Source organism: Kluyvera intermedia (genome assembly GCF_021440345.1).
GTDB classification, from domain to species: domain Bacteria; phylum Pseudomonadota; class Gammaproteobacteria; order Enterobacterales; family Enterobacteriaceae; genus Kluyvera; species Kluyvera intermedia_A.
Genome location: NZ_JAKCNS010000019.1, coordinates 57,672 through 159,375 on the forward strand (window position 1 = coordinate 57,672; position 101,704 = coordinate 159,375).

Consider the following 101,704-nt stretch of genomic DNA (forward strand, 5'->3'; position numbering starts at 1 on the left):
TACGGCTCGTCCACCATGCTGGTGTACACCACCGGCTGCGGCGTACACGCCTTTACCTACGACCCTTCTTTGGGCGTGTTCTGCCTGTGCCAGGAGCGTATGCGCTTCCCGGAACGCGGCACCACGTATTCCATCAACGAAGGCAACTACATCAAATTCCCGAACGGCGTGAAGAAGTACATCAAGTTCTGCCAGGAAGAAGATAAGTCCACGCAGCGCCCGTACACCTCTCGCTATATCGGTTCTCTGGTTGCCGACTTCCACCGCAACCTGCTGAAGGGCGGCATTTACTTGTACCCAAGCACCGCCAGCCACCCGGATGGCAAGCTGCGTCTGCTGTATGAGTGCAACCCGATGGCGTTCCTTGCGGAACAGGCCGGCGGTAAAGCCAGCGATGGCAAAGAGCGTATTCTGGATATTCAGCCGGAAACGCTGCACCAGCGTCGCTCGTTCTTCGTCGGTAACGACCACATGGTTGAAGACGTTGAGCGTTTGATTCGCGAGTTCCCGGACGCCTAAGCATTCGGTTCGAGGTTTCCCCTCACCCTAACCCTCTCCCCAGCGGGGAGAGGGAACCGATCGAGTCGGTTGTGGGGTTGTTTTCCCCCTCGCCCCTTTGGGGAGAGGGGCAAACCGATTACGACACCTGCAGACGGAACGAGGCCATTGCCGACGTAAGCGCCTGCGACTGTTCTTCCAGCGAACGGGTTGCCGCCGACGACTGCTGTACCAGCGCCGCGTTCTGCTGCGCCGTTTCATCCATCTGGCTGACTGCGATATTCACCTGTTCGATTCCGCGACTCTGCTCCTGAGAGGCGCTGGCAATCTCGCGCATCAGTTTGGTCATTCGCATGACTTCAGTGGCAATCTCATCCATCGTTTCCCCGGCCTGCTGCGCCAGGTCGCTGCCTTCACTCACGTGATTCTGCGACGCGGAAATCAGCTGGCGGATCTCTTTCGCCGCATCGGCGCTGCGGCTGGCCAGATTACGCACTTCCCCCGCGACCACGGCAAAACCGCGCCCCTGCTCGCCCGCGCGGGCGGCTTCAACCGAGGCGTTGAGCGCCAGAATGTTGGTCTGGAAGGCAATACCGTCGATCACCCCAAGGATGTCGGCAATACGGTTGGAACTTCCGGCGATATCCTGCATTTTTTCAATCACGTAGCAGACCATTTCGCTACCGCGATCGGCAGTATCAGAAACGTCTTTCGCCAGCTTGTGCGCCTGATCGGCGTTGTCAGCGTTTTGCTTCACGGTCGCGGTCAGCTCTTCCATACTGGCGGCCGTTTGCTCAAGCGACGTGGCCGTCGATTCGGTGCGCTGCGCCAGGTGGTTGTTACCCGCCGTCAGCTCGCGGCTGCCGATATCAATCTGTGAACTGGCATCGCGCACCCGCATCACCGAGTTCATCATCGACTCACGCATCCCGGCAATCGCCCCGTTGAGACGTTTAATCTCCGCGCTATTGGCCTTCAGCGGTGAATCCGTTAAATCACCGAAGGCAACCTGTTCCAGTTGAGCAATTGCCGCGTCCAGCGGTTTTAGCAGCAGGTGACGCAGCTGGAGCCAGCCCAGCGCCATGACACCGGCGGTCAGTAGAATGGCGATAGCCATCAGAACCAGTACTTTGTTTTTCGTGGCGTGTACCGCGGCAACTTCCACCTGGCCGCGGGATTCCCCCCAGTTCTGAAAATCAAGAATGGCATTATCAAACTGGCGAGATACCGGGATCATGGTCTTTTCCAGCAGATCGTAATAACCATCGACGTTTTGCCCCTCGAGCGCCGCCAGCATCGGTTTGATCCCCTGCGTGTTGTACAGCTCGTAGCTTTTCGCCACGTTGGCCATCAGTTTGGCGCCGTCAGTATCGTCCATCGACGACTGGCTAACGGTAGCAATAATTTTTTGCGCCTGCGCCACTTCCCCACTCAGCAGTTTGACCGCTTTCGCGGCGTCATCCAGCATGCCTATCTCCATCAGTCTCACCGCCTGGCTCGCCTCATTGCGCGCGCGCAGCAGCAGCGTATAGCCTTCGTTGAGCTGGGTCATTTGGTCACTTTGCAGATGGTCAATACGTTGCAACGAGGCGGAGCTTTGGGTGAGAGCATAAATACCGATGCCGCTGACCAGAATCAGCAGCAGGGTCATCACGGCAAGCAGGGACAGCAGGCCGGTACGGATAGAAAGCGTTCTTAGCATCATAGTTTTGTCCGGTAGCAGGGGTACGTTTGGCGTAAAAGAAAAGTATCGGCTGCCACCGGAAAAACTTTAGCGTATCAGTATGTTAGTTCTTTGTTACTTCAGCATTGACGCGGGTTACCGCCGCATTCTGCCGGTTCTCCCACAGCACCGTCAGCCCGCGCTGAAGGGCGATAAAAATAAACAGCAGGATGCCGATAGCGATCTTGGTCCACCAGGAACTGAGCGTGCCGTCAAAGTTGATGTAGGTTTGAATCAGCCCCTGAATGCCGACGCCGAACAGCGTCCCCAGCACCGTACCGACGCCGCCGCTGAGCAGCGTGCCGCCAATCACCACCGAGGCGATAGCATCCAGTTCCACCCCCACGCCTGCCAGCGCATAGCCCGCCTGGGTATAAATGGAGAAGACAATACCAGCGAGCGTCGCCAGCCCGGTCGACAGCATGTAGATGCGCACAATGGTGCTGCGGGTCGGGATGCCCATCAGATTTGCCGAAGTCGCGCTGCCACCGATAGCGTAAACCTGGTTGCCAAAGCGGGTGCGGTGAGCGAGAAAAATCCCCAGAATCACCACCAGCAGCATCAGCAGCCCCATAGCGCTGAGGCGTCCGCCGCCGGGGATAGTCCACGCCAGCCCGGAGAAGGTGTCGTACAGCGGATGATCGATAGGAATGGACTCTTCAGAGACCAGATAGCTGACGCCGCGCAGGAAAAACATCCCCGCCAGAGTGATGATAAACGCCGGGATCTTCAGCGCATCAATCAGCCAGCCCATAAAAGCGCCAAAGGCGCAGCCCATGACCAACACCAGCGGAAAAGCCACCAGCGGCGACAATCCCCAGAAGCCAATGGCTTTCGCCAGAAATACACCGGTGAAGGCGATCACCGAGCCGACCGACAGATCGATCCCGCCGGAGAGGATCACAAAGGTCATCCCCACCGCGACAATCCCCAAAAAGGCGTTATCGGTGAGGATATTGCAGATAACCCGCGTGGAGGCGAAACCCGGGAATTGCGTCAGGCAGTAGAGGTAGCCGAGGACAAATACGCCGAGGGTGATCATCAGCGGTAAGTTACGTTTTATCATGGCCCCGTATCCTTTTCAGAATCTGAATAAAGCGCGGCGACTGGACAATCAGCACGCACATCACCACCACCGCTTTTACCACCTGGTTGAGCTCCGGCTGAAAACCGGAGAGCAAAATACCGGTATTCATGCCCTGAATAATCAGCGCGCCGACCACCGACAGCAGCAGGTTAAAACGCCCGCCCATCAGTGAACCACCGCCGATAACCACCGCCAGAATGGCGTCCAGCTCCAGCCACAGCCCGGCGTTATTGGCGTCGGCACCGCGAATATCCGCGGCCACAATGATGCCAGCAATCGCCGCGCAGACACCGCTCAATACATAGGCCAGCATCACCACGATACGGGTATTCACCCCGGCATTTTTTGCCGCGCGAATGTTAATGCCCACCGCTTCAATAAACATGCCGAGCGCCGTTTTTCGAGCAACCACCCAAAAGATAACGAGGGTGACTAACGCAATAATAACCGGCGTTGGAAACAGCAACATTTTACCGCTGCCGAGCCAGGCCAACGCCGGCGAATCGAAGGTGACAATCTGCCCAGAGGTGATGAGCTGCGCGACGCCGCGTCCGGCCACCATCAGAATAAGCGTCGCCACAAAGGGCTGAATTTTCAGAATGGCCACCAGAATACCGTTCCACAGCCCGGCCAGAACGCCGGAACCCAGCGCCGCCAGCAGCACTATCGGCAGGCTGTGCCCGGCGACGGTCATTGAGGCGGCGGTCGCCCCGGCTATCGCCATCACCGCGCCCACCGAAAGATCGATTCCTCCGGTGGCGATAACCAACGTCATGCCGATAGCCAACAGGGCGACAGGAGCTGCACGGTTAAGAATATCGATAGGACTGCCGAACAGACGGCCATCCTGAAGGGTTATCTGGAAAAAGTGCGGCGCCACCAGGCTATCGACCAGCAGCACCAGAATAAGGGCCGCGATTTGCGGCATGCCCGGCGGCCAGCGAAAGCGGCGACCGGACGGTTCAGTTTGCCCAACGGATCGAGGCATCACGGTTAACTCCTTAGGCCGCAATAGCGTTCATGATGGCGGGAACGGAAAGTTCAGCCAGGGGGATCTCGGCGATCTGCTGGCGATCGCGCATGATGATCACCCGGTCGGCGTAGCCCACCAGCTCTTCAAGTTCAGACGAGATCACCAGCAACGCCAGGCCGTCGGCGCACAGGGTTTCAATCAGGCGGATAATTTCCGCATGCGCCCCGACGTCAATCCCGCGCGTTGGCTCATCGAGGATCAGGAACTGCGGGCGCGTCAGCAGCCAGCGGGACAGCAGCACCTTCTGCTGGTTGCCACCGGAGAGAAATTCCACCGGTTGCTCGGCGCTGGGGGTGCGGATCCCCAACTGGCGGATAAAACGCTCGGCAATGTCGTTTTGCTCTTTGCGCGGGATCGGCCGCAGCCACCCACGCTGAGCCTGCAGCGCCAGAATGATATTTTCCCGTACCGAGGCGGCGGCAATAATGCCGTCGGTTTTACGATCTTCGGGGCAAAAACCGATCCCCAGGCAAGAGGCCTGGTGCGGCGATCGCAGAGTTTGCGGCTTGCCCTTGATCGTCGCCTGGCCGCTGTCAGCGGGACGAATACCGAAGATCACCTCGGCGGTTTCGGTGCGTCCCGATCCCAACAATCCGGCAAGCCCGACGATTTCACCAGGGCGGACCTGAAGATCGAACGGCGCAATGGTGCCTTTTTTGCCGTAGCCTTCAAACGAGGCCACCGGTTTATCACTGAGCAACGTACGCCCGGCGCGCTGCAACGCCTGGTGCTCCAGCTCACGACCCAGCATCATTTTGACCAGCTCAATCTGCGGCAGCTCGCGGGTTTCCCGGCAGCCAACAAAGCTGCCGTTACGCAGGACGGTGATACGATCGCTCACCGTGTAGACCTGATCGAGGAAGTGGGTGACGAAGATCAGGCTAACCCCCTGATCGCGAAGCTGACGCATCAAGGTGAACAGCATCTCCACCTCTTTGGTGTCGAGGCTGGCGGTCGGTTCATCTAAGATCAACACCTTGGCGGAGAGATCGATGGCCCGGCAGATAGCCACAATCTGCTGCATCGCCACCGAAAAACGGTTGAGCGGTTCGCGTACGTCAAGTGAAAAGCCATAAGAAGCCATCAGCTCCGTGGCGCGTTTCTCCATCTCTTTGCGTCGCAGCAGGCCAAAACGTTTGGGCTCGCGGCCAATAAACAGGTTGTCCGCCACCGACATATTCGGCAGCAGGTTCACTTCCTGATACACCGTGCCGATGCCTAACTGCTGGGCGTGGGCGGTATTTTTCGGATTGATTTGCTGGCCTTCCAGCCAGATGGTGCCACGGTTCGCGTGGTAGACGCCGGTCAGCGCTTTAATCAGCGTCGATTTCCCAGCGCCGTTTTCGCCCAGCAGCGCCATGATTTCCCCGCGCCGCAGGCTGAAATTGACGTTATCCAGCGCCTTTACGCCGGGGAAATACTGGCAAAGCCCCTCGGTGCGGAGGATCTCCTGGTCGGTTTCAGTGGTCATTGTGCGCTCCCCCTCACCCTAGCCCTTTCCCCGCGGGGGAGAGGGGATATATTGTGCCAACAGCCCGCTCGGAATCTGACGCCCTGCACCGCTCTGCTCCCCCTCCCTTTCAGGGAGAGAAAAACCATGGTGCTAAGGCAAGCTCTGAACCCAACCCCTTGCACCGCTCTGCTCCCCCTCCCTTTCAGGGAGAGGGTTGGGGTGAGGGTGTCGGCGGCTTAGTAGCCCATATTTTTCTTCTTCTCTAACTCTTCTTTCGCCGTATCCGGCAGGTAGAGGGTGGACTTGGTCAACGTCACTTTCTCCGGCATGGTGCCGTCTTTCTTGAATTTCTCCAGCGCATCAAACGCCGGGCCGGCCATATTTGGCGTCAGTTCTACGCTGGCGTTGGCTTCACCGGCAATCATTGCTTTGTAGATGTCCGGTACGCCGTCAATCGAACCGGTCAGGATATCTTTACCCGGCTTGAGCCCCGCTTCTTTGATTGCCTGAATCGCGCCGATCACCATGTCGTCGTTGTGGGCGTAAACCATGCAGATGTTTTTGCCGTTGTTCTCGGCTTTGATAAAGCTCTCCATGACCTCTTTACCTTTACTGCGCGTAAAGTCACCGGACTGGGAGCGGATAATCTTGATGTTCGAGGCTTTAGAGATAGCCTCGGCAAAACCTTTTTTACGGTCAATCGCCACGCTCGCACCAACCGTACCCTGCAGTTCAACCACGTTACATGGCTTGCCGTCTGCGGTTTTAATCAACCATTCGCCAATCAGCTGGCCTTCCAGCACGTTGTTGGCGGTGACGGTGGTCATATAGAGCGACGGATCTTTCACATCGATGGAACGGTCGAGCAGGAACACCGGGATTTTGGCCTCTTTGGCTTCTTTCAGTACCGGTTCCCAGCCCGTTGCCACAACCGGGGCGATAAAGATTGCATCAACACCCTGAGCGATAAACGAACGTACCGCTTTGAGCTGGTTTTCCTGTTTTTGTTGCCCGTCGGCAATTTTCAGGGTGATACCGCGTTTTTCCGCTTCCTGCTTCGCGACGTTGGTTTCCGCCGCGCGCCAGCCGGATTCAGAGCCTACTTGTGAAAAACCCACCGTTAAAGGGGCAGCCATGACCATAGACGACATGGCTGCGGAAACTGCTGTGACAAGAAGTAAGCGCTTCCACATAGAGATATCCTCGTAGGGTTATTGTTGGTTAGATATTCATCTGCGGAAAAACTATAGACAATGGGATATGTAACGGAATGAGTTACATCACACTTCATAAAAGTAAATTATTTGTTAACCACCGACACATCGAAGAGTTCAAGAGGGAGAAGGCGTCACGCACCCATTGAGCGCTATTGGTTTTGTCGAAAAAAAACGCGAGTCAGCGTCATTTTTTGCCGTGATGTAAACGCTTCCATGATTTTATTCAGTATGCAGCTATGTTTATGGATTTTTCTGTCATAAGAAGCGGCTGAAAAAGGCGGGGTCATGGGGATGAGACGCAAAACAGGCCAAGACTTTCGCGGCGAGTTGGCTATAATACCGAGCACTAGTTTGCCATACATTCTAAAGGAAACAGACATGAGCTTACTCAACGTCCCTGCGGGTAAAGATCTGCCGGAAGATATCTACGTTGTCATTGAAATCCCAGCTAACGCAGATCCTATCAAATACGAAGTCGACAAAGAGAGCGGTGCACTGTTCGTTGACCGTTTCATGTCCACTGCGATGTTCTATCCGTGCAACTACGGTTACATCAACCACACCCTGTCTCTGGACGGTGATCCGGTTGACGTTCTGGTCCCAACTCCATACCCACTGGAGCCAGGTTCAGTCATTCGCTGCCGTCCAGTTGGCGTGCTGAAAATGACCGACGAATCCGGTGAAGATGCGAAACTGGTTGCGGTACCGCACACCAAGCTGAGCAAAGAATACGATCACATCAAAGATGTGAACGACCTGCCAGACCTGCTGAAAGCGCAGATCACCCACTTCTTCGAGCACTACAAAGACCTCGAAGCAGGTAAATGGGTTAAAGTTGACGGTTGGGAAAACGCTGAAGCGGCTAAAGCTGAAATCGTTGCTTCCTTCGAGCGCGCGAAGAAATAAGATTTCTTTTCCTGCTTTAAAAACACCGCCTTCGGGCGGTGTTTTTATTTGTGGGACCGCATCGCTTCACGCCGACTGAACATCGACGAGACACAAAAAAACAACGCCACCCGAAGGTGGCGTTGTCATATTCAATACTGGTCTTTGTCCAACCAGTTGCCGCTTTCTATCAGCGTGAATCCCTCAATCGGGCGCTGATAAACGTACATCCAGGCACTACCGTAAGGCGTCTGGATAAGATGGCGTGCGTATTCGCCCGCCTTGGTGCGCAGCGCATCCAGTTCGGCCAGCGTCGACGCGTCGATCCGATAGACTTCACCGTGTACTGTGCCAACGCCTGGCACCGCGCCTGGATAGTGGCCCAGACTGTACAGTTGATAATCGGAAACGCTGTGATCGCCCAGCCACTGAGCGTTAGTCATCCAGTGGCTGTTGCCTTGTTTGCGCCGTAAACTGCCGTACACAAATATTCGCATTGCTAAAACTCAAACTGATAGAGCAAATCGAGCGCCTGGTCTACGCCAGACACCGCTTCCAGATACAGCTTAGGCATCAGGCGATAGCGTAACGTGAGCGTCGCTAAAGAGTCAAAGATCCCAACGCCATATTTCACCTGCAGACCCGGCAATACGTAACCGCTGACCACCACCTGGGAGGAATCACCCACCCCTTGCGTGTCTAAAGCCAGATTACTTACGCCAAACGTCTCGCCGATTTTACCCACAACTTGACCACTTTGTGCAACCCCCATCCCAATAAGCATAGACGTCATTGCCGCACTGTCGCTCTGACCGCTGTCCAGACCCTGTCCACGAACGAGGTAGGAGAGCGCTTCCTGCTGCGACATCGCCGGGTCAGAGAAGACTTCTGCCTTCGGCTGATCGGCGGTACCGGTGACGCGAACGCCGGCGATAACGTCATTTTCTGTCGACTCTGGGTTACGAATAGCCTCGATGTTGAGTAACGGCTGATCCGGTGGGCCGGAGAACAGCAGCTCGCCCTTACGGACGATCAGATCCTGGCCGTAGGCGTGGAAACGCCCTTCCGGAATGTTGATCTGCCCGTTAAGCCCCAGCCCCTGTTTATCCTGCGCCACTTTCAGATCGCCGGTCAGACGCGCTTTCAGGCCAAAAGCATCCAGACGCACGTTGTTGCCCACGTGGATCATCAGGTTGCTGTTGATCGGAATTGACGCCGATTTAGTCTCTTCCGGCTGCAGCTGGTTGTTGAGCATCACTTCATCGCTAGAGACGCCTACCGCGCTCTCTGGCACCTCTTTCACCACGATGCGCGCCCAAGGTACATCAACGCTGCCGTCTAGCGTGAACAGGCTTGGCGTGGCGTTAAACTCGACATCCGGTGATACATCGAGACGAACCATTGGCGGCACGGTGATACGCACCCGGCTGCCTTTAGCCGCAATTCGCGCCCGCCAGTTCTCAATCTGCCGCCAGTCTGCATCGCCGTTGAGGCTAATCTGCCCCTGCTGGGTGCGGATCTCCCCTTGCAGCGTGGAGCTGGCGCCGTTGAAGTTCATGGTTATCTGGCTTGGCTGCATATCAAACGGCATAAAGTTACCGTCAACGTCGATACCGTTCAGCTGCAGTTGACCAAACATCAGCGGGTTTTGCACATCGCCGCCCAAGCGAAGATTGGCGTTCAGCTTACCGTCGGCTTTTTCCCCACGAGAGAAGATCGGGTTAATCATCGCCAACGAGAAGTTGCGAATATTGACGTTGCCGCCAAGATTACGCCGCCCTTGTGGATCGCTAACCTGCACCTGACCGTCAAGCTGGCCGTTATTGGTCAGGCGGATAAGCCAGCCCAGTTCCGCGCGATTGTTATGCAGGTCGGCGTTGAGGTTCAGCGTATCGAACGCCACCGGTAACGGCGCGTTGTTAACTATCTGCGTCACCTTCACGTTACGACCAGAGAGCGTCACTTTGCCCTGTGGAAGACCCTCTTTGGTGGTGTCCCAGGTGACATCCGCATTACCGCTAAATACGCCGCTGGCCTGAGTTTCTTCCGGCATAAACGGCTTGAGCATCGCCAGGTCGAAACGGTTAAGATTGACGATGGCATGTCCTGCGGCACCCGCATCAATGGTCTGCGGCACGCACAGTTCCGCATTCGGGTTGATCCAGCAATGCGGCCCGATACTGATTTTCTGTTCAAGGTTACGATAGTCCAGCGCAATATCGCGATTAACCGACCACGGCCCAACCGGCGTCTGGAAGCGCGTATTGCTCAACGCCCCTTTCCAGCGTTCCTCTTTGCGATCAAAACTGCCCGACAGCGCTAGCTGGCCGGAAACCGGCTCACCCTGAACCTGCAATTGCAGGGAGTGCTGTTTTTCATTGCCCTTCGCCGCCAGATGCACCAGCCCAATGTTGACGTCCGGCTGCACGATACGCTCAACGCGCACGTCAAGATTACCGGCAATCTGGTCGGTGGATTTAACATCGCCATCCACCCGCACCTGGCCAATCGACAGTTCCTGCCAGCGCAGACCACGTGCGGTGATATCCGCCAGCAGCTGCGGTGCATCCACGGTACCGCGAATTTTCACCAGACCTTTCGCCGTGCCGCCAAGGCCCGGCAGCATGTTATCGAGCTTCGGCGCATCAATGTTGGCATCGAGGTTAAGATCTTTAACCCCCAGCTCACCTTTAATGTCGGCGATGTTATTGCCCAGCGCCACGTGCAGGCCAGGGATGGTCCATTGCAGGTAGCTGTTACCACTCGCGGAGCCATCAACCAGCACTTTGTTCTGCTTGACGTTACCGGTGATTTTCATCTCCGGCACGCTCATCTGCCAGGTGCCGCCGTACAGGCTACCGTTGGTTTTAATCAGCCCTTCCAGCTTCGACGGCCATTCTGGTGCCAGCTTCCCGGTGTTGATCCCGTGCAGTGCCAGCTCGCCGCGCCAGCTTATCGCCTGCTGCCAGTCGAGCAGCGCTTTGAACTCGGTGGTGCCGTCCAGCGCTGCAATCGCCAGCTTATCGAGACTAACCTGTCGCTCGTTGCCTTTGGCATCAAGGGTAATTTTCGCCGGCGGTACGCCCTGCCCCTTCACCGCCGTGGCGAATGACAGGGTGTAGTCGGTCATTTTGCCGCCCAGCTTCAGCTTGAGGTCATCGGCCTGGAACTGCTTCTCACCGGTAAACGGCCAGTACAGCTGCTTGCTGTTGATCTCCACGTTAAACGGCAGGCCGGCTTCTGCCAGCTGCGCCTGCGCCCGCAGGCTCATATCCACCTGACCGGAGAGATTTACCCCCACTTCCAGCTGTTTACGCACCGCACCGCCGACCTTCAGCTTCACTTTCTCGCCCTTTAGCGGGTCGATATTCAGCGTGCTGTTAAGGGTCATATCTACCGGCCAGTCGTTGATAAGCTGCGCCGTCCCGCTGGCGTTGACCGTGCCCTGGCTGGAGTCGATATCCAGCGCGTCGAGCTTCATATTGCCGTCAATACTGCTCACCTTGAGCAACATTTTGTACACCGTCAGATCGGTATCGCCGGTAATACGCAGTTGTTCGCCGCTAAAGGATTCGATATTGAGGTTCAGCGGCAGATGGACATCGGTCATCTCCGGCAGCACCGGTTTGGAGAACAGCTCGGTCATGGTTTCGCCAAGCGGTTTCTCCTGCGGCTGCGGGTTGTCAATTTTCGGTTCAACCACCTCTTTTTGCGCGACGTCGGCCACTTTCGGCAGCGCGATAAGCAGCCCCTGCAGCGAGGTTGGCGTCAGGGTCAGGTTTTTCTCCTGCCACGTCAGGCCACTGGTGAAATCCATCACCGACACCGTGGTGTCATCAATCTTGATATTGATGTTATTGAGTGCCACCCGGCTCAGGGTGATAGGGTACGGCGTCGACAGATTTAGCGGCCCCGTATCTTCTTCTTCCACCGGCGCGGCAGGCGGCATTTTACTGCTGTCGATTGCCACGTTGATGTCGCGCAGCGCCACATCATTCACGCACACGCTGCTGTGCCACAGGCAGCTCAGGTTAACCGCCAGGTGGAATTCACCCGCATCAACCGCTACGCCCGGTTGGGTATAGCGTACTTTTTTTAACGTCAGGTCGCGCCAGCCGCCGGTCACCTGGCCGATTTCCAGCCCCGGAACCCAACGGTTAGCCGCGTTAAACAGCAGATGTAAACCCGTCGTGGTGCAGACAAGGAAGCCAACGGCCCCCACCAGCACCAGTACAAAAATCAGAACCCCGAGGCTTATTTTTTTCCATAACGTCATAGTTCAGGCCCCAGTCCGATATAAAACTGCAATCCATGTTCATCTTTGTCGCCAACCGGCACGGCGAAATCGAGCTTAATCGGCCCGACGGGAGACTGCCAGCGTACGCCAACACCGGCCCCGGTTTTCCAGTCGCTCTGGCGAATATCGCTGACCGCTTCACCGCCATCGACAAACATCGCCCCCCACCATTTCCCGGTGACATTGTATTGGTATTCGAGTGAACCGGTTGCCAGCTTCGAGGCACCGATAAGTTTGCCTTTCGAGTCTTCCGGGGCAATGGATTTGTACTTATAGCCACGAATGCTGCGATCGCCACCGGCGAAGAAGCGCAGATCCGGCGGTACGCGGTCGAAATCACCGGTTTCAATCCAGCCGAGGTTGCCGCGCATCACGAAACGGTGTTTGTCATACAGCGTGCGGATCCACACGTTCTGAGCCTGGAAGACCGAGAAGTCGACGTCCGAGCCCCAGGCGGTGTTGGAGTAATCAATCGAATAGCGCTGGGAATCGCCCCAGGTCGGCATCAGGCCGCCGCGTGAACGGGTGCGGCTGATGGAGACACCAGGGTAGAACAGCATGGTGGTGTTGGTGACGTCGGCCTGGGTAAAGTGGTCGAGGCTCCAGCGCAGGTTAATCGCCCGCTGCCAGCCGCTGGAAAGGTCCCAGAAGCGCGAAACGGCAAGCGTGGTGGAGTCAGCCTTGGTGTCATTCAGGTCGGTGCTTTTAAAGCCGCCCTGCACCAGATAATACTGTTCCAGCGGATTCTTCAGCAGCGGCATTTTGTAGCTGAAATCAAGCTGCTGCTCCGGTGCCGAGACGCTGAGGCTGGTCGTCAGACTGTGGCCGTAGGAGTTCACCCACGGTTTTTTCCACGAGGCTTTAACCCGCGGTCCCACATCGGTGGAGTAGCCGCCACCCAGCTCGACGGTGTTTTCACTGCGCGGCGACACCACGCCGTGCAACGGCAATACTTTGGTTTCGCGGGATTTATCAAACTCTGGCGCGACAACCACCGAATTAAACCAGCCGGTGGCAGAAAGACGTCGGTTCAACTCAGCGAGGTCGCTGGACTGGTAATAGTCGCCTTTTTTGAACGGCACCAGATGCTGAAGGTACTCATCACGAATTTGCGAGCCTTCGAAGGTGACATCGCCAAAGCGATAACGCTGACCGCTATCGTAGTCGATATCCCAGAACGCCTGACGGCGTTCAAGCGCCACGCCAAGCTGACTCTTTTTAAATTCGCTGTCGAAGTAGCCTTTACGCAGCGATACGCTGGTCAGTGAGCTTTTGAAATGGTCGTAGTCGCTGTGATTCAGTATCGAGCCAATTTTCGGCCGCGTTTTCAGCAGATCAAGATAGTCGCGGTCGTCGCGCGCACCACCACGCAGAATCACATCGGTTCCGCCAATCAGCACCGGTTCCCCCGGTGTGACTTTTGCCAGCAGTACCTGGCGGCCTTTTGCCGGCGGCGGCTTAAGTTCGAAATCGATAGTCGGTTCGTAGTAGCCGAGGGCTTTTAATCCTTCGCGGATGGCATCGTCTACGCGCGCACGAAAGCGGCGGTCCGGCGTGACCTCATCGCTATCGATCGTAGAAAGCTGCGCTCGAACGTTTTTTCGAAGCTCGCCTGAGAGCCCCTCAACCTGTAGACGGATGCTCGCTGCACTGGCAACACCGCTGGTCAGCAGCAAGCTCACCAAACATAACTGGCGGATTTGTCGCACATTTTCTCCTGAATATCCTTGTTTCCCCCCAAATGGGAAACGAAAGTCCGCTCCGCGGCCATGACTGCGTTTTGCCTTTATTTGCGCGCTTTCAGCGCCTGGCATTCAACGTCAGCTTAAAAAACCCACTCTTTGTCGGGTTGAAATAAAGACAGAGCCCCAAATCATTCTTATGTTTAAATTTAGACGTATTCGGCGCGTTTATTGTGTTAAAAGACACGCCCGGTTACAACCTTAACGGAAATTACTGTTCCCCGGAGGCACCTCTCATGAGTCTAGTAGATAAAAAACACCTTGTATCTCAATCGGATGCATTGAGCGGAAGAAATACGCCCATGCCGGTCGCCACGCTTAATGTTGTGACCGAACACTCAATGACCCACGTTCCTGAAGGCATGGAGGTCGCTATTTTTGCTATGGGATGCTTCTGGGGCGTTGAACGTCTCTACTGGCAACTACCCGGAGTTTACAGCACCGCGGCGGGCTATACCGGCGGCTTTACGCCAAATCCTACCTACCGGGAAGTCTGTTCCGGCGAGACCGGGCACGCGGAAGCGGTACGCGTCGTGTTTGATCCGGCGGTGGTCAGCTACGCCGATTTATTGAAGGTGTTCTGGGAAAACCACGATCCGGCACAGGGGATGCGTCAGGGCAACGACCATGGTACCCAGTACCGCTCGGCAATTTATCCCACTACGCCGGAACAGGAACTGGAAGCCAACGCCAGCCTGCAGCAATTCCAGCAGGCCATGCGAACAGCCGGTGATGAGCGCACGATTACGACCGAAATCGCTGCGGCAAAACCGTTCTATTATGCGGAAGATGAGCACCAGCAGTACCTGCACAAAAATCCGTACGGCTATTGCGGCATCGGCGGGATTGGCGTGTGCCTGCCGCCGCAGCTTCAGGGCTAACCATCCAATGCCACGCGCGCCGCATGCCGCGTGGCGTTCGCCACCGTCCCGTAGTCCATAACTTTCCCCTGTAATAAAAGGTTATAGACCGGCGACTGAGGCCGGTTAAGCCGCGTTTGCAGCAGATGCACAGCCTCAATACCGAGATCGCGGCAAGGGACGCGAATACCGGTCACCGGCGCGGTCAGGCTATTTTCCAGATTCCACGAAAAATCGGTGGTGATAAGTGAAATATCCTCTGGCACGCGCAGCCTGTGACGCTGCAACGCCTTCATCACACCTTCGGTCATGCTCGTGCTGTTGGGGAAAATAACATCAGGCCACTGGGCACGATCGTGCGTCGTCAGCCACGTATCCAGCGCCTGCTCCGCCTCTCCCGCCGTGAACCACTCAGTGACCAGCAGGTCATGCTGAGGGTTGAAAGGAACGTGGTGATAACGATAAGCCTCTTTAATACCGTCCAGCCTAGCATAGAGAGTCTCTCTACGCAGGCAGGTCATCGTCAGCACGCGTCGATGTCCTTGTTCAAAGAGATAGCGCATCGCGGTAAAGCCAATCGCCCGGTGGTCAGGCGAGACGCAATCCAGCGCCATTTCTCGGTCAATAGAGTTAATCAGCACGCAGGGCTTATTCAGCGTACTCGCCAGCTTGAGAATCGTTGGGTCATCCGTGCCAATGATGACCACCGCATTAATGCTCTTCTGGTTGGCTTTTTCGAGGAATAATTTCACGTCCGCATGCTGTTCTTCCAAAGCGCAATGGCTGATCCAGACATCATGCGGCGCGCTGGCTTCGGCAATCCCTTTAGTGACCTCCAAATAAAAACTGTCGCCTCGCCCCTGGAACGTGCGTTCCGGCGCAAACACGGCAATGCCGTTAATCAGCAGTCGTCCGTTAGCCAAGCCATCCAGTACCCCTAACTGGCGGGCACATTTCACAATAGCCTCTCGCGCCTTGTCGCTGGTATAGGATTTACCGCTCAGCACCCGTGAGACGGTGCTGATGGAATAGCCGGTTTGGGCGGCAATTTCATCCATTTTTAGCTTACCTGGCATTGTGTGACCTCGCTCGCAATCATATTTTGCAAATTTTTGCAGATGCAGTTCGCTGATTTTAAAACCCATTTTCAGTTTCTCGCCCAGATTCCTTTTCTGCCTGCGAGCATTCTCACAAATTCCGTTTGTCCAGCCTGAACGCCATGCCTATTTTCAGGTATCAGTCATTCCTATCACGTAAGGTGCAACATGGATAAGGTGCGTTTTGGCATTATCGGCGTAGGGAATATCGGGACCGTTCACGCCCGATACCTGCTGGCAGGAACGGTAAAAGAGGCCTGCCTGACGGCAGTGTGCGACAACAATCCCGACAAACACCCGGCCATTCGCCAGCTGGTGGGCGAGAAGGTGGCGATGTTCAGTGACGCTGAAGCAATGCTGAAAAGCGGGCTGATTGATGCGGTGATTGTCGCCACGCCGCACTACGACCACCCGGGCCTGTCGATGCTGGCAATGCGCAACGGCATTCATACGCTGTGCGAAAAACCAGCCGGCGTGTACACCGCGCAGGTACGCGAGATGAACGAATTTGCCAGCGGCTGCAATGTGGTCTTCGGCATGATGTTCAACCAGCGTCCTAACCCGCTGTATCAGAAAGTGAAAGATCTTATCGACAGCGGCGAGCTGGGCGAGCTGCGCCGCTCCAACTGGATTATCACCAACTGGTATCGCTCGCAGAGCTATTACAACTCCGGCGGCTGGCGCGCCACGTGGAAAGGCGAAGGCGGCGGCGTGCTGCTCAATCAGGATCCGCATCAACTCGATCTGTGGCAATGGCTGGTGGGCATGCCGGTACGCATGCGCGCGTTCTGCCAGTTCGGCAAACACCGCCAGATTGAGGTGGAGAACGAGGTCACGGCCTATGCCGAATATGCTAACGGTGCCACCGGCGTGTTTATCACCACCACCGCCGAAGCCCCCGGCACCAATCGCCTGGAGATCGCCGGCGATCGCGGCAAAGTGGTCGTCGAAGACGGCAAGCTGCGTTTCTGGCGGCTGCGTGAATCAGAAACCGAATTTAACGCTCGCTGGGAAAACGGCTTTGGCGAACCGGAGTGCTGGGAAGTGACGATTCCCGTCGCCCCCGAGTGCAGCGATCACCACGTGATCACCGCCAACTTTGCCGCCGCCGTCCTGCACGGCACGCCGCTGCTGGCCCCCGGCAGCGACGGCATTCACGGTCTGACGCTCTCCAACGCCATGCATTTATCCACCTGGACCGACGACTGGGTCGACCTGCCGTTCGACGAAGCGCTGTTTAAAAAGCTGCTTGATGAACGCATCGCCAGCTCCATCGACAAGCAAGTTGAAAGCAAAACGCTGGATGCCTCCGGCACCTGGTAATCCGCAGCAGGAGAGAATCATGTTACGTATTGCGATTGTGGGAACAGGGAACATTTCTCATAACCATATTCAGGGATATCAGGAATTTGCCGACCGCTGCCAGATTGTAGCGCTGGTCGATATCTATCCGGAAAAGGCGCAGGAAAAGAAAGAACGCTATGGCCTGAATCAGGCCACCGTCTTTAGCAGCCATCAGGCGATGCTTGAGTCCGGAATTGAGGTCGATATCGTCGACGTTTGCACACCGCCATATGTGCACGCCGAAATCAGTATCGACGCGCTGAACGCCGGCAAGCACGTGCTGTGCGAAAAACCGATGGCCGCCTCGCTGGAAGAGTGTGATGCGATGATCGCCGCCCAACGGGCCAGCGGCAAAATCCTGTCGATCATTGCCCAGAACCGTTTTACCGATGCCTTCTGGCGGCTCAAACAGGTTGTTGATTCCGGTGAGCTCGGCAAAATTTGCCACGCCCAGGTCGACTCATTCTGGTGGCGCGGCCACTGCTACTACGATCTGTGGTGGCGCGGCACCTGGGAAAAAGAGGGCGGCGGCTGCACCCTCAACCATGCGGTACACCACATTGACGCCATCCAGTGGATGCTCGGCTTCCCGACGGAAGTGGTCGCCATGATGACCAACGTCGCCCACGATAACGCCGAGGTTGAAGATCTTTCCGCCGCTATTTTCCGCTACAGCAGCGGCGCGCTGACCCAGCTCACCGCGTCGGTGGTGCATCACGGTGAAGATCAGAAGATTGTCATCCAGGGCGATAAAGCGCGCATCTCTGCGCCGTGGGATGTCTGGGCCAGCGTTTCCGCTGACAATGGTTTCCCGCAGGAACAGCACGACAGCGAGCGCGAGGCGCGGCTGGACGCCCTGTTCCGCAATACGCCAAAACTGAAATACACCCTCCACACCGGGCAAATTAACGATCTGCTGAATGCGGTTGAACAACGCGGCGAGCCGCTGATCGACGGCGTGCAGGGCAAACGCTCGCTGGAGCTTATCACCGCCATTTATCAGTCATCGATCACCGGACGGGTGGTCTCCCTCCCCGTCAATCCGCAAGAGCCCTGGTATAAAACCGGCGGCCTGGTTTCCCTCGCCCCGCACTTCTATGAAAAGGGCGCATCGGTGGAAAACTTCAGTGAAGTGGGTGCGATCCCATTAGGTAAAGATTTGGACAAAGGAGCATAAACATGAGTATCAAAGACGGTATGAACTACGCCCCGGTGGGCAAACCCCAGCCGGTTGTCGCTGCGGGTGAGTTTGTTATTGCCGCCGCCGCGCTGGATCACGGCCACATCTACGGGATGTGTAACGGCCTGATTGAAGCGGGAGCTACGCTGAAATGGGTCTACGACCCCGATCCCGCCAAGGTCGATAAATTTGTTCAGCAGTATCCGCAGGTGCAAATCGCCCCTACCCTCGACGTTATTCTCAACGATAGCGCTGTGCAGCTGGTCGCCGGCGCGGCGATTCCGTCCGAGCGCTGCGCGTTGGGGCTGAAGGTGATGGACGCCGGCAAAGACTACTTCACCGATAAAGCCCCGTTGACCACCCTGGCGCAGCTGGAAGCCGCCAAACGTAAAGTGGCCGAGACCGGGCGCAAGTACGCGGTCTACTACAGCGAACGTCTGCACGTTGAAAGTGCCGTTTTTGCCGGACAGCTGGTACAGCAAGGGGCGATTGGTCGCGTCATGCAAACGCTGGGGGTTGGACCACATCGTGAAGGCACAGGCCGCCCGGACTGGTTCTACGAGAAGGAATTCTTCGGCGGCATCCTGTGCGATATCGGCAGCCACCAGATTGAACAGTTCCTGTTTTACACCGGCAACAGCGACGCCCGCATTGTGGCAAGCCAGGTGCGCAACGTGAATCACCCGCAGTATCCGCAGTTTGAAGATTTTGGCGATGCAATGCTGGCCGGTGATAACGGCGCCACCGGCTACTTCCGCTGCGACTGGTTCACACCGGATGGGCTCTCCAGCTGGGGCGACGGGCGTCTGACGCTGCTGGGCACCGACGGCTATATCGAAATCCGCAAATACGTCGATATTACCCGCGGTGAGCAGGACGTGGTCTATCTGGTCAACAAAGAAGGCGAATTCCGTTACCCGGTTGCCGGTCAGGTCGGTTTCCCGTACTTCGGCCAGCTGATTCTCGACTGTCTGAACCGGACGGAAAACGCGATGCCCCAGGAACACACCTTTAAAGCGGCCGAGCTGTGCGTAAAAGCGCAGATGCTGGCGAACGCCGTGGCGTAACGGGAGGCGGAGATGAAAACACGTCAAGCGGCTATTATCGGCGCGGGTGCCATCCACACCTGTCACGTGGAGGCGCTAAGCCACGTTCCAGACGTGGCGCTACGTGCGATTGTTGATATCGACAGCGACAAAGGAAGCCGGCTGGCGGCGAACTACGGCTGCCAGTTTTATCAGGACTACCGCGAGATGCTGCTGGACGGCGCCGTTGACGTGGTGCACATCTGCACGCCGCATCACCAGCATAAACCGATGATCCTTGCCGCGCTGGCGGCAGGGAAAGAGGTGTTCTGCGAGAAGCCCATGGTGATGAACCCGCGGGAGGTGGCGGAGATTCAAACCGCCGCCGCTGTCGCTCAACGTCACGTCGGTATCTGCTATCAAAACCGTCTTAACCCCACCAGCCTTGCGATGACGCGCTGCATTGAAAGCAATGCGCTTGGCGCCATGCGCGCCATTAAAGCGGTGCTGACCTGGTCACGCTTTGGTAACTACTACGCCGCCAGCCCCTGGCGCGGTAGTTTCGCCACCGAAGGCGGCAGCCTGCTGATAAACCAGGCCATTCATACGCTGGATCTGATGCAGTGGTTTGGCAAGGGCGTCAGCCGCCTGAAAGGGGTGGTCGACAGCACGCTGCTGGCCGATGAGATTGACACTGAAGATAGCGCGATGGCGACCATGTGTTTTAACAATGGCGCCCGCGGGCTGTTTTACGCCAGCAACTGTCACGCCAGCGACTCCCCGCTGCTGCTGGAGCTGGAGTTTGAACAGGGCATGCTGCGTCTTGCAGACAACGAACTATGGCAAATCTGCGGCGATGAACGCGTGAAGCTTGCCAGCGACGCATCACCGGACGGCATCGGCAAAAGCTATTGGGGGATTGGCCACCAGCAGGCCATACGACAATTTTATCGAGCGCTGGACAATCATGCCGATGGGCATTACTGCGGCATTGCTGAAGCCGCAAAATCATTGCAGATGGTTAATGCTATTTACCAATCGTCACTATTGAGGAAATGGGTGAATATAACAGAGTGATGGTCATCCAGTTTTTCCTGCTGTCAATAATATAAAGTGCAGAGGCAACTCTGCACTGATAAACCCTACCAGTACAGGAATAATAATATCATGGTAAAACCAACCGAACGCCGTGTGGGCTATGGCATTGCTATAGGCTACGGCGTAACAGATCTTTTTGGCGGCGGCGCTTTTGCCGTTATAGGAACATGGCTTTTATTTTTTTACACCACCTATTGCGGATTAACCGTATTAGAGGCCGGTTCAATATTCGCCATTGCCCGTATTATCGATGCGATTTTAAGCCCGGTGATGGGTTACATCACTGATAACTTTGCCCATACCTGGCTTGGACGTAGGTTCGGCCGGCGCCGTTTCTTTTTGTTGATTAGCTCCCCGTTAATGTTTCTCTATGCGTTGGTCTGGGTCACCGACATGAGCTACTGGTACTATCTCGGCACCTATCTCTCTATTGAACTGCTGTCCGCGATGGTGCTGGTGCCGTGGGAGACGCTGGCCGCCGAGATGACCAACCGCTTCAGCGAACGGACGCGACTGTCCGGCGTGCGTATGATGTGCTCCGCGCTCGGCGGGTTTCTGGCGGTTTCCGTTCCCGGTATTATTATGCAGTATACCGGGCAGGATAATTCCTTCACTTACACCTTAACCGGGATTGTTTTTGCAGTTATTTACTGCGTCGCGGTATTTACCACCTGGGCCTGCACCTGGGAAGCCAAAGATGTGCGTGAGGAGTATAAGTTTCAGCCCGATAATCAACGAAGCAGTGGGCTATTTAATCATTTAAAATATCTGGTTATCGATCTTATTTCGTCTTTCCGCATACGAATATTTCGCCAGCATATTCTGATTTATATCTGTTCATTTACCGCCATGGATGTATTTGGTTCGGTATTTACCTACTACGTGGTGTACGCCTTACATCATGATGCTGGAATGGTTTCCGGGTTATTAAGTATTGCCGCTTTTGTTTCAATCCCCGGCACCTTTGGTTTTATGATGTTGATGAATAAGTTTAACCTGACGCCTTCCGGCGCGCTTAGGCTCTCTTACGGCAGCATTATGCTGGTGCTGGCCTTCCTGTTTATTACCTATATCGGCAATTTACAGGTGCCTGCTCTGCTGTTTTCCGCGGTATTTGTCCTGCTGGGGCTGGCAAAAGCCGGGCTGTATTACATTCCGTGGAATATCTATAGCTTTATCCCCGACGTGGATGAAATCGTCACCCGTCAGCGCCGCGAGGGCATTTTCGCCGGCGTGATGGTGTTAACGCGTAAAAGCACCGTGGCGCTGGCAATTATGCTGATTGGGGTCGTGCTGCAAGAGAGTGGTTTTGTGAAAGGCGGCGGCACGCAGCCCGCAAGTGCACTGCATGCAATCATCGGCCTGATGGTATTCGCCACTGCCGGGCTGCTGGCTATCAGCTTCTACATTACCTACCGTTTCAAGCTCACGCAAAAAACACACAGCATTCTGATTAAGGAAGTAGCCCGTCGTAAGCTCGGTGGCAGCGCCCAGGACTGTGACCAGGAGACCCGCGACGTCATTCTCGCCCTGACCGGCTACCCCTACGATAAAGTGTGGGATGCGACGCCGAACGGCAGTGTGAAAACCAAGCCATTGCCGACAAACGGTTAACCCTCTGGTAGCTTTACAGTCCCTTACGCTATACTAGCTTCTGAAAATGCCGGCCCATCTCCTTCGGGCCGGCTTTCAATATGTATTTCACGCGGATTTATCCACTTCCCCTTTCGAGGATCTGGCCTGACGGGCCGGATAAGATATGTTAAACAGTATATTCATCATAATTTGCCTGATCGCTGTCAGTGCGTTCTTCTCGATATCTGAGATTTCACTTGCCGCATCACGCAAAATTAAACTGAAACTCCTTGCCGATGAAGGCAACATCAACGCTCAGCGTGTTCTAAAAATGCAGGAAAGCCCCGGTATGTTCTTTACCGTGGTGCAAATTGGTCTTAACGCCGTCGCCATTCTCGGCGGTATCGTCGGCGACGCGGCATTCTCCCCCGCTTTCCACTCTCTGTTCTCCCAATATATGTCTCCGGAACTCTCCGAGCAGTTGAGCTTCATCCTCTCCTTCTCGCTAGTCACCGGCCTGTTTATCCTGTTTGCCGATTTAACTCCGAAACGCATCGGTATGGTGGCGCCTGAAGTTGTGGCTCTGCGTATCATCAACCCGATGCGCTTCTGTCTGTTCGTCTTCCGCCCGCTGGTCTGGTTCTTCAACGGTATGGCCAACATCATCTTCCGCATCTTCAAGCTGCCGATGGAGCGTAAAGACGATCTGACCTCCGACGATATTTATGCGGTGTTTGAAGCCGGGGCGCTGTCTGGCGTGCTGCGTAAGCAAGAACATGAACTGATTGAAAACGTGTTCGAACTGGAATCCCGTACCGTGCCGTCCTCTATGACGCCGCGTGAAAATGTTATCTGGTTCGATCTACACGAAGATGAGCAGAGCCTGAAAAACAAGGTCGCCGAGCACCCGCATTCCAAATTCCTGGTGTGTAACGAGGATATCGACCACATCATTGGCTACGTCGATTCGAAAGACCTGCTGAACCGCGTGCTGGCGAATCAGAGCATGGCGCTGAACAGCGGCGTGCAGATCCGTAATACGCTGATTGTTCCGGACACCCTGACCCTGTCTGAAGCGCTGGAAAGCTTCAAAGCGGCCGGTGAAGACTTCGCGGTCATCATGAACGAATATGCGCTGGTGGTGGGGATTATCACCCTCAACGACGTAATGACGACCCTGATGGGCGACCTGGTCGGCCAAGGGCTGGAAGAGCAGATTGTTGCGCGTGACGAGAACTCATGGCTGATTGACGGCGGTACGCCGATTGATGACGTGATGCGCGTACTGGATATCGATGATTTCCCGCAGTCGGACAACTACGAAACCATCGGCGGCTTTATGATGTTTATGCTGCGTAAGATCCCGAAACGCACTGATTCGGTGAAGTTCTCTGGCTATAAGTTTGAGGTGGTGGATATCGATAACTACCGCATCGATCAGCTGCTGGTGACGCGCATCGACAATAAGCCAACGGTTCTGGTACCCAAACAGGCTGACATGATGGAAAGCGAGCAAAGCAACGCTTAAACCAGGTATTGTGCCTCGCTACAAACATCAACGGCTCCCTTTGGGAGCCGTTTTAAATTCTGCCGCATCGCGCGTCGTTTACGCCATTTCGGTCTGCAAACGTAACACCTGGCGGTTCACTTCAGACATCACAGATAGGTGCTGCTTGTCTCTAATTTTAGGGATGAGAATTTTCCCTTTATCAAATTCAAAAGCGCCAACGTCCTTGATATACAACCGTCCACGAAACAGGGTCTTCACATACTTGGCTACCTGAAACGGATTGTAGCGTTGGAAAATTTTCATTTTAATCTCCTGCGAGTACTACGCCCTAGTTGATCCACATTTGGCTTCAACGCTCCGGGGCGCAAAGTTAAATACTCGTTAACTATAGTCCATAAAAACTAAGGGCCTCCATCATAGGGGGCCTTATTTACCAATTTATTACAATATTTCAGAACTTTCTTTTCAACCATACGATGAAGACAGTATAAGGCTTCATTTTTACGAGATTGTGTGCGGTCCTCCACAAACTGGCACCGTCTTTGCGGGAAAAGTCTATAAATCGCACTTATGATTAAAACTATCGACCAAGTGGTCGGATCACCTGCTAATAAAAAGGAAAAACCATGACTCTACGTACGCTTCTGGCGGTTTCATGCCTGTTAATGCCGTTAATGGCAACCGCACATAACTTCACAAATGGACAACGCGTCGCCCCCGTCGGTGTCGCTGATCGAGGCGAATTGATTCTCGATAATGATAAGTTTAGCTACAAAAACTGGAATAGCGCGCAGCTGCCTGGAAAAGTGCGGGTGGTGCAACATATTGCCGGACGCTCATCCGCCAAAGAGAAAAATGCCGCACTGGTCGAAGCGATTAAGTCCGCGGGCCTGCCGCACGATCGTTATCAGACCACCACCATCGTCAACACCGATGATGCTATACCGGGCACATCAATGTTTGTTCGTAGCAGCATTGAGAGCAATAAGAAGCTCTTCCCATGGTCGCAGTTTGTAGTCGATAGCGATGGTCTGGTGCGTAAAGCCTGGCAGCTTGATGAAAGCAGCTCGGCCATTGTGGTGCTGGATAAAGAGGGGCGCATCCAGTGGTCAAAAGACGGCGAACTGACCGCCGGAGAAGTGCAGCAAGTGGTCGCCCTGCTGCATAAGCTGCTGAGTTAATTATTCGATAAATACGACATGTCGTGGCGGGATAGCAGCAGATCGTTCACCTGCTGCTATCTACGAACGCGTTAGAAAATAGTCACCCGGAAACCCGGGTTAAGGAACGATTCGCGCGGGGTGTAATCCAGCGTTTTGCCCTGCCAGTCGTTGACGTGTGCGCCAGCGGCGGCAGCCACCGCATGACCGGCGGCGGTATCCCAGATGTTGGTCGGCCCAAAACGCGGGTACAGCTGAGCCTCACCTTCCGCCACCAGACAGAACTTCAGCGATGACCCAATAGACGCCGTCAGGTGCTCACCTATTTGTTGCAGATACTCTTTGAGCTCATCATCATTGGCGTAGTGTGAGCGGCTCACCACCACCTTCGGCGGGTTAGCGTCCCGCACCTGAATCGGTTTACGCACGCCGCACTCTTCCTTCCACGCTTTGCCGTTGGCCGCGCTGTACATCACCTTCAGTACCGGCGCATACACCACGCCCAGCACCGCTTTGCCATTTTCAATCAGCGCGATATTGACGGTGAATTCGCCGTTACGTTTGATGAATTCCTTGGTGCCATCCAGCGGGTCCACCAGCCAGTAGCGCTGCCAGTGCTGGCGAACATCCCAGCCCGGAGGGTCTTCTTCTGACAGAATGGGGATTTCTGGCGTCATCGCCTTCAGACCGTTAACAATCACATGGTGGGCCGCAATATCGGCCGCCGTGACCGGGGAATCATCTTTCTTGCTGGCAACGTCTAACGGCTGTTTACCATCGTACACCTGCATGATGGCATCGCCCGCGTCGCGCGCAAGCTGACTGACTTGTTCTAACATTTTCCACCTCGTTAAGATTACAGTGGCGTTAACTTATTGTTTTACTTATATCGCATCGTCGTTAATTCCGCTATGCCCTAAATAATTCGAGTTGCAGGAAGGCGGCAAGCGAGAGAATCCCGATGAGCTTACTCAGGTAAGTGATTCGGGTGAACGAACGCAGCCAACGCACCTGCTGCTTTAAGTATGACGGGCATATGCCCATCATTGTTCCAGATAACTGTGAACCGCTACCGATTTCGCGTCATGTTTTTCTGGCATGATTCACACCTTCGTAAGTAACAGAAAACAAATACATTTAAATCTGTGTCTTAGATCTAAAAAAGGATGCCTCTGATGATCAAGTTTAGCGCAACGCTCCTGGCTACGCTGATTGCCGCCAGCGTCAATGCGGCAACGGTGGATCTCCGCGTAATGGAAACCACCGATCTACATAGCAATATGATGGATTTTGATTACTACAAAGATACCGCCACCGAGAAGTTTGGCCTGGTGCGTACGGCAAGTCTGATTAACGCCGCACGTAACGAGGTGAAAAACAGCGTGCTGGTCGATAACGGCGACGTGATTCAGGGCAGCCCGCTCGGTGACTATATGGCGGCGAAAGGTCTGAAACAGGGCGATATCCATCCGGTCTACAAGGCAATGAACCTGCTCGATTACGCGGTAGGCAACCTCGGTAACCACGAATTCAACTACGGGCTGGACTATCTGCACAAAGCGCTGGCCGGGGCGAAATTCCCGTACGTTAACGCCAATATCATCGACGTTAAGACTAAAAAGCCGCTGTTTACCCCGTACCTGATTAAAGAGACCGAAGTGGTCGATAAAGACGGCAGCAAGCACCAGCTCAAAATCGGCTATATCGGTTTTGTGCCGCCGCAGATTATGACGTGGGATAAAGCGAATCTGACCGGCAAGGTGACGGTCAACGACATCACCGAAACGGCACGTAAATATGTGCCGGAGATGCGCGCCAACGGCGCTGACGTGGTGGTGGTGATTGCCCACTCCGGCCTTTCTGCCGACCCTTACCAGGCGATGGCCGAAAACTCGGTTTACTACTTAAGCCAGGTCCCAGGCGTTGACGCCATTATGTTTGGCCACGCTCATGCGGTCTTCCCGGGTAAAGATTTTGCCAATATTAAAGGCGCGGATATTGCCAAAGGCACGCTCAATGGCATTCCTGCGGTGATGCCAGGCATGTGGGGCGATCACCTTGGCGTTGTTGATCTGGTGCTCAACAACGATAGCGGCAAATGGCAGGTCACCTCCGCCCAGGCTCAGGCGCGGCCGATTTACGATGCGGCAGCGAAAAAATCGCTGGCGGCGGAAGACAGCAAACTGGTTGATGCCCTAAAGGCCGATCACGACGCGACGCGTGAATTTGTCAGCAAGCCTATCGGTAAGTCCTCCGACAATATGTACAGTTTCCTGTCGCTGGTGCAGGACGACCCGACGGTTCAGGTGGTTAACATGGCGCAGAAAGCCTACGTTGAACACTATATTCAGGGTGACCCGGACCTGGCGAAACTGCCGGTGCTTTCCGCCGCCGCACCGTTTAAAGTCGGTGGCCGTAAGAATGACCCGGCAAGCTTTGTCGAAGTCGAAAAAGGTCAACTTACCTTCCGTAATGCCGCCGATCTCTATCTCTACCCGAACACGCTGGTCGTGGTTAAAGCCAGCGGCAAAGAGGTAAAAGAGTGGCTTGAGTGCTCCGCCGGGCAGTTTAACCAGATTGATGTCCACAGCAGCAAGCCACAGTCGCTGATTAACTGGGACGGTTTCCGCACCTATAACTTCGACGTTATTGATGGCGTAAACTATCAGGTGGATATTACCCAGCCGGCGCGCTACGACGGCGAATGCCAGAGCATTAACCCGAAATCAGAGCGCATTAAAAATCTGACCTTCAACGGCAAACCTATCGACCCGAACGCCACCTTCCTCGTCGCTACCAACAACTACCGCGCCTACGGCGGCAAGTTTGCGGGCACCGGGGATAACCATATCGCCTTTGCCTCACCGGACGAGAACCGTTCCGTGCTGGCGGCATGGATAAGCGCCGAGTCGAAGAAAGCCGGTGAAATTCACCCGGCGGCAGATAACAACTGGCGCCTGGCCCCTATCCACAGCGACACCAAGCTGGATATCCGCTTTGAAACGTCACCGTCAGAAAAAGCGGCGGCGTTTATCAAAGAGAAAGCGCAGTATCCGATGAAACAGGTGGCGACCGATGATATTGGCTTTGCTATCTATCAGGTGGATTTGAGCAAGTAATCGTCATACCGGAGAGCGCATCGCTTCTCCGGATTATCACTGGCCGGGTCCTGTGACCCGGCCAATTTTTTACGCCGACGCGGGAATTTCACCCTCTTCTACCGCCGGGTGATTTGCCATGACTTCAGGCAAATTAACCTCAATCCAGTCGGCCAGCGCCGCCACCTTCTCACTCACCGCCTCGCCCATCGGCGTCAGGCTATACTCAACGTGCGGCGGAACCACCGGGTAGGAGATACGGTTAATAAAACCGTCCTGCTCCAGCGCCTGTAGCGACTGGGCGAGCATTTTCTCGCTGACGCCGCCCATCTTACGGCGCAGGTCGCTAAAACGGTGGGTCCCTTCGCGCAGCGCCACCAGAATCAATACTCCCCAACGGCTGGTCACGTGTTTAAGCACGTCCCGCGAGGGGCAGCTTTCGGCAAACAGATTGCCGTTACGCAGCTTTTGCGTCAGCGTCGGTTTTAATTCTTTCATACTTACCTTTTTGTACGTACTTACTAAAAGTTAGTTATGGTGTTAGCTTACCACAACACCATACGAACACGAAGGAGAATACCCATGATCGCGATTACCGGAGCCACCGGCCAGCTTGGCCAGCACGTTGTTGCTAACCTGCTTAAGACTACCGCGGCAGACCAGCTGATTGCCGTTGTGCGTAACCCGGCGAAAGCCGAAGCGCTGAGCCAGCAAGGCGTGAACGTACGTCAGGCTGACTATGGCGATGAAGCCGCGCTGACCAAAGCGCTGCAGGGCGTGGATAAGCTGCTGATTATCTCCTCCAGCGAAGTCGGTCAGCGTGCGCCGCAGCACCGCAACATCATCCAGGCCGCAGCCGCTGCGGGCGTGAAATTCATTGCCTACACCAGCCTGCTGCACGCCGATACATCACCGCTGGGCCTGGCGGACGAACATATTGCTACCGAAAAAATGCTCGCCGATTCAGGCATCCCTTATGCGCTGCTGCGTAACGGCTGGTATACCGAAAACTATCTGGCCAGCGCACCACCGGCGCTGGAGCACGGCGTCTTTATCGGCGCTGCCGGTGAAGGCAAAATTGCCTCCGCAACCCGCGCCGACTACGCCGCTGCTGCCGCGCGCGTGATTAGCGAAGAAGGGCATGCCGGGAAAGTCTACGAACTGGCGGGCGATAACGGCTGGACGCTGAGCGAGCTGGCGGCCGAACTGGCTAAGCAGAGCGGGAAAAAAGTGATCTATCAGAACCTGAGCGAAGCGGATTTTGCCGCAGCGCTGAAAAGCGTAGGCCTGCCTGACGGGCTGGCGGATATGCTGGCCGATTCCGACGTTGGCGCATCCAAAGGCGGTCTGTTCGATGATAGCCATACTCTGAGTAAACTGATTGGCCGCCCAACCACTGCGCTTGCCGACAGCGTCAAAGGCATTCTGTAAGCGTTAAAAATCGGTTAAATGTGGTAGCGCCTCCGCGGGCCATCTCTGATAATAAAAAGATGGCCCAGGGGGAAATATCACGTGCAAGGCGTACCGGAACAGTTTAACGACGAGAAAGACAGCGCGCGCTTTCGCCATCTGGCGCAGGTGCCGGGCGTTGAGCTGTATCATGCGCATATCTCGCGCTACGCTTTCGAACCGCACACCCACGAAGCGTTTGGCATCGGCGTGATTGAAGCCGGGGCCGAGCGTTTTCGCTATCGCGGCAGTCAGTATGTCGCCCCCGTCCACTCCGTTGTCACCATGAATCCCGACGAGCTGCACACCGGTGAGGCCGAAACCGCCGACGGCTGGCGCTATCGGATGATCTATCTGGAGCCGCAGCTGCTTGAAGAGGTCACCGGCATCCGCCACTGGTGGTTTGCTGATGTTACCCGCCACGACCCGCTGCGTTCACAGATGATTGGCCGCCAGATCCACGCGCTCTGGCACACCGACGATCCGCTAGCGCAGAAAGGGCTGCTGCTGGATATGATCGACACCTTCCAGCCGCTGGCCTGCCACGCACCGGTGCTACCGGAAGCGGCCCACCGCTTTGCCCGCGTGCGAGAGTACCTGTACGACAACTACATGCACTCCATTACCCTCGATGAACTGGCAAACGTCGCGGCCCTCAGCCCATGGCACTTCCAACGGCAGTTCAAGGCGCATTTCCACGTCACTCCGCATCAGATGCTGATGGCGGTACGTCTATGGCGGGCAAAGGAATTTCTCACCTACGGCATGCCCGCCGCCGAAGTGGCTGCCGCCACCGGGCTGACCGATCAGTCTCACCTGACCCGCGCCTTCACCCAGCGCTATGGCATTACCCCTGTGCGCTACCAAAAACAGGTTGTTCGTCGCTAATCAGCAATCTCATACAATACTCAACGCATTTCCCTTCCTACACTTTGCCCATGATAAATCGATTGGGATCGGATGATGATTAGCGGTGTGCTGTACGCCCTGTTAGCGGGTTTAATGTGGGGGTTGATTTTTGTCGGGCCGCTTATCGTGCCGGATTACCCGGCGGTGCTGCAGTCGATGGGACGCTATCTGGCGCTGGGGCTGATTGCCCTGCCGCTCGCATGGCTGGGGCGCGCGCGTCTGCGCCAGTTGAGTCGTCAGGATTGGTGGACCGCGCTGGCGCTGACGATGGTGGGTAACGTGGTCTATTACATCTGCCTTGCCAGCGCCATTCAGCGCACCGGCGCGCCAGTCTCGACGATGATCATTGCCACGCTGCCGGTGGTGATCCCGATTTTTGCCAACCTGCTTTACAGCCAGCGTGATGGAAAGCTGTCGTGGATGCGGCTCATGCCTGCACTGGTGCTGATTGGCATCGGCCTGATGTGCGTTAACATTGCCGAGCTGCGTCAGGGATTGCCGGATTTCAGCGGCTGGCGCTATGGCTCAGGTATTGCACTCGCGTCTGTGTCGGTAGTGTGCTGGGCATGGTATGCGCTGCGCAATGCCCGCTGGCTGCGGGAGAACCCGGATAAACCACCGTTAATGTGGGCAACCGCCCAGGCGCTGGTGACGCTGCCGGTCTCACTGGTGGGTTACGTCGCGGCCTGTCTCTGGCTGCACCTGCAGACACCTGATTTTGCACTGCCCTTCGGCCCGCGTCCTGCCGTGTTTATCGGTTTGATGATTGCTATCGCCGTGCTGTGTTCGTGGGTCGGCGCGCTGTGCTGGAACGTGGCGAGCCAAAGGCTACCGACGGTGATCCTCGGGCCATTGATTGTCTTTGAAACGTTGGCGGGGCTGCTGTACACCTTCCTGCTGCGCCAGGAAATGCCGCCGATGCTGACGCTGAGTGGCATTACGTTGCTGGTGACAGGGGTGGTGATCGCGGTACGGTCGAAACCGCAGAAACCGGCGGTGGTGCCGGTTTCTGAGGCCTGATACTTAGAAGGTTTCCCAGTTCGCTTCGTTGTGTGCAGCCACTTTGGCCGACGGAGCACGCGTTTTTTTCACCGGGGCTTTCTGCACCTGCTGCTGACGGGTAATTCGGAATACCGCCACCGTTTCGTTCAGACGAGCCGCCTGCTCTTCCAGCGCGGCAGCGGCCGTTGCCGACTCCTCCACCAGCGAGGCGTTCTGCTGCGTCACACGGTCCATCTCGGCTACCGCCTGACCGACCTGGTCGATACCACGGCTCTGCTCATCAGAGGCCGAGGCGATCTCCCCCATAATGTCGCTTACGCGGGTCACGGCGTTGACGATCTCAGCCATCGTTTCACCGGCCTCATGCACCAGCGCGGAACCCGCGCTAACGCGGTTGCCCGAGTCATCAATCAGCCCTTTAATCTCTTTCGCCGCCTGCGCGCTACGCTGCGCCAGCGTACGCACTTCCCCGGCGACCACGGCAAATCCACGCCCTTGTTCACCGGCACGAGCGGCTTCTACCGCGGCGTTCAACGCCAGAATATTGGTCTGGAAAGCGATGCCGTCAATGACGTTGGTGATCTGCGCAATTTTGCTGGAACTGGCGGCGATTTCATCCATCGTCCGCACCACGCCATCGACGACATTACCGCCTTTCTGCGCGGTCTCAGACGCGTTCTGCGCCAACTGAGTCGCCTGGCGGGCGTTATCGGCGTTCTGCTTCACGGTCGCGGTCAACTGTTCCATGCTGGCCGCCGTCTCTTCCAGCGATGCCGCCTGTTGCTCGGTACGCGATGAAAGATCGTTGCTGCCGGCAGAGATTTCGCCCGCGCCGGTATAGATAGTGTCAGCGCCTTCACGCACCACGCCAACGGTTTTGGCCAGCGACTGCTGCATATCATTGACGTTACGCGCCAGCAGCGCCATTTCGTTGCTGCCCTCGGTATTGATGTTGTTGGTCAGGTCGCCTTCCGCAATATGGCGAATATGCTCCATCACCCCATGTAAAGGCTTGAGCAGCACGCGCTGCATCGCGACCCAACTCACTACGATCACCGCCACGACCAGCAGCATAATCGCCGCCAGCGTCCACAGTATACGGATATAGTCGTTCTCGTTTTGTTGAATGCCGGCGTTAGTCAGTGACGCCTGCGCGGCACGCCAATCCTGATAAACGGCCTGCATCGCCTGCTGTTTCTGTTCGGCGTTTTGTTTGAACATCTCGTCCAGCTTGCCTTCCGCCAGCAGTTCATTCATTCGCGCAAGCGTCGCCGAGTAGATGCCGTACTGCTTCTCAAGGCTGTCCGACAGACTCCCATCCATCCCCGGGGTCTCCGGCAACGCATCGTATTTGTCATAGTGACGCTTCGCATCGGCCAGAAGATTGTTGGCGGTATCCACCAGCGATTTCAGTTCGCCGCCGTTGGTGCTGCTCGCCATCGTGCCTTGCAGACGCAACATGCCGCGGTTCAGGGTAACTCGAGCCTGGTTTAAGCTTATCCACGCGTCGGTAAACTCCGCCACGTTCTGACTGGAAAGCTGGGAAACGGTAAAGTTTTGCTTGTCGTTATTGAGCGCGCGTACGAATACGCCCGCGGAGATAAGCTGCATCGCGCCCAGCGCGAACAGCACGATAATCAGTACGGTAATGACTTTTATTCGTTTGAACATCATTTGCCTTTCTAGTGCAGGTGGTCTTGAAGTCTCACTATCGGCAGCGCGGCGGGGTTATTTAATCGATTCAGGTCCTACCAGAGTCATTCTTAATAAGATTCAGCACCTTAAAAGAAAATAAATTTTTGTGACAGCTATCACGCAAATCCTCTCCCTCGAAAGGGGTATATCTTCGCCATAAAGATGCATTTAAAATACATCTTATATTATTGATGACGAGGTAACTGCTATGGCCTTCCGCGACCAACCATTAGGCGAGCTGGCGCTCTCCATCCCACGCGCATCCGCGCTGTTCCGTAAATATGATATGGACTACTGCTGCGGCGGTAAGCAGACGCTCGCGCGTGCGGCGAGCAGAAAAGAGCTGGATGTTGCGGTGATTGAAGCAGAGCTGGCGAAGCTGGCAGAAGAGCCGGTTGAGAAAGATTGGCGCGTAGCTCCGCTGGCGGAAATCATTGACCATATCGTAGTGCGTTATCATGACCGTCACCGCGAGCAGCTGCCGGAGTTGATTCTGCAGGCAACCAAAGTCGAACGCGTTCACGCCGACAAACCGAACGTGCCAAAAGGTCTGGCGAAATACCTGACCATGCTGCACCAGGAACTGTCCAGCCACATGATGAAAGAGGAGCAGATCCTGTTCCCGATGATCAAGCAAGGTATGGGCAGCCAGGCAATGGGGCCAATCAGCGTGATGGAAAGCGAGCACGATGAAGCGGGTGAACTGCTGGAAGTGATTAAGCACACCACCCAAAACGTCACCATTCCACCGGAAGCCTGCACCACCTGGAAGGCGATGTACAACGGCATTAATGAAATGATTGACGATCTGATGGAGCACATCAGCCTCGAAAATAACGTCCTGTTCCCACGCGCGCTCGCCGGGGAATAAGTTCGCTGTCCGCCTCCAGCCCGGAGGCGGATGTTTTACAGCAGACCTTTCTGGCGGAACGTTTCCCGCGTCGCCACGTTGAGATCCATACCGGCTAAGGCTTCCGGTTTGACCCACGCAATCTCCTGAAACTCTTCATTAAATGTCACATCGCGATTGGCGCTTACGCAGTCAAAGATGAGATAAATAATATAGATCTGTTCCGTCGTCCCATCCGCATAAGTTTTCACCCGCACGTCGTCGCGAAAAGCCCACGGCTTCACTTCGGTAATATTCAGCGCATCGCCCAGCTCTTCACTGATTTCACGTCGCAGCGCCTGCTCCATGGTTTCGCCGGGTTCCATACCGCCGCCGGACAGCGCCCATTGGCCAGGGAAGACGCCGCGATCGTCGGCCATTTTACACAGCAGGTATTCGCCCTTGTTCTGAATTACCGGGCAGACAATTGTTCTCTGACGCATTTCATCTCCAGATGCTTTCAGGTGTGGCGGGGAAACTAACACGTTGGTCAGGAGGGTTCTACGAGACGGGACGCAAAAATAAATAAAGCGCCCCGAGGGGCGCTTTATCGAGCATACGAATGAACGCTTACTTAGCCTGCTGATTCTTACGCAGGAACATCCAGCCCAGCCCCAGCACGATGAACCAAATTGGCGTCACGATCAGCGCTTCTCGGGTATCCGCTTCCAGCGTCAGCAGCACCAGAACGAAGGCAAAGAACGCCATGCAAACCCAGCACATCACTTTGCCCCAAGGCATTTTGTACTTGGAAGACTCGTGCAGATGCGGGCGCTTCTTACGGTATACCAGGTAAGAGCACAGGATAATGGTCCAGACGAACATAAACAGAATCGCCGATACGGTGGTTATCATGGTAAACGCGGCAATTACGCTAGGGTTCACCATCAGCATCACCACGCCACCCAGCAGGCAGATACAGGAGAAGGTCAGGCCTTTCGCTGGAACCGCACGTTTGGAGAGTTTGGCAAACAGGCTTGGCGCAACGCCATCCTGTGCCAGACCGAACAGCATACGGCTGGTAGAAAACACGCCGCTGTTGGCAGACGACGTCGCGGAAGTCAGCACCACAAAGTTGATGATGCTGGCTGCGGCTGGCAGGCCAACCAGCATAAACAGCTCAACGAACGGGCTCTTATCCGGGACCACCGAGCTCCACGGTGTTACCGCCATAATGACGATCAGCGCGAAGACGTAGAACATAATGATACGAATCGGAATCGAGTTAATCGCACGCGGCAGGGATTTCTCTGGATCCTTGGTTTCAGCGGCAGTAGTACCCACCAGCTCAATCCCAACGAAGGCGAAGACCGCTATCTGGAAGCCGGCGAAGAAACCGCTAATGCCTTTCGGGAACCAGCCGCCGTCATTCCACAGGTGCGCGAACGACGCTTCGACACCGGTTGGAGATTTGAAGTGCATCAGCACCATCACCAGGCCCACGACAATCAGCGCCACGATGGCAACGATTTTGATCATCGCAAACCAGAACTCCATCTCACCAAACATCTTCACGGTGGCGAGGTTCAGGCTCAGCAGCAGGATAACCACCGCCAGCGAGGCAACCCAATCAGAGAGTCCGGGGAACCAGAACTGGGCATAGGCGGTAATCGCCACCACGTCGGCCATCCCGGTAACGACCCAGCAGAACCAGTAGGTCCAGCCGGTGAAATAGCCCGCCCACGGGCCAAGCAGATCGGCGGCAAAGTCGCTGAACGACTTATATTCCAGATTGGAAAGCAGCAGCTCGCCCATCGCGCGCATAACGAAGAAAAGCATAAAACCGATGATCATATAAACGAAAATGATCGATGGCCCAGCGAGACTGATAGTTTTCCCCGATCCCATAAACAGACCTGTCCCGATGGCGCCGCCAATCGCGATAAGTTGAATATGTCGGTTAGTGAGGTTTCGCCGTAGCGATTGTTCAGTCGGCTCCTGCTCAGAGGCAGCAGCGACTTTGATCTGATCAACCATGTGATTTCATTCCTGTTGTTTCTGTCTGTGTTGTGCGGGCTCTACTGGCCCTTTATGTCGTCAAGCAAGACGATCCTATCTATAGGATGCCTCGATATTAGGTAAGAATCGGAGGGATGAATACTATGATTTAAATATAATGTTAATTTTATGTTTAAAGTGAGTGTTATATCACCTCACCTATGGGAAACAGCTCACAAAAATACACGCAACAACGGCATTTGCAAGATTAAATCCCGGGATATATCAAACTTCAGCAGTTTGTATCCTCTCCCCGGACGGAGAGAGGATAAACGTGAAAGTTACAGGATTTCCAGTAACTCAACGTCGAAGACCAGGGTGCTGAATGGAGGAATAGAAGCCCCCGCACCGCGCTCACCGTAAGCCAGTTCATGAGGGATAGTCAGTTCCCATTTAGAACCAACCGGCATCAGAGTCAGCGCTTCAATCCAGCCTGGGATTACGCCGTTAACCGGGAATTCAGCTGGTTCGCCGCGTGCAACGGAGCTGTCGAATACGGTGCCATCAATCAGTTTACCGGTGTAGTGTACGCGAACATGGTCGGTACGCGCCGGGATAGCGCCTTCACCCTGGGTCAGAACGCGGAACTGCAGACCGGTTTCGGTGCTGTTCACGCCGTCTTTCTCACGGTTTTCTTCCAGGTATTTCACGCCATCTTCTGCCATTGAGGCAAAACGCTCGCGACGGACGGCATCTGCACGTTCGTGAATTTCACGCAGCGCACGGTGAACAACGTCTACCGGTACAGCAGGCTGTTTGCCTTCCAGCGCATCGGCAATGCCGGCAACCAGTGCTTCTGGCAGTAAACCCTGCAAACCGGACTCGCTCAGCTGCTGCCCTACCTGCAGGCCGATACCGTAGCTTGCTTGTGCTTCAATGGTGTCAAAAGTCGGGGTGGCCATCGTCTTTCCTTTCTTCGGGTATAAAGTAGCGGGCAGCATAGCAGCCACGCCGCATAGGGTAAAACTTTGTGTCAGGAAAGATGACAAATTGCCGGGAAAAAGAAACAATTAATATGACCTATGGGATATGATGAAAGGGTGCTTTACCACTTTCATCAGGCAGTTAGTTGCTAGCGAAGACACGGAGCAGGAGGAGAGCCATGCCCGGGAGATTTGAAGTGAAACCTTTGCTGGAGAAGGTCTGGCACGCGCCGGATAATCTCCGCATCCTGGACCCGCTGCCGCTTGCCCATCGTCGCGGCGTGATTATCGCCGCGCTGGTCGTGGTTATCGGTTTCCTGCTGCCTTCAGCCGATGACAGCCCGCCGACGCCGGTAAGCCGCAATGCGCAGCTGGACTTCCAGTCACAGTCGCAGTCATCCCCGCAGGCTGATACTCAGCCGCTGCATGCCCAGCTGGTTACACCGTCTAACGATCTGGATCAGGTCGCGCCGGTCGAGCCAGAGCCGGTGCAGGAAGAACAGCCGACCGAACAGGCCGCGCCATCGCGTCCCCAACAGCAACCTTACCAGGAGAGCCGTAGCAGCAACGAATGGCGCACCTACCAGGTCGAAGCGGGGAAAACGCTGGCTCAGCTATTCCGCGATAATAATCTGCCGCCAACCGACGTTTACGCCATGGCCCAGGTTGAAGGTGCGGGAAAACCGCTCAGTACGTTGAAAAATGGTCAGAAAGTGCAGATTCGCAAGAACGCCAATGGCGTAGTGACCGGGTTAACGATTGAATCCGATAACGGACAGGTGCTGTTTACCCGTCAGGCGGACGGAAGCTTTATTCGCGCACGTTAAGTCATAAGGCTGGATGGTGGGATTCCCCCATCCAGCATCGTCCAGTAACCCAAAGCCGGGCTACCGTTTCACCTTATTCACCCACCAAATCCCCGAGCACACCAGCACCAGCGCCAGCGCATATTTCCATTCGAGAATGTTTTCGCCGAGGAAGATAGCCGACAGTACCGATCCCGAGACGGGGATCAGGAAGTTAAACGGCGCAATCATCCCCACCCGGTTATATTTGAGCAAAATACTCCACAGGGCAAAGGCCACCGAGGAGAGCAGCGTCAAATAGCCAAGAATAGCCACCGAGGAGAGACCGTGGAAGGTTAACGTCCCACCACTCAGGTATCCACCCACTACCAGCGCCAATCCCCCCAGCGCTAGCTGATAGCCTGTCATCACCGTTGGATCGACCGTCTGCGAGATACGTTTTCCATACAGCGAAGCCGCGGACAGAATGAACGCCGCCAGTACCACCGAGCCATCACCCAGCAGGCTAAAGCTAAAGTCCAGCAGACCGCTGTTGAAGTTGACCACCATCACCCCGGCAAAGCCGAGAATACAGCCCAGGGTTTTGTTATAGCTGAGTCTGTCGTTCTGGTAGATAAAGTGCGCCAGCAGCACGCTAAAGAAGGTGCCGGTGGCATTCATAATCGACCCTTTCACCCCGGTGGTGAAGGCAAGGCCGATGTAGAAGAAGATGTACTGCAGTGAGGTTTGCGTCAGCCCCAGCAGCGTCAGCTGGCCGAACTGACGTGGGCTTAGCCGGGCAATGGGCTTTCGTTGCATCATCGCCAACAGCAAAAGCAGCAGTCCGGCGAACAGGAAGCGATAGCCGGCAAAAACGACTTTGGATGGAATGTCGTCGGCGGCAATCTGGAATAGCTCATAGCCGCTTTTAATCGCAGGATAGGCACTCCCCCATAGCAGACAGCAGAAGGCAGCAGAGAGGTAAACGATGTTCTTGCGGGAAAATAGCGGATGCTGGCGGAGAGGGTCCATTCTTTCACCAAAAATTAAAATAATGTTTTAATTTTTTGATTATCGCCAAAAGGATGAAAGATAGCCAGATGAAAAGTGCGGGGTTTTAAAAAGCAAAACGCCGGCACAAGGCCGGCGGTTTGTTGTTACCAAAACGTGGGTTGCAGATTACTCAGCAACAACGTTGATGATAACTTTAGCGAATACTTCGCTGTGAACCTGGAAGTCCACTTCGTGCTCGCCAACAGTACGCAGAACGCCGTTCGGCAGACGAACTTCGCTCTTAGCAACTTTAACGCCTGCTGCAGTAACTGCATCAGCGATGTCGCGAGTACCGATGGAACCGAACAGTTTACCTTCGTCGCCAGCTTTAGACGCGATGGTTACTGATTCCAGTGCGCCGATCTGTGCAGCGCGAGCTTCTGCAGCACCCAGAACGTCAGCCAGTTTAGCTTCCAGTTCTGCACGGCGTGCTTCGAAGAATTCAACGTTTTTCTTGGTAGCAGGAACAGCTTTGCCCTGTGGTACCAGGAAGTTACGAGCGTAGCCCGCTTTAACGTTAACCTGATCACCCAGGCTGCCCAGGTTTGCTACTTTATCAAGCAGAATAACTTGCATTACCTTATCCTCTTAAAGTCGTTAATAGACGGCGGCCAATTACTGATGACGATCAGTGTATGGCAGCAGGGACAGGTAGCGAGCGCGCTTGATGCAGCGAGCCAGCTGACGCTGGTATTTTGCACGAGTACCGGTGATACGGCTCGGGACAATTTTACCGCTTTCGGTAATGTAGTTTTTCAACGTTGCGATGTCTTTGTAATCGATCTCAACAACGCCTTCCGCGGTGAAACGGCAGAACTTGCGACGACGGAAATAACGTGCCATATGGCTAGTCTCCAGAATCTATCAATTCAATCTGCTCGGCATGCAGAACCATTTTGCTCAGGCCATTCTTTGCTTTGTGGCAACAGATAAAACCCTGAACGATAACTGCACTGCCGACCGTTATACTGTGAGTAATAGCTTGGTTCTCTTGCCCGCTAACAATAACTGGCATTTGACACCACGCCTGCCGGTGGAAACCGGCTTCCTCCTGCACAGAACGATGCTCAAGCACGAACTGGCAATGAGGAATTCCTGATGGGCTGACCTTACGAAGCGGCGTCCTGCACACTGTGCCGGATAACACCAGACGGTTGGTCATCAGAAATTACTCTTCAGAATCCCCAGCTTCAGCATCATCAGAGGTTTCGTTTGCGAAATCATCGCGACGTTCACGACGCTCGTCTTTCGCTTTAACCATTGGAGATGCTTCGGTAACAGCGTGCTTAGTACGCATTACCATGCTACGGATAACGGCATCGTTGAAGCGGAAGTTTGTTTCCAGCTCATCGATAACTTCCTGCGGCGCTTCAACGTTCAGCAGAACGTAGTGAGCTTTGTGCAGTTTGTTGATCGGGTAAGCCAGCTGACGGCGACCCCAGTCTTCCAGACGGTGGATCGTGCCTTCTGCTGCAGTGATTGCACCAGTGTAGCGTTCGATCATACCCGGAACCTGTTCGCTCTGGTCAGGATGGACCATAAAAACGATTTCGTAATGACGCATCGAATTGCTCCTTACGGATTATTCAGCCTCCTGTCTGGGTCAGCCGAGGCCCATGGAGGCAAGGAACGTGTTAAAGGTCGGCTGAAAAATGACGCGTCATAATACTTGCCCCCCCCTGGAAACTCAAGCTGATTGCGCAAATAATTCGCACAAAGCGTAAAGCCTGCCTAAGTCAGTGATTTAAAATTAAACAGCTGCGGATCTGGTAATTTTTTGAACAACTCCATCAGAAATGGTCTCGGTGGAGTTGTCGTGGAAGGATTACACTTAAGTCAGAAGTCATTCACATTACCACAGCCAGAGGAGAACCTTGAGTTAGCGTCAGGACTGTCAGTAAGGAGCAGGATATGAAAAACATCATTATTGCCGTTATGGCTGCGCTACTGGTTAGCGTCAGCGCACAGGCCGCCATTAAGATTGATGGCCGTCAGGCACGTAACATGGACGATGTGCAGAGCCTGGGAGTTATCTATATCAATCATAATATCGCCACTGAGCAAGAGGCCGATCTGGCGCTCAGTCAGGAGAGCGATGCACAGGGGGCGAAATACTACCAGCCTATCCTGATGCATGAACCGGGAAGCGGTGGATTAATCCACGCCAGCGCCGCACTTTACCGCTGATACCCGGCCTTAGCCCTTCGCCCCCGCCCGGGGGCGAAGTATAAAAACCGCAAAACCCGACCGAGAGAGCACCGGTGATTTGCCGCTAAAGATGCTGCTGGAAAAATGCTACCGTGCTGGCCAGTGCTTCTGGCGTAATACGGTGACGAACCCCCGACTGCCAGATGCAGGTCAACCGTTCATCCAACTGCGCATCGCGCAGCGCCTGCTGTAAACGGAACGTCTCACCCGCAGGCACCACATCATCCTCTTCGCCGTGCCACAGCAGCAGAGGACGGTCGGCCAGCCGCGCCAGTTGATGGCCAATATCCCATTTTTCCAGCGGTGCCAGCAGCCGTTCGCGCTCCAACGGCGTGGCGGCAGACGGCGGAAACAGCGTGTGGGAGAGCGAAGTAAAGTAGCCTGAACCCATCAGGCTTGCCACGCATTTCAGCTCCGGATGTTGCGCCATCAACCCCAGCGCGGTCATACCGCCCATTGACGCACCGGCAACCGCCAGCCGTCCATCGCTCACCAGTGAACTCGCTATCAGCGCATCCCGCAGCGCCGGAAATTCGGTAAAATTCTGCACCAGAATTTGCCAGAAATGCTGCATCCGCCCTTCGCTATCGCCGGTAAAGCGCTCGCCGTGATCGGCAGCGCTTGGCATGATGACCCGAAACCCCGCTTGCGCTAATGCCACCGCAAAATAGCTGTAAACAACGTTTGAGGAGGTAAAACCGTGATAAAAAACTACGCTGGGCAGCGCTTTTTCCGCGTATCCTTTGGGATAAGCATGCAGAATTTGTTGTCCTGCCAGGGTGCGCATTTCCAGTTCGATCATGGGCAAACTCCTTTAGCGATGCTTATATGGCATACAAAAATTGATGCACTAATATGACAACCATACCCCTGATTTATAACATTGAGAACCCGGTTACGGTTTCGTGGTATTTTCATTCGAAAATAGCGCTATGGTTAACAAATCAGGAACATTAACCCAAAAGGGAAATTTTTCCCCACTACACTATGGCTATCAGGAAACGGGAAATGGCGATAAAACGGTTTATCCCTATGTTGTTGGCGCTCACGCTGAGCGGTTGCACCCTGCTGGAAGGTACGCCAGAAGCACCACCAGCAGCAACCGACCACCCGCAAGAGATTCGTCGCAACCAAACGGAAGGTTTGCAGCGCATGGGTACAGTCAGCGCGCTGGTGTACGGCTCGCCGATGGACGTTGAAGAGACGATCAGGGCAAAAGCCACCGCGCAGAAAGCGGACTACTATGTGGTCGTTATGATTGATGACACGGTAGTGCCGGGACAGTGGTACTCACAGGCCATTCTTTACCGTAAGTAACCTTTATTAGCTTTACGTAGGTTTGCACCGTTTCACGTTTCCTTGATGCACAATGGCGCCAGGTCTGAATACAGGATAGGCGTCTGCTATGGAATGCCCCCACTGGGTCATATGAAATGGAGCTGACGATGAAACAATCATTTACCTTATCTACCCTGCTTTTACCCGGCGGCAGGCATATCGCTGCGGCGCAATCCGCGGAATTCGCCAGCGCAGATTGTGTCACTGGGCTCAATGAGATCGGGCTGATTTCCGTCAACAACGTTACCGGTAGCCTGGAAGATGTCGAGATGGTTATCGCCCGCAAAGCGGACGAACAGGGCGCATCCTGGTATCGTATTGTTCAGATGTATGAAGAGCCGCAGCAGGATAACTGGCGTGCACAGGCGATTATCTATGCCTAATATGAGCCAATAGTGGAAGATGCGTTCATGCCGTAACGCCTCTTCCACGCCTCGCCTCTCACCTTACTCCGCCCGTTGCCCGACCCAGAACCTCGCTAATCACCTGTTCGCTCAGCATCGCGCCACCGCGCGGATCAAGCATCATCCGACACCATGCCTGAGATATAGGCGGGGACCCATAGCGCAGCATTTGCGCGCCCACGCCGAATAAATACAGCTGCCCGCTAATTTCACGGCCCAGCGCCTCAGATGGCTTGTGCAGTCTTTGTTGCAGCTGCCACCAGTGACGATCGAAATGGCGATCCTGACCTTTGACTTCAGCATACTCATCCAGCAAAAGCGCCATCGTCTCGGGTTGCTTCGCCAATACACGCAACACGTCGAGGCACATGATATTGCCAGAGCCTTCCCAGATACTATTGACCGGCATTTCACGATAAAGGCGTGGTAGTTCACTCTCTTCACAGTAGCCAATACCGCCCAGCACCTCCATCGCCTCCGCGACAAACGGGATCCCCGCTTTGCAAATAGCAAACTTGGCCGCGGGGGTAAACAGCCGCGCCCACAACATTTGTTGCGGTGAGTGAGGCAGCCCCCAGGCGCTGGCCAGGCGGAATATGAATGCCGTTTGTCCCTCCAGCTGTAATGCCATCCTGCCCAGAACCTGGCGCATCAGCGGAAGATCTACGAGGTTACGGCCAAATGCCTGACGCTGGAAGGCATGATACAGCGCCACGGACAGTGCGCGGCGCATTAAGCTGTGACTGCCAAGCGCACAGTCAAACCGAGTCAGCCCGCCCATTTTGAGAATCTGCCGAATACCATCGCCCTCTTCACCTATCGGCCAGCCGAGCGCCTGCTGGAACTCCACCTCGCTGCTGGCGTTGGCGCGATTGCCCAGTTTATCTTTCAGCCGCTCGAGGCGAATCGCATTGCGCGTGCCGTCGGGCAAAAGACGCGGCACAAAAAAGCAGGTTAATCCGCTGCTCGCCTGGGCCAGGACCAGGTGTGCATCGCTTTGCGGCACCGAGTAAAACCATTTGTGCCCGGTGAGCTGATAGCTATCGTCGGCCAGTCGCTCCGCGCGGGTGCTGTTGCTCAGCACATCCGAGCCACCCTGTTTTTCGGTCATCCCCATGCCGATAAGCAGCCCGCGCTTTTGCCCTCCGGCTATCTGGTGTGAATCATAGCGATCGCTTAACAACGCCGTATGCCAGTCAGAAAATAACGGCGGCAGCGTTTTCAGCAATAGAGGCGTGGCGGCAAAAGTCATGGTAATCGGGCACAGCGTTCCCGCCTCGACCTGGGCATGCAGCATAAAGCGCGCGGCGCGGGCAACAAACGATCCGCTGCGCGCCGTCTCTTCCCAGGGAAGATTATGCACGCGGTTAGCGCACAGGCCCTGCATCAGCAGATGCCAGGCCGGGTGAAAACGAACATCGTCCAGCCGTTGCCCCTGCGGGTCATAGCGAATCAGTTCAGGAGGATGTACGTTGGCGAGTCGCCCGAGTTCAAGAGATTCGGCGGTGCCGAGCTGTTGACCAATACTGGCCAGCAGTTCGCTATCCCAGCCCGCATCGTGGCGAGTTACCGCTTCGCACAACGCCAGGTCGGATAGGAATAAGTTACTGTTATTTAATGGATTGGGTTGATTAAAAACGGTGTGGGTTTGCCAGTCCATCTGTCTCCCTCCGTTACCAGGCAGTACTCTAAGTATGGACCGCGGAGGGTAATACACAATAAAAAGCCACCCCGAAGGATGGCTTATGAGAGTGAGGTCTCGTTCAGCAATCAGCCGCGCTGGCGTACCGCTTCAAACAGGCAGATACCGGTCGCGACTGAAACGTTCAGCGACGAAACGCTACCCGCCATCGGGATGCTGATCAGTTCATCACAGTGTTCGCGGGTCAGACGGCGCATGCCCTCGCCTTCCGCTCCCATCACCAGCGCCATCGCACCGGTCATTTTGCTCTGGAACAGCGTATGAGTGGCTTCGCCGGCGGTACCAACAATCCAGACGCTCTCTTCCTGCAGCATACGCATGGTACGCGCGAGGTTGGTCACGCGGATCAGCGGAACGTTCTCCGCCGCACCACAGGCGACTTTTTTCGCCGTCGCGTTCAGTTGCGCCGAACGATCTCTCGGGACGATAACCGCATGCACGCCGGCGGCGTCTGCGCTACGCAGGCAAGCACCGAGGTTGTGTGGATCGGTGACGCCGTCGAGGATCAGCAGGAACGGTTTTTCGATGGAAGCGATCAGATCCGGCAGATCGTTTTCCTGATACTGACGACCTGGTTTCACGCGGGCGATAATTCCCTGGTGCACCGCACCTTCGCTTTTCTCATCCAGATACTGACGATTCGCCAACTGGATAACCACGCCCTGCGCTTCCAGTGCATGGATCAGCGGCATCAGGCGCTTATCGTCGCGGCCTTTCAGAATAAAAACTTCCTGAAAACGTTCAGGTGCGCGCTCCAGCAGTGCCTGCACTGCGTGGATGCCGTAAATCATTTCACTCATTAAAGATTCTCATTTTTAAGCGGGACTGGCGATATTGACCCATTATACCCGACAAAGACGACCATTCTCATTACCGCTGGCTAACGCCTTACACTTTAGAAAGTGGCCTTATCAGCTTCGGTAATTTCACGTAACACCCGGCAAGGGACGCCAACGGCGACAACATTGGGTGGAATAGATTTCGTCACCACGCTGCCCGCACCAATCACGCTGTTGCGACCAATGGTCACGCCAGGATTAACAATCACGCCAGAACCTAGCCAGACGTTATCTTCAATCGTCACCGGCAGGGAAAACTGCTGTCCGCTGGCGCGGATCTCAGCGTCAATCGGATGCCCTGCGGTAGATATCGTCACATTCGGCGCAATCAGCACATTATTGCCAATCGTCACCGTGGCATCGTCCACTACGGTGAGATTGAAGTTGGCATAGAAATTATCGCCAATATGCGTGTGGCTACCATAGGCCACCCGTACCGGCGGTTCAATCCAGCCGTTGCTGCCAAAGCTGCCAAACAGCTTGGGCAAAAGCGCCCGTCGGCGAGCCTCTTCCGACGGACGCGTCATGTTGTAATCATAAGCCAGCTCTTTCCCGGCACAACGTTCTTCCGGTAAACCCTCACAGTGGTCGGTATACAGCATTCCCAGATTCATCCTTTCCCTGACAGACATGCTTTATCTCCCTTCATGTGAACGGTTAGCTGGCTCAATCATTACTCAGCGGCGTTTTTCTTCGCCGCACGTTTTGCTTTCGTGGCTGCCGCAATTTTCTGCGTTTTCGCCGATGGCTTTTTGGCTTTCCGCGCGTCTTTCTTCGCCGCTTTCGGCTTCTGCTTTTTCTCGCTACGGAAAGCGCTGTCCGGTTCGAAATTCACTTTCTTGCCCGCCTGACGACGACGGCCATTGCTCTTACCGGCCGGTGCTTTTTTCGCTTTCTCACGCTCGGTCTTACCGACGTTACGTGGCCCGCGCTCGCTGGAGATCAGCGAGAAGTCAATTTTACGCTCATCCATGTTGACCGCTTCCACGCGGACTTCAACGCGGTCGCCCAGACGGTAGGTCTGGCCGCCGGATTCGCCGATCAGGCGCTGGCCAATCTGGTCAAAGCGATAGTAGTCGTTATCCAGCGAAGAGACGTGTACCAGGCCGTCAATGAACAGATCGTCCAGACGGACAAAGAAGCCAAAGCCGGTGACGCTGGCGATAACGCCTTTAAAGACGTTGCCCACCTGGTCCTGCATAAAGTCGCATTTCAGCCAGTCGGCGACGTTGCGCGTCGCTTCATCAGCGCGGCGTTCGGTCATCGAACAGTGCTGACCCAGCTGCAGCATCTCTTCCAGTGAATAGTGGTAGCCGCCGGTTTCAGTGCTGTTGCCTTTATGGCCCTGCTCTTTTGCCAGCAGATACTTAATGGCGCGGTGCAGCGACAGGTCAGGATAGCGGCGAATTGGCGAAGTGAAGTGCGCGTATGACTGCAGCGCCAGGCCGAAGTGACCGCGGTTTTCCGGATCGTAAATCGCCTGCTTCATCGAACGCAACAGCATGGTTTGCAGCATCTCGGCGTCTGGTCTGTCCGCCACCGATTCCAGCAGTTCAGCATAGTCGCGCGGCTCAGGCTTGTTGCCGCCTGGCAGTTCAAGACCCAGCTCGGACAGCACCGAACGGAAGGCGGTAATCGCTTCGGTCGTCGGCTTGTCGTGAATACGGAACAGCGCGGGTTCGTTGGCTTTCTCAACGAAACGTGCCGCCGAGATATTCGCCAGGATCATGCACTCTTCAATCAGCTTGTGCGCATCGTTACGTTGGGTCTGTTCGATACGCTCAATGCGGCGATCGGCGTTAAAGATAAACTTCGCCTCTTCGCTTTCAAACGAGATCCCGCCGCGCTCGGCGCGCGCCTGATCCAGCACCTTGTAAAGGTTGTGCAGTTCTTCAATATGTTTAACCAACGGCGCGTACTGTTCACGCAGCTCCTGGTCGCCCTGCAGCATGTGCCAGACCTTGGTGTAGGTCAGGCGCGCATGCGAGCTCATCACCGCTTCGTAGAATTTGAAGCCGGTTAAGCGCCCTTTGGTCGAGACGGTCATTTCGCAAACCATACACAGGCGATCAACCTGCGGGTTCAGCGAGCACAATCCGTTAGAGAGTACTTCCGGCAACATAGGAACAACCTGCGTTGGGAAGTATACGGAAGTACCGCGGTTGCGGGCTTCACCATCCAGCGGAGTTGGCGGACGCACATAGTAGCTCACGTCGGCAATAGCCACCCACAGGCGCCAGCCGCCGCCGCGTTTTTTCTCGCAGTAGACCGCATCATCGAAGTCACGGGCATCTTCGCCATCGATAGTCACCAGCGGCAAATCACGCAGGTCAACGCGGCCGATTTTCGCTTCTTCCGGCACCTGCTCTTTGAGCCCTGCCACCTGCGCTTCAACCGCTGGCGGCCAGACGTGAGGGATTTCATGAGTGCGCAGCGCCATTTCAACGGCCATGCCGGTACCCATATTTTCGCCCAGGACTTCAACGATTTTACCGATAGCTTTCGTGCGACGGGTTGGGCGCTGGGTCAGTTCAACCACTACCACAAAGCCCATGCGCGCGCCCATCAGCGACTCAGGCGGGATGAGAATATCAAAGCTCAGACGGCTATCGTCCGGCACCACAAAGCCAACGCCGGCGTCGGTAAAGTAGCGGCCGACAATCTGCGCATTGCGCGGTACCAGTACGCGGACAATACGCGCTTCGCGGCGGCCTTTACGATCGGCGCCCAGCGGCTGTGCCAGCACTTCATCGCCGTGCATGCACATCTTCATCTGCTCGCTCGACAGATACAGGTCGTCTTTACGGCCTTCCACGCGCAGGAAGCCAAAGCCATCGCGATGGCCAATAACCATGCCCTTCAGCAGGTCGAGACGTTCCGGCAGCGCGTAGCACTGACGGCGGGTAAAGACTAACTGCCCGTCGCGCTCCATGGCGCGCAGGCGACGGCGCAGAGCTTCAATTTGCTCTTCGCCTTCAATATTCAGCTCAACGGCCAACTCTTCACGGTTTGCCGGTTTTTCGCGTTTTGTTAAGTGTTCAAGGATGAATTCCCGGCTCGGGATAGGGTTGGCGTACTTTTCTGTTTCACGTTCCAGGAAAGGATCTTTTGACATGTCGGTTCCTCCGTCATCATCGCTGCCGGCGGTAGTAATAATTACTCCACCAGCAATAATTTATAAAGCGGTTGATTCTTATCAACCAAATCAGCCAGTGTGTAGTTATCCAGTTCCTTGAGAAAACTTTGCACGGCTTGAGAAAGTGCCTGTTTCAAACGACAGGCTGGCGTTATATGGCAAAACTCGCTGCTGCAGTTCACCAGTGTTAACGGTTCAAGCTCACGAACCACATCGCCCACGCGGACATCTTTTGCCGGTTTGCCCAGCCTGATGCCGCCGTTCTTGCCTCGTACCGCCATCACATATCCGGCACGACTCAGTTGGTTGATGATTTTAACCATATGGTTACGCGACACGCCGTAGACCTCGGTCACCTCCGAGATACTGGTCATCTTGCCTTCCGGCAGCGACGCCATATAAATCAGCGCGCGTAATCCATAATCGGTAAAACTTGTTAACTGCACATCAACCTCAGGGAAATGGGGAGTAAAAGAGTAAGCTTGTTGATATTAATTATATTGATGATAAACCAGCCAGCCGCTGAGCCGCTAATTTATTTCATGACGGGAAGGAAAAAAGCGAGGGTATAAAGCACGATTAAGCCGGATAGCAACGCCAGGCGTCTTATCCGGCTTACAGAGTCAGGAGACCTGACAAGTGCAGCGCCATCACGCGCTGCACCAGAGCCACGAATTATGCGTCGAACGGGTCGCGCAGGATCATGGTTTCAGTACGGTCTGGGCCAGTTGAGATAATATCAATCGGCACGCCGGTCAGCTCTTCAATACGCTGAATGTAGTTCAGTGCTGCCTGTGGCAGACCGCTACGTTCCTTCACGCCAAAGGTGGTTTCAGACCAGCCAGGCATGGTTTCATAGATTGGTTCGATACCTTCCCAATCATCTGCTGCCAGCGGAGTGGTGGTGACTTCACGACCATCCGGCATACGGTAAGCAACACAAATTTTAACTTCTTTCAGGCCGTCCAGAACGTCCAGCTTGGTCAGGCAGAAGCCAGACAGGGAGTTAATCTGTACCGCACGACGCACAGCAACGGAGTCCAGCCAGCCGGTACGACGACGACGACCGGTAGTGGCGCCGAATTCGTTACCCTGCTTGCACAGGAACTCACCGGTTTCATCAAACAGTTCGGTCGGGAATGGACCGGCACCCACGCGAGTGGAGTACGCTTTGATGATGCCCAGTACATAGTCAACATAGCGCGGGCCAAGGCCAGAACCGGTTGCTACGCCACCTGCGGTGGTGTTGGAAGAAGTCACGTACGGATAGGTACCGTGATCGATATCCAGCAGCGTACCCTGCGCGCCTTCGAACATCACGAAGTCACCGCGTTTACGTGCCTGATCCAGCAGATCGGAAACATCAACCACCATGCCGGTCAGGATGTCGGCAACCGCCATCACATCGTCCAGCACTTTCTGGTAGTCAACCGCTTCAACTTTGTAGAAGTTGACCAGCTGGAAGTTGTGATATTCCATCACTTCTTTCAGTTTTTCGGCGAAAGTTGCTTTATCGAAGAGGTCGCCCACGCGCAGACCGCGACGAGCCACTTTATCTTCGTAAGCAGGACCGATACCACGACCGGTTGTACCGATAGCCTTAGAGCCGCGCGCTTTTTCGCGAGCGCCGTCCAGGGCAACGTGATAATCAAGGATTAACGGGCATGCTTCAGACAGCAGCAGACGCTCACGCACCGGGATACCACGGTCTTCCAGGCCTTTCATCTCTTTCATCAGCGCAGCAGGAGACAGCACGACACCGTTACCGATGATGCTGGTTACATTCTCGCGAAGAATACCTGATGGAATAAGATGGAGGACGGTTTTTTCACCGTTGATTACGAGAGTATGACCTGCGTTGTGGCCACCCTGATAGCGAACAACATATTTTGCACGCTCAGTAAGAAGATCGACGATCTTCCCTTTACCTTCGTCACCCCATTGGGTGCCCAGTACGACGACGTTGTTACCCATTTTCAAAATCACCGATTGCTTAAAAATGGATTCTACCATCGCTTTTTCAGATATACAGCACTTTTTAACCACAAAATCGTATGGAAATGCTGTTTTTATAATCAGCCAACCGTTTTCGTCAACATGTAGTAGATGACGATGCCAGCAACCACAAGACCGCCGCCAAATCGACGTAACATCGTATCGGGTAGTTGAGTCATCGTAGAGATCATCTTGCGCCAGGCTTTGGGATAAAGCATCGGCCCAAGACCTTCAAGCACCAATACCAGCGCGAGCGCCAACCAGATAGTCGAATTCATTATTCATCCCCGTGATATGCCCGTCATCATTCGTGCCGCAATTTTTGCCAGCACAGCACGAATGATGACGGACATAAAAAGAAAACCACCGGCTCCCAAAGGAGGCGGTGGTTTTGGTCATACATTAGCGCAATTAGCGCGTGGTGGTACCCGGTGTCTTCATGTAGCGGAAGAAATCGCTATCCGGGCTAAGCACCATCACATCCTGGTTGCTGTCGAAGCTGGCTTCGTACGCACGCAGGCTACGGATAAAGGCATAGAAGTCCGGATCCTGGCTGAATGCATCGGCAAACAGCTTAGCCGCTTCTGCATCACCTTCACCGCGCATGATACGACCCTGACGTTCTGCTTCTGCCAGCGTCTTCGTCACTTCATAGTCGGCGGTAGCGCGCAGTTTTTCTGCCTCTTCCTGACCTTGTGAACGGTGACGACGGGCAACGGCTTCACGCTCGGCGCGCATACGGTTGTAAATAGCTTCAGAAACCTCAGCCGGCAGGTTGATCTGCTTGATACGCACATCGACCACTTCAATCCCTAACGCCGCCATACTGTTCGGGTTAATGGTTGGCCCTTTGATGTTAGCCTGCTGCTCTACGCGCTCTGCGGCTTCCGCAATGGCGCTATCCGCCGCTGGGGTAGCAACTTCATCGTCTGCGCCGGAAGAACCGGAGTTCAGAGCATCACGAACTTCCAGCGTCAAACGGCCGCGGGAGTCGGTCACGATGTCTTTCACGTCCAGACGACCAATTTCAGAACGCAGACGGTCAGAGAACTTACGTTTCAGCAGCACTTCGGCCTGGGAGATGTCACCACCGCCGGTTGCCAGGAAGTAACGGCTGAAATCGCTGATACGCCACTTGATATAGGAGTCGACGATCAGGTCTTTCTTCTCTTTGGTCACGAAGCGATCGGCCTGGTTATCCATAGTCTGGATACGGGCATCAAGCATTTTAACCGACTGAATAAATGGAACCTTAAAGTGCAGACCTGGTTCATAAATCAACGGTTTCTTATCGCCATCACGCACGACGCTGCTGAACTGGAATTTAATCCCGCGCTCGCCTTCTTTAACCACAAAAATAGAGGTGTAAAGCACTACCAGCGCGATGATGATAATCGCGATAACTGACTTACGCATCGTTATTCCCCCTGACGCTGGTAATCGTTACGCTGCGCGTTAGCACGGCGTTGGTCCATGATATTGCCCTGAGTGGCAGACGACGTGTTGCTTGCGCTGCTGCTGGATGAGGACGCAGGCGGCAGGCGCAACAGGTTGTTCGCACCACTGCTATCGCTCTTTGCTGCAGGGGCGTTACCGCCTTTGAGCATTTGATCCAGCGGCAGAACCATCAGGTTGCTATTTTTGTTGTCGCTAACCAGCACTTTGCGAGTATGGCTCAACACTTTTTCCATGGTTTCGATATACAGACGCTCGCGGGTAATCTGCGGTGCGGCTTTATATTCAGGCAGGATCTTCTCGAAACGAGCCACTTCACCCTGCGCTTCCAGCACGGTTTGGGTCTTATACGCACGCGCTTCTTCCAGAATACGCTGTGCCTGACCGTTTGCACGCGGCTGTACTTCGTTGGTGTATGCTTCTGCTTCACGGATGTACTGCTGCTCGTTTTCACGTGCGGCAATCGCATCATCAAATGCGGCCTTCACCTCTTCCGGCGGACGAGCGGCCTGGAAGTTGACGTCCAGCAGGGTAATACCCATGTTGTACGGACGAATGGTCTCTTCCAGCTCACGCTGGGTATCGCTACGAATAACGGTACGACCTTCGGTCAGGATGCGGTCCATGGTGTATTTACCGATAACGCCGCGCAGCGCGCTGTCGGTGGCCTGGCGCAGACTGTCGTCAGCACTGGTCACGCTAAACAGGTAGCGGCGAGGATCGGTGATACGGTACTGCACGTTCATTTCAACGCGTACGACGTTTTCGTCGGAGGTCAGCATCACGCCGGATGCGGCCAATTCACGCACGGCTTCAACGTTCACCGGCGTCACTTCGTCGATAAACGTTGGTTTCCAGTTCAGACCTGGCTCAACCAGATGGCTGAACTGACCAAAACGTGTTACCACGCCGCGCTCGGCTTCTTTAATGGTATAGAAACCACTGGCTGCCCAGATAACGACGACAGCAGCGGCTGCGATACCAACAATGCGACCGCCAATCGGTGCACGAGGCCCCTGAGTCGAATTGCCGGAGCCACCTTTACCGCCCCCAAAACCGCCAAGCTTTTTGCTCAGCTTACGGAAGATATCATCCAAATCCGGCGGCCCCTGATCGCGACCGCCTTTATTTCCATTTCCCCCGGAGTTGCCGCCTTGATTATTGCTGCTCCCCCACGGGTCGCGGTCTTGTCCGTTATTACCGGGCTGATTCCACGCCATGTTTATGCTCCATATTTGTTATGCGGTGATATACCTTTTCCCAGTTCAGGTCTTTTCGCTGTTAACCGCGACTCCATCCTGGTTGTCGCCGTCGCGTTGAGGCGACCTGAACCGCTGGGTGCCCAAAGGGCTATTGTTTTCAGGCAAGCTGCACGGTCAGACGACGTAGTCTGTCAGTGTCGGTTCTTGTTTACAGAGGCGACGCCAGTCGACAATCGGCATACGAACCTGCAATTTGACGCAGCCGTCGTCCTCCATCCACTCTTTTTCGATTGCCTGAAGCTGATAAAAGCGACTACGCAAACGCCCTTCCTTTGGAGGTAAACGCAGCGTGTGCTGCGCGACTTCGCCGGAGAGCAGTTCCGTCAACGCCTGAAAAAGGAGTGGTACCCCTACTCCGGTTTGTGCAGACAGCCACACCCGAATAGGTTTGTTCTCTTCATCTCTGTCGATACGCGGTTCAAACTCATCGAGCATATCGATTTTGTTCATCACCAGTAGAGTCGGGATCTCGTGCGCGTCGATCTCTTCAAGTACCGTATCAACCGCATCGATATTTTCCTGCACGCGAACATCTGCTGCATCGATAATATGGAGCAACAGCGTGGCTTCGCGGGTTTCCTGCAATGTGGCTTTAAACGCCGCCACAAGGTCATGCGGCAGATGGCGGATAAAACCTACGGTATCGGCTAATACCGTTTCACCAACATCCGCGACATCAATACGACGCAGGGTCGGATCGAGGGTGGCGAACAGTTGATCGGCGGCGTACACCTCCGCCTCTGTCAGGTGGTTAAACAGCGTCGATTTCCCGGCGTTGGTGTACCCCACCAGCGATACCGTCGGAACATCAGCTTTGACGCGCGAACGGCGTCCTTGCTCACGCTGTTTGGCAACCCTTTCGATACGGGAAAGGATTTGCATGATGCGATTACGCAGCAAACGACGGTCAGTTTCGAGCTGGGTTTCACCCGGGCCGCGCAAACCGATTCCGCCTTTTTGTCTTTCAAGGTGCGTCCAGCCGCGTACCAGGCGGGTAGCCAGGTGGCGCAGCTGCGCGAGCTCAACTTGCAGCTTCCCTTCATGGGTACGCGCACGTTGGGCAAAAATATCTAAAATCAGACCCGTACGGTCAATAACCCGGCATTCACACAAACGCTCAAGGTTACGTTCCTGCGCGGGGCTAAGTGCATGATCAAACAGCACAACGGAAGCGCCTGTCGCTTTTACGGCTTCCGCAATTTCGACAGCCTTACCTTCACCAACAAAATATTTTGGGTGCGGGGCTTTACGGCTACCGGTAATCACCTGCAATGCTTCGACACCAGCAGAAGAGACCAGAGATTCAAACTCCTGGAGGTCTTCCATGTCTTTGTCTTGCGTAAAATAGATGTGTACCAGCACCGCCTGCTCACCGGCGTCATAACGGTCAAACAAGCGTTATATCTCCTGAAATACCAGCGGGGAACCTAAATGCTCGTCGTCTTTCAAGCCTCAGCTGCGTTGGCTTTCCTCGCTCACCCCAGTCGTTTACTGACGTAAACTTCTGGGGATTCACTGCGCGCCGTCTTGCTGCAACTTAAAAGTCATAGAGCATAATCCGGCTCCCCGACATGGATTAACAGCCATCAACCTTATTCGGTATCTTCGCTGTCTTGCTGCGCAGAACCCTGCGCGTTGCTACCGTGGTGGTAGTTGCTACCAGTGCCGCCGCCAGCGTTGTTGCTGTGATGTGAAACTGGACGAGACGGAACAACGGTAGAAATTGCGTGCTTATAGACCATCTGGCTGACCGTGTTTTTCAACAGGATCACGAACTGATCAAAAGACTCAATTTGCCCTTGCAGCTTAATACCATTCACCAAATAAATAGAAACTGGAACACGTTCCCGACGCAGTGCGTTCAGGAACGGATCTTGTAAAGATTGCCCCTTAGCCATTCTCTCTTTTCCTTATATGCTTATTTGTACTTATACACTTCGTCTTTCAGGCTACGCAGGCGCAACCCGTTCGATTTGCGTATGAACCTTACGATTCGAAAATTGCGCACGATACGACTCAATTGTACACATTCAGTCTACACTAGCACCCACTACCTGCATTACCTGGCTAAACGACTGCTCCGGCTGCTCACTATCTAACCAGTGAACACCTTCCCAACCGCGTAACCACGTCACCTGGCGTTTCGCTAGCTGTCTCGTGGCACAAACTCCTCTATAAACCATTTCATCATAAGGAATCTCGCCTTCAAGGTATGACCACATCTGGCGATATCCCACACAACGAATGGAAGGCATATCCGTATGCAAATCTCCACGGGCAAATAGCGCCCGCACTTCTGCTTCAAAACCTGAAGCTAACATCTGATGAAAACGCTGCTCAATGCGTTGATGGAGCAGTTCACGGCTCGCCGGGGCGATGGCGAACTGATGCACCTTGTAGGGTAGAGCGTCTCCTGACGTTTGTGTCAGCTCCGTTAAAGTTTTACCCGAAATGAAAAAAACTTCCAGTGCTCGGGAAAGTCTTTGCGGATCATTTGGATGAATACGCTCAGCGGCGACGGGATCTATCTCCCGCAACTGCTGATGCAGCGCCATCCATCCTTGCTCTGCCGCCTGCTGCTCAATCCGCGCCCGAACGTCCGGGTCAGCAGAAGGTAGCGGCGATAACCCTTCTAATAACGCTTTGAAATATAACATTGTGCCACCGACCAGCAGGGGGATTTTCCCTGCTGCGGTGATTTCCGCCATCTGCGCGAGCGCATCACGACGAAAATCCGCCGCCGAATAGGCCTGCGACGGATCAAGAATATCCAACAACCGGTGCGGTGCCGCATGCAGCTCTTCCGCAGTCGGCTTGGCGGTACCGATGTCCATCCCTCGATAGATAAGGGCGGAATCAACACTAATCAACTCTACTGGCAAAACTTTACGTAATTCAATCGCCAGCGCCGTTTTGCCCGAAGCGGTTGGTCCCATTAAAAAAATTGCCTTAGGCAGGCTCGCCTCGGTTACATCACTCATTTCTTAGGGCGTTCATCGCAGAATCTAAATCAACAGGTTGTAACAGGCCGCCCGGTGGTGCTTTGACCAACTGTGGGCAAAGACGTTCAACGTCTGCCAGCATGGCTATCGCCTGCGCGGTATTCCACTGCGCGTGGTCACTCGCCAGATTGCGGGCTAACCATTGCGCCACATTACCGGCATCGACGTTAGCCTGACCCACCAGGTAGCCTATCAGTTCAGGAATCAAGATTTGTAAATTTTGTTGTCGTAAGGGTAAAGGCACCGCGCGAATCGTCGCATGTTGCCCTTCCAGCAATATTTCAATACCCAGCGTATTCAACGTAGCCTTCGCGCCTTCCAGCGTTTGCTTTTCGGCCTCAGTCACCTTAAGACGCAATGGAATAAGCAGCGGTTGAGCGCAAATGGTCGTTTCCCCCGGCGTCAGCTGCGCCTGGCGCAGCCAGCGCTCGGCAACGGGTAACGCCAGCAGGCTTAGTTTGCCACTACGTTCCAGCAGGGCGCACTCATCGGCAATAATCGCTAGTACGCGGCCGAAACTCTGGCTATGTCCCGCCAGGTTTTCTACCACCGGTTTCGACGGTTCCGTGCGGCTGGCCGGAGTATCCAGCAGTTGACGGTAGAGCGCCCCCTGCTGTTTTTGGTAGCCGGGCTGTGCATTCGGCCAGCTTGCGCCGCCGCTACTGCCGCTCGAACGAGGAGCCGCATCAGCGGTAGACTGCTGATAGCGAGGTGCCGCAGGCTCACGCGCCACCGCGGGCTCAGCAAACTGATTGCGTCCGGCGGCGACACGGTTTTCCGGCAGCGCACGCGGCGCCGGTTCATCCTCTTCTGCCAGCGGCAAAGGTGCGTCCAGCTGTTGCTGCAGCACGCTCAGTACGCCCTGGTAAATAAAATCATGCACCAGCCGCGACTGATGGAAACGCACTTCATGCTTGGCCGGGTGGACGTTGACATCCACCTGGTGCGGGTCGATGTCGAGATACAGCACGAACGCCGGTTGTTGATCCGCACCCAGCTTGTCCTCACACGCCTGACGAATGGCGTGGTTAATCAGCCGGTCGCGCATCATACGCCCGTTCACGTAACAATACTGAATTTCCGCCAGCGCCGTAGTGGTGTGTTTCGGATCGGCCACCCAGCCATGCAGCGCCAAATCGCCATGCTGCCACTCAATCGCCAGCGCCTGCTCAAGGAACGGCACGCCGCAGATAGCGCCAAGGCGACGCTCTTTCGACGCCCCCTCAGCCACCGCCCGATACTGGCGGATAGCTTTGCCATTGTGGGTCAGGTTGAAGCTCACATCGAAGCGCGCCAGCGCAATGCGGCGAATGATTTCATCAATGTGGTTAAATTCGGTTTTTTCGGTGCGCATAAACTTGCGCCGCGCCGGGGTGTTGTAGAACAGATCCAGCACTTCAAGCGTGGTCCCGACCGGGTGCGCCGCAGGTTTGACCGTCACCGCCTGATCGCGGCCTTCGGCATAGGCCTGCCAGGCTTCCGGCTGTTCCGCCGTCCGCGAGGTCAAGGTCAGACGGGCGACTGAGCTGATACTTGCCAGCGCTTCGCCACGGAAACCCAGGCTGACAATCGCTTCCAGATCGTCGAGCGAGGCAATTTTACTGGTCGCGTGACGCGCCAGCGCCAGCGCCAGCTCGTCTTTTTTAATCCCGCAACCATTGTCACGAATGCGGATCAGCTTGGCACCGCCGCGTTCAATATCAATATCAATGCGGGTTGCCCCCGCATCGAGACTGTTCTCCACCAGCTCTTTCACTACCGATGCAGGACGCTCCACCACTTCACCCGCAGCAATCTGGTTGGCAAGCTGTGGCGGTAAAACCTGAATCGGCATGAAAACTCCTTAGTTAACGAGTGTCCGGGTGGATGCTGCAGCGCTGGCGGTCTGCGACTGTTCGTCATGAGGACCGGATTGTATCGGATGCGCCGTAAAATAGTTACGTAAACCGGTATAAATGGCTTCCGCTATTTTTTGCTGGTAGTCATCGCTACCCAGCAGGCGTTCTTCGCCGCTGTTACTGATAAAGCCTGTTTCAACGAGGATCGACGGAATATCCGGCGAGCGCAGTACGCCAAGGCTGGCATGCTCAGGACGACGTTTATGCAAATTACCAACCCGCTGCAGCTGACCGATAACGCTGGTCGCCACATCATACCCTACGCGTTGAGAGTGGCCGAACTGCAGATCCAGCACCGCCTGGCTCAGGTAGGGATCCGCCTGGCTGTTGGCCAACACATCACCGGCACCACCCAGCAGTTCGGACTGCTTCTCATGCTGCTCCAGCCAGCCGGCCATTTCGCTATTAGCACGGCGGTTAGACAGCACCCACACCGAAGCGCCGGTCGCATCGCGGTTTGGTGCCGCATCCGCGTGGATTGACACCAGGAAATGCGCATTTTGCTTACGCGCAACGTCTGAACGCCCCATCACCGAAATAAAGTAATCGCCGTCGCGGGTCAGTACGCCGCGGAACATCGGATCGTCGTTCAACAATGCTCTGAGCTTACGCGCAATAGCGATAGTGACGTTTTTCTCCCGCGTGCCACCAGGGCCAATAGCGCCCGGATCCTGCCCACCATGACCGGCATCGATAGCGATAATCACTTTATCACCCGGCGCACCGCTCGCACGTGCCGCCGGACGCGGCGTTGGCGTTACGTTGTTAACAATCGCTGGCTGGCGTTCACGGGTAAAACTGCCGCCGTTGCTATTACTGTTGCTGCTACCGCCGCTAAACGGATTACGCGCAGGCTGGCTCGGTGTTGGAGCAATAACCGGTGTCTCCACTCGCTTCACCACAACCGGAGGCGGCGGTGGCGGAGGTGGAACATCGGCATTAATGGTGAATACCACCGTATAGTTCGCGCCGTTTTGCTGTTTCACCGCGCGGGTTTTGCCGTTCTCCGTCAGATCGACCACCAGCCGTAGCGTCTGATCGTCCTTCGGCGTCGCAGAGCGAATGCCTTTTACCAGATTGTTACCGCTAAAACGCAGCGGTAGCCCCTGAATGACGCCCGTTTGCTTGATATCCAGTATCACGCTACGTTTATCATCCTGGCTGAAGTTATATTCTGGATCGCCCATAAAACTAAACGTGATACGCGCCTGCGTTTCACTGTTCGCCACCTGAATATCAGACAAGCTCGCCGCCATTACCGGTGTACAAACCAGCATCAGCGCGGCTATCAACCACCCTTTTGCGCGAATAATCATCCTGCGATCCCTTAAATTAACCGGCAAACCGCGCCAGCAGAGACTCACCTAATGAGGAGACCGCAGCGATGCGCGCCTCACGCCCTTGCGCCTGGTAATCCAGGTGTATTTCGATATCCGGCTCGGGCAGAACACCGGTGCCCTGTTGCGGCCATTCCACCAGGCAGATGGCATCGTTAGCAAAATAATCGCGGATCCCCATAAATTCGAGCTCCTCGGGATCGGCAAGGCGGTACAGATCGAAGTGATAGACCATGAGGTTATCGAGCTGATACGGCTCGACCAGGGTATAGGTGGGGCTTTTGACGTTGCCGTTATGGCCCAGCGCATGCAAGAACCCGCGGCTAAAGGTGGTTTTACCTGCGCCTAAATCGCCATACAGATAGATGACCGTTGCACCAGAACAGGCCTGCGCCACTCGGTTGCCAAGGTCCAGGGTTGCCTGTTCGTCAGGTAAAGGAATCACTCGATTAATCATGGTATACGTCAATCACATCCGGGTTAACAACACGCCGTAGCGTGGAAAAGAGATCGGTCGCCAACATACCGCGGGTGCCATAGCGCGCAGCCAGTTCATCAGCAGCGGCACCATGGGCGATACACCCTGCGCAGGCTGCATCATACGGCGATAATGCCTGCCCCAGCAATGCACCAATGATGCCTGACAGCACATCACCCATACCCCCGCTGGCCATGCCGGCGTTTCCAGCATCAATAATGCTCATCACGCCGCGCTCATCGGCGACGATTGTCCCGGCACCTTTCAGCACCACGGCACCACCATAACGTTTTACCAGACGCTGTGCGGAAAGTAAGCGATCGTTCTCAATTTCCGCCACTGTGCAATTCAGCAGACGCGCGGCCTCACCGGGATGCGGCGTGATCACGCGATTGTGACGTTTATCCGGATTGATTGCCAGCAGGTTCAGCGCATCGGCGTCCCACAACGTGGCTTTACGGAAATTATCAATTTTACGCAGCGCCTGTTTACCCCACGGGGCCTGTCCGAGACCTGGGCCAATGACTACCACGTCCGCCCACGCCAGACTTTCATCCAGCGACTGCGGCGTGAGTTCATCGACCATCAATTCCGGTCGTGCCGTGATGATTGGCGCGATGTTTTCTGCACGAGTGAGCACTTTCACCAGACCAGCACCCGCACGTAGCGCGGCCTCTCCGGCCATACGAATCGCCCCGGCGGTCCCCCGATCGCCACCGATCAGCACCAGCCGTCCGTGATCGCCTTTGTGCGAAGTCGGGCGACGCGGAGTAAACCATTGCGACAGCTGTGAGGCATCAAGACGATGTACATGCGTTTGCTGTTCTGCCAGCCACTTCTCCAGGCCCAGCGCATGATGGCGAAGCTGGCCAACCACATCGCGCGCTTTGCCCGTCAGTAGACCCGGTTTGAGGGCGATAAAGGTGATGGTGTCAGCCGCATGGATAACGGCACCCGGCGTGGTTCCGGTTTGGGCATTGAGCCCGGAAGGAATATCCAGCGCGATAATCGGCGCCGGAAAATGGTTGGCCTGCTCAATCAGTCCCGCCACGTTCTCACGCGGCGCGTTTTGTAATCCGGTACCGAGCAGAGCATCAAAAATTAAGTCTACGTCCTGCGGCCAGGGAATATCCGTCTGATGAATGATCCCGCCGCTTTCAAGCCACGCTTCGCGAGCCGTATGCGCCTCTTCCGGCAGGGGTTTATCACCGGTCAGAGCCAGCAGCGTCACGCGAATACCCGCGGCTTGTGCCAGACGAGCAACAACGTAGCCATCGCCGCCGTTGTTACCGTGGCCACACAAAATTAACCAATGTCGGGTAGCGGGATATGCGGCCCGCGCCACGTCGAACGCCGCCTGTCCGGCACGCTGCATCAGTTCATATAGGGGGATCCCGAGGCTCTGTGCCGCCGTTTTTTCGGCGAGACGCAGTTCGTCCGCAGGCCAAATGGAGTGTGGTATACTTTGGGGGATTCTTGTCAATGTATGGTCCGTCATGTCACAGCCCCTCGATCTCAATCAATTAGCGCAACAAATCAAACAATGGGGCACTGAACTCGGTTTTCAGCAGGTCGGTATTACCGATACCGATCTCAGCGAGGCCGAACCTAAACTACAGGCATGGCTGGACAAACAATACCACGGCGAGATGGATTGGATGGCACGCCACGGAATGATGCGCGCCCGTCCCCACGAACTGCAGCCCGGAACGCTCCGGGTGATTAGCGTTCGTATGAACTATCTTCCCGCCAATGCGGCATTTGCCCGCACGCTGAAAAACCCCGAGCTCGGATACGTCAGCCGTTATGCCCTTGGGCGTGATTATCATAAGCTGTTGCGTAACCGCCTTAAAAAGCTCGGGGAAATGATCCAGGAACAGTGCGTCTCGCTGAATTTTAGACCGTTTGTCGACTCTGCGCCTATTCTTGAGCGCCCATTAGCCGAAAAAGCCGGAATTGGCTGGACCGGTAAGCACTCACTTATCCTTAACCGCGACGCCGGATCGTTCTTTTTCCTCGGTGAACTGTTGGTTGATATACCGCTACCTATCGACCAGCCGGTAGCCGAAGAGTGCGGGCGATGCGTCGCTTGCATGACCATCTGCCCGACCGGCGCTATCGTTGAGCCGTATACCGTCGACGCCCGTCGCTGCATTTCCTACCTGACTATCGAACTGGAAGGCGCAATCCCGGAAGAATTTCGCTCGCTCATCGGCAACCGTATCTACGGCTGCGATGACTGCCAACTGATTTGCCCATGGAATCGTTTTTCACAGTTAACCGATGAGGCTGATTTCAGCCCGCGCAAAGCGCTGCATTCGCCCGAACTTGTCGAACTGTTTGCCTGGACTGAGGCCTGGTTTCTGAAAGTGACTGAAGGTTCGGCGATTCGCCGTATTGGTCACCTGCGCTGGCTGCGAAATATTGCCGTCGCGCTGGGCAACGCCCCGTGGAGCGAAGCCGCGCTTAACGCCCTGGAAAGCCGCCGAGGTGAGCACCCACTACTCGATGAACACATTGAGTGGGCTGTAGCGCAGCAAATTGCTCGCCGTAATGAGGGAGTGATTGAGGTACAGCTCCCGAAGAAACAGCGTCTGGTGAGAGTGGTCGAAAAAGGCTTACCGCGCGATGCCTAAGATACTCACAGCCTGTGAGTAAAAATAAAAACACATTGCGTTTCAACACGCCAAAGTTCGTCAAGCGATCGCGCTAACATTTTGAAACGATATATTCTCTTATATTTCAACAAGATAAATAAACACGTAAAAATCTTACGAAAATTAGCATGCTAATAACGCGATGACAGGCTGTGGATAACTCTGTTTACAAGAGTATTTCAGGAACGAAAAAAACAACCTCAACGAATGATTTCATTGTGGAAGTATTTTTGTTTTGGAAGAAAATTTGGAGCGGGAAACGAGACTCGAACTCGCGACCCCGACCTTGGCAAGGTCGTGCTCTACCAACTGAGCTATTCCCGCTTGGGTGTGTCTACTGCGACTACTTTCAAATTTTGGAGCGGGAAACGAGACTCGAACTCGCGACCCCGACCTTGGCAAGGTCGTGCTCTACCAACTGAGCTATTCCCGCTTGGGTGTGTCTACTGCTACTGCTTTCAAATTTTTGGAGCGGGAAACGAGACTCGAACTCGCGACCCCGACCTTGGCAAGGTCGTGCTCTACCAACTGAGCTATTCCCGCAAAATCTGGCAATTTTTGTTGCTGTCGTAATTCGCATTTCTGCTTCGTTACGGGAGGCGCATTATACGAGAATTCTTTCCCCCTGCAACCCCCCTTGAAGCGATTTTTTAATTTTTTCGTTCAAGTGCTGGATAAATCGGCAGATTGCCTATTTTAGCGCCAATTCATCCCTTTAGCACGTTAAAGCTGAATAAAATGTTCGCGATAGTAGGCTAACTCGGCCACCGACTCGCGGATATCATCCATCGCCTGGTGAGTACCCTGTTTTTTAAAGCCCGGCAGAATTTCCGGCTTCCAGCGACGCGCCAACTCTTTTAAGGTGCTGACGTCCAGATAGCGGTAGTGGAAATAGGACTCCAGCTCCGGCATGTATTTAAACAGGAAGCGACGATCCTGACCGATACTGTTGCCACAGATTGGTGATTTGCCTTCCGGCACCCACTGTCTCAGAAATTCCAGCGTTGCCAGTTCCGCTTCACGATCGCCCAGAGTACTGGCCTTCACGCGTTCAACCAGTCCGCTACCGGTATGGGTACGGACATTCCAGTCGTCCATTAACGCCAGCTGCGCATCCGACTGATGGACAGCGATGGTTGGCCCTTCCGCCAGGATATTCAGCTGTGCATCGGTCACCAGCGTGGCGATTTCAATAATGCGATCGCGCTCGGGATCCAGACCCGTCATCTCCAGATCGATCCAAATCAGGTTGTTTTCATCTGCACTCATGTTATTTTCCACCCTTCTGTCTTACCTGCCGCGGTAGGTTAACTAGTATTAATTAGCGTGTATCATAGAGGTTTTGCCCAACATGGGCGACCAGGAGTCAGCACGATTGAGTAAAAATAAACTCTCCAAAGGTCAGCAGCGCCGCGTAAAAGCCAACCATGAGCGCCGCCTTACAACAACTGCGGAGAAGCCAGATTACGACGATAACCTGTTTGGCGAAGCCGCCGAAGGTATCGTCATCAGCCGCTTTGGTATGCATGCCGACGTGGAGTCCGCCGATGGCGAAACCCACCGCTGCAACATCCGCCGGACTATCCGTTCACTGGTTACTGGCGACCGCGTCGTCTGGCGCCCGGGTAAAGCCGCCGCGGAAGGTGTCAGAGTTAAAGGCATCGTCGAAGCAGTACATGAGCGCACATCAGTGCTTACCCGTCCGGACTTTTACGATGGCGTAAAACCGATCGCCGCCAATATCGATCAAATTGTTATCGTTTCCGCCATTTTGCCTGAACTGTCGCTCAATATTATCGACCGTTACCTCGTGGCCTGCGAAACGCTCGACGTTGAGCCTCTGTTGGTGCTCAATAAGATCGATTTGTTGGACGAAGAAGGCATGGCTTTCGTCAACGAACAGATGGATATCTATCGCCGCATCGGCTATCGCGTCCTGATGGCGTCCAGCCATACTCAGGATGGCTTAAAGCCGCTAGAAGAAGCGCTCACTAACCGAATCAGCATCTTCGCCGGGCAGTCCGGTGTCGGTAAATCCAGCTTGCTGAACGCGCTGTTAGGGTTGAGCGATGACAGTATCCTCACCAACGACGTCTCCAACGTTTCAGGGCTGGGGCAACACACCACCACCGCGGCGCGTCTGTATCACTTCCCGCACGGCGGCGACGTTATTGACTCCCCGGGCGTTCGTGAATTTGGCCTGTGGCATCTCGAGCCAGAACAAGTGACCCAGGGTTTTGTCGAATTCCATGATTACCTTGGCCATTGCAAATACCGCGACTGCAAGCACGATACCGATCCAGGCTGCGCTATCCGTGAAGCCGTGGAGAACGGAAAGATTGCCGAATCACGTTTCGAACACTATCACCACATTCTGGACAGTATGGCGCAGGTAAAAACGCGTAAAAACTTTTCAGAGACCGATAAATGAGAACTATGATTTTGCCGACTGACATTTTTGCTAACAATCGCTAGAATCGGCCGCTTTTCTCATTGAGATCCGACGCCCGTCGTCGGGTCAGGAACGACACATATTGGCCTGGAGGCTACCTTGTTAAACTCGTTTAAACTTTCACTGCAATACATTCTGCCTAAACTGTGGCTTACGCGTCTCGCAGGCTGGGGTGCAAGCAAACGAGCGGGATGGCTGACCAAATTGGTTATCGATCTGTTCGTCAAATTCTACAAGGTCGACATGAAAGAGGCGCAGAAGCCGGATACCGCCAGCTACCGCACTTTCAACGATTTCTTTGTTCGTCCGCTGCGTGAAGATGCCCGCCCGGTCAACACAGACCCAAGCGTTCTGGTGATGCCAGCCGATGGCGCTATCAGCCAATTGGGTGCTATTGAAGGCGATAAAATTCTGCAGGCCAAAGGTCACGACTACTCGCTGGAAGCGCTGCTGGCCGGTAACTACATCATGGCCGACCTGTTCCGTAACGGTACCTTTGCCACCACCTATCTCTCCCCACGTGACTATCACCGCGTCCACATGCCGTGCAACGGTATCCTGCGTGAGATGATCTACGTGCCGGGCGATCTGTTCTCCGTGAATCATTTGACGGCGCAGAACGTACCAAACCTGTTTGCCCGTAACGAGCGCGTTATCTGCCTGTTCGATACCGAATTCGGCCCAATGGCGCAAATTCTGGTTGGCGCGACCATCGTCGGCAGCATTGAAACCGTCTGGTCCGGCACCGTCACGCCACCGCGTGAAGGCGTGATCAAGCGCTGGACCTATCCGGCAGGCGATCAGGAAGGTTCTGTGGCACTGCTGAAAGGCCAGGAAATGGGCCGCTTCAAACTGGGTTCAACGGTGATTAACCTGTTTGCGCCGGGTAAAGTGACGTTGGTTGAAGCGCTGAAAAATCTGTCGGTGACTAAACTGGGTGAACCACTGGCTATCTCCACCGAAGTCGTGGCTGAACCAGAAGCCGCGGTTGAACCAGAAGTCGTCGTTGAGCCGGAAGTTATCGTTGAGCCAGCCACCAAACACGTTGAGCAGGACGTTGCTCCGCAGGCTGACGAAAAAAAAGAGCAAAGCTAATTACTGAATAAGGGTCTGATGTGCGCCTGATTATCACTTTACTGATGGCCTGGTGCCTCAGCCAGGGGGCGTACGCAGCGACGCCCCTCAATGCTCGACAAATAGCCCAGGAACTGGAACAGGCGAAAGCGGCCAAGCCCGCTCAGCCTGAAACCGTCGAAGCATTACAAAACGCCCTTACTGCGCTCGAGGAGCAAAAAGGCTCCCTCGAGCGCACCGCGCAGTACCAGCAGGTTATCGACAATTTCCCCAAACTCTCCCAGACGCTGCGCAGCCAGCTTAACAACCTGCGTGATGAACCACGTCAGGCACCGGAGGGAATGAGCTCTGATGCGCTAAATCAGGAGATTTTGCAGGTTAGCAGCCAGCTACTGGAAAAAAGCCGCCTGGCCCAACAGGAACAGGACCGCGCCCGCGAAATCGCTGATTCCGTCAACCAATTACCGCAACAGCAGACCGACGCCCGTCGTCAATTGAACGACGTTGAGCGCCGCCTCGGAACCAGCACCGGCAATTCACCGCTGGCGCAGGCGCAGGCTCTCAGCCTGCAGGCCGACTCCAGCAAGCTGAAGGCATTGGTCGATGAACTGGAGCTGGCGCAGCTTTCCGCTAACAATCGTCAGGAGCTGGCGCGTATGCGCTCGGAGCTGGCGCAGAAACAGAGCGAACAGCTCGACGCTTATCTACAGGCACTGCGTAACCAGCTCAATAGCCAACGCCAGCGCGAAGCGGAACGGGCGCTGGAGAGCACCGAACTGCTGGCCGAAAACAGCGAGAATCTGCCAGTCGGGATCGTTGACCAGTTTAAAATTAACCGCGAGCTTTCCCAGGCGTTGAATCAACAGGCCCAGCGCATGGATCTGGTCGCCTCCCAGCAGCGTCAGGCCGCGAACCAGACCCTACAGGTCCGCCAGGCGCTCAACACGCTGCGCGAGCAGTCACAGTGGCTGGGAGCATCGAATCTGCTCGGCGAAGCGCTGCGTGCCCAGGTGGCCCGCCTGCCTGAGATGCCAAAGCCGCAGCAGCTGGATACCGAAATGGCGCAACTGCGTGTGCACCGCCTGCGCTATGAAGATCTACTGAACAAGCAGCCGCAATTACGCCAGATCCACCAGGTTGACGGCCAGCCGCTCACCGGCGAGCAAAACCGCATTCTTGAGGCCCAGCTGCGCACCCAGCGTGAACTGTTAAACTCCCTACTTCAGGGCGGCGACACACTGATCCTTGAGCTTACTAAGCTGAAAGTCTCCAATAGTCAGTTGGAAGATGCGCTAAAAGAGGTGAACGAAGCGACGCACCGCTATCTGTTCTGGACCTCCGATGTACGCCCTATCGACTTTAGCTGGCCGATTGAAATCGTGCAGGATCTGCGTCGGCTGATCTCGCTGGATACCTTTAGTCAGCTAGGTAAAGCCAGCGTCATGATGGTCACTAGCCGCCAGACGTTATTCCCGCTCTTTGCCGCGTTACTGTTGGTTGGCTTTAGCATTAGCTCGCGTAAACACTTCACGCGTTTTCTGGAGCGCTCCAGCGCCCGCGTAGGCAAAGTCACCCAGGACCACTTCTGGCTAACGATGCGCACGGTGTTCTGGTCGATTCTGGTGGCCTCACCGCTGCCGGTACTGTGGGCAACTTTGGGCTACGGTCTTCAGGAGGCTTGGCCTTACCCACTGGCGGTGGCTATCGGCGATGGCGTCACCGCCACCGTGCCGCTGCTGTGGGTGGTGATGATCTGCGCCGCCTTCGCCCGCACTAACGGTCTGTTTATCGTCCACTTCGGCTGGCCGCAAAACCGTGTCGCCCGTGCCATGCGCTATTACCTGATGAGCATCGGACTCATCGTGCCGCTTATCATGGCGCTGATCATGTTCGATAACCTCAACGACCGGGAGTTCTCCGCATCGCTAGGCAGACTCTGCTTTATCCTGATCTGCGGTGCGCTGGCGGTGGTTACACTCAGCCTGAAGCGCGCGGGCATTCCACTGTATCTCGACAAAGAGGGCAACGGTGATAATCGGGTCAACAGCATGCTGTGGAACCTGATGATTGGCGCGCCGCTGGTCGCTATTTTTGCCGCCGCCGTCGGCTATCTCGCCACATCGCAGGCTCTGCTGGCGCGTCTGGAAACCTCGGTTGCCATCTGGTTCCTGCTGCTGGTGATTTACCACGTCATCCGCCGCTGGATGCTTATCCAGCGCCGCAGACTGGCGTTTGAACGAGCCAAACACAAACGCGCTGAAATGCTGGCGCACCGTGCCAGAGGTGAAGAAGAAGCCCACGCCACCAGCCTCGAAGGAACCGCAGAGATGGAGGTGAGTGAGGTCAATCTCGACACTATCAGCGAACAGTCTCTGCGTCTCGTCCGCTCGATTCTGATGCTGATTGCGCTGGTATCGGTGATTATCCTGTGGTCGGAAATCCACTCGGCGTTTGGCTTCCTCGAGAACATCTCGCTGTGGGATGTCACCTCTACCGTGCAGGGCGTTGAAAGTATTGAACCGATTACCCTCGGCGCGGTACTCATCGCCATTCTGGTGCTGATTATCACCACCCAGCTGGTACGTAACCTGCCCGCGCTACTCGAGCTCGCGATTCTCCAGCATCTCTCCCTGGCACCGGGTACCGGGTACGCCATTACCACCATCACGAAATACATTCTGATGATGATTGGTGGCCTGATGGGCTTCTCACTGCTGGGGATTGAGTGGTCGAAACTGCAATGGCTGGTTGCCGCCCTCGGTGTCGGTCTCGGCTTTGGTTTGCAGGAGATATTCGCCAACTTTATCTCTGGCCTGATTATTCTGTTTGAGAAACCAATTCGTATCGGCGATACGGTCACTATTCGCGACTTAACCGGGAGCGTCACGCGCATCAACACCCGAGCCACCACCATCAGCGACTGGGACCGCAAAGAGATTATCGTGCCAAACAAGGCATTTATCACCGAGCAGTTTATCAACTGGTCGCTGTCGGACTCAGTCACCCGCGTGGTGTTAAGCATCCCGGCACCGTCGGACGCCAACAGCGAAGAGGTCGCGCAGATCCTACTGACCGCCGCCCACCGCTGCTCGCTGGTGATTGATACACCGGCGCCGGAAGCGTTCCTGGTAGATTTACAACAGGGGATTCAGATTTTCGAGCTGCGTATCTACGCCGCCGAGATGGGTCACCGCATGCCGCTGCGCCACGAACTGCACCAGCTGATTCTGGCCGGTTTCCGCCAGCATGGTATCGATATGCCGTTCCCGCCGTTCCAGATGCGCTTAGAGAGTATCAATGGCAAGAAATCGGCGAACACGCTGACCTCTGCGGGCCGTGCCAGCCGCCAGCCGGGCAGTCTGTAATCGAAGCACCTTCTCCCCTTTTTAGGGGAGAAGGAATCACGCAATACTCGCTTTATTTTTGGTTCGTTCGCGTGGCGTCACCGACGCTTCGCTTCACCACCGGCAGTATTTCGTCGGTAGTGTATTGCATAGCCTGACTACCGCATTTATTCCGCGGCCAGGTGCGGTCGGGGGTCGGCCCTGTGGCGATAGTTTTCGTAAATAGCCATCGCCAGCAGCGAGAAGAAAATCGGCCCGCCAACCATCCACAGTGCGCTGTCCCAGTCTCCCTTCTCGATTACCGGCTGAATCACGGTAAAGATGTTGGCAAAAGCAACCACCAGCACCACCACGCCCGTGGCAAGCCATATTGAGACCTTCGTTTTGAAGAGAACAAACGGACGGTCGAGATCCATTTTGGCTTTAAAGAACGGGAAGGCCAGCGCCAGGAACAGATACGGCAGGGTCATGGAAACGTTGGCCATCAGCGTCAGCTTGTTATAGAACGCCGAAGCGGTATCGCCGCCAAAAGAGACCAGCAGAATAAACAGGCTCACCAGCGCGCACTGCATCCACATCGCCGTGGATGGCATGCCATTTTCATTGAGACGGGTCATTGACGCTGGCCACAATGCTTTTGGCGTTCCTTGAATAATCGCCTTCAGCGGTGAGTAGATTAAAGTAAAGAATGCGCCGGTATATGCGAGGAACATCGACAACCCGGTAATTCGTGCAAACCAAACCCCTACCGTGGCGGCCGCTGCTGGCGAAAGATGCAAGGCGTTGCCCAGTGTCGCTCCCAAACTGGACATCAACACATAGGTAATGTTGCCAAGGTTAACCGAGCTGTCACTTAAAATTTGCTGCCAGTTGGTGCTAACACCCCACAAGAATATCGCCAGCGAATAACCAATAGAAATAACTATCGCCGCAAAGACAATACCTTTGGCGAAGTTCTTTTCCGGACTTTCCGTTTTATCTACCAGACCACCCACGGCTTCAATGCCACCGTAAGCAAAGATTGCAAATACTACAAACGATAAAACTGCCAGCCCCGATTGATAACCCGGGTTTGGCGAGGTGATGAAATTAATTGGCTGTGCAAAGTGGCCGCCATTTAATAACAAAATAGCAATACTTACTAACAATAAAACCAGATTAAGACACATCACAGCAATACCGCCAATGGCAGTAATACGTGCAATTTTATTAATTCCTTTTGCCGCAACCATCGTGACCAGCACCATCCAGACTACCGCCAGTACACCTACCACCTGCGTCGATGCCAGGCCAGCAAAGCTCCCGTGCTGAGTCATGTCAGAGCCAAACAGGAAGGTCGAAAACGGTACCCACACCTTCGCCGACGTGCTCACCATCCAGATAACGTAGGAAGAGAACCACATAAAGGTACCAATAAACGCATAGCGTGGGCCGACGCTATTATTCATCCACGAATAGATCCCCCCCTCTTCTTTACGATAGGCAGCCCCCATTTCAGCCATCATTAAGGCAAAGGGAATAAAGAATAAAAGTGCGGAAAATATATACCAGACGATGGCGCTATATCCCATCAGATAAAATGCGGAGGGGCTATTGGCAAAACCAAAAACTGAAGTAAATATCATCAGGATGAGGCCAATAAGGCTCATCTTTTTTATTGACTGGGTCATTTGACCCTCCTTTACTCTGAACCATTATTTTACACGCCGACAGGACACCGCATTGCGAACTTGCATGAGCAAGGCAATGGGAGAGCGACGATAGAATTTGCTGGCAGGATGATAGCAAACAACCAGAGGAATATTGTGACAATCAGCGGCAATTAAAAAATATATAACCATAAAATGACGCATTGCGCGTCATTTTATCTTGTTAAATAGTGTGTTAAGCCCGTTCTACGCTAAATGCCAGCACGTCAGCCAGACTTTCAGCCCCTAGCGCCAGCATCACCAGACGGTCAACTCCCAGTGCCACACCGGAACAATCCGGCAGGCCGGCCGCTAACGCGTCCAGCAGGTTTTGATCGATCGGTTGTTGTGGCAAACCACGCGCGGCGCGCTTGCGGTTGTCCTGCTCAAAACGCTGCTGCTGCTCACGGGCATCGGTCAGTTCATGGAAACCATTTGCTAGCTCCATCCCCTTGAAGTAAACCTCAAAGCGCTCGGCTACCCGATGATCTTCCGTACTGATCTGCGCCAGCGATGCCTGACTTGCCGGGAAGTGATAGACAAACGTCGGGCGTTCTTTACCAATATGTGGCTCAACGCCGAAGGTAAAGAGCAACTGTAGCAACGTGTCGCGATCCTCTTCGGTATCCGCAATGTTGCTCAGGTCGAGCTTCGCCGCCACTTCACGCATCTGAGCTTTGTCCGCCGACAGCGGGTCAATTTCCAGATGACGCTGGAACGCCTGCTGGTAAGAGAGACTCTCGGCAGGCTGGGTTTCCAGCACCTGCTGCAGCAGATCATCAACCTCGTTGATCAGGCGATACATATCAAAGTGCGGACGGTACCACTCCAGCATGGTGAATTCCGGGTTGTGGTGACGTCCCATTTCTTCATTGCGGAAGCTTCTACACAGCTGGAAAATGGGGCCACAGCCGGCTGCCAGCAGGCGCTTCATGTGATATTCCGGGCTGGTCATCAGATAAAGATTCATGCCCTGAGAATGCCCCGGGCCAACAAAGCGAGTCTCAAACGGTACCATATGGATGTCAGTAACCGTTGCCTGGCTCATGCAGGGCGTTTCCACCTCCAGTACGCCGCGGTCAGCAAAAAAACGACGGATTTCCGCCATTAGCGCCGCACGTTTTAACAGATTGGGAATGGAGGCGCTCGGCTGCCAGGTTGCCGTCTCGCTCATGTTTGTTTCTCCGAATTCAGACAAGGGCACGAAGTCTACCCGCAAGCGGCACATGACACAAATATTGCCCAGCGATTGATGAGAGGGCCAGGAAGAACATTTTCCTAAGTAATTCCATAACGTAATTCATCAGCTACATTGATAAATTAAGCGCACATATCGATAAAAAAATCGAACACATCAAATTTCCCTGACAAGCCCACGGGTATACTGCTTTACCTATAAAGGAGCAGTGGAAACGTTTTTGCGACAGGCCACGAGATATCCCCCGCGTAGCTTGTTGTGAAATAACAATAATCTGGAGGAATGTCGTGCAAACCTTTCAAGCCGATCTTGCCATTATAGGCGCAGGCGGAGCTGGATTACGCGCTGCTATTGCAGCCGCCCAGGCAAATCCAAAAGCCAAAATCGCTTTGATCTCAAAAGTTTATCCTATGCGCAGCCATACGGTTGCCGCCGAAGGTGGCTCCGCCGCCGTCGCACAGGACCATGATAGCTTCGAATACCATTTTCACGACACTGTCGCCGGTGGCGACTGGCTTTGCGAACAGGATGTCGTCGATTACTTTGTCCACCATTGTCCAACGGAGATGACCCAGCTTGAGCAGTGGGGCTGCCCGTGGAGTCGTCGCCCGGACGGCAGCGTTAACGTCCGGCGCTTCGGTGGCATGAAAATCGAACGCACATGGTTTGCCGCCGATAAAACCGGCTTCCATATGCTGCACACCCTATTCCAGACTTCCCTGCAATTCCCTCAAATCCAACGCTTTGATGAACATTTCGTCCTCGATATTCTGGTCGATGATGGTCAGGCCCGTGGCTTGGTCGCCATGAACATGATGGAAGGTTCGCTGGTACAAATTCGCGCCAACGCGGTGGTGATGGCCACCGGCGGTGCGGGGCGTGTGTATCGATACAATACCAACGGCGGCATCGTTACCGGTGACGGCATGGGCATGGCGCTAAGCCACGGCGTTCCGCTGCGTGATATGGAATTCGTTCAGTATCACCCAACCGGTCTGCCGGGCTCTGGCATCCTGATGACCGAAGGTTGCCGTGGCGAAGGCGGTATTCTGGTCAACAAAAACGGCTACCGCTACCTGCAGGACTACGGTATGGGTCCGGAAACCCCGCTGGGCGAGCCGAAAAACAAATACATGGAGCTGGGTCCACGCGACAAGGTTTCTCAGGCCTTCTGGCATGAATGGCGCAAAGGCAACACCGTACCAACGCCACGCGGTGATGTGGTCTATCTTGACCTGCGCCACCTCGGCGAGAAAAAGCTGCTGGAACGTCTGCCGTTCATCTGTGAACTGGCGAAAGCCTACGTCGGCGTCGATCCGGTGAAAGAGCCAATTCCAGTACGTCCAACCGCGCACTACACCATGGGCGGCATCGAAACCGACCAACAGTGTGAAACCCGCATTAAAGGGCTGTTCGCCGTCGGCGAATGTTCCTCCGTGGGTCTGCACGGTGCAAACCGCCTGGGCTCCAACTCGCTAGCGGAACTGGTAGTCTTCGGTCGTATGGCCGGTGAGCAGGCGATGGCCCGCGCAGCAACCGTCGGTGAAGCTAACGGCAGCGCGCTGGACGCGCAGGTGAGCGATATCGAAAACCGCCTGAAAGCGGTGGTGAACCAGGAAGGCAACGAAAACTGGTCGAAGATCCGCGACGAAATGGGTCTGTCGATGGAAGAAGGTTGCGGCATCTACCGTACCCCGGAGTTGATGCAGAAAACTATCGATAAGCTCGCTGAGCTACAGGAGCGCTTCAAACGCGTGCGCGTCACCGATACCTCAAGCGTGTTCAATACCGATTTGCTCTACACCATTGAGTTGGGCCATGGTCTGAACGTTGCCGAATGTATGGCGCACTCGGCGATGGCACGTAAAGAGTCGCGCGGCGCACACCAGCGTCTTGACGAAGGCTGCACCGAGCGTGATGACGTTAACTTCCTCAAACATACCCTCGCCTTCCGCGATGCCGACGGCACCACGCGCCTCGACTACAGCGATGTGAAAATCACGACCCTGCCACCGGCTAAACGCGTGTACGGCGCAGAAGCAGAAGCGGCCGAGAAGAAGGAGAAGGCCAATGGCTGAGATGCAAAATATCAAAGTTGAGATCGTGCGCTACAACCCGGAAGTGGACAGCGCGCCTCACAGTGCCTTTTATGAAGTGCCTTACGACGAGCAAACGTCGCTGCTCGACGCGCTGGGCTACATCAAAGATAACCTTGCGCCGGACTTAAGCTATCGCTGGTCCTGCCGCATGGCTATCTGCGGTTCCTGTGGCATGATGGTTAACAAAGTGCCGAAGCTGGCCTGTAAGACCTTCCTGCGTGAATACACCAAAGGGATCAAAGTCGAAGCGCTGGCCAACTTCCCTATCGAGCGCGATTTGGTGGTCGATATGACCCACTTTATCGAGAGTCTGGAAGCGATTAAGCCGTATATCATCGGCAATCCGCGCACGCCAGATCAGGGACCAAACACCCAGACTCCGGCGCAGATGGCGAAATACCATCAGTTCTCCGGCTGCATCAACTGCGGCCTGTGCTATGCAGCCTGCCCGCAGTTTGGCCTGAATCCTGAATTCATCGGCCCGGCGGCGATAACCCTCGCTCACCGCTACAACGAAGATAGCCGCGACCACGGGAAGAAAGAGCGCATGGCGCAGCTGAATGGTCAGAATGGCGTCTGGACCTGTACCTTTGTCGGCTACTGCTCCGAAGTGTGTCCAAAACACGTCGATCCCGCCGCCGCCATTCAGCAGGGTAAAGTGGAAAGTTCGAAAGACTTTCTTATCGCTACCCTGAAACCACGCTAAGGAGTGCATTATGACGACTAAACGCAAACCCTATGTACGGCCGATGCCGTCCACCTGGTGGAGAAAACTGCCGTTTTATCGCTTCTACATGCTGCGTGAAGGCACAGCGGTACCCACCGTCTGGTTCAGTATTGTACTGATCTACGGTTTGTTTGCGCTGAAGCACGGTGCTGAGAGCTGGGCTGGCTACGTAGGCTTTTTACAAAACCCTATCGTGGTCGTGCTGAATCTGATCACCCTGGGCGCTGCGCTGCTGCACACTAAAACCTGGTTTGAGCTGGCGCCAAAGGCAGCCAACATCATCGTGAAAGGCGAGAAAATGGGGCCGGAGCCGATTATTAAAGGGCTCTGGGTCGTGACCGCAGTGGTCAGCGTGGTGATATTGTTTATCGCCCTGTTCTGGTAAGGAGACTGGCATGATTAACCCTAATCCAAAACGTTCCGACGAGCCGGTATTCTGGGGCCTGTTCGGCGCAGGCGGCATGTGGGGTGCGATTATCGCCCCGGTTATTGTGCTGCTGGTTGGCATTATGCTGCCGCTGGGTCTGGCGCCGGCTGACGCCTTTAGTTACGAACGCGTACTGGGTTTTGCCCATAGCCTGATTGGCCGTGCGTTTATCTTCCTGATGATTGTTCTGCCGCTGTGGTGTGGTCTGCACCGTATTCACCATGCGATGCATGATCTGAAGATCCACGTCCCGAATGGGAAATGGGTGTTCTACGGCCTGGCAGCCATTCTGACGGTGGTGACGCTAGTCGGGGTACTGTTTATCTAACTTTGTGCCGCCTCCCGGCGGCGCTCTGTTCAACGGGGCGACGGTCCGTCGCCCCGTTGAACACATATCACACCAAACTACGCCTGCTGAATTAATGGGCGCTTAGCTTCAGACCAATAATCCCCATGACAATCAGCGCAAGACTGACGATACGCATTGGGCTCGCTGACTCACCTAACAGCAGAATCCCGGTGATAGCTGCACCAACCGCACCGATTCCCGTCCAGACCGCATAGGCCGTCCCTACCGGCAGACTTTTCATCGCCCATGACAGCATGGCCATGCTGACCACCATCGCCGCGATCGTAATGGCACTCGGCACCAGTCGGCTAAAACCATGGGTATATTTCAGGCCAACGGCCCACACCACTTCAAGAAGACCAGCAACAAAGAGAATTATCCAGGGCATATCAGGCTCCATAATAATGGGGCCGTCCCCAAGTGCGATACGCTTACGGGTCGTCCCGTAAGGTGTTTTGTAGAGAGGCAGTATAGGCAAGGAAAAACGACGGTACAACAGCGCGTCGTACCGTCAGTCTGGATTTATTGCTGCGCCTTGGTTGCTGCCCCAGAAATCGCGCTACCACCATCAGAAATATCCTGACCAAGACCTCGGGTGGTATTACATGCCGTTAAAACCGAGGAGAGTACCAGCACCGTAAAAAACGCTGCGATCGCTTTTTTCACCATAATGTCATCCTTATGTCAGTTTTAGTTATCTTGCTTGATAAGCATAGACAACTTCACCCAGCATGTTGGATTTCAGCGATTTTTTTCAGACTTAAACACGGGGAAGTAATGAAATAAGGCAGGGATTGCGGAAGGCAGGCGCAGCACTGCTGCTGCGCCACGGCTCAATACATGAATTACTTCACGCGAGAGACGTATTCGCCAGAGCGAGTATCAACTTTGATCACTTCGCCAATCTGTACGAACAGAGGAACTTTCACGACTGCGCCAGTAGACAGAGTCGCTGGTTTACCGCCGGTACCTGCGGTATCGCCTTTCAGACCTGGATCGGTTTCAACGATTTCCAGTTCAACGAAGTTTGGCGGGGTTACGGAGATAGGCTGACCGTTCCACAGGGTCACGATGCATTCAGCCTGATCCAGCAGCCATTTAGCGTTATCGCCAACGGCTTTCTCATCGGCAGCCAGCTGCTCGAAGGTTTCGTTATTCATGAAGTGCCAGAACTCACCGTCGGTATACAGGAAGGTCAGGTTCATATCGGCAACATCTGCACCTTCAGCGGAGTCGGTAGACTTGAAGGTTTTCTCTACGCGAGTACCGGTCAGCAGGCGGCGCAGTTTAACACGTGCGAATGCCTGACCTTTACCCGGCTTAACGAATTCACTGGCTTCAACCGCGTACGGTTCGCCGTCCATCATGATTTTAAGACCAGCACGAAAATCGTTGCTATAGTAAGTCGCCATAAGGCCCTCTGAAATTGTTAAATGGTAGCTAAGCCACAAAATGGCGCATATTGTAACCCTAAATACCCCATCCAGAGAAGATTGGTTGATGCAACTTGCCGATGTTCTCACCGATCCGGATGAATTATTGCGTCTTCTGAATATAGACGCTGATGAAAACTTGCTCGCTGGCCGTGAAGCTAAGCGCCTTTTCGCCCTGCGCGTTCCACGTGCGTTCGTGGCGCGAATGGAAAAAGGTAATCCTGACGATCCGCTTTTACGTCAGGTACTTACCTCGCAAGAAGAGTTTATCGCCGCGCCAGGGTTTTCCACCGACCCGCTGGAAGAACAGCACAGCGTGGTACCGGGATTGCTGCATAAATACCGCAATCGCGCGTTATTGCTGGTAAAAGGCGGTTGTGCGGTAAATTGTCGTTATTGTTTCCGCCGCCACTTCCCGTACGCCGATAATCAGGGCAATAAGCGCAACTGGCAGGCCGCTCTCGACTACGTGAGTGCACACCCTGAACTGGATGAAATCATCTTCTCCGGCGGCGATCCCCTGATGGCAAAAGATCATGAGCTAGACTGGCTGCTCACTCAGCTTGAGTCTATCCCGCATATCAAACGCCTGCGTATCCACAGCCGCTTGCCGATCGTTATCCCCGCACGCATTACTGATACCCTGGTTAGCCGCTTTGAGCGTTCATCACTGCAAATCCTGCTGGTGAATCATATTAACCACGCCAACGAAATCGGCGCGGAATTCCGTACCGCCATGGCAAATCTACGCCGGGTGGGCGTGACGTTGCTCAATCAGAGTGTATTATTGCGTGGCGTTAACGATAACGCCCAAACGCTAGCAAACCTCAGCAATGCACTATTTGACGCGGGCGTAATGCCCTATTACCTGCACGTGCTGGATAAAGTGCAGGGTGCAGCTCATTTCCTCATTAGTGATGATGAAGCGCGTGAGATTGTGCGCGAATTACTCACTCTGGTATCCGGTTATATGGTACCTAAACTGGCCCGTGAGATTGGCGGTGAGCCGAGTAAAACGCCGTTGGATCTCCAGCTGCGCCAGCGCTAATACCTCGAATATAGATGGGCTTAAGTCTGTCTATATTCTCCACGTATCATAATAGACTGTGTTATTTTGGACACTTCAATAAAACCAAACCATATCAATAAGTTAATTTAATGATTAACTTAGAAATGGTTAAGGAGAACCGTTTGTCGATCACCATGATGGGTATTAACGCCGGCGTTATTCGCCAGGATAAAAACTTTATTGCGCTAGCGCTGAAAGTGAAGTCATCACGTAATCAAGAGTCGCTATTCTTTCTGCCGGTTATCGTTCTAAAAGATCTGCTGATCGCGTTGGAATCTCGCCTATCCCAACTTCCGCATCTGAGCGCCGAAAAGCGCCGCCAATACGAAAAACTACGTGATAAAGCCGTCCAGAAAATGCATCAGAATATCCCCTCGATTCAACAGTTCGAGCTGGAGCAGGCTGACATCAATCAACGTGTCAATATTCTGTCTCTGACGCAGCATAATGCCGATGCCATGACCTTCTCGCTAAAATTGCAGTCAGGTAAAAGTATTGAGCTAGTGGTTGATCTGCTGCAGATGGAATTACTGATTACCGTGATGATCCACGCGGTGAACAATGCTGAAATGCACGAGCTGACTTCACGCCTTGCATCGATAATGGACTTTCTGCCGCTTTACGATGTGGACCACCGCGACAGTGGCAATCTGGAATATGATGCCTACGACCATCCGGCGTGGAAACGAAATCTGTTTGCGCACCATCTGGCTGTGCTCTATCGCTACACCAATTCCGAAGGGAAAGAACAGTTTTGTGGAACGTTGATTAAAACACGGAGTAAACCAGGTTCAAAAGAGGTTGAGGAGATTTCTCGCCGTCTTCTGGATTTCAGTCCACGGCTGAAAAAACTTTCTGGCACATCGTGTCAGGTGTTTGTCAGAATGCTGTCGTCAGAAAAGAACAAAACGTTCACCCCCGATGACTGTATGCAGGCGCTCTATCAGCTACAGCAGAACGCAGAAAAAGCCAGGGACTGACTTCGCGTCAGTATCACAGTGCACAAATCTGTCAAAGGGTTTGAGTTATGCAGATATAAATGGGCCTAGCCATCATTCAGTTCGCCCATTTCACCCAATCATATTTTCAATTGCCTCATGTTCATTACCCCTAAGCGCCGCATCATACCTACGTTTAGCCCTTACCTCAGACAGGACAAAAAAGTTCAGACAATTCGTAAAATGCTGGTTTTAAGAAGGTGAACTACCAGAGCATAAATCCTTTTTTTTGGAAAAATAAAAATATCAATTGTCGGCATGTAAAAACATAACTCGTCTGCCGGGTACAGACCTGGCAGACAGCAGTTTTATTTTATGGATTTGAGGTATCAACAGGCGGTAGTTAACAATCAGAACACAGTCAATGCGCCCATGATTTTGCATAAGATATTCCATAAACATAAAATATAAGAAAACCACCTTTTATTATTTATAGAAATAGAGAGAGGATGTTTGCGATCAGCATAGCTAGGAAAAGTGGCAATATCCATTTCGGTAGCATAAATGTCACGATTTTTTTGTCGTTGATATTTTCACTTACATTCTTATCTGCAGGTAAATCACTCTTCTGTGGCGCAGAATACTCTATTGGGGAAGATGAATCCATCATCTTATTATTAACGATATCATCAGACTCCACTTCATCATTTTTAAGAAATAAAGAAATATGTACGCTTGAGGAAATCACAAACCCTCGCTGCCTGACTGTAATAATAATATCCTGCGATAGACCCGCTTTAACCAAAGATTTCCTAAGCAACGATATGTTTTGATAAAATGTGTTTTGGGAAACAACAATACCTCTTGTTTTCCATACTGAATCCAGAAATTCTTCGCGGGATACAACCCGATTGCTGCTCTCCAGCAGGAGCTGTAAGCAACGCGCAGTTGGCGCATTTAAACTCACCCCTTCACCTTTATCCCCAAGAGGTTGTAACATATTCATATTTGCATCAAAAATAACTTCATCATTAATAATATATTGATTGAATACCATAATCCTTCCCCGTCCTCATTAGTTTCATGAAATAACGATGAATTAAATTCAAGTTTAACTTCACAAATCATAAAGCAGTCTTACAACCTTATAAGACTGAATAACTCATAGATTGTTTAAGGCATAAATACATGATGGCGTAGCCGTAACAAATGCAAGGTTAGCATGATATTTCCCGCAAGTGAAAGTCAGTTTTTCTCGCTATCCTTCTCACCATCAAAAATTAACCGACCAGGGCAAAGAATGAATCCTCAGATCTCACCTAATCCATTTTTAAATTCAGAAACAATTCACATGCATTTTTTTCTTCGCCCACTAAGATTGTCATCGCTCCCGCTCACAGGGCAAATGTAGATCCCCATGAGGTTATACATTCCGCTTAAAGTCGGAGAAAAATGGCGGTACCTGGATAGAAAAAGTGATGTGTTAATTATTAATAAACGCAACTAATTAACCATCGAGCCAGGTATCGATTCAGGACTTGAGTATTTACAAATGGATTAAGTAAATGAAAAAAACAATTTTAGCTGTAATGGTCGCAGCTTCTGCAATCATCAGTGCACAGGCAATGGCAACAAATACGTCTGAAGTAACTATCCTGGGTGAAGTTACTGACTCAAAAACCTCCTGTGTGATCACCCCAACAGGTACGCTGAACAACGGTATCGTGCGTTTAACGACCGTCACAACTGCAGAAGCAAACGGCGAAGCAGTAAACACGCTGTTTAAAACTGCAAAATTCGGTTTTGATGTTAAAGACTGTGCCCTCGGTGGCGCTGATGAGAATAACGTCACTGGCCTGACCGTTAACGTAACCGGTACTACCAGCGGAAGCTCAGATATTCTGGATAATACCGCGGACGATCCAGCAGGCGGCATCGGTATTGGTATCAAGAAATTCGACGATTCTACTCGCCTTGTTTTTGATGGTTCCAGCCCTATGAATGAATCCTACACCCCAGGCGAGATTACCCATCTGAATTATCTAGCTGGTTACGTGAAAGTTAACGCCGCAACCCCTATTACAGAAGGTCAAGTTAAAGGTGTAGCTACTTTCACCATTGATTACACCATCTAATTTTCTGAGGGCCTGGTTACGACAACAGGCCCTTCTTATCTTTTGAGAAATGGATATGCTCAGAAAACTGCTTCATAGCGCTATTTTTTTATCTCTATGCCTAAGTGCCAGTGTGCGTGCGGGTATTGTTATTGAGTCTACTCGTTATCTGTATAAGGAAGGCGATCGCGAAATTTCGGCACAAATAGAGAATAAAGATGAGATTCCTTACCTGATAAAATCATGGGTTGAGATGCCTCAAGGTACTACGCCAGCCTTTATGGCAACTCCCCCCCTATTTCGTCTGGAAGGTAAACAAAAAAATACCGTACGCATATTTTCTACTGGTAGCGTCAATGCTCCAACAGATCGCGAGTCAACCTATTATTTTAATGTAATGGCGATTCCACCAGCAGATGATACGTATGTTGAAAACAATACAATACAGCTTGCAGTTCGCCATCGCATGCGTCTGATCTATCGACCAAAATCATTATCGAGTCTGTCTATTAACAGTGAAGCACAAAAAATTAGCTGGCACAAAAGTGGTAGTAAACTAACCATCAATAATCCGACACCTTTTTTCTACTATTTCAATACGGTCACTATCGGTGGTAGAGAGATAAAAAATGAAATCAAATCGATTCCACCGCTGACCTCAAAAGACGTAACACTAAAAACGAACGTCACTGGCTCCAGTATTTCATGGAAGATAATGAATGATTTCGGTGGCGCCGGCTCACTCTATTCATCATCACTATAATAAAACAATGCATTATAAAGGGATGTGTTTATGCAAAATAAAAACAAGAGCCTTTGCAAATCACCGACATTATTTATAGCAATGCTCCCTGCATTGCTGTTTGGTTTAAATAATAAAGCCCAGGCCCGCGATTTTTTCGATCCTTCATTCATCAACGCCGTGAATGGTGGCGATGCAACTAACATCCCTGACTTATCCGTTTACCAGGGTATAAACACCCAGGCTCCTGGCGATTATCGTGTAGATATCGTTTTTAATGGCCATTATCTTGAAACCAAAAACGTCCGTTTTATTACTAACAATAGCAATATTGATTCTGAAAACACCAACACGGTAAAACTTACTCCTTGCTTTAGCCTCAGTGCGTTATCGGAATACGGTGTAAAAGTTGGCGCATTTCCTAACCTGGTCGAGGATAAACAGGGCTGTTCTAATCTGAGTGTTATACCAGACGCCAGCACTCTCTTAGATTTTTCATCACAACGACTAGATATATCCATTCCACAAGCTGCCATGTTTACAACAGCCCAGGGGTATATCCCCCCGGATAAATACGATGATGGCATTAACGCCATGATCCTTAACTATCAGTTCAGCGGTTCAGAGGATTATCAAAGTGACGAAGAATATTACAGCCTCAACTTACAGTCAGGTCTCAACCTTGGTCCATGGCGTATACGAAATCTAAGTACATGGAATAAAAGCAATAGTGATGCCGGCGATTGGGACTCAGTATATCTGTATATGCAGCGCAGCCTGATGCCGATTAACAGCAATATCGTCGTCGGTGAAAGCTCATCGTTATCATCAATATTTGACAGCGTTCCATTTACCGGTTTTCAGGTCGCAACCGACACCTCAATGCTGCCGGAAAGCATGCGCGGTTATGCACCGATCATTCGGGGCATCGCCAAAACTAACGCCAGGGTAGTGATCAAACAAAACGGCTATCAGGTATATCAGACCTACGTCGCACCGGGAGCCTTCGAAATTACAGATATGTATCCCAGCGGGGGTAGTGGGGATCTGTATGTAACTGTTGAAGAGTCTGATGGCTCAACGCAAAGCTTTGTCGTGCCATTTGCCACCCTGCCGGTGATGATCAGAGAAGGCCAGTTTCAGTATGAAATTACCTCTGGTCAATACCGCCCCTATGACAATGATGTAGACAATACGCCGTTCACGCAGGCGACATTAACCTATGGCTTGTCGACCAATACCACGGCGTATGGGGGCATTCAGGCCGCGTCGAAATACCAGGCTCTGACTGGAGGTCTGGGATACAGCTTGGGTGACTTTGGTGCCGCCTCGGCAGACCTTACTCAGGCTTGGTCAAAAGAGCAGGATAAAGACAAAACATCGGGGCAATCGTGGCGTATCCGATACGGTAAAAACATTCTGGAAACGGGAACCAACGTCACTATTGCCGGTTATCGTTACTCCACCAGTGGCTTCCATACCCTATCCGAAGTGCTGGATACTTACACCTCAGATTCAAATTACTCATCGCCTCATTCGCTGCGTAATCGTACTAACCTAACCGTAAACCAAAGCCTCGGTAACTCATTGGGTAGCATCTCAGTTAGCGGATTGATTGAAGATTATTGGGACGAGAAGCGAACTAACCGCTCTATCAACGTCGGCTACAACGGTGGCTGGAGAGGGATCAACTATTACATTGGCTATAGCTATAACCGCTATACATGGAATTCCGACAGCTCAGATAAAGATGCTCAGGACGACCAGAGAGTGACGCTGACGGTAACCATTCCGTTCAGCAACTGGCTCCCTGGCTCTTATGCAAGCTATCAGCTCACCAACAGCAGTCCGGGGGCAACCGATCAATACGTCACCGTTGGCGGTGTTGGGCTGGAAAATGACAGCCTCGATTGGAGCGTGCAGGAAGGCTATAACAATAGGTCATTCAACAGCGGTGATTTACGGGCCACTTATACGGCTTCACACGGTAGCGCCAATGCTGGATATAGTTACAACCATGATAGCCAACGCATCGACTATGGTGCAGACGGCAGTATCGTTGCCCATGCCAACGGCCTCACCTTTGGGCAACAAATTACCGATGCCGCGGTGCTGGTTCAGGCACCGGGTCTGGATGACGTTAAGTTAACCAGCGACGCCACGATTACAACGGATTATCGCGGCTATGCCATCGTGCCTTATGTTACTCCATACCGTAGTACTGATATTACGCTGGACAGTACTAGCCTGGGGGATGATATGGAATTGCCGCAGACAACCCAGTCCGTCGTACCGACTCATGGGGCAATTGTTCGTGCCAGCTACAGCGGCAATATTGGGCAGCGTGCCTTTATTTATCTGAAAACAGCAGATGGCAAAGATATTCCATATGGCGCCATGGTTTCCTTGAATAACAACACTCAGGCACAAACTGGAATCGTTAGCGACGCCGGTATGGTCTATCTGGCAGGTCTGCAACAAACAGGGATACTGAAGGTGCAATGGGGTGACGGGCCTAACCAGCGTTGTCATGCCAGCTTCAATCTTCCAGACCGGAATGGCCAGCAGGCTAGAATCAGTCAGACGTCAGCTATCTGCCGCTAATATTCAGACAAGGACGATGATTAATGAACAAACTATTTATTCTGTTAGTGATACTAATTTGCGCAAACAATGCAATGGCAAAATGTACATATGACGGCAGCATCCAGCGCCAGGTATTATCACTTTCGCCACGTATTGCACTAGATCCCTCTATTCCAGTTGGGGCTGTACTTTATTCCAAAAAATTCGGTACTGGGGCCTATAAAACTTTTACGTGTAGTAAAATTATGAATGACCAGTACATCATTGATTCAACTGCACCAGCGGCTGCCGGAGTTACAGGGATTCAGGGGAAACCCGTTTATGAGACGGGTATTGACGGTATTGGTTATCAGGTTTCAGACATTCTGCTGAGCAAGAATGGTTCATTGGTACCAGCCGTCGTCGGCTCTACGCTCGTGCCCATCGAAAACACTACGGGGGGAAATAACTATAAGTTTATCACCGTATGGTTAATCAAAACTAAACCGACCATCGACACTAACGGCACCAGTATGAATCCCGTTATTAGCTTCTCTGCCGGTAATCCGCAAACTAACCCCAACCCTAACGACCGACTGCTTTACCAGGCAACGATAAAATTATCTAATTTGAATTATAAAAATACTTCCTGCAATGTGTCTGTCGCAGGATCCAGCCAGATAACGCTGAAAAAAATCAGTAAAGATAATCTCATGTCGGTAGCCCGTGGCGGGATTACACCGTCACAAAAGACCATTACAATGGACCTAAATTGCCCTCAGGAATCTCTCGGCACTACGGTAACTTACTGGTTTAACCCTATAAGCGGGGCAAGTACGTCTGGTGATGGCATTATAGATAACCAGATAACCGGAGCAGGAGCTGCTCAAAAAGTGGGGATCATTATCAAGAAAGGGAACACTCCAGTTGAATTCTATAATACCGATGACTACCAAATCGCCAACGTGAAATCCTCACAATCCTTTGACTTCACAGCCGACTATTATCGTTTTAGCGATAATGCTGCAGAAGTATCATTAGGTAATGTTAAAGCAATATTTCAGGTTGTCATTCAGGAACAATAGTTCCTAAATATCCGAAAAGAGTTTGATGTAGTAATATTATTCACACCTGCATCAAGCTCTCTTCCAACAGCATTCACCTGGATGAATGTCTTCTGCATTATATCAGTAACCTTATATCAATTCATAAACCAAGACATTATCAATAATAACCAAATTAAAATAACGCCTACGCGTTATCCATTAGCAGCAAAAATATACAGGCCCAATTATCTGAGGCGAAAAATCATCTAGACGGTTCAAACCAAGAATGAATGTTGCCGCATGGGGTTCTGGCCGTGAATTCATCAACAATTCATGTTAATTCAGTTGATGGCTAGCATCTTCATCGCTATTTTTCCTTCGCTGGTTACGACTAATCGTAGTAACGGTATTTTAACCTTAGCTTTATTAATTAAAGGAATAAATATGAAACAATTATCTGTAATGGAAATGGATGCTGTCTCCGGTGGGCGCTATACCTGGAATTTCTCGTCTGTCAGCAATGCAGTCACCTCCGTTGTCACTAACGGTATTTCCGCAGCTGCGGGCATTGTAGGTGGTGCAGCAGCCGGCGCTGCAATTGGTACTATCATTGGCGGTGCTCATGGTGGCGACGGTGGTGGTATTCTCGGCGTGGGTTCCATCGGTCAGGGGGTTGGTATGATTTATGGCCTCGCCGCAGGTGCAGTAATTGGAGGGATCGCTGGCGGGCTGGCGGGCTTTGATGACGTATATAATTACGGTACCGCATTCATTGATGGGGCGATAGAAGGCACCTTCGTTCCTTGGGCCTAATACGATAAATTGGCTTTAATATAAAGGTCCGCAATGCGGACCTTTTATAATGCCAACGTTGCCAGATGATATCTAAAATTAATGACCAGCCATTTTTTAAAACGAATTCAAAAGTAACTCATAATGTTGAATAATCTTTATCGCAAGGAAGCGGTTGAATACAAGAAAAACCACTGGAAGGGAAAAGCGCTACTTTTAGCTGGCCTACCCACGTGGATAATACTATTACTCTCTGCGCTCTTTTTAATCATCTTGATAGCAACGATAACTTTCTGTTCGTTCACTCAACGAATTGATGTCCGTGGGGAGGTCATTACGTTGCCGCATTCCGTCAATGTTTTCGCTCCTCAGCAGGGCTCAGTCGTTAATCAGTTTGTGAAAATTGGCGACTTGGTTCAAAAAAACTCACCGCTGTATGAAATTGATGTCTCTAGAAACACTTCCAGTGGTAACGTCAGTGCCACACAGATCGGTGTTATCAACGAAAAAATCACTAACTCACAGGGAATCATTGAAAAACTAACCCGAAATAAAAATGAAACCGTCAGTGCAATTGAGTCACAGCTTAAAACCGCTGCCGAGTCATTGAAAGAAACTAACCGAATGCTGAATAATACACTGGTGGGATTAAAAAAAATGCATGACAACCTGTCAAGCTACGATGGATATCTAAAAAAGGGATATATTACTAAAGATCAGTATAACTACCAGCACTCACTCTACTTCCAGCAACAAAGTGCTTATCAGTCTTTGATAAGTCAAAAAATGCAGCTTGAGTCTCAACTAACTCAACTTAATAGCGACAAAATAACTAAAGCCGCTGATTTCGATAATCAGATATTAAATCAAAACAACCAGACTAACGATTATAAAAATCAACTCGTTGAATCTAATGCAAGTGGCAATCTGATAATCAAAGCAATGACCGAGGGTCGTATCGATTCTCTATCAGTCACCAAAGGTCAAATTGTTGATAATGGGAGCAGCCTCGCACAAATAAAACCATCAGGGAAAATTGAATATTATCTAATTATTTGGCTGCCAAACAATGCCATTCCTTATGTTCAATCGGGAGACACCATCAACATTCGCTATGATGCATTTCCAGCGGATAAATTTGGCCAATTCCCGGGCCAAGTAATGTCAATTTCATCCATGCCTGCGTCACGCAAGGAACTATCTGAATATACTAACGTTAACAATGGAGCGGTTCAGCAGGAGCTCGCGCTATATAAAGCAACAATAAAAATAAAAAATCAAGAGTTTGAATATAACGGAAAAAAACTCAGCCTCTCTGATGGACTCAAAGCGCAAGCCGTTATATTCCTGGAAAAACGACCTCTTTATATGTGGATGTTTACTCCGTTTTATAAAATGGCCCAGAGCATAAGCGGACCTCTCGATGACTAATAATTTATTTTCAGATATAATTTCTAAGATTGATTTTTCGCTGCGGAAAAAGACTTCAGTTATATTGCAATCTGAAGCAACAGAGTGTGGCATAGCCTGCCTGGCGATGATCTGCAGTTTTTATGGTCAGCATATTGACCTCTTTAACTTCCGCCACCATTACGGTAGCCCTTCACAAGGTTCAAGCCTGCTATCACTAAGCCAGACAGCCGGGCAAGCCGGTTTAAAGAGTCGAGCACTCACTTTAGATCTAAATGAAATTAAGCAGTTAAAACTTCCCTGCATCATTCATTGGGAAATGAACCACTATGTGGTGCTGACCAAAGTCTGTAAATCCAGCTATATCATTCATGACCCATCATTAGGCAAACGAATCATTGGCCTGCAGGAAATGTCGAACCATTTCACCGGCATAGCATTAGAGCTCTGGCCAGATCAAAATTTTCAACAAAAAAAAGCCAAATCTCGGCTACGTCTGTTAGACCTGATGAACAACATCGTCGGTTTAAAGTCTGTATTACTAAAGATTTTCGCTTATTCCATTGTGATCGAAGCAATAGGTTTATTACTGCCAGTAGGGACTCAGTTGGTTACTGACCACGTCATCATGGCTCACGATCAAAACTTATTATCGATTATTTGTATAGGGCTCGTTTTTTTTACATTATTCCGCACTTTTATCAGTATGTTACGATCCTGGACTTCGTTGACGCTGAATACACTGACCAATATTCAATGGAAAACATCGTTATTTGATCACATGACTAACCTGCCCTTGTCATTCTTTGAAAAAAGGCATCTTGGTGATATTCAGTCCCGCTTTACATCACTGGATACTATTCGCTCAACCTTCACAAGCAGCATCGTAACCGGAATTATGGACTCAATCATGACTGTCGGGCTGCTTATCATGCTTACACTGTATGGCGGCTGGCTGGTATGGGTCGTGGTAGGCTTTACCTTTTGCTATGCACTAATGCGGTTGCTGACTTACCGTTTTTACCGCCGCGTTGCTGAAGAACAGGTCGTGAAAGGAGCGCGGTCCGGTTCGCATTTTATGGAATCGCTGTATGGCATTGCAACAATCAAAGCGCTCAATCTCCAAGGACGTCGCTCCCAGCACTGGCTAAATCTCAATATTGACGCCTGTAATGCCGGTATTAAACAAACACGATTCGATATGCTGTTTGGCGGTATAAACACTCTCATTACGTCAATCGATCAAGTCGTCATACTGTGGCTTGGTGCAATTATGGTCATCGATAATAATATGACGCTGGGTATGTTTATGGCGTTTAATGCCTATCGAGGCCAGTTTTCTCAACGAGCTTCCAGCTTAATCGATCTTTGTATGCAGCTACGAATGCTGTCATTGCATAACGAACGTCTTTCAGAAATAGTGTTCTGTGAACCGGAAAAATCATTGCCCCCACGTCGCGTATTTTCTGAAGGTGCAGGAGCTCGGCTTGAGATTAAAAATCTCAGCTACCAATACGATCCTTTTTCACAACCCATTATTGCAAATCTGAACCTCAACATAGCTCCTGGCGAATCGGTTGCTTTAATCGGGCCATCGGGTGTGGGAAAAACAACGCTTCTAAAAATTATGTGTGGCCTGCTTTCACCGACACAAGGGGATGTACTTGCGGATAATCTCGACATCCAGAAAATTGGCTTAAACAACTATCGACAGGGGATATCCTGCGTGCTTCAGGAAGATCGCCTGTTTTCAGGGTCACTGATCGAAAATATCAGTGGCTTTGATGATAATATAAAAATGGAATGGATCATTGAATGTACCAGACATTGCAATATCCATGATGAGATTATGAAAATGCCTATGGGGTATGAAACCATCGTTGGTGAGCTCGGTCTAGGCATTTCAGGAGGACAGAAACAACGCATTTTGATCGCCCGCGCACTCTACCGGAAACCCAGTATTCTTTTTATGGATGAAGCCACCAATCATTTAGACCTGAATAATGAATCGGCTATCAATCGTTCAATTTCCAGCCTAAGTATCACCCGAATTATCGTTGCGCACCGGCCATCTACCATTGCTTCAGCCGATCGCATCATCGACTTATCACAATATCATTCAATATAGGTTGAACATTAAATCTGGAAAGGAAAATCCTATGCAAAATATGATTAAAGGTATCAACACAGCAGTGATCAAATATGAAAATCGCTTTTTATCGCTGCTAATAAAGACTCAACAATCAGACGGCCGATATAAGCATTATTATCTACAGGTTCCTGAATTAATCTCACTACTAATGATTTTGCGCAATCGTATGACGATTGTCGCAAAACACCTAATTTGTGAAGGGGAGACATACGGAAAAAACCTCCGCGCCTACTCTGAAATGTTAGTTAACCATACGCCAAAAATAGAGACTGAGGAACTACAACAGCCCAATCCGGAAAGACGGGTGATGTCACTTATGCTAAAACCGGGAGAATCTATCTCAACTCTTATCGCAACGTTGCAGAATGACATGATTGCCCTTTTGTACATCGACGATATGTTGGCCGGGCCGCTGATCTTGGCCATCCAGCAGGCATTAATTCATGCCGGCGAAACAGAGCTAATTCAACATTGTGCTTCTACGGTGAACCACTTGATGCTTTATACCACCAGTTTGAACAATACCGAAGCTATGAACTACCAGCAGTACCCGCAGGATGATTGGAAGCAGTTACTGTTTAACCATCATCTTGCAATCTTATTTTGCTTCAATACGACAGAAGGAAAAAAAATACTTTCCGGCGCGGTAATTAGAACTAGCGTAGATCACCCTTCAGAGGAAGAAAATAATATTGTAATGCATACTCTGGAGAGATACCCAATGCTTCAGGCCACTCGTGATGATAAACGGGCGTGTCAGATTTTTACCCGTGTCATATCCACCCATTCTGAAAAGATACTCACGCGGGAAGAGTGCCTGAGGCCATTACATGCCTTTTACCTCGATACGCAGGCCTCTTTAAATGCCTGAACCGTTAAGCCTCTCTCCATTTTCACAGAGGGAGGCTCGGTATATCAGTTCGGGCACTTATAAACCTGGCCGTTCATTTCGCTATCGGTAGGAACAAAGCTAGACAGCACGCCTTGCGTCGGGCTGCTTACGCCATAAATCACGTTACCACCCAGTTCAGCCGCATGGTTACGCAGCGCATTCGCCGCACCGCGCATTGAACCACCCTCTGCGCCCTGCTGGCCGGAGAGCCAGTTACCCTGCGTCCCGGTAGCCGTTCCCATCAACTGGCACTCTGCACCCGGTTTATCTTCGACAAAGCGCACATTCTGGCCACCTGCGGTTAGCTCCGTGGTAGAGCTACAGCCAGCCAATAACAGCGCTGCGCCAACAATCCCTGCTAAAAATTTCACCTGCATGTTATTCCCCATAATCAATGAGCTGGACGCAAGCCGTCCGTGTGTAAACCTTATACTAAAAAGATGACCAAAAGAAAAACCCCCGAACATTTCTGTTCGGGGGTTTCTTTATGCTATGGGGTATAGCGCACGATTACATCATGCCGCCCATACCACCCATGCCGCCCATACCGGCAGCACCTAAGTCAGGTGCGTCACCTTTAGGCAGGTCGGTCACCATACATTCGGTGGTGATCATCAGACCAGCAACGGAAGCGGCGTACTGCAGAGCAGAACGGGTCACTTTAGTTGGGTCCAGGATACCCATGTCGATCATGTTGCCGTATTCTTCGGTTGCTGCGTTGTAACCGTAGTTGCCGTCGCCCGCTTTCACGGTGTTAGCAACAACAGATGGCTCTTCGCCGCAGTTCAGAACGATCTGACGCAGTGGAGCTTCCATTGCGCGCAGCGCAACTTTGATACCCACGTTCTGGTCTTCGTTCTGGCCACGCAGTTCACCCAGTTTGGACGCTACGCGAATCAGCGCAACACCACCACCGGCAACCACGCCTTCTTCAACCGCAGCACGGGTCGCGTGCAGAGCATCGTCAACGCGTGCTTTTTTCTCTTTCATTTCAACTTCGGTAGCTGCACCGACTTTGATTACTGCAACGCCGCCAGCCAGTTTCGCTACGCGTTCCTGCAGTTTTTCACGGTCGTAGTCAGAAGTTGCTTCTTCAATCTGCTTACGGATCTGAGCAACACGGCCCTGAATCGCAGTTTCTTCACCCACGCCATCGATGATGGTGGTGGTGTCTTTGTTGATCACAACGCGTTTAGCCTGGCCCATGTCTTCCAGGGTCGCTTTTTCCAGCTCCATGCCGATCTCTTCAGAGATAACGGTACCGCCGGTCAGAGTTGCGATGTCCTGCAGCATAGCTTTACGACGGTCGCCGAAGCCAGGTGCTTTAACCGCAGCCACTTTCACGATGCCACGCATGGTGTTAACCACCAGAGTCGCCAGCGCTTCGCCTTCAACATCTTCAGCGATGATCAGCAGTGGTTTGCCTGCTTTCGCAACGGCTTCCAAAACTGGCAGCATTTCGCGGATGTTGGAGATTTTTTTGTCAGCCAGCAGGATGAATGGGCTTTCCAGCTCAACAGCACCCGTTTCTGGTTTGTTGATGAAGTATGGGGACAGGTAGCCACGGTCGAACTGCATACCTTCAACGACGTCCAGCTCATCTTCCAGGCCAGTACCGTCTTCAACGGTGATAACGCCTTCTTTGCCCACTTTGTCCATCGCTTCAGCGATCAGTTTACCCACGGTTTCGTCGGAGTTAGCAGAGATGGTACCAACCTGAGCGATAGCTTTAGAATCAGAGCAAGGTACGGACAGTGCTTTCAGTTCTTCAACAGCGGAAGCGACAGCTTTGTCGATACCACGTTTCAGATCCATTGGGTTCATGCCCGCAGCAACGGCTTTCAGACCTTCAGTGATGATAGCCTGAGCCAGTACGGTTGCGGTGGTGGTACCGTCGCCTGCAGCGTCGTTCGCTTTAGAGGCAACTTCTTTCACCATCTGCGCGCCCATGTTTTCAAACTTGTCTTCCAGTTCGATTTCACGTGCTACGGAAACACCATCTTTAGTGATGGTTGGTGCACCGAAAGATTTGTCCAGAACCACGTTACGGCCTTTAGGGCCCAGGGTTACTTTAACTGCATCTGCCAGTACGTTAACGCCGCGCAGCATTTTCACACGAGCGTCGTTACCAAATTTTACGTCTTTAGCTGCCATTTCTTCTATTCCTCAAATTCGTTCGCGCGTTACTTACGCTTCAACAATTGCCAGGATGTCGCTTTCAGACATGATCAACACTTCTTCATTGTCGATCTTCTCAGATTTCACGCCGTAGCCGTCGTTGAAAATCACGATGTCACCAACTTTAACGTCCAGCGGCTGCACGGTTCCGTTTTCCAGAATGCGGCCCTTACCGACAGCGATGATTTCGCCACGAGTTGATTTAGCTGCTGCAGAACCGGTCAGCACGATGCCGCCTGCAGATTTGGTTTCAACTTCTTTACGTTTGACGATCACACGATCATGTAGCGGACGAATACTCATTGATAGCTCTCCTTTGAGAAAGTCATTATCAGTTATGGATGACGCCGGGCCGTACACGGTTTTCCGGCTAGTGCCAGAGAGATGGGGGTGTTCTTTTCCCCTTCAAGGGGGAAACCTAAAAAAAATTTTTTACCGACGGACAATCACGATAAATCACTGAAATACGTGCTGACTACAGCACAATGACGCGGGGTCATCACCCAACCCGATGTGGTAAAATCGTGCTCTTTTTTAGGGTGTAGGCGAAGAGCATGGCAGAACTAAAACAAGAGCTTGGGTTAGCTCAGGGAATCGGATTATTGTCGACGTCGCTGCTAGGTACCGGCGTTTTTGCCGTCCCGGCGCTCGGTGCGTTGGTGGCTGGCAACAACAGCCTGTGGGCCTGGCCTGCGTTGATTGTATTGGTGTTTCCGGTAGCGATTGTTTTCGCCCTACTTGGCCGCCACTTCCCCAGCGCTGGCGGCGTCGCACACTTTGTCGAGATGGCCTTTGGTCCTCGTCTGGCTCGCGTAACCGGCTGGCTATTTCTCTCGGTCATCCCCGTTGGCCTACCTGCTGCCTTACATATCGCCTCTGGATTCGCACAGGCGCTATTCGGCTGGCACGGCTGGCAGCTGCTGATAGCCGAGGTCGCCACGCTGGGTATCATTTGGTGGCTCGGCTCACGCGGCGCCAGTTCCAGCGCCAATATTCAGACGCTGGTTGCCATCATGATTGTTGCGCTGCTGGCAGCCATTTGGATCTACGGCGATATCGCGGTAAGTGAGATCCCTTTCCCGGCGATCGCGGAAATTAACCATTCACAGCTGTTTGCCGCCCTGTCGGTGATGTTCTGGTGTTTTGTTGGCCTAGAGGCCTTCGCGCATATGGCTTCCGAGTTTCGCCACCCGGAACGCGATTTCCCGCGTGCGCTCATTATCGGCCTGCTGCTAGCCGGCGTGGTTTACTGGGCCTGTACCGTCCTGGTCCTTCGTTTTCATGCCTACGGCGCGGCCAATACCGCGGCGGCATCGTTGCCCACTATCGTGGTGCAGTTGTTCGGTGTCAAAGCGCTGTGGGTGGCAAGCGTCATCGGTTTTCTCGCCTGCTTTGCCAGCACCAATATCTATATCCAAAGCTTTGCCCGGCTGGTCTGGTCGCAGGCGCAGTACAAACCCACCAGCTATCTGGCACGCCTGTCGCCTAATCGGGTACCACGCAATGCGCTCAACGTGGTGATTGGTAGCTGCATGGTCAGTACGCTGGCGAGCTATTGGCTCAATATCAATCTCGATGCACTGATCATCTACGCCAACGGCATCTTTATCATGATTTATCTGCTGTGCATGCTGGCGGGCTGCAAGCTGCTCACCGGCCGTTTTCGGGTGCTGTCGGTTATTGGCGTTGCACTGTGCGTCATGCTGCTGGCGATGGTGGGTTGGAAGAGTCTGTATGCCATCGTGATGCTGTTCATGCTGTGGCTGCTGCTGCCTAAGCGGCGTATAGTCACCGCGTAACAACAAAAAAGCCGGAGAGATATCCGGCTTTTTTCATCGCGATAAAAAGATTACGGGCGATTATCGTCTTTGTGGTCAATCTGATCCGGACGTTCGTCCTTACGCTGATACTCCCCGTCAAAGGTCTGTCCACTCGTGGTACCACCCGCGAAACCGCCGCCCGGCATACGATTAAAATGCAGATAAGGCATCAGCTTCATGGTCAGGTGTTTTTGCACCGGCGGCAGCAACAGTATCAAACCGAGGAAGTCGGTAAAGAAACCCGGCAGCAGCAGCAGCAAACCGGCGAGGATCAGCGATACGCTTTTGATCATCTCCGCGGCCGGGCTTTCACCCGCCTGCATTTTTTCCTGCATCAGCATCAGGTTTTTGAACCCCTGGTTACGCACCAGTGACATGCCGATAACCGAAGTAAAAATAACCAAAATCAGTGTCATCAGGACGCCAAACACATGGGCGACCTGGATAAAAATAGATATCTCAATGTAAACATAGAGAAAAATTGCGATTAACGGTATCCAGCGCACTGGCATCTCCTGTGAGGTAAACAACGCGTACGACGCGCAGGCAGCGATTCATGGTTCTCTGCACTAGATTTAAATGGTGGTGGATCGTCGTATTTCAATCAGCGCAGATGGATAATTTTGTCAACATTCGTCAAGCGGTGATTCATTTCACAAATCAATAATTCTTATCGGGTTCACCAGATAATAAGTGATCCAGATAACTGCAATCCGCTATCATCAGCATATGATCATGGACACTAGGCCGATTAAGGAAATAATCTGCGGTAAGAAAAGCGCATGAATTCAAAAATCCTGCGTACTTGGTGAAATCATTGGCAGCTCGCAAAAAGAAGGTTCACATGCTAAACAACATTCGTATCGAAGAAGATCTGTTGGGTACCAGGGAAGTTCCTGCTGACGCTTACTACGGCGTTCATACTCTGAGAGCGATTGAAAACTTTTACATCAGTAACAGTAAAATCAGCGATATCCCAGAATTTGTACGTGGGATGGTGATGGTGAAGAAAGCGGCGGCAATGGCAAACAAAGAGCTGCAAACCATTCCGAAAGGCGTCGCCAACGCTATTATTGCTGCATGTGACGAAGTTCTGAATAACGGCAAGTGCATGGATCAATTCCCGGTAGACGTCTACCAGGGCGGCGCTGGCACCTCCGTTAACATGAATACCAACGAAGTGCTGGCGAATATTGGTCTGGAACTGATGGGCCACCAGAAAGGCGAATACCAGTTCCTCAACCCGAACGACCACGTCAACAAATGCCAATCCACCAACGATGCTTACCCAACCGGTTTCCGCATCGCGGTCTACACCTCTATTCTCAAGCTGATTGATGCTATCCACCAGTTGGGCGAAGGCTTCCAGCGTAAAGCGGTTGAGTTCCAGGACGTTCTGAAAATGGGTCGTACCCAGCTGCAGGATGCCGTACCGATGACCCTCGGTCAGGAATTCCACGCGTTTAGCGTCCTGCTTAATGAAGAAACCAAGAACCTGCTGCGTACCGCGGAACTGCTGCTGGAAGTAAACCTTGGCGCTACCGCTATCGGCACGCGTCTGAACACTCCGGATGGCTATCAGCAGCTGGCGGTGCAAAAGCTGGCTGAAGTCAGCAACCTGGCCGTTGTACCAGCGGAAGACCTGATTGAAGCGACTTCCGACTGCGGCGCCTACGTAATGGTGCACAGCTCGCTGAAACGCCTGGCGGTGAAAATGTCGAAGATCTGTAATGACCTTCGCCTGCTCTCCTCCGGCCCACGCGCGGGTCTGAACGAAATAAACCTGCCAGAATTGCAGGCCGGCTCTTCTATCATGCCGGCGAAAGTAAACCCGGTGGTGCCAGAAGTGGTAAACCAGGTGTGCTTCAAAGTTATCGGCAACGATACCACCGTCACCATGGCTTCCGAAGCGGGCCAGCTGCAGCTGAACGTGATGGAACCGGTTATCGGCCAGGCGCTGTTTGAATCAGTCCACATCCTGACTAACGCTTGCTACAACCTGCTGGAAAAATGTGTCGACGGCATCACCGCTAACAAAGAAGTGTGTGAAAGCTACGTCTACAACTCTATTGGTATTGTCACCTACCTGAACCCGTTCATCGGTCACCACAACGGCGATATCGTCGGGAAAATCTGTGCCGAAACCGGGAAGAGCGTGCGTGAAGTGGTGCTGGAGCGCGGACTGTTGACCGAGGCGGAGCTGGATGACATCTTCTCCCCACAAAACCTGATGCACCCAGCCTATAAAGCCAAGCGATATACCGATGAAAGCGAGCAGTAGTCTTTCAGACTAAATAACCGAGGCATGTCATGATGACATGCCTTTTTTGTTTCTATAATTCACGAAAACACAACAATTACACATCAATCTCGTAAACAAGGAAGGCTAATATGTTTGGAGCAGAATTGGTCATTGTGCTTCTTGCCATCTATTTGGGGGCAAGACTCGGAGGAATAGGCATCGGCTTTGCCGGTGGCTTAGGCGTACTGGTTTTAACACTTATCTTCCAGATAAAACCCGGTGCGATCCCCTTTGACGTTATCGAAATCATCATGGCAGTTATCGCCGCCATTGCCGCTATGCAGGTGGCGGGCGGTATGGATTATCTGGTCAGCCTGGCTGAGCGAATGCTCCGCCGCCATCCAAAATACATCACCTTCCTCGCCCCGCTAGTCACCTGGTTTATGACTATTCTGGCAGGTACCGGTCATACCGCGTTCTCCACGCTGCCGGTGATCACCGAAGTCGCTAAAGAGCAGGGCATTCGCCCTTCCCGACCGCTCTCTATCGCCGTTGTTGCCTCACAAATTGCGATTACTGCCTCGCCAATTTCGGCGGCAGTGGTGTTCTTTGCTGGGATCCTGGAACCGCTGGGCGTCAGCTACCTGACGCTGCTCTCCATCTGTATTCCGGTCACATTGATTGCCGTCCTGCTGACCTCCGTGGTGTGTAACTTCCTCGGCTGTGAGCTGAAGGACGACCCGGTGTACCAGGAGCGCCTGGCAAAAGGCGAGGTGCGCCTACGCGGCAGCCAAACTTTAGAGCTGAAACCCCATGCCAAACGCTCCGTGCTGTTCTTCCTGATCGGTATCGTGGCGGTCATGTTCTATGCCACTGCTATCAGTGACACCGTTGGGCTTATCCAGAACCCCGTTCTGCCACGTAACGAAGCGATTGTGGTATTCATGCTAACCATCGCCACTCTGATCAGCATCACCTGCAAAATCGATACCGGCGAAATCCTCAATGCCAGCACCTTTAAATCCGGTATGAGTGCCTGTGTGTGCGTACTGGGCGTGGCATGGCTGGGCGATACCTTCGTGAAAGCGCATATCGCCGATATCCAGGCAGTGGCAGGCGACCTGCTGAACAACTACCCGTGGCTGCTGGCGGTAGTGCTGTTCTTTGCTGCGACCCTGCTTTACTCCCAGGCGGCGACCACCAAAGCGCTGATGCCTGCAGCGCTGTTGCTGGGCGTCACTCCGCTGACCGCGATTGCCTCTTTCGCGGCGGTCTCGGCACTGTTCGTTCTGCCAACCTATCCAACGCTGTTAGCCGCGGTAGAAATGGACGACACCGGATCAACACGAATCGGTAAATACGTGTTTAACCACGCGTTTCTAATCCCTGGCGTCATCGCCATTACCCTGTGCGTAATCCTCGGCTTTATCTTCGGTGGTCTGATCCTCTAACCGCCCTAGCCTGTAAAAATCGTTAAAGTCGGGCCGCTCTGCGGCCCGATGCATTCAACCCCGATAACTCACCGTGCTATAGTGCTTCTTTTCATCGATACGAGGTGACAATGAGTACTCCCGACGCTGTTGTGGTTCTCTGTACTGCTCCTGATGAAGCGACCGCCCAGGACCTGGCGGCGAAAGTATTGGCTGAAAAACTCGCGGCCTGTGCCACCCTGTTGCCCGGCGCAACGTCGCTGTACTACTGGGAAGGGAAACTGGAACAGGAGTATGAAGTGCAGATGCTGCTAAAAACCGACCTCGCCCACCAGCAGGCGCTGCTCGACTGCCTCAAGGCCCATCACCCGTATCAAACGCCCGAACTCCTGGTTTTACCCGTTACTCACGCAGATACCGACTACCTCTCATGGCTCAACGCTTCCTTACGCTGATCCTGCTGCTGTGCAGCACATCGGCCTTCGCCGGGCTGTTTGACGCGCCCGGCCGCTCTAATTTTGTTCCTGCCGATCAGGCATTTACCTTTGATTTTCAGCAGAACCAACACGATGTCAATCTGACCTGGCAGGTCAAAGACGGCTACTACCTGTACCGCCAACAGATTCAGGTTAACCCAGCTAATGCCAGCATCGCTCCGCTCCAGTTGCCCAAAGGCGAGTGGCATAACGATGAGTTTTACGGCAAAAGCGAAATCTACCGCCAACGCCTGACCGTCCCGGTCGAGTTAACCCAAGCTTCGCAAGGCGCAACGCTGACGGTGACTTACCAGGGCTGCGCCGACGCCGGATTCTGCTACCCGCCGGAAACCAAAACCGTGCCGCTAAATGCCGTTGCGGCTCAGGCTCAAACGCTCTCTTCCGAAAAAAGTGCCGGGCTGAAAGCCACACAAACTCCTCCCCCTCTCCCCTCCGGGGTGAGGGGCGACTCCAGTACCGATCTCCCGTTCAGCGCCCTTTGGGCACTGCTAATCGGCATTGGCATCGCCTTCACCCCCTGCGTTCTGCCGATGTATCCCCTGATTTCCGGCATCGTTCTGGGCGGTAAACAGCGCCTCTCCACCGCCCGAGCCCTGCTGCTAGCCTTTATCTACGTCCAGGGCATGGCGCTAACCTACACCGCACTGGGTCTGGTAGTCGCCGCAGCTGGCATGCAGTTCCAGGCCGCTCTCCAGCATCCTTACGTGCTAATTGGCCTGTCGGTGGTGTTTATCCTGCTGGCACTGTCGATGTTTGGCGCTTTCTCACTCCAGCTACCGTCATCGCTGCAAACCCGCCTCACGTTAATGAGCAACCGCCAGCAGGGCGGCTCGGCGGGCGGCGTATTTGCCATGGGGGCGATTGCCGGGCTTATCTGTTCGCCGTGTACTACCGCCCCGCTGAGCGCGATTCTGCTGTATATCGCTCAGAGCGGTAACCTGTGGCTCGGCGGCGGCACGCTTTATCTTTACGCCCTGGGCATGGGGCTGCCGCTGATCATCGTCACCGTATTTGGCAACCGCCTGTTGCCAAAAAGCGGGCCGTGGATGGCGCACGTCAAAACCGCGTTTGGCTTTGTGATCCTCGCCCTGCCGGTATTCCTGCTAGAGCGCATAATTGGCGATGTCTGGGGATTACGCCTCTGGTCCATGCTCGGCGTCGCGTTCTTTGGCTGGGCATTTATCACCAGCCTGGGGCTGACAAAACCGTGGCAGCGCATCGGGCAAATCCTGCTGCTGGCCGCCGCACTGATTAGCGTACGTCCGCTACAGGACTGGGCGTTTGGTACCACCGTAACCCAGACCCAGGCACATCTGAATTTCACCCGCATCAGCAACGTGGAAACCTTAGAAACCTCGCTGGCTAACGCCCGCGGCAAACCGGTTATGCTCGATCTGTATGCCGACTGGTGCGTGGCCTGCAAAGAATTTGAAAAATACACTTTCAGCGACCCGCAGGTGCAGCAGGCGCTGCAAAACACCGTACTACTACAGGCCGATGTCACTGCCAACAGCGCGCAGGACGTGGCGCTGCTAAAACATTTACAGGTACTGGGACTGCCAACAATCCTCTTCTTTGATGAAGATGGCAACGAGCAGCCTGCACTGCGGGTGACTGGATTTATGGATGCCAACACCTTCCGCGCGCATTTGCGTGAAAGCCAACCGTAGACAACACTTTTAAACAAACAGCCGTCGGAAACGGAGGAGAATACCGTGCAACGCGAAGACGTACTGGGAAAAGCCCTACAGCTCCTTGAGCAAGAAGGAATTGCGAGCACCACGCTTGAAATGGTTGCCGAGCGCGTAGACCGCCCTCTGGACGAACTGCGCCGCTTCTGGCCAGACAGCGAGGCGCTGCTGTATGACGCACTGCGCTATCTGAGCCAACAGGTTGAGACATGGCGTCGCCAACTGATGCTGAATGAAGAGATGACGCCCGAGCAAAAACTGCTGGCCCGCTACACCGCATTGACCGAATGCGTAAACAAAAATCGCTACCCGGGCTGTCTGTTTATTGCCGCCTGCACCTTCTACCCGGAGGCGGACCACCCTATTCATCAACTGGCAAATCAACAAAAGCAGGCCGCCTACGAGTACAGCCACGAGCTGTTAACTCAGCTTGAAGTCGATGACCCGGCGATGGTTGCCAAACAGATGCAACTGGTACTGGAAGGCTGCCTGAGCCGAATGCTGGTCAGCCGCAGCCAGATCGATGTCGACACCGCTCACCGCCTCGCCGAAGACATTTTGCGCTTTGCAAAATGCCGTCAGGGCGGCGCATTAACCTAAGACCTGGCACTGAAAAACAGGTAAGTCACAGGAAACTCACAGCTGGGCTCCTCATTATTCGAGTCCTGGCTGTTCTGGCATTTATCAGGAATGCCGGAAAGGTTTGTGCAAACATGCGTTAAAAACGCGTAAATTGCCGCAATAGTAAGCAGTTGAACGACTTTCCGGTGAATTTGGTTGACGTAAGGGAGCGACTACGGTTTAATGCGCTCCGTTGCCCGGATAGCTCAGTCGGTAGAGCAGGGGATTGAAAATCCCCGTGTCCTTGGTTCGATTCCGAGTCCGGGCACCACTATTTAAAGAACCCAGCCTATGGCTGGGTTTTTGCTTTTCAGCGCTCGGGCTTCCCGTATCTACCCTCTTTCAAACCATCGATAAACACGTTTGGCCCCATCACTTAAAACCAGGCTTCGAACATGCCGCCGACGTTCAGCGAATC

Annotated in this window: 92 protein-coding genes and 4 tRNA genes (1 of these 96 running past the window's edge); 44 read left to right on the top strand and 52 right to left on the bottom strand. The window is 53.3% G+C overall.

All coding sequences use genetic code 11. The annotated features are described in order from the left end of the window. Positions 1–519: the 3' portion of a class 1 fructose-bisphosphatase gene (gene fbp, locus LZ634_RS06495; protein ID WP_052282435.1), read on the top strand. 480 nt of this gene lie to the left of the window's left edge; only the last 519 of its 999 coding nucleotides appear in the window; the start codon falls outside the window, past its left edge; the stop codon is at positions 517–519. 118 nt (positions 520–637) lie between these two features. Here the strand turns inward: fbp and LZ634_RS06500 are convergent, their stop codons facing one another. The 5 genes from LZ634_RS06500 to ytfQ all read right to left on the bottom strand — a co-directional run bounded on the left by LZ634_RS06500 (position 638) and on the right by ytfQ (position 6,987). Further along, positions 638–2,200, bottom strand: a complete 1,563-nt coding sequence (locus LZ634_RS06500; protein WP_234503391.1) for a methyl-accepting chemotaxis protein — start codon at positions 2,198–2,200, stop codon at positions 638–640. Between the two features lie 85 nt (positions 2,201–2,285). After that, positions 2,286–3,287: a galactofuranose ABC transporter, permease protein YjfF gene (yjfF, locus tag LZ634_RS06505; RefSeq protein ID WP_234503210.1), complete on the bottom strand. Its 1,002-nt coding sequence runs from the start codon at positions 3,285–3,287 to the stop codon at positions 2,286–2,288. After that, positions 3,274–4,299 (bottom strand): galactofuranose ABC transporter, ATP-binding protein YtfT, encoded by a 1,026-nt coding sequence (gene ytfT, locus LZ634_RS06510; protein WP_234503213.1) that lies wholly within the window; start codon positions 4,297–4,299, stop codon positions 3,274–3,276. The genes yjfF and ytfT overlap by 14 nt, the downstream gene beginning before the upstream one ends. A 10-nt stretch (positions 4,300–4,309) precedes the next feature. Beyond that, complete coding sequence (gene ytfR / locus LZ634_RS06515) at positions 4,310–5,812, bottom strand: galactofuranose ABC transporter, ATP-binding protein YtfR (protein WP_234503216.1); 1,503 nt, start codon at positions 5,810–5,812, stop codon at positions 4,310–4,312. A 218-nt stretch (positions 5,813–6,030) separates the two neighbouring features. After that, positions 6,031–6,987, bottom strand: a complete 957-nt coding sequence (gene ytfQ / locus LZ634_RS06520) for a galactofuranose ABC transporter, galactofuranose-binding protein YtfQ (protein ID WP_234503217.1) — start codon at positions 6,985–6,987, stop codon at positions 6,031–6,033. A gap of 402 nt (positions 6,988–7,389) precedes the next feature. Between ytfQ and ppa the strand changes: the two genes are divergently transcribed. Further along, on the top strand, positions 7,390–7,917 hold the full coding sequence (ppa, locus tag LZ634_RS06525) for an inorganic diphosphatase (protein WP_234503220.1): 528 nt from the start codon (positions 7,390–7,392) through the stop codon (positions 7,915–7,917). Between the two features lie 131 nt (positions 7,918–8,048). On the opposite strand, the gene LZ634_RS06530 is transcribed toward ppa, so the two are convergent. Genes LZ634_RS06530 through tamA form a run of 3 tightly spaced genes read right to left on the bottom strand, consistent with a single transcriptional unit; the run spans position 8,049 to position 13,902 of the window. After that, positions 8,049–8,393, bottom strand: coding sequence for a gamma-glutamylcyclotransferase (locus LZ634_RS06530; protein WP_234503221.1), 345 nt, complete (start codon positions 8,391–8,393; stop codon positions 8,049–8,051). Positions 8,394–8,395: 2 nt separating this feature from the next. Next, a complete protein-coding gene (gene tamB, locus LZ634_RS06535; protein ID WP_234503222.1) occupies positions 8,396–12,172 on the bottom strand; it encodes an autotransporter assembly complex protein TamB in 3,777 nt (1,258 codons plus the stop codon). Next, entirely contained in the window at positions 12,169–13,902 is a 1,734-nt protein-coding gene (gene tamA / locus LZ634_RS06540; RefSeq protein WP_234503223.1) for an autotransporter assembly complex protein TamA, read from the bottom strand. The genes tamB and tamA overlap by 4 nt, the downstream gene beginning before the upstream one ends. A 269-nt stretch (positions 13,903–14,171) precedes the next feature. On the opposite strand from tamA, the gene msrA reads away from it, so the two are divergent. Then, entirely contained in the window at positions 14,172–14,816 is a 645-nt protein-coding gene (gene msrA / locus LZ634_RS06545; RefSeq protein ID WP_234503224.1) for a peptide-methionine (S)-S-oxide reductase MsrA, read from the top strand. On the opposite strand, the gene LZ634_RS06550 is transcribed toward msrA, so the two are convergent. Then, positions 14,813–15,871, bottom strand: a complete 1,059-nt coding sequence (locus tag LZ634_RS06550; RefSeq protein ID WP_234503225.1) for a LacI family DNA-binding transcriptional regulator — start codon at positions 15,869–15,871, stop codon at positions 14,813–14,815. The genes msrA and LZ634_RS06550 overlap by 4 nt on opposite strands. Before the next feature lie 189 nt (positions 15,872–16,060). Here LZ634_RS06550 and LZ634_RS06555 point away from each other — a divergent pair, with 189 nt between their 5' ends. The 6 genes from LZ634_RS06555 to LZ634_RS06580 all read left to right on the top strand — a co-directional run bounded on the left by LZ634_RS06555 (position 16,061) and on the right by LZ634_RS06580 (position 23,642). Continuing rightward, complete coding sequence (locus tag LZ634_RS06555) at positions 16,061–17,215, top strand: Gfo/Idh/MocA family protein (RefSeq protein WP_234503227.1); 1,155 nt, start codon at positions 16,061–16,063, stop codon at positions 17,213–17,215. A gap of 19 nt (positions 17,216–17,234) precedes the next feature. Continuing rightward, entirely contained in the window at positions 17,235–18,413 is a 1,179-nt protein-coding gene (locus LZ634_RS06560) for a Gfo/Idh/MocA family protein (RefSeq protein ID WP_234503229.1), read from the top strand. 2 nt (positions 18,414–18,415) lie between these two features. Continuing rightward, complete coding sequence (locus tag LZ634_RS06565) at positions 18,416–19,483, top strand: Gfo/Idh/MocA family protein (protein WP_234503231.1); 1,068 nt, start codon at positions 18,416–18,418, stop codon at positions 19,481–19,483. 12 nt (positions 19,484–19,495) lie between these two features. Next, positions 19,496–20,518, top strand: a complete 1,023-nt coding sequence (locus LZ634_RS06570; protein WP_234503233.1) for a Gfo/Idh/MocA family protein — start codon at positions 19,496–19,498, stop codon at positions 20,516–20,518. 90 nt (positions 20,519–20,608) lie between these two features. After that, positions 20,609–22,153 carry an MFS transporter gene (locus LZ634_RS06575; protein WP_234503235.1) on the top strand — a complete coding sequence of 515 codons (1,545 nt, stop codon included), beginning with the start codon at positions 20,609–20,611 and terminating at the stop codon, positions 22,151–22,153. A 145-nt stretch (positions 22,154–22,298) separates the two neighbouring features. Further along, complete coding sequence (locus LZ634_RS06580; protein ID WP_234503237.1) at positions 22,299–23,642, top strand: hemolysin family protein; 1,344 nt, start codon at positions 22,299–22,301, stop codon at positions 23,640–23,642. 78 nt (positions 23,643–23,720) lie between these two features. Here LZ634_RS06580 and LZ634_RS06585 read toward each other — a convergent pair whose 3' ends face one another. Further along, the gene (locus LZ634_RS06585; protein ID WP_052282454.1) at positions 23,721–23,927 is read right to left on the bottom strand and encodes a DUF1107 domain-containing protein; all 207 of its coding nucleotides are present in this window, start codon (positions 23,925–23,927) and stop codon (positions 23,721–23,723) included. 323 nt (positions 23,928–24,250) lie between these two features. Here LZ634_RS06585 and LZ634_RS06590 point away from each other — a divergent pair, with 323 nt between their 5' ends. Next, the gene (locus tag LZ634_RS06590) at positions 24,251–24,805 is read left to right on the top strand and encodes a YtfJ family protein (protein WP_234503239.1); all 555 of its coding nucleotides are present in this window, start codon (positions 24,251–24,253) and stop codon (positions 24,803–24,805) included. A gap of 71 nt (positions 24,806–24,876) precedes the next feature. On the opposite strand, the gene cysQ is transcribed toward LZ634_RS06590, so the two are convergent. After that, a complete protein-coding gene (gene cysQ, locus LZ634_RS06595) occupies positions 24,877–25,623 on the bottom strand; it encodes a 3'(2'),5'-bisphosphate nucleotidase CysQ (protein WP_234503241.1) in 747 nt (248 codons plus the stop codon). Positions 25,624–25,959: 336 nt separating this feature from the next. Here cysQ and cpdB point away from each other — a divergent pair, with 336 nt between their 5' ends. Further along, entirely contained in the window at positions 25,960–27,903 is a 1,944-nt protein-coding gene (gene cpdB / locus LZ634_RS06600) for a 2',3'-cyclic-nucleotide 2'-phosphodiesterase (protein ID WP_234503243.1), read from the top strand. A gap of 69 nt (positions 27,904–27,972) precedes the next feature. On the opposite strand, the gene LZ634_RS06605 is transcribed toward cpdB, so the two are convergent. Next, the gene (locus tag LZ634_RS06605; protein WP_234503244.1) at positions 27,973–28,380 is read right to left on the bottom strand and encodes a winged helix-turn-helix transcriptional regulator; all 408 of its coding nucleotides are present in this window, start codon (positions 28,378–28,380) and stop codon (positions 27,973–27,975) included. Between the two features lie 84 nt (positions 28,381–28,464). Here LZ634_RS06605 and LZ634_RS06610 point away from each other — a divergent pair, with 84 nt between their 5' ends. The 3 genes from LZ634_RS06610 (at position 28,465) to LZ634_RS06620 (ending at position 31,260) form a co-directional block, all read left to right on the top strand. Continuing rightward, on the top strand, positions 28,465–29,313 hold the full coding sequence (locus LZ634_RS06610) for an SDR family oxidoreductase (RefSeq protein ID WP_234503246.1): 849 nt from the start codon (positions 28,465–28,467) through the stop codon (positions 29,311–29,313). Between the two features lie 81 nt (positions 29,314–29,394). After that, a complete protein-coding gene (locus tag LZ634_RS06615) occupies positions 29,395–30,219 on the top strand; it encodes an AraC family transcriptional regulator (RefSeq protein ID WP_234503249.1) in 825 nt (274 codons plus the stop codon). 75 nt (positions 30,220–30,294) lie between these two features. Next, entirely contained in the window at positions 30,295–31,260 is a 966-nt protein-coding gene (locus LZ634_RS06620) for a DMT family transporter (protein WP_234503393.1), read from the top strand. A gap of 3 nt (positions 31,261–31,263) precedes the next feature. On the opposite strand, the gene LZ634_RS06625 is transcribed toward LZ634_RS06620, so the two are convergent. After that, entirely contained in the window at positions 31,264–32,913 is a 1,650-nt protein-coding gene (locus tag LZ634_RS06625; protein ID WP_234503395.1) for a methyl-accepting chemotaxis protein, read from the bottom strand. Between the two features lie 232 nt (positions 32,914–33,145). Here LZ634_RS06625 and ytfE point away from each other — a divergent pair, with 232 nt between their 5' ends. Next, on the top strand, positions 33,146–33,808 hold the full coding sequence (gene ytfE / locus LZ634_RS06630; protein WP_234503251.1) for an iron-sulfur cluster repair protein YtfE: 663 nt from the start codon (positions 33,146–33,148) through the stop codon (positions 33,806–33,808). 35 nt (positions 33,809–33,843) lie between these two features. Here ytfE and nudI read toward each other — a convergent pair whose 3' ends face one another. The 3 genes from nudI to fklB all read right to left on the bottom strand — a co-directional run bounded on the left by nudI (position 33,844) and on the right by fklB (position 36,726). Further along, the gene (nudI, locus tag LZ634_RS06635) at positions 33,844–34,269 is read right to left on the bottom strand and encodes a nucleoside triphosphatase NudI (RefSeq protein WP_234503253.1); all 426 of its coding nucleotides are present in this window, start codon (positions 34,267–34,269) and stop codon (positions 33,844–33,846) included. Positions 34,270–34,396: 127 nt separating this feature from the next. Further along, complete coding sequence (gene cycA, locus LZ634_RS06640; RefSeq protein ID WP_234503256.1) at positions 34,397–35,803, bottom strand: D-serine/D-alanine/glycine transporter; 1,407 nt, start codon at positions 35,801–35,803, stop codon at positions 34,397–34,399. 302 nt (positions 35,804–36,105) lie between these two features. After that, positions 36,106–36,726 (bottom strand): FKBP-type peptidyl-prolyl cis-trans isomerase, encoded by a 621-nt coding sequence (fklB, locus tag LZ634_RS06645; protein WP_062776071.1) that lies wholly within the window; start codon positions 36,724–36,726, stop codon positions 36,106–36,108. Positions 36,727–36,926: 200 nt separating this feature from the next. Between fklB and LZ634_RS06650 the strand changes: the two genes are divergently transcribed. Continuing rightward, positions 36,927–37,574, top strand: a complete 648-nt coding sequence (locus LZ634_RS06650; protein WP_234503259.1) for an OapA family protein — start codon at positions 36,927–36,929, stop codon at positions 37,572–37,574. Positions 37,575–37,634: 60 nt separating this feature from the next. On the opposite strand, the gene LZ634_RS06655 is transcribed toward LZ634_RS06650, so the two are convergent. From LZ634_RS06655 to rpsF, 5 genes are all read right to left on the bottom strand, one after another. Further along, positions 37,635–38,564 carry a DMT family transporter gene (locus LZ634_RS06655; protein ID WP_234503262.1) on the bottom strand — a complete coding sequence of 310 codons (930 nt, stop codon included), beginning with the start codon at positions 38,562–38,564 and terminating at the stop codon, positions 37,635–37,637. 147 nt (positions 38,565–38,711) lie between these two features. After that, the gene (rplI, locus tag LZ634_RS06660; protein WP_234503265.1) at positions 38,712–39,161 is read right to left on the bottom strand and encodes a 50S ribosomal protein L9; all 450 of its coding nucleotides are present in this window, start codon (positions 39,159–39,161) and stop codon (positions 38,712–38,714) included. Positions 39,162–39,200: 39 nt separating this feature from the next. Next, on the bottom strand, positions 39,201–39,428 hold the full coding sequence (gene rpsR / locus LZ634_RS06665) for a 30S ribosomal protein S18 (protein ID WP_002210155.1): 228 nt from the start codon (positions 39,426–39,428) through the stop codon (positions 39,201–39,203). Between the two features lie 4 nt (positions 39,429–39,432). Continuing rightward, on the bottom strand, positions 39,433–39,747 hold the full coding sequence (gene priB / locus LZ634_RS06670; RefSeq protein WP_061284238.1) for a primosomal replication protein N: 315 nt from the start codon (positions 39,745–39,747) through the stop codon (positions 39,433–39,435). A gap of 6 nt (positions 39,748–39,753) precedes the next feature. Then, the gene (rpsF, locus tag LZ634_RS06675; protein ID WP_035893279.1) at positions 39,754–40,149 is read right to left on the bottom strand and encodes a 30S ribosomal protein S6; all 396 of its coding nucleotides are present in this window, start codon (positions 40,147–40,149) and stop codon (positions 39,754–39,756) included. Positions 40,150–40,496: 347 nt separating this feature from the next. Between rpsF and LZ634_RS06680 the strand changes: the two genes are divergently transcribed. Continuing rightward, positions 40,497–40,772, top strand: coding sequence for a DUF1471 domain-containing protein (locus LZ634_RS06680; RefSeq protein ID WP_234503268.1), 276 nt, complete (start codon positions 40,497–40,499; stop codon positions 40,770–40,772). Positions 40,773–40,857: 85 nt separating this feature from the next. Here the strand turns inward: LZ634_RS06680 and yjfP are convergent, their stop codons facing one another. Further along, complete coding sequence (yjfP, locus tag LZ634_RS06685) at positions 40,858–41,595, bottom strand: esterase (RefSeq protein WP_234503269.1); 738 nt, start codon at positions 41,593–41,595, stop codon at positions 40,858–40,860. Between the two features lie 206 nt (positions 41,596–41,801). On the opposite strand from yjfP, the gene bsmA reads away from it, so the two are divergent. Both bsmA and yjfN read left to right on the top strand, forming a co-directional pair. Further along, positions 41,802–42,110: a biofilm peroxide resistance protein BsmA gene (gene bsmA, locus LZ634_RS06690; protein ID WP_234503271.1), complete on the top strand. Its 309-nt coding sequence runs from the start codon at positions 41,802–41,804 to the stop codon at positions 42,108–42,110. A 116-nt stretch (positions 42,111–42,226) separates the two neighbouring features. Beyond that, entirely contained in the window at positions 42,227–42,514 is a 288-nt protein-coding gene (gene yjfN / locus LZ634_RS06695; protein WP_320673449.1) for a DUF1471 family protease activator YjfN, read from the top strand. Between the two features lie 58 nt (positions 42,515–42,572). On the opposite strand, the gene LZ634_RS06700 is transcribed toward yjfN, so the two are convergent. From LZ634_RS06700 to nnr, 16 genes are all read right to left on the bottom strand, one after another. Continuing rightward, a complete protein-coding gene (locus LZ634_RS06700; protein ID WP_234503274.1) occupies positions 42,573–44,195 on the bottom strand; it encodes an isovaleryl-CoA dehydrogenase in 1,623 nt (540 codons plus the stop codon). 110 nt (positions 44,196–44,305) lie between these two features. Further along, entirely contained in the window at positions 44,306–45,037 is a 732-nt protein-coding gene (gene rlmB / locus LZ634_RS06705; RefSeq protein ID WP_234503275.1) for a 23S rRNA (guanosine(2251)-2'-O)-methyltransferase RlmB, read from the bottom strand. Positions 45,038–45,132: 95 nt separating this feature from the next. Next, entirely contained in the window at positions 45,133–45,708 is a 576-nt protein-coding gene (locus LZ634_RS06710; RefSeq protein ID WP_234503276.1) for a maltose acetyltransferase domain-containing protein, read from the bottom strand. Positions 45,709–45,749: 41 nt separating this feature from the next. After that, positions 45,750–48,191, bottom strand: a complete 2,442-nt coding sequence (rnr, locus tag LZ634_RS06715) for a ribonuclease R (RefSeq protein ID WP_234503277.1) — start codon at positions 48,189–48,191, stop codon at positions 45,750–45,752. A gap of 41 nt (positions 48,192–48,232) precedes the next feature. Continuing rightward, a complete protein-coding gene (gene nsrR, locus LZ634_RS06720) occupies positions 48,233–48,658 on the bottom strand; it encodes a nitric oxide-sensing transcriptional repressor NsrR (RefSeq protein ID WP_234503279.1) in 426 nt (141 codons plus the stop codon). A gap of 229 nt (positions 48,659–48,887) precedes the next feature. After that, positions 48,888–50,186 carry an adenylosuccinate synthase gene (gene purA / locus LZ634_RS06725; protein ID WP_234503397.1) on the bottom strand — a complete coding sequence of 433 codons (1,299 nt, stop codon included), beginning with the start codon at positions 50,184–50,186 and terminating at the stop codon, positions 48,888–48,890. Between the two features lie 101 nt (positions 50,187–50,287). After that, positions 50,288–50,485, bottom strand: a complete 198-nt coding sequence (locus LZ634_RS06730) for a DUF2065 domain-containing protein (protein WP_052284695.1) — start codon at positions 50,483–50,485, stop codon at positions 50,288–50,290. 133 nt (positions 50,486–50,618) lie between these two features. Then, positions 50,619–51,623, bottom strand: coding sequence for a protease modulator HflC (gene hflC, locus LZ634_RS06735; RefSeq protein WP_234503281.1), 1,005 nt, complete (start codon positions 51,621–51,623; stop codon positions 50,619–50,621). A 2-nt stretch (positions 51,624–51,625) separates the two neighbouring features. Beyond that, positions 51,626–52,882, bottom strand: coding sequence for an FtsH protease activity modulator HflK (gene hflK / locus LZ634_RS06740; protein ID WP_234503284.1), 1,257 nt, complete (start codon positions 52,880–52,882; stop codon positions 51,626–51,628). 156 nt (positions 52,883–53,038) lie between these two features. Continuing rightward, positions 53,039–54,319 (bottom strand): ribosome rescue GTPase HflX, encoded by a 1,281-nt coding sequence (hflX, locus tag LZ634_RS06745; RefSeq protein ID WP_234503286.1) that lies wholly within the window; start codon positions 54,317–54,319, stop codon positions 53,039–53,041. A gap of 197 nt (positions 54,320–54,516) precedes the next feature. Then, positions 54,517–54,822, bottom strand: coding sequence for an RNA chaperone Hfq (hfq, locus tag LZ634_RS06750; protein ID WP_234503288.1), 306 nt, complete (start codon positions 54,820–54,822; stop codon positions 54,517–54,519). Between the two features lie 132 nt (positions 54,823–54,954). Beyond that, positions 54,955–55,905, bottom strand: coding sequence for a tRNA (adenosine(37)-N6)-dimethylallyltransferase MiaA (miaA, locus tag LZ634_RS06755; protein ID WP_234503290.1), 951 nt, complete (start codon positions 55,903–55,905; stop codon positions 54,955–54,957). Continuing rightward, positions 55,898–57,760 carry a DNA mismatch repair endonuclease MutL gene (mutL, locus tag LZ634_RS06760; RefSeq protein ID WP_234503292.1) on the bottom strand — a complete coding sequence of 621 codons (1,863 nt, stop codon included), beginning with the start codon at positions 57,758–57,760 and terminating at the stop codon, positions 55,898–55,900. Before mutL ends, miaA begins: the two co-directional genes overlap by 8 nt. A gap of 9 nt (positions 57,761–57,769) precedes the next feature. Beyond that, on the bottom strand, positions 57,770–59,140 hold the full coding sequence (gene amiB, locus LZ634_RS06765; RefSeq protein WP_234503295.1) for an N-acetylmuramoyl-L-alanine amidase AmiB: 1,371 nt from the start codon (positions 59,138–59,140) through the stop codon (positions 57,770–57,772). Positions 59,141–59,156: 16 nt separating this feature from the next. After that, positions 59,157–59,618 (bottom strand): tRNA (adenosine(37)-N6)-threonylcarbamoyltransferase complex ATPase subunit type 1 TsaE, encoded by a 462-nt coding sequence (tsaE, locus tag LZ634_RS06770; protein ID WP_234503299.1) that lies wholly within the window; start codon positions 59,616–59,618, stop codon positions 59,157–59,159. Then, positions 59,611–61,137, bottom strand: coding sequence for a bifunctional ADP-dependent NAD(P)H-hydrate dehydratase/NAD(P)H-hydrate epimerase (nnr, locus tag LZ634_RS06775; protein ID WP_234503301.1), 1,527 nt, complete (start codon positions 61,135–61,137; stop codon positions 59,611–59,613). Before nnr ends, tsaE begins: the two co-directional genes overlap by 8 nt. On the opposite strand from nnr, the gene queG reads away from it, so the two are divergent. Continuing rightward, positions 61,136–62,275, top strand: a complete 1,140-nt coding sequence (gene queG, locus LZ634_RS06780) for a tRNA epoxyqueuosine(34) reductase QueG (protein ID WP_234503306.1) — start codon at positions 61,136–61,138, stop codon at positions 62,273–62,275. The two genes, nnr and queG, sit on opposite strands and share 2 nt — an antisense overlap. A gap of 269 nt (positions 62,276–62,544) precedes the next feature. Here queG and LZ634_RS06785 read toward each other — a convergent pair. The 4 genes from LZ634_RS06785 to orn form a co-directional block, all read right to left on the bottom strand. Then, positions 62,545–62,620: transfer RNA gene (locus tag LZ634_RS06785), tRNA-Gly, on the bottom strand. Positions 62,621–62,653: 33 nt separating this feature from the next. Then, positions 62,654–62,729: transfer RNA gene (locus LZ634_RS06790), tRNA-Gly, on the bottom strand. Positions 62,730–62,763: 34 nt separating this feature from the next. Beyond that, a tRNA-Gly gene (locus LZ634_RS06795) sits at positions 62,764–62,839 on the bottom strand. Positions 62,840–63,019: 180 nt separating this feature from the next. Then, on the bottom strand, positions 63,020–63,565 hold the full coding sequence (orn, locus tag LZ634_RS06800) for an oligoribonuclease (protein ID WP_234503309.1): 546 nt from the start codon (positions 63,563–63,565) through the stop codon (positions 63,020–63,022). A gap of 106 nt (positions 63,566–63,671) precedes the next feature. Between orn and rsgA the strand changes: the two genes are divergently transcribed. The 3 genes from rsgA (at position 63,672) to mscM (ending at position 69,187) form a co-directional block, all read left to right on the top strand. Beyond that, positions 63,672–64,727, top strand: coding sequence for a small ribosomal subunit biogenesis GTPase RsgA (rsgA, locus tag LZ634_RS06805; protein WP_234503311.1), 1,056 nt, complete (start codon positions 63,672–63,674; stop codon positions 64,725–64,727). 120 nt (positions 64,728–64,847) lie between these two features. After that, positions 64,848–65,843, top strand: coding sequence for an archaetidylserine decarboxylase (gene asd, locus LZ634_RS06810; protein WP_234503314.1), 996 nt, complete (start codon positions 64,848–64,850; stop codon positions 65,841–65,843). 20 nt (positions 65,844–65,863) lie between these two features. Then, positions 65,864–69,187 (top strand): miniconductance mechanosensitive channel MscM, encoded by a 3,324-nt coding sequence (gene mscM, locus LZ634_RS06815; RefSeq protein ID WP_234503317.1) that lies wholly within the window; start codon positions 65,864–65,866, stop codon positions 69,185–69,187. 146 nt (positions 69,188–69,333) lie between these two features. On the opposite strand, the gene yjeM is transcribed toward mscM, so the two are convergent. Next, positions 69,334–70,836 (bottom strand): glutamate/gamma-aminobutyrate family transporter YjeM, encoded by a 1,503-nt coding sequence (gene yjeM / locus LZ634_RS06820; RefSeq protein ID WP_234503320.1) that lies wholly within the window; start codon positions 70,834–70,836, stop codon positions 69,334–69,336. A gap of 214 nt (positions 70,837–71,050) precedes the next feature. After that, a complete protein-coding gene (gene epmA, locus LZ634_RS06825) occupies positions 71,051–72,028 on the bottom strand; it encodes an elongation factor P--(R)-beta-lysine ligase (protein ID WP_234503323.1) in 978 nt (325 codons plus the stop codon). 311 nt (positions 72,029–72,339) lie between these two features. Between epmA and frdA the strand changes: the two genes are divergently transcribed. From frdA to frdD, 4 genes are read left to right on the top strand one after another with little or no spacing between them, the layout of a single operon-like run. Continuing rightward, positions 72,340–74,130, top strand: coding sequence for a fumarate reductase (quinol) flavoprotein subunit (frdA, locus tag LZ634_RS06830; protein WP_234503326.1), 1,791 nt, complete (start codon positions 72,340–72,342; stop codon positions 74,128–74,130). Next, a complete protein-coding gene (locus LZ634_RS06835) occupies positions 74,123–74,857 on the top strand; it encodes a succinate dehydrogenase/fumarate reductase iron-sulfur subunit (protein ID WP_234503328.1) in 735 nt (244 codons plus the stop codon). Before frdA ends, LZ634_RS06835 begins: the two co-directional genes overlap by 8 nt. Before the next feature lie 10 nt (positions 74,858–74,867). After that, a complete protein-coding gene (frdC, locus tag LZ634_RS06840) occupies positions 74,868–75,263 on the top strand; it encodes a fumarate reductase subunit FrdC (protein WP_052284676.1) in 396 nt (131 codons plus the stop codon). Positions 75,264–75,273: 10 nt separating this feature from the next. Then, complete coding sequence (gene frdD / locus LZ634_RS06845) at positions 75,274–75,633, top strand: fumarate reductase subunit FrdD (RefSeq protein ID WP_052284675.1); 360 nt, start codon at positions 75,274–75,276, stop codon at positions 75,631–75,633. A 91-nt stretch (positions 75,634–75,724) separates the two neighbouring features. Here frdD and sugE read toward each other — a convergent pair whose 3' ends face one another. The 3 genes from sugE to efp all read right to left on the bottom strand — a co-directional run bounded on the left by sugE (position 75,725) and on the right by efp (position 77,066). Further along, entirely contained in the window at positions 75,725–76,042 is a 318-nt protein-coding gene (gene sugE, locus LZ634_RS06850) for a quaternary ammonium compound efflux SMR transporter SugE (RefSeq protein ID WP_234503332.1), read from the bottom strand. A gap of 134 nt (positions 76,043–76,176) precedes the next feature. Beyond that, entirely contained in the window at positions 76,177–76,323 is a 147-nt protein-coding gene (gene ecnB / locus LZ634_RS06855; RefSeq protein WP_234503336.1) for a lipoprotein toxin entericidin B, read from the bottom strand. Between the two features lie 176 nt (positions 76,324–76,499). After that, positions 76,500–77,066 carry an elongation factor P gene (gene efp, locus LZ634_RS06860; protein WP_052284672.1) on the bottom strand — a complete coding sequence of 189 codons (567 nt, stop codon included), beginning with the start codon at positions 77,064–77,066 and terminating at the stop codon, positions 76,500–76,502. A gap of 40 nt (positions 77,067–77,106) precedes the next feature. Here efp and epmB point away from each other — a divergent pair, with 40 nt between their 5' ends. Beyond that, a complete protein-coding gene (epmB, locus tag LZ634_RS06865; protein WP_234503339.1) occupies positions 77,107–78,135 on the top strand; it encodes an EF-P beta-lysylation protein EpmB in 1,029 nt (342 codons plus the stop codon). A gap of 143 nt (positions 78,136–78,278) precedes the next feature. Then, positions 78,279–79,136: a YjeJ family protein gene (gene yjeJ / locus LZ634_RS06870; protein WP_234503399.1), complete on the top strand. Its 858-nt coding sequence runs from the start codon at positions 78,279–78,281 to the stop codon at positions 79,134–79,136. A gap of 448 nt (positions 79,137–79,584) precedes the next feature. Here yjeJ (LZ634_RS06870) and LZ634_RS06875 read toward each other — a convergent pair whose 3' ends face one another. Further along, on the bottom strand, positions 79,585–80,151 hold the full coding sequence (locus tag LZ634_RS06875; RefSeq protein WP_234503341.1) for a winged helix-turn-helix domain-containing protein: 567 nt from the start codon (positions 80,149–80,151) through the stop codon (positions 79,585–79,587). A 508-nt stretch (positions 80,152–80,659) separates the two neighbouring features. Here LZ634_RS06875 and LZ634_RS06880 point away from each other — a divergent pair. The 8 genes from LZ634_RS06880 (at position 80,660) to yjeJ (LZ634_RS06915) (ending at position 90,786) form a co-directional block, all read left to right on the top strand. After that, entirely contained in the window at positions 80,660–81,229 is a 570-nt protein-coding gene (locus LZ634_RS06880) for a fimbrial protein (protein ID WP_234503344.1), read from the top strand. Positions 81,230–81,284: 55 nt separating this feature from the next. Then, positions 81,285–81,971: a molecular chaperone gene (locus LZ634_RS06885; RefSeq protein ID WP_234503346.1), complete on the top strand. Its 687-nt coding sequence runs from the start codon at positions 81,285–81,287 to the stop codon at positions 81,969–81,971. Between the two features lie 30 nt (positions 81,972–82,001). Further along, positions 82,002–84,554 carry a fimbria/pilus outer membrane usher protein gene (locus tag LZ634_RS06890; protein ID WP_234503349.1) on the top strand — a complete coding sequence of 851 codons (2,553 nt, stop codon included), beginning with the start codon at positions 82,002–82,004 and terminating at the stop codon, positions 84,552–84,554. A 23-nt stretch (positions 84,555–84,577) separates the two neighbouring features. Continuing rightward, entirely contained in the window at positions 84,578–85,600 is a 1,023-nt protein-coding gene (locus LZ634_RS06895; protein ID WP_234503352.1) for a fimbrial protein, read from the top strand. Positions 85,601–86,005: 405 nt separating this feature from the next. Then, the gene (locus tag LZ634_RS06900) at positions 86,006–86,374 is read left to right on the top strand and encodes a hypothetical protein (protein WP_234503355.1); all 369 of its coding nucleotides are present in this window, start codon (positions 86,006–86,008) and stop codon (positions 86,372–86,374) included. 123 nt (positions 86,375–86,497) lie between these two features. Further along, complete coding sequence (locus tag LZ634_RS06905; RefSeq protein ID WP_234503358.1) at positions 86,498–87,784, top strand: HlyD family secretion protein; 1,287 nt, start codon at positions 86,498–86,500, stop codon at positions 87,782–87,784. Then, on the top strand, positions 87,777–89,891 hold the full coding sequence (locus LZ634_RS06910) for a peptidase domain-containing ABC transporter (protein ID WP_234503361.1): 2,115 nt from the start codon (positions 87,777–87,779) through the stop codon (positions 89,889–89,891). Before LZ634_RS06905 ends, LZ634_RS06910 begins: the two co-directional genes overlap by 8 nt. A gap of 31 nt (positions 89,892–89,922) precedes the next feature. Continuing rightward, positions 89,923–90,786 (top strand): YjeJ family protein, encoded by an 864-nt coding sequence (gene yjeJ, locus LZ634_RS06915; RefSeq protein ID WP_234503362.1) that lies wholly within the window; start codon positions 89,923–89,925, stop codon positions 90,784–90,786. A 44-nt stretch (positions 90,787–90,830) separates the two neighbouring features. Here the strand turns inward: yjeJ (LZ634_RS06915) and LZ634_RS06920 are convergent, their stop codons facing one another. The 3 genes from LZ634_RS06920 to LZ634_RS06930 form a co-directional block, all read right to left on the bottom strand. After that, a complete protein-coding gene (locus LZ634_RS06920; RefSeq protein ID WP_234503365.1) occupies positions 90,831–91,184 on the bottom strand; it encodes a DUF4156 domain-containing protein in 354 nt (117 codons plus the stop codon). Positions 91,185–91,317: 133 nt separating this feature from the next. Next, entirely contained in the window at positions 91,318–92,961 is a 1,644-nt protein-coding gene (gene groL, locus LZ634_RS06925) for a chaperonin GroEL (RefSeq protein ID WP_234503368.1), read from the bottom strand. 33 nt (positions 92,962–92,994) lie between these two features. Continuing rightward, positions 92,995–93,288: a co-chaperone GroES gene (locus tag LZ634_RS06930; RefSeq protein WP_003855929.1), complete on the bottom strand. Its 294-nt coding sequence runs from the start codon at positions 93,286–93,288 to the stop codon at positions 92,995–92,997. A gap of 251 nt (positions 93,289–93,539) precedes the next feature. Here LZ634_RS06930 and yjeH point away from each other — a divergent pair, with 251 nt between their 5' ends. Further along, positions 93,540–94,784, top strand: a complete 1,245-nt coding sequence (gene yjeH / locus LZ634_RS06935; RefSeq protein WP_234503370.1) for an L-methionine/branched-chain amino acid transporter — start codon at positions 93,540–93,542, stop codon at positions 94,782–94,784. Positions 94,785–94,834: 50 nt separating this feature from the next. On the opposite strand, the gene LZ634_RS06940 is transcribed toward yjeH, so the two are convergent. Then, positions 94,835–95,311, bottom strand: coding sequence for an FxsA family protein (locus tag LZ634_RS06940; RefSeq protein WP_234503373.1), 477 nt, complete (start codon positions 95,309–95,311; stop codon positions 94,835–94,837). 338 nt (positions 95,312–95,649) lie between these two features. On the opposite strand from LZ634_RS06940, the gene aspA reads away from it, so the two are divergent. The 6 genes from aspA (at position 95,650) to LZ634_RS06970 (ending at position 101,557) form a co-directional block, all read left to right on the top strand. Beyond that, positions 95,650–97,086 (top strand): aspartate ammonia-lyase, encoded by a 1,437-nt coding sequence (gene aspA / locus LZ634_RS06945; RefSeq protein ID WP_234503376.1) that lies wholly within the window; start codon positions 95,650–95,652, stop codon positions 97,084–97,086. A 110-nt stretch (positions 97,087–97,196) separates the two neighbouring features. Beyond that, positions 97,197–98,498, top strand: coding sequence for an anaerobic C4-dicarboxylate transporter (locus LZ634_RS06950; protein ID WP_234503378.1), 1,302 nt, complete (start codon positions 97,197–97,199; stop codon positions 98,496–98,498). A gap of 110 nt (positions 98,499–98,608) precedes the next feature. Further along, positions 98,609–98,932, top strand: coding sequence for a divalent cation tolerance protein CutA (cutA, locus tag LZ634_RS06955; protein WP_052284654.1), 324 nt, complete (start codon positions 98,609–98,611; stop codon positions 98,930–98,932). Beyond that, positions 98,908–100,644: a protein-disulfide reductase DsbD gene (locus LZ634_RS06960; protein WP_234503380.1), complete on the top strand. Its 1,737-nt coding sequence runs from the start codon at positions 98,908–98,910 to the stop codon at positions 100,642–100,644. Before cutA ends, LZ634_RS06960 begins: the two co-directional genes overlap by 25 nt. Positions 100,645–100,689: 45 nt before the next feature. Next, on the top strand, positions 100,690–101,265 hold the full coding sequence (locus tag LZ634_RS06965) for a transcriptional regulator (protein ID WP_234503382.1): 576 nt from the start codon (positions 100,690–100,692) through the stop codon (positions 101,263–101,265). Positions 101,266–101,481: 216 nt separating this feature from the next. Further along, positions 101,482–101,557 (top strand) — tRNA-Phe (locus LZ634_RS06970). The last annotated feature ends 147 nt before the right edge of the window (positions 101,558–101,704 follow it).

What these genes read in the sequence shown, in the direction of transcription:
- LZ634_RS06500 (WP_234503391.1), bottom strand. Translation starts at nt 2,200, where the DNA reads ATGCTAAGAACGCTTTCTATCCGTACCGGCCTGCTGTCCCTGCTTGCC.
- yjfF (WP_234503210.1), bottom strand. Translation starts at nt 3,287, where the DNA reads ATGATAAAACGTAACTTACCGCTGATGATCACCCTCGGCGTATTTGTC.
- ytfR (WP_234503216.1), bottom strand. Translation starts at nt 5,812, where the DNA reads ATGACCACTGAAACCGACCAGGAGATCCTCCGCACCGAGGGGCTTTGC.
- ytfQ (WP_234503217.1), bottom strand. Translation starts at nt 6,987, where the DNA reads ATGTGGAAGCGCTTACTTCTTGTCACAGCAGTTTCCGCAGCCATGTCG.
- ppa (WP_234503220.1), top strand. Translation starts at nt 7,390, where the DNA reads ATGAGCTTACTCAACGTCCCTGCGGGTAAAGATCTGCCGGAAGATATC.
- LZ634_RS06530 (WP_234503221.1), bottom strand. Translation starts at nt 8,393, where the DNA reads ATGCGAATATTTGTGTACGGCAGTTTACGGCGCAAACAAGGCAACAGC.
- tamB (WP_234503222.1), bottom strand. Translation starts at nt 12,172, where the DNA reads ATGACGTTATGGAAAAAAATAAGCCTCGGGGTTCTGATTTTTGTACTG.
- msrA (WP_234503224.1), top strand. Translation starts at nt 14,172, where the DNA reads ATGAGTCTAGTAGATAAAAAACACCTTGTATCTCAATCGGATGCATTG.
- LZ634_RS06550 (WP_234503225.1), bottom strand. Translation starts at nt 15,871, where the DNA reads ATGCCAGGTAAGCTAAAAATGGATGAAATTGCCGCCCAAACCGGCTAT.
- LZ634_RS06555 (WP_234503227.1), top strand. Translation starts at nt 16,061, where the DNA reads ATGGATAAGGTGCGTTTTGGCATTATCGGCGTAGGGAATATCGGGACC.
- LZ634_RS06560 (WP_234503229.1), top strand. Translation starts at nt 17,235, where the DNA reads ATGTTACGTATTGCGATTGTGGGAACAGGGAACATTTCTCATAACCAT.
- LZ634_RS06565 (WP_234503231.1), top strand. Translation starts at nt 18,416, where the DNA reads ATGAGTATCAAAGACGGTATGAACTACGCCCCGGTGGGCAAACCCCAG.
- LZ634_RS06570 (WP_234503233.1), top strand. Translation starts at nt 19,496, where the DNA reads ATGAAAACACGTCAAGCGGCTATTATCGGCGCGGGTGCCATCCACACC.
- LZ634_RS06575 (WP_234503235.1), top strand. Translation starts at nt 20,609, where the DNA reads ATGGTAAAACCAACCGAACGCCGTGTGGGCTATGGCATTGCTATAGGC.
- LZ634_RS06580 (WP_234503237.1), top strand. Translation starts at nt 22,299, where the DNA reads ATGTTAAACAGTATATTCATCATAATTTGCCTGATCGCTGTCAGTGCG.
- LZ634_RS06585 (WP_052282454.1), bottom strand. Translation starts at nt 23,927, where the DNA reads ATGAAAATTTTCCAACGCTACAATCCGTTTCAGGTAGCCAAGTATGTG.
- LZ634_RS06590 (WP_234503239.1), top strand. Translation starts at nt 24,251, where the DNA reads ATGACTCTACGTACGCTTCTGGCGGTTTCATGCCTGTTAATGCCGTTA.
- cysQ (WP_234503241.1), bottom strand. Translation starts at nt 25,623, where the DNA reads ATGTTAGAACAAGTCAGTCAGCTTGCGCGCGACGCGGGCGATGCCATC.
- cpdB (WP_234503243.1), top strand. Translation starts at nt 25,960, where the DNA reads ATGATCAAGTTTAGCGCAACGCTCCTGGCTACGCTGATTGCCGCCAGC.
- LZ634_RS06605 (WP_234503244.1), bottom strand. Translation starts at nt 28,380, where the DNA reads ATGAAAGAATTAAAACCGACGCTGACGCAAAAGCTGCGTAACGGCAAT.
- LZ634_RS06610 (WP_234503246.1), top strand. Translation starts at nt 28,465, where the DNA reads ATGATCGCGATTACCGGAGCCACCGGCCAGCTTGGCCAGCACGTTGTT.
- LZ634_RS06620 (WP_234503393.1), top strand. Translation starts at nt 30,295, where the DNA reads ATGATTAGCGGTGTGCTGTACGCCCTGTTAGCGGGTTTAATGTGGGGG.
- LZ634_RS06625 (WP_234503395.1), bottom strand. Translation starts at nt 32,913, where the DNA reads ATGTTCAAACGAATAAAAGTCATTACCGTACTGATTATCGTGCTGTTC.
- ytfE (WP_234503251.1), top strand. Translation starts at nt 33,146, where the DNA reads ATGGCCTTCCGCGACCAACCATTAGGCGAGCTGGCGCTCTCCATCCCA.
- nudI (WP_234503253.1), bottom strand. Translation starts at nt 34,269, where the DNA reads ATGCGTCAGAGAACAATTGTCTGCCCGGTAATTCAGAACAAGGGCGAA.
- cycA (WP_234503256.1), bottom strand. Translation starts at nt 35,803, where the DNA reads ATGGTTGATCAGATCAAAGTCGCTGCTGCCTCTGAGCAGGAGCCGACT.
- fklB (WP_062776071.1), bottom strand. Translation starts at nt 36,726, where the DNA reads ATGGCCACCCCGACTTTTGACACCATTGAAGCACAAGCAAGCTACGGT.
- LZ634_RS06650 (WP_234503259.1), top strand. Translation starts at nt 36,927, where the DNA reads ATGCCCGGGAGATTTGAAGTGAAACCTTTGCTGGAGAAGGTCTGGCAC.
- LZ634_RS06655 (WP_234503262.1), bottom strand. Translation starts at nt 38,564, where the DNA reads ATGGACCCTCTCCGCCAGCATCCGCTATTTTCCCGCAAGAACATCGTT.
- rplI (WP_234503265.1), bottom strand. Translation starts at nt 39,161, where the DNA reads ATGCAAGTTATTCTGCTTGATAAAGTAGCAAACCTGGGCAGCCTGGGT.
- rpsR (WP_002210155.1), bottom strand. Translation starts at nt 39,428, where the DNA reads ATGGCACGTTATTTCCGTCGTCGCAAGTTCTGCCGTTTCACCGCGGAA.
- priB (WP_061284238.1), bottom strand. Translation starts at nt 39,747, where the DNA reads ATGACCAACCGTCTGGTGTTATCCGGCACAGTGTGCAGGACGCCGCTT.
- rpsF (WP_035893279.1), bottom strand. Translation starts at nt 40,149, where the DNA reads ATGCGTCATTACGAAATCGTTTTTATGGTCCATCCTGACCAGAGCGAA.
- LZ634_RS06680 (WP_234503268.1), top strand. Translation starts at nt 40,497, where the DNA reads ATGAAAAACATCATTATTGCCGTTATGGCTGCGCTACTGGTTAGCGTC.
- yjfP (WP_234503269.1), bottom strand. Translation starts at nt 41,595, where the DNA reads ATGATCGAACTGGAAATGCGCACCCTGGCAGGACAACAAATTCTGCAT.
- bsmA (WP_234503271.1), top strand. Translation starts at nt 41,802, where the DNA reads ATGGCGATAAAACGGTTTATCCCTATGTTGTTGGCGCTCACGCTGAGC.
- yjfN (WP_320673449.1), top strand. Translation starts at nt 42,227, where the DNA reads ATGGAGCTGACGATGAAACAATCATTTACCTTATCTACCCTGCTTTTA.
- LZ634_RS06700 (WP_234503274.1), bottom strand. Translation starts at nt 44,195, where the DNA reads ATGGACTGGCAAACCCACACCGTTTTTAATCAACCCAATCCATTAAAT.
- rlmB (WP_234503275.1), bottom strand. Translation starts at nt 45,037, where the DNA reads ATGAGTGAAATGATTTACGGCATCCACGCAGTGCAGGCACTGCTGGAG.
- LZ634_RS06710 (WP_234503276.1), bottom strand. Translation starts at nt 45,708, where the DNA reads ATGTCTGTCAGGGAAAGGATGAATCTGGGAATGCTGTATACCGACCAC.
- rnr (WP_234503277.1), bottom strand. Translation starts at nt 48,191, where the DNA reads ATGTCAAAAGATCCTTTCCTGGAACGTGAAACAGAAAAGTACGCCAAC.
- purA (WP_234503397.1), bottom strand. Translation starts at nt 50,186, where the DNA reads ATGGGTAACAACGTCGTCGTACTGGGCACCCAATGGGGTGACGAAGGT.
- LZ634_RS06730 (WP_052284695.1), bottom strand. Translation starts at nt 50,485, where the DNA reads ATGAATTCGACTATCTGGTTGGCGCTCGCGCTGGTATTGGTGCTTGAA.
- hflC (WP_234503281.1), bottom strand. Translation starts at nt 51,623, where the DNA reads ATGCGTAAGTCAGTTATCGCGATTATCATCATCGCGCTGGTAGTGCTT.
- hflK (WP_234503284.1), bottom strand. Translation starts at nt 52,882, where the DNA reads ATGGCGTGGAATCAGCCCGGTAATAACGGACAAGACCGCGACCCGTGG.
- hfq (WP_234503288.1), bottom strand. Translation starts at nt 54,822, where the DNA reads ATGGCTAAGGGGCAATCTTTACAAGATCCGTTCCTGAACGCACTGCGT.
- miaA (WP_234503290.1), bottom strand. Translation starts at nt 55,905, where the DNA reads ATGAGTGATGTAACCGAGGCGAGCCTGCCTAAGGCAATTTTTTTAATG.
- mutL (WP_234503292.1), bottom strand. Translation starts at nt 57,760, where the DNA reads ATGCCGATTCAGGTTTTACCGCCACAGCTTGCCAACCAGATTGCTGCG.
- amiB (WP_234503295.1), bottom strand. Translation starts at nt 59,140, where the DNA reads ATGATTATTCGCGCAAAAGGGTGGTTGATAGCCGCGCTGATGCTGGTT.
- tsaE (WP_234503299.1), bottom strand. Translation starts at nt 59,618, where the DNA reads ATGATTAATCGAGTGATTCCTTTACCTGACGAACAGGCAACCCTGGAC.
- queG (WP_234503306.1), top strand. Translation starts at nt 61,136, where the DNA reads ATGTCACAGCCCCTCGATCTCAATCAATTAGCGCAACAAATCAAACAA.
- nnr (WP_234503301.1), bottom strand. Translation starts at nt 61,137, where the DNA reads ATGACGGACCATACATTGACAAGAATCCCCCAAAGTATACCACACTCC.
- orn (WP_234503309.1), bottom strand. Translation starts at nt 63,565, where the DNA reads ATGAGTGCAGATGAAAACAACCTGATTTGGATCGATCTGGAGATGACG.
- yjeM (WP_234503320.1), bottom strand. Translation starts at nt 70,836, where the DNA reads ATGACCCAGTCAATAAAAAAGATGAGCCTTATTGGCCTCATCCTGATG.
- epmA (WP_234503323.1), bottom strand. Translation starts at nt 72,028, where the DNA reads ATGAGCGAGACGGCAACCTGGCAGCCGAGCGCCTCCATTCCCAATCTG.
- LZ634_RS06835 (WP_234503328.1), top strand. Translation starts at nt 74,123, where the DNA reads ATGGCTGAGATGCAAAATATCAAAGTTGAGATCGTGCGCTACAACCCG.
- frdC (WP_052284676.1), top strand. Translation starts at nt 74,868, where the DNA reads ATGACGACTAAACGCAAACCCTATGTACGGCCGATGCCGTCCACCTGG.
- frdD (WP_052284675.1), top strand. Translation starts at nt 75,274, where the DNA reads ATGATTAACCCTAATCCAAAACGTTCCGACGAGCCGGTATTCTGGGGC.
- sugE (WP_234503332.1), bottom strand. Translation starts at nt 76,042, where the DNA reads ATGCCCTGGATAATTCTCTTTGTTGCTGGTCTTCTTGAAGTGGTGTGG.
- ecnB (WP_234503336.1), bottom strand. Translation starts at nt 76,323, where the DNA reads ATGGTGAAAAAAGCGATCGCAGCGTTTTTTACGGTGCTGGTACTCTCC.
- efp (WP_052284672.1), bottom strand. Translation starts at nt 77,066, where the DNA reads ATGGCGACTTACTATAGCAACGATTTTCGTGCTGGTCTTAAAATCATG.
- epmB (WP_234503339.1), top strand. Translation starts at nt 77,107, where the DNA reads ATGGCGCATATTGTAACCCTAAATACCCCATCCAGAGAAGATTGGTTG.
- LZ634_RS06875 (WP_234503341.1), bottom strand. Translation starts at nt 80,151, where the DNA reads ATGGTATTCAATCAATATATTATTAATGATGAAGTTATTTTTGATGCA.
- LZ634_RS06880 (WP_234503344.1), top strand. Translation starts at nt 80,660, where the DNA reads ATGAAAAAAACAATTTTAGCTGTAATGGTCGCAGCTTCTGCAATCATC.
- LZ634_RS06885 (WP_234503346.1), top strand. Translation starts at nt 81,285, where the DNA reads ATGCTCAGAAAACTGCTTCATAGCGCTATTTTTTTATCTCTATGCCTA.
- LZ634_RS06890 (WP_234503349.1), top strand. Translation starts at nt 82,002, where the DNA reads ATGCAAAATAAAAACAAGAGCCTTTGCAAATCACCGACATTATTTATA.
- LZ634_RS06895 (WP_234503352.1), top strand. Translation starts at nt 84,578, where the DNA reads ATGAACAAACTATTTATTCTGTTAGTGATACTAATTTGCGCAAACAAT.
- LZ634_RS06900 (WP_234503355.1), top strand. Translation starts at nt 86,006, where the DNA reads ATGAAACAATTATCTGTAATGGAAATGGATGCTGTCTCCGGTGGGCGC.
- LZ634_RS06905 (WP_234503358.1), top strand. Translation starts at nt 86,498, where the DNA reads ATGTTGAATAATCTTTATCGCAAGGAAGCGGTTGAATACAAGAAAAAC.
- LZ634_RS06910 (WP_234503361.1), top strand. Translation starts at nt 87,777, where the DNA reads ATGACTAATAATTTATTTTCAGATATAATTTCTAAGATTGATTTTTCG.
- yjeJ (WP_234503362.1), top strand. Translation starts at nt 89,923, where the DNA reads ATGCAAAATATGATTAAAGGTATCAACACAGCAGTGATCAAATATGAA.
- LZ634_RS06920 (WP_234503365.1), bottom strand. Translation starts at nt 91,184, where the DNA reads ATGCAGGTGAAATTTTTAGCAGGGATTGTTGGCGCAGCGCTGTTATTG.
- groL (WP_234503368.1), bottom strand. Translation starts at nt 92,961, where the DNA reads ATGGCAGCTAAAGACGTAAAATTTGGTAACGACGCTCGTGTGAAAATG.
- LZ634_RS06930 (WP_003855929.1), bottom strand. Translation starts at nt 93,288, where the DNA reads ATGAGTATTCGTCCGCTACATGATCGTGTGATCGTCAAACGTAAAGAA.
- yjeH (WP_234503370.1), top strand. Translation starts at nt 93,540, where the DNA reads ATGGCAGAACTAAAACAAGAGCTTGGGTTAGCTCAGGGAATCGGATTA.
- aspA (WP_234503376.1), top strand. Translation starts at nt 95,650, where the DNA reads ATGCTAAACAACATTCGTATCGAAGAAGATCTGTTGGGTACCAGGGAA.
- LZ634_RS06950 (WP_234503378.1), top strand. Translation starts at nt 97,197, where the DNA reads ATGTTTGGAGCAGAATTGGTCATTGTGCTTCTTGCCATCTATTTGGGG.
- cutA (WP_052284654.1), top strand. Translation starts at nt 98,609, where the DNA reads ATGAGTACTCCCGACGCTGTTGTGGTTCTCTGTACTGCTCCTGATGAA.
- LZ634_RS06960 (WP_234503380.1), top strand. Translation starts at nt 98,908, where the DNA reads ATGGCTCAACGCTTCCTTACGCTGATCCTGCTGCTGTGCAGCACATCG.